We start from the raw sequence: 115,343 nt of genomic DNA on the forward strand, positions 1-115,343 counted from the left end.
GGATTCGAACCGGCCGATCAAACGGCTGAATCCATCGGGAGCTGATATTTTGCGGAGCAAGGGTTATTTTCCGCCCAAGGGTGATATTGGCACTCTGAAGACGGGGACCAACCCGGGCAGCTCCATATTCATCGATGTGGCTGCGGATCAAGCTGGCATGTATTCCGCGCTTGATTCTAAGCGGGGACGGATATTTACTTACGACAAGGATGGAAATCTGCTGTACGTGTTTGGAGGATTAGGAAGCAAGCAGGAGAATTTCCGTACCCCCTCTGCCATTGAAATTATGGATGATCATATACTTGTGCTGGATAAAGATAACGGACGATTGACCGCATTTGAGCCAACCCGCTATGGCAGCTTGATTAGGGAAGCCGTTATTTCGCTTTATCATGGCAAAACAGAGCAATCCACAGCCGCTTGGGAGAAGGTGCTTCAGCTAAACGGAAATGTGGAGGTGGCTTATTTAGGCATCGGCAAATCTCTGCTCAAAAAAAGCGAATACCATGAGGCGATGTCTTATTTCAAGCTTGGGAACAACAGGGAGTATTACTCCGAAGCCTTTAAGGGTTATCGAAAAAGCATCGTGCTCGCGCATTTTGGCACTATTGTTCTCGTTGTTGCACTAGCTGTTGTACTTGGTTTTGCACTCATGAAGTGGAATCGGAGAAAGGTGAATGGCCAGCACTTTCAGGAGTTCGGCATTATCAAAAATCCTTTCTACACGATGATGCATCCCTTTAATGGCTTCTGGGAAATGAAGTACGAGCAAAAGGGCAGGCTCAAGCTCGCTTTCGGCATTGTGTTTCTGCTTGTCATCTTCACCATTATTAAGCGGCAATACAGCGGCTTCGTCGTCAATTTCAACAACCCAAGCCAATTGAACAGCTTGAACGAATTAACTTTTATCGTATTGCCTTTTGTTCTGTGGTGTGTTGCGAACTGGTCCTTAACGACCTTGATGGATGGTGAAGGTAAATTCAAGGAAATTGTGATGGCGACAGCTTATGCGATGATGCCATTGGTTATCATTTATTTGCCTCAAACGCTGTACAGCAATTTAATTACAGGCAGCGAAAGCTCGTTCTATTATTTGCTTGATGGAGTTGCCCTGATCTGGTCAGCATGGCTGCTGTTCACAGGTACGATGACGGTGCATCAATATTCAGCTGGGAAAACGGTTATTACGATGCTGCTTACACTCGTTGTCATCGGAATTATTGTTTTTATCGGGGTATTATTATTCAGCATGCTCCAGCAGATGATCAGCTTCGCCATTTCTGTCTATAAGGAATTATCGTTCAGATTGTAGCGTGCGGGAAGGAGAGATGGTCGTGACAGGTAAGAGGAAGATGTCCAGCATCCTGTTCGCGGCACTGCTTGCGAGCGTTGTTGCTGCAAGTGCGGCAGGCTGCAGCAAGAAGGAAGAAGCTGGAGCGCAGATAAACCTCGGTACAAAAGAAGCCGAGGCCGTCTCTGATCAGCAGGAAGACCGGGTGATTGGAGCAGGACGTAAATCAACTGCGGTCAACACGGATAAGGAGCTGCAAGCGTTGTCGGCGATGGAATTAGTGAAAGAAAATGACGCGCTTCAGCTCTATATCAACCGTGAAACAGCAGAAATTGCCCTAAAGGACAAGCGCGACAGCTACGTCTGGTTTTCAAACCCGGTTGAGAGAAGCGAGGATCAGAAAGCTTCGCCTTTGTACCATTCAGAGCTATCCTCACAGGTGCTGCTTACTTACTACAATGAAAAAGGGCAGGTCAATGCTTTCAACAGCTATGACGATAGCGTCGCAAAGCAGCAATTTGAAATAACCGACGAAGAGAACGGGATCAAAGTCGTTTATCGACTAGGCAATATTGCCAAAGGTTTCGCTAACATTCCAAAGGTAATCAGCAAAAAAAGATTTCAAGAGCAAATCTTGGATCAGATTGCCGATGAAGAGTTGAGGAAAAGTGTTGAATACAAATTCAGCTTTGATGAGGCAAAACAAATTTATGTCGTCCGCAAGCTGCAGGATTACGTAGCGGAGGAAATCTCTGCGGCACTCGAAGCTGCGGGCTACACAGCAGAGGATGCGCAGCAGGATAACGAAGAGAACGGCGCAGCCGACGCTGCATCAGCCGCAAGGGCAGAATTTACGATTCCAATTCAGTATACGCTGGATAATGAGCAGCTTGTCGTAACGATTCCGGGCAAGGAGCTGCAATTCAATGCGGAGTATCCAATTGCCAGCGTACAGGTGCTTAAACATTTTGGCGCTGCTGGTGTGAAGGAATCGGGATACTTGTTCGTGCCTGACGGCGCTGGCGCTCTAATCGAGCTGAACAGCGGAAAGCACCAAGCGGAACCCTACAATTTGCCTGTGTACGGCAATGACGGTACGTACAATGTGAAAGAGAAAATACAGACGAATGAGATGACAAGGCTGCCGGTATTTGGTCTTAAGCGATCCGACCATGCTTTGTTTGGGATCATTGAAAATGGTGATGCGATGGCAAGCATTACAGCAGATGTAAGCGGACGAAATGACTCCTATAATACCGTTGGCAGCAAGTTTCAAATTTCATCCATGGACTTTTACACGCTTGCGTCGGGGACAAAAACAAGCTCTGTGCCGATGTTCCAAAAGAAAAGGTATGACGGCGACTTATCCATAAGATATTCCTTTCTTAGCGGTGAAACATCCGATTATGTAGGAATGGCTGCTGAATATCGCAATTACTTAATCCAAAAATTCAATATACAAAAGCTGGATAAAGTCGAGGATTCGCCGTTTGTGATGGAGCTGATAGGAGCATTCCGGGTAGATAAATCATTCCTCGGAATTCCGTATGAAGCAACACAATCGCTAACCAGCTTTTCTGAAGCGAAAAACTTGCTGCAAGAGCTGATGGATACGGATATCGACCATATCGATTTACGTTATGTCGGGTGGTTTAATGATGGTATTCGGCACAGCTCGCCAGCAAGTATCAAAGTCGTGAATAAGCTGGGAGGCAAAGAAGGGCTTCGTGAGCTAGCTGATTTTGCACAGAAAAACGGGATCGGCTTCTACCCGGATACAGCCTTTTTGGAAAAATACAAAGGTTCCAGCGGATCGGCTACATGGCTTGATCGCGGAGAAGCAAAGGTTTATCAATATAATCCGGTTATGTACGATCAGGATACTTCAAAATTTTCCCACTATATCTTATCGCCTGCTGCGCTGCCGAAGCAAATAAACGGTTTTCTGGCGGATTACAAAGCGCTCGGCCTGCAGGGACTATCGCTAAGAGATATGGGAAATCAGGTCAATTCCGATTACAATCCGGATAAAACGATAACCCGTCAGGAAGCGCTGGAAATGATTAAGACACAGACAAATAAGCTGAGCCTTCAGGCGCAATCGATCATGGTGAATGGCGGCAATGCATACAGCTTGCCTTATGCAGATGTAATCGTAAACGCACCGACCAAGAGCAGTCTGATGAATATTACAGATCAGGATATTCCGTTTTATCAAATTGCATTGCATGGCTATTATGATTTGGCTGGCTCACCTTACAACATGGATGATAAACAAAATCCTCGTTTATCGATGCTGAAGGCGCTGGAAACGGGCTCGAGCTTATATTATCAATGGTACGCCAGTGACTCAACGAAAGTGAAGGACACCGACTACGATAACCTTTATGCTTTGAACTACAAAGATTGGCTTGATGAAGCGGTGCAGCTCTATAAGGAAGCGAATGGCGTATTGTCAAAGGTTCGGAATCAGGTCATTGTGAAGCATCGACAAATCGTGCCGGGCGTCGCGGAAACGACATTTCAGAACGGTTATGTCATTACGATCAACTACAATAATAAGGCGATAGCAGTAGAGGGCATGCAGCTTGCAGCTCAAAGTTATCAGGTAGGCGGTGAGGCAGATGTTCAATAAGCCATTGACCTTGGCGCAGAAAAAAGCATGGTGCGGCGTGCTGTTCGCCACGCCATTAATGCTGGGATTAGTCATGCTGTTTATCATGCCGCTCATTCAATCCTTACGTTTCAGCTTAAGCTCAATAAGTTTGGTTGAAGGCGGCTTCGCAGTAAAGTATGAGGGTTTCGCAAACTTTCGTCATCTATTTCTGACAAATGCAGATTTTCCACGCAGGCTGACTGAATCGGTTACAGATATGATCGTTAATGTGCCAATCATCATCGTATTCAGTCTCTTTGCAGCGGTGCTATTGAATCAGAAGTTCAGAGGAAGAGCGATGGCAAGGGCAGTCTTTTTTCTACCCGTCATTCTAGCATCTGCGGCTATAGCCAATATGGACATTAGCAGCTTTGTTGGAAGCTCTTCATCATCTAGCGGAAGCGGAAACCTTATGCAGAGCTTCGAGCTGAAAAAGATGATGATGGAGTCCGGCTTGGCGCCTGTATTCGTAAATTATATCTCGGATGCGGTTGACCGAATCTATGAAATTATTAGCTCCTCTGGCGTCCAAATTCTTATCTTTCTTGCGGGCTTGCAATCCATTTCTCCCTCACTGTACGAATCTGCAAGAATTGAGGGGGCAACGGGCTATGAGATTTTCTGGAAAGTTACATTCCCAATGATGACGCCGCTTATTCTGACGAATTTAATTTATTCCATTATTGATTCATTCAATAACAATTCGGTTAACGCACTTATTTCGGAAACGGCATTCAAAACGTTTGAGTTCGGGCAGAGCGCAGCGATGTCTTGGGTGTATTTTATCGTTGTCGCTATAGTACTCAGCCTATCAGCGGGCATCATTTCGAGAAAAGTGTTTTACTACGATTGAGAAGGAGGAGAGGCCATGAAGCTGCCGGCCATTCACGCGGAAAGGTTTCACCGCCACTATAATCCGGTCGAGAGATCGAAGCAATTGTTATGGACGTTGCTAAGGTCAGTACTCGTTTCTGGTTTTTGTTTTATTATATTATTTCCGCTATTTCTTCGTTTCTCGGTCGCATTCCGCAACAAAATTGATATCTATGATCCGACGGTGCTGTGGATTCCTAGAAACTTCACGTTGGACAATTTTAAAATTGCGATGGAAGCGACCCACTATTGGGCTACTCTACTGAATACGTTTTTGATATCGGCGGGAACGACTGCCATTCAACTCGCATCCTGTGCGCTAGCGGCATACGCTTTTGCAAAGTTGAAGTTTAAAGGCAGCGGCATCCTCTTTGGATTTGTTATATTCACCATTGTTGTACCGCCGCAGACGATTATGATTCCGCTATATTTAACGTACAGGTACTTTGATATGTTCGGTTTAGTAGGTTTGTTTTCGAAGAGGGACAGCTTTAATCTAATTGATACCTTTTGGCCTTTCCTAATTTCATCCGCTACGGGAATGGGGCTCAAAAACGGTCTATATATTTATATTTTTCGGCAATTTTTCCGAGGCATTCCGAAGGAGATTGAAGAAGCGGCCGTTGTTGACGGCTCAGGTGTTTTTAAAACCTTCTATAAGATCATGCTGCCGAATGCCGTTCCTGCTATCGTTACGGTTGTGCTGTTCTCCTTCGTATGGCAGTGGAATGACAGCTATTATGTTTCGTTGTTTCTCAGCAAAGTAAAAGTATTGTCAACGCAGCTAGCAGACATGGGCTCTGTGCTTGGCAAAGAACCCGATCTTGTGTATCAATCCATGCTGCTGAATACAGGCGTTCTCCTGCTTATGCTCCCGCTTATTATTATGTACTTGTTCGTACAGCGCTACTTCGTCGAAAGTGTAGAGCGTACAGGCATCGTAGGCTGACGCAAGCAAAGTGAGCATTAATCGGCATTAGGCAAGAACGTGGAGCAGCGTCTTTGCTTTCATCCCAAACAGAGAATGGAGAAGGATACTTTGATATCATCTACTACTGTTCATATCATTTCACACACCCATTGGGACAGGGAATGGTACTTGCCATATGAGAAGCACCATGTTAGATTAATTGCGCTCATCGACCGTTTGCTTGAGACGCTGGAGCGAGATTCGGATTTCAAAAGCTTCCATCTTGATGGCCAGACGATTATATTAGAAGACTATTTGCAAATTCGTCCGGAAAAAAGAGCGCTGCTTGAGCAGTATGTTCGCGAAGGACGCATTCATATTGGACCGTGGTATATTTTGCAGGATGAATTTTTGACGAGCGGTGAAGCAAATGTGCGCAATCTCGTTTATGGACACCGAGATGCCATGCAGTTCGGCAAAGTTGCAAAGGTGGGTTATTTCCCGGATTCGTTCGGGAACATTGGGCAAGCACCGCAGCTGATGCTGCAAGCAGGGATCAAGAATGCTGTGTTCGGACGCGGTGTGAAGCCAACTGGCTTTAATAATGAAGTTTCTCAAACGAAAGCCTACGAATCACCGTTCTCCGAGATGATTTGGGAGGCTCCTGACGGCTCAAGAGTGATCGGCATTCTGTTCGCCAATTGGTACAGCAACGGCAATGAAATTCCAACTGATCCTGAAGCTGCGGGTGCTTATTGGCAGCGTAAATTAAAGGATGTCGCCGAGTATGCTTCAACGCCCCACTGGCTCATGATGAATGGCTGCGATCATCAGCCGGTGCAGACGGATGTAGCACAAGCTATTGCGACAGCGCAGCAGCTATTTCCGGAATATCAATTTGTCCATTCGAATTTTGAAGATTATATTGGGGCGGTAACCGCATCGCTTCCTGAGAAATTGTCCGTCGTCAAAGGTGAACTAAGAAGCCAGCATACCGATGGCTGGTCGACGCTAGTTAATACGGCATCTTCGCGAATCTATCTTAAGCAAATGAACCAAACAGGCCAGGCGCTGCTGGAGAAAGTGGCCGAACCGATAGCAGCCTTTGCTTATTTGACAGGCCATGCTTATCCTCATCATCTATTCACTTATGCTTGGAAAACATTGATGCAAAACCATCCGCATGACAGCATTTGCGGATGCAGTGTCGATGAGGTCCATGCAGAGATGGTGACCCGTTTTGTCAAAAGCAAGCATGTCGCCGAAAGTATTATCGAAGACAGCTTATCCGCAGTCGCTTCGAAGGTAGATACGAGCGGATTTGCTTCCTTTGGAGAGGTTGCTTCTACACTCGTTGTTGTTAATACAACGGGCTGGCTGCGTTCTGGTGTTGTTTCCACTGATGTTGAGATCGAGCGCATCTATTTCAATAGTGGAATAGATTTTTACACGATGAAGCAGCGACTGAAGGAAATTGATTTAGCAGGCCTACACCTCGTGGAGTCAGAGGGCAGCAAGGTATCCAGCGGCTTAGAAGATCTAGGCGTACAATTCGGATACGATTTGCCCGAGGATCAGTTCCGTCAGCCTTATTTTGCTAGAAAAGTACGTATTCGATTTGAGGCGCATGGCGTACCAGCACTTGGCTACAAAACCTATGCGCTGATTAGAAATGACTACTCTAAACAGCTTCAAGCTGAAGAAGGCTCTCTAATTAGAAATGAACGAGAGATGGGCAATGATTATTTGACCGTAACGATCGCTGATGACGGTTCCTTGACTATTGTTGATCATCGTTCGAATGAAGTGCTACACAATCAGTGTATATATGAAGATACAGGAGACATCGGTAATGAGTATATGTACCGCCAGCCAAACGGTGACGTCCCGCTGACAACGAGAGGTCTTCAAGCCGAAATACGCATAACGGAAGATACACCTTTTCAAGCCAGCTTTGAAATTACGCACCAGATGTTAATCCCGAAGTCGGCAGAAGAGCTGTTGCAGCAGGAGAGAGAAGAGCTGATTTGGTTTACTGGACGAAAATCAGGCAGGTCGGATAAGCTCATTCCTTTTACGATTAAGACGAAGGTATCACTTAACAAAAACGGGCAAGCACTGCAAATAGAAACCACCTTTAACAACGAGGCTCTTGACCATCGTTTGCGTATGTTGTTCCCAGTAGACTTTCATTCGCAGACTCACTTGGCAGATTCAATCTTTGAAGTGGTGGAGCGGGATAATACCCCTTCGGAGGAATGGAGAAACCCAAGCAATTGTCAGCATCAGCAAGCTTTTGTGACGTTGATTGGCGAGAAGCAGGGTGTTACGATCGCCAACCTTGGTTTAAATGAATATGAAGTTTTGCGAGATGAAGATGAAAACAATACCATTGCGGTTACTTTGCTGCGTGCGGTGGGAGAGCTAGGTGATTGGGGATATTTCCCGACCCCTGAGGCGCAGTGTCTCGGCGAGCATACGGTTAAGCTTGAAATTATACCTTTTCCGGTGGAGAATCAACATGCAAAGTCGGAGTTCATTGGACATGGAGCTATGGCATCGATGAAGGAAGCTTATCAATATCAAATTCCATGGATAGTGAAGCAGACGGGTACACATGAGGGTGAGCTTCCAAGCCGTTTTTCCTTTATGCAATGGGAGGGTGACAAACTATGTTTGTCTGCTCTTAAGGTATCGGAGAACACGGGGGATTTGATCGCGCGCTGGTATAATCTATCACGAGATGAGCAAACGTTAAGCGTATACCCTTCGCTGGGCGTGAACGCAGCACATCGCAGCAGCGTTATGGAACAGAGGCTGGAGGAATCAGAGCTTGGCCGAATGGTGGTTCGTCCCGCTGAAATCATTACGCTTAGTTTAGATGTTTCTTTGTAAATTAGCATACGGAGTATAACACACCCCTAACTGTCTTTGAGAAACGGTTGGGGGTGTGCTATATTTCAAGAGGGATGAGGATGACATGGACGTAAGCATCAAGTTTGCGGCATGGGCAAATATTATGAAAACAAGGGGAAGGTGTTACGGATGAAAAGAGTACTGCTGCTCGGAGATTCGATCCGAATGGGCTATGAACCGCTTGTGCGCGAGGCTTTGAATGAAACGGCAGAGGTTGTTGCACCTGAGGAGAACGGCAGATTTGCGAAACATACGTTATGGGGAGTTAACTTGTGGATCAGAGATCTGGGCAAACCAGATATCGTTCATTGGAACAACGGATTATGGGATTTGCATCATGAAGCGCCAATGGTCGAGGCACTAACTTCATTAGAAGAATATTTGGAAACGCTTAAACGGACGGCAAATGAGCTGCAAAGAACGGGTGCAAACATCATATTTGCAACAACGACGCCTGTTCCAGCCGATGCGATTGGGCGCAGCAATGCAGAGATTGATTTATACAATGCGGCAGCTGTAAAGCTGATGGAAAGCCTGGGCATACAAATAAATGATCTGAACGCTACCATAAAAGAAGATCTAGCGTTACATATTTGCGAGGACCGTTTGCACTTATCTGAACGAGGAAATCGTAGATGCGCGGAGAAAGTCATCGAGCACATACATCAATATTTGTAATGTAAGGAGTAAAGGAAATGGCAGTCCAAAGCCTGTAGCTAGGCCGGACTGCCATTTCTTGTTTTAACGGATAAGGTTCACATCGTCGCATCGATCAAAAAAAGCGGTTTGCTGCTGCAAAGAGGCTTCATCATTTTTGCAAGCGTGTATAGCTTTGGCGAAGTTGCTTGCGCACATTGAAATATACTCCTTACCATACGCTGCCGTCGACAATGAAGGATCGCCCGCAATCTGATTTGGGAACTCCATATACCAATGGATGCCAGCGGACAACCTATGCTCCGTTAGCGTTCGTCCAAGACCTTTGGACTCCCACTCGCCTGGATTCAAACGGTCCATATGGACTAGAGACGGATTAATATGAAGAATTTGCGATGTTTCCATATGATCGGCATGCCCATAGTCATCTGGCGTTTCATAGGATTGATCAAGATGAGCAAGCTGCTCGGCATTTAATTCCCATAGATTATAGGCGTACACAACATAATCCTTGCGTTCATCAAGCATCGTTTGGACGAAATAGCTCAGCAGATTGTTATTGCCGCCGTGCCCATTGGCCAAAATAATTTTGTTGAAGCCGTTGCGCCTAATTTCCTTGCACACTTCCTGCAAGAGGCGCAGCTGCAGCTCACTGCCAAGAGCAACTGTGCCTGTGTAATGCTTCACCTCGGATACTTGGCCGAAAATATAATAAGGAAAAATAACACAGGACTCTAATTGAGCTGACTTCTCTACAATTTCTCTAGCGATCATCATATCCGTTCCGAGGGGAAGATGATCGCCATGCTTTTCAAGACAGCCGATCGGCAGCACACAGACTCGGTTCGTTGACTTCACGGCCGCCTCAAATTCCTTGACGGTTAAGTTTTCCCATAACATACAGTTGGTCCTCTCTGTGTTGTTTAGTGCGCTGCCTTGGATACGTAAACGAGAATAATGGTTTCCAAATAATTAAGATCCGCAGCCATTCGTTTTTTAACTTCTACGTTCAAAGCACGATCCGATTCGATACGCTCCAGAAGCTTCTCTATTTTCTTAAGTGCTTCTTTGGCGTCCTTGCCAACTGATTTTTTATCCTTCCAGCTTTTTTCAAGCTGCTCCAGCTCTTTTACATATTTCTTATCGTTATCCATCCCATTGAACGGGACATAAATCTGTTTGATTTTGCGCTGCATTTCGGAAATGATCGTTTTGAAGGATGTTAAAACATCTTTGTCTGGCACGATGGCGGGTTTGCTGTAGAGCCCTGCTAAAAGCGCCTTGTCATATTCATTTCCAAACAACGATTCAAATTCGAACAAAGCTGAGCCGGAGACGCCTACTGCGACGGAGTCGTTTATTTGTTTAAGCAGCATCTCCTTCGTTAAGCCAAGATTCGTTCCGACACCAATGACGATCAGCGCTTTGTTGTTTGCGAGTGCAACGGAGTTTAAGGAATCAGTGGCAACAGATGAAGCGTCTGGATGATAGGACATCGGAAAGAGCTGGTCGATATAGTTTTTGGCAATCCAGTCCTTTGGCTCTTGGTGCATGAACTCTGGCCCATTCACGTAGTTCGGCCATACGGCTGCGGAGACTCGGATATCCGGCTTCAATTTTTTGGCTTCACTGGAGATCCGATATACGAACTCATTAATCGTATTTTTTCTAAAATCAACCCACGCTTGCCAAAGGTTGTCGCCGGGACGAAGGTCGATCGGATCTGCGCCATGCTTCTGCTTGAACAGATTGCGCGTATAAGAGTCATAACCAAAATCGTTCGTGTAATCACCTGCATCGGGATAACGAATATAGTCCAAATGCAAGCCGTCTACTTTATATTTCTGAAGCAGCTCCTTATAAATTTCAGAAACAAAGTCCCGTACTTCAGGCCTTATAGGGTTGAGGAAATAGTACTGGGTGTTGTAAAGTGGAACGTCTTGATAATCATGGCCTTGTCTACTAATCATGGACCATTCCGGCTTAAGGCTTCTGACGGGACCTGCCATACTGCCGACGCCTACCAAAAAGTTTTCTACCCACGCATGAACCTCGATGCCTGCTTTTTTGGCTTCTGTTATATAGGCGTTCAATACGTCAAAACCGCCATAAATCGGATTTTGAGCAGCTAGCGGATGGCTCGTTGGGTAAATCGTAAAGCCATTCCACCACGTCTCTAAGTAAATGGAGTTGATATTTAAAGCGTGAAGCTTCGCAATATGCTGCTGAACCTGCTCGAGATTCGTTTCCTTCGGACGAATCCAAATGGATCGATGGTCTACAGCGCGGGATTCATAGCCCATGAAGCTGGCTTTCTCCACCCGTGCGTTCAGCTCTGCGAACTGGACCGTGAAGGAAGCGAAATCACCTTGTGCAATCTGGCTTTTCAAATCGACCAATGCTGCTTGTGCAGATGTAATTTGCTGTTCCATACCGTTATAGTTAATGTCTAGAAACTGCTGCTTGGAGAGAATAAGCTTTTGCTTCGCGGCATCTATTCCTATTTGCGCTTTATCCAGATAGGATTCTGGCGTGAACAGAAATAACGCTTGTTTCTCATCCGTGAGCAGCTTGAAGCTGCTGCCTATGGATACATGCTCGCTTAGCCAGCTTGCTTTGACGCCATGCCCGGATATGACATATCCGCCAGCTGGAATGGTAGAATTATTGCCGCTCACCTGCGTGACCTTGCCTTCCGAGTTTACGACAACCTCGTAACCCCAAGGATTCGTTCCCGTTGCTGCGCCATAGCTGTTGTCGTAAATAATGAGCTGATCCGTTCCGCGGTGTCCGGGGTATGGTTCATTGCTGCCGTCATCCCAGCCTCCGGGATTATCTTCTCTCGTTCGCGGATTTAAGGCGTCGTATCCTATTTTGGAGGCTTCAACTAACACTTCATTGTTCATATTCAATTCAACGGCATCTCCAATCCGCACAGTTCCATTTAATTTGGCAAAAAACGGACTTTCAGCTTGAATAGAGAGAACGTATCCACTTGCAGGAATGGATGAGTTGTTATCGAGCCAATTGCCGCTAGTATCCTGCGTCATCGTTGCTATTCGCGTAACGGAACCTCCGTCAACGGTGATCTCCATGCCCCATGGATTTGTTTTTGTTGCAGGGCCGTATTCTGGCAAGTACAGAACGATATCCGCCGCTCCGCGCCCTGCATTAACCTGAGTAATTGGAACGATCTCTTCATTAACGGTAAAATATTGGGCTGGATAAACCGAAATAGGAAAGCTCGTTGTAATGGAATCTCCAATCTTGAAGCCGCTGATCAATGAAGCTTTGTTTCCCGTTCCAGTTATGACGTATCCGTTAGCAGGAATATAAGTGCCGTTAGTGCTGTTTGTATATATGGCTGTAACGATTTCGTTTGTAATGATGGCTTCTGTTGTCGGAACGAGCGGAGGTTTTGTTGTGGTTCCGTAGCTGCGGGTAAATATCATGAGTTTGTTGTCTTGACTCTCTTGATTAATGAGGTCAACGATGTGGTTTGTGCCGTCCTCAAGCGTAATGGATGGCTGGTCAGGAGAAGCGGGCTCTGAGAAGGCGGTTGAAGAAATGCTGATCAGAAGAAGGGCAACACAAAGAACGAGATTAAACAATCGTTTGGTCATCATGGCATACACCTCGAATCTTCTCATTTGTACGCATAAAACAGAACCTTACACTTCACCGCCTTTCGGATAAAGTAGCTGTTCATGTTCATGATGGATTGTTTATCTAGCAGTAGTGTAACAGCAAGCGGATTGTTTTTCCATAAATTTTATAAAAAGAGGATAATATTTTTATTTTCAAGCTATCGCTTCAAATTTTCTGGCCAATGCGTCTCAATGCCTTGATTTTGAATAAGCGTTAAAAAAGCTTCCAGATGCAGCTTATTTTCTCGTACTTCATGCGGGGTGACTTGATTTATAATGGAGTAAGCGGCTAAATAACCTGCTGATTCACCGATGTTCCATTCGGTTGGATGCAGTCGGTAGCAGCCGTTTGTAATTTGAGTGGTGCCAATATTTTTACAGGCAGGGAGCAAATTTTTCATCCGAACGGGGAGGAGGGCTCCGAGCGGAATTTCGTAAGGCAAGCTGGGAATGTAGAAGCCGCGATTGGATTTTGTTGTTGTGTGGAGATCTAGATGATAACTTCCGACGCCTACACTGTCCTCATATCGTTTGATCCCTTGATCCCCCCTGATTTCGAGGCTGACATCATGCTCCGTAATCGTATATTTCGCCTTTATTCTGCGAGATTCCCGTATATAAGGATGTTTGGCAATACCATCTTCTGTTCCAACAATGTCACCGCGAAGTCGAAGGCCGGGATAACCAATGCCTCCATCTGGACGCGGTGCTTCCGTTTGCAGCCAATAAACGAGCGATAGACTTTGCTGACGCGCACTCTTCAAATGTTTTTGTTTTTCTTCCTCAGTTACCTCATAAATAGGTCCTAAATAATAATCGTTTTGTGCCCAGTTAATTAAAGTGATATCGCTTTCAAACGAGCCTTCTTTAAACAAAGAACGGTCAATAATGCGCCTGTAAGTCCAGAAGGGCATGGGTTCTTTCCCATCGGGGATGAAGATGATTTCTTTGTCCTGATCCTTGTCATGAATGTCTCCCATTTTCCAGCCGAACAGCGGGAAGCGTGAATGCGCAGGAATGAAGCTTCGCCAAAAGTCATACTGCTCTGGTTTCTCAATCGTATAATCTGCATTCTCCATGTGATCCAAAGCAAAAACATACGTAAAGGATTGCATATCAAGGGAATCGGCCTGTTCGAGCGCATGCGGTTCTCCTGTTTCAGCTTTTGCTTCAGCTCCTGATACATACTCTGCACCGGCAAGAGGAAGAAGGTCGCCGCATTCGGTCGCGTCCAAATAGTAGGAGCCATGCAGCTTCTTCATTTCACCTGAGGTGATATGTTTGATAAGGACAGATTCAATCAAGTCTTCGTTTGTTTCAGAGGACTCTAAATGATAGCCGAGTAGAATAGTTATTTTTCCACTACTGATATGAGGAGCAAGCATAGTCTCAAGCACATGAAGCGCGGCTTTTGGCTCATGGCAAAGTCGGCTGACCCAGCCGTTTCCTGGGTTTAGGCGATCATTATTTTTGGCGTCTTCTACTAAGGGATAGTTTTCCTTGTAATAACGGCGAATACGGTTGCGAAACTCACGATATGTACGGGTACAGCCGAAGCTTTCAATCCAAGGATGCTCGTCGGGAGGAACGGCTTGACTAGTCAACTGCCCGCCAATCCAATCTGTTTCTTCCGTAACAATCACCTTCATGCCTAACTTAGCTGAGGATAGTGCAGCCATGCATCCACCAAGCCCTCCGCCAAGTATAATGATGTCAGCCGTAATCGATTGTTGTTCCATTCGAGTCCCTCCCTTCTAGAATTGAATGAAAATTTGCTATATCGTAACACGAGATAGAGATTATATCCACCAATTATGATATTATTAAAAAAAATATCTTTTTCAAAATTATGGCAGTCCATGAAGCCAATATCCGAACATTATTTTAATTTGTGAAAGTCAATTGAAGGAAAGAGGAGGGATTCTATTGCCTCAAGATATCAGTATGCAATGGGTTACGAGTCTTTGTATTCATTATGATATTGGAGTGCCTCTCATTCAGCCAAGTCCAGTCACTGGCGGTTTGCTTCATCACATGTGGAAGCTCAGCACAACAGAAGGCCAATTCGCCTTGAAAATATTAAACCCTGAAATTATGTCAAGAGCAGGTGTCTTGTCCAACTATTTGCTCTCGGAGCGTATTGCAGCAGCCGCAGCAAGTGCAGGTATACCTGCCGTCTTAGCAAAGACAGTTAATAATGACATCATTACTCAGGTTTCTGGTGTGGATGTTATGCTATTTGATTGGATTGATGGAGCTGTCATTACTCCCGCTGATTGCCGCAGGGAACACGCAAGTATAATTGGAGCTTTGCTTCATAAGATTCACAACTTAAAATTCGAGGAGCAGCATAGCCCACTCTGGACTTCCTTCGGGCAGGACTACTTGAGGGAATTGATAGATGATGGACTTAGGACAGCGACGCCATGGGCGCAGCAGATTGATGCTGGATTCAATGACTTGTTAGAATGGAATCATCAGTATCAGCAAGCCAGCCAGATGTTGAACGATAGCCAGTGCTTCAGCCATCGCGATTTGAATCCGAAAAACGTCGTTTGGAAGGACGGTCTTCATCCGCATATTATTGACTGGGAAGCAGCTGGTTCAACAAATCCAACAATGGAGCTATTTGATGCTGCCTTAAGCTGGAGCGGGATTGATACGGGTCACGTCAATAAAGAGATTTTTATGACGATGCTAGGCTCATATCAAAAGGCCGGTGGGACAGAGCTAACGCATGTGAATGAAGCTTTCTACGGCAGAATGGGCAGCATGCTCGAATGGATGGAGTACAATATGAGACGTTCACTGCACAAAGATATTTTCGGTGAGCCGGAGCAGCAGCTTGGCAATGAGCAGGTGCTGTTGACCTTCTCGTCCTTAAAGGAAATGTCAGCAAATATTGATGAGTGGATGGAATGGATAGAGGAGAGGGATCAGAATGAAACCAGCAATCAATAAAAAAATTATCGTCATTGCCCACCGAGGTGCGGCCGGGTATGCACCCGAGAATACGATGGCGTCCTTTCAGCTTGCGATAGAGATGAAGGCTGATTTCTTGGAACTGGATATTCAGCTTACAAAGGATGGGCAGCTTGTTGTTATTCATGATACAGAGGTTGATCGTACGAGTAATGGCAGAGGCAAGGTGCTGGACTTTACGATGGCTCAGCTGAGTGAACTGGACGCAGGAAGCTGGTTTAATGCGAAATTTGAAGGTGAACGAATTCCAACACTATCAGAGGTATTCGACTTATGCAAAGGGAAAATCGGTATCTTAATCGAGATTAAGGCGCCTTGGCTATATCCGGGGATAGAGCAGAAGTTAGCCGAAGAGCTGCGTGCTCACGGCATGCTGGATGAAGATCCTGCTTCTATTATTGTTCAATCTTTTGATCAGAGCTCTGTGAAGCGATTTAGTGCTATTATGTCCCAGGTTTTAGTTGGTTTGCTTGTTTATCAGTCTGAAGATGTAACGGCAGAGAAGCTTCAAGAAACAGCCGTGTATGCGGATTATGTGAACCCGAGCTTGAATCTCGTTACAAAAAGTTTCGTAGATACCATTCATGCATTAGGCAAAAAAACGACGCCTTGGACGGTTCGTTCGGCAGCGGAAGTGCCGCCATTGCTCGATCTTAACGTTGATGGCATTATTACCGATTATCCTGATTATGTGAAGTGATAGGGATTGATCAGGATGTTTTGAGGGTATTACCTTTATTGTAAGCCATGAGTAGATCATTTAACTATTTAGATAAGTACACTATGAAGCGAGCTGATACGATGAAGATGGCAGGTCAAAAAATTAACCAATCCAATACGCTTTTGTTGATTTCGAGTATATATACTTCCTTGACCAAAGCGGAAAAAAAAGTAGCCGACTATGTGAAATCAAATCCCGAGGAAGCGGTTATGGCGACGGTAACCGATTTATCTGAGCAGGCGGGGGTAGGCGAAACGTCCGTTATTCGGTTTTGCCGCAAGTTAGGCTTCCGCGGTTATCAAGAGTTTAAGCTTTCTATTGCGCAGGATTTGGTCAACCGTCCGTCGTACTCGACCGTTGAAATAGAAGAAGAAGACAGCACGCTGACGAAGGCAAGAAAGATTACGCTTCGCAACGAAATGATGCTGAAAAATACGCTTGATCTAATCAATCCGGCGGATTTGGAGAAAGCAGTCCATCGGATGCTCGCAGCGGACAAAATTTATATTTTTGGAGTAGGATCATCCGGTATTACAGCGCTTGATCTTCATTATAGGCTGATGCGAATTGGAATGAATGTGGAGGCGCATAGGGATTCCCATATTATCGCCATGTCTGCATCGCTTGTGAAGAAAGGGGAAGTGGTGTTTGGCATATCAACCTCGGGGAGCACGAGGGATCTGGTAGATCCGCTGCGACAAGCGAGAGCTAATGGAGCTGAGGTCATTTGTTTGACAAGCCATATGCGTTCTCCGATAACAGCACATGCCGACACCATTTTATTGGTGCCCTCACGTGAGATGCCTACCGAAGGCGGTTCTTGGTCAACAAAAATTACTCAGGTACATTTATTGGATATTTTGTGCAATTTGTTGTCTCATAAGAAATATAATGCCACAGAAGCTTTGGAGAAGACGGCTCGCTCCGTCGTAGACAAGCTGTATTAATGGATAGGGCACTCTTTCGATCATATCGCAAAGCCCATCAAAAATAGGGCTGTCTCAAAAGCGTTTAGCTTCTGAAGGAATTGCTCACATGAAAAATAGCCGTACAGGAGAGCTATTCCTGTACGGCTATTTTTCTATTCTGGTCTGTATTTGTTTGCTTCATCAGATCGTGGAAAAGCGAAAGCCACCTGACCTCTAGACTAACCTTAGGCAAGCAGCAGAGCAGAAAACGCCGAAATCCCCGGTTATTCTTGATCTGCCCGATTATACTTTCGGGTTCAATCATTCGTCTTACCGACAACGCATATCCTTACACTTTTCCTTTGTTTTAATGCTATTTTGAGAAGTCTCCAACTCCAATTTCCGCGATCTATGTCCAGCTATCCTGCAAAATTGCAGGAACTTCGCCCATGTTTAGCTGTGGTGGAGATCTATGTTGTATTTTTGCAATAACTTGCTATATGATCTGCCATTTTAGTACTTTAAGAACGCTTATATTGTAGGAAATACAGTATAGCTGCACGTAAGTGTGAGAAAGAAGCCGCTATCCTGCGAATATGCAATATAGAAAATAATGAAGGACAATGTAGAAGTGCAGAGTTGCCGAATTAGAAAAGGGGATATCCCAAAAGGGTAAACCTGAGAGAGAGAATCTCATAGGATGTGCAAAAGAACCTTCAAAACCACTATGAAAGTGAATCTGAAGGTTCTTTTTTGCCAGCATATTACGTGAAAAGTGGGGGCTGAATGATTCGGAAATTGCTTTAGGGTCAGCCCCCTTTTCTTTGATGGGTCTCTATGAAGATAAAGAGCGCTTATTGCCCTGCTTCGTCCTGCTTCTCCGCTGCGAAAGATTGGATGCTTTCTTTGCGGCGCTCGTTTTTAGCTTCAATCGATTGCTGCTGATCCGAAGATAATTCATCAGCAAATTCATTTAAGTACTGTTCAGCTTCTTGCAAATTTTCTTTTGTGTTGTTAATATGCTGCTGCAAATGAGCGGCATTATCTTCTCTGTTGTCTGGTTTAGCCATTTGTAATCCTCCTCTCTGTACAATAGTCCTAGTTAAGATGTCCGACAAGCACCGAAATTATGCCAATAGAGAGCGCTGGCAGCTAATGTTTAAATTTTCTGACAATATAGAATAAAGGCATATTTTTTTAATATATAAATTAATAGTGGAGAAAAAATCCATTGTATGATAGCTTAAAAAAGGATTCAGCCAGAAAAGGACGAACCTTTTAAAATACGATTTTTCCAAACGGTTTTAAAGCAGATTTTCGAATAAAAGAATTTTCTTTCAGAAAAAATAAAATTATTGAAAAATTCCTCCAGTGATGATATGTTGTAAACAGGAAAGATCATCACTTTCTGGAAGGATTTATAGCATCTCATTATTGGTGGACTACCATGACAATCACATAAAAAGTAAGCCGAAACCTTCCAAGTAAGTGGGGCATGAAGGCATCGATGCGGGGTTGGAACTTGAACTGATAACAGGGAGGGATGACCAAACAGCAGTTGATCGCAGCAAATGTAGAGTAAGCATGAGCTCTTGCATTTCATCCATTGGAGGGGTAAAGCTATGCGGAAAATAAAATTATTTGCAATGGTTTTATTGGCGGTTACGCTCGTTTTTGTATCGGCATGCAGCAAGGGCAGCAATAACGGAAGTGAGAAAGCTACGAACAAGCCTACGAATGATACGACTGCCGAAACGGCTACACCGACAGAAGCTCCGCCTGTAGAGCCGGTTATCGACATGAACGGCGAGACGTTAAAAATTATTCACTGGGTCGACGGACCGTCAGAGGATACGCCGGAAGGTGCAGCAACACTGGAGAAGTGGCGGGCTGCCGAGAAGAAATATAATGTGAAGATCGTGTGGGAGAAGGTGCCTTGGGGCGAAAACATAAAAATGGTTACAAACGCCGCGCTCTCTGGTGAGTCGGCAGCCGATATCGTACCTTTGGATTACTATTTTGCAGTGCCGGCCATCAATCAAGGATTGTTTATGCCGGTGGATGATTTCTTCAATTTTGATGATCCCAAATGGCCTGCAGGCTTGAAGCAGCACGGTGCGGTCAATGGCAAAATGTACGGCTTTACCTCCAATATCAACAACGCCTCTGGTCTCTACTACAATAAAACATTATTTGAGCGCGAAGGTCTTCCAGATCCGCATGATTTGATCGCTCAAGACAAATGGACATGGGACGCTTTCCTAGACATCGCCAAAAAAGCGACAAAAGATACGAACGGCGACGGTGTAATCGACCAATGGGGCGTCACCAATATCGTCGGAAATCTATCGCGCATCTTGATTCACTCCAACAACTCCTCCTTTATTACACTCAAAGACGGCAAAAACGTCTTCAACTATGACGATCCAAACCTACTAGAAGCACTACGATTTTTTAGTGATCTATTTAACGTGCATAAAGTCGTCGCTCCTAACAAAAACGAGAATTTCGAGGATTACAATGAGTCGCAAACGTTATTCAACTCCGGTAAAGCCGCAATGGTGACTGGTGAAGTATGGGAAGGCGCAACAAGAACAACAATGACCGATGAGCAAGGTTTTGTTTATTTCCCCAAAGGTCCAAAAGCAACAACATGGCAAGGCAGCATTGAAAACTACGTGCAGTTCTATATTCCTGCCATCGTCAAGAGAGCAAAAGAGAAAGCTTATATTTGGGAACAAATTCAAATGTGGGATCGCGTAGAGCCGATTAACCGCGAGGAAGCGGAGAAGCAGCTGCTTGCTGATGAAAGCGATATTGAAGTGATGCTCGATTCTCTCAAATATGCACAGCCTATTTTTCTGCCGCTAGGCGGAGCTTTAAGCGATATTTCCTATTCGATTGCCAATCGCGGGGAGTCGCCAGAGACGGTGCTTGAGCGAAATAAACAAATTGCGCAGGATGCGATTGATAAGGATTTGAATACACAAACAACAACAAAGGCAGCACAATAAAGGATGAGACTAGATTGATGAAACAGCATCGCAGGGAATCCCCATAAGGGATTCCCATCCTTTTATATGGACGACCATTTAAAGAGGAATGAGGGGTTCGCATGCTGAAGGTAACCAGGAAAACAAAGAGAGTGGTTGGCGCACTGCTGGCTCTGGTCCTATGCCTGACAATCGTCTCCATTTATCCTGCGAGCCGCTCCTCAGGCAGCGATCACATACTTGAGTCTACTCATGCGGCATCAGCCTTATTGGAGAAGAAATTATCAAACCTCCCTTCAGCAGGAAATCGCTATGAAGAGTATGCAGCTGAGTATGCAAATGAGCCGCATCCATCGATCAATCAAACAATTGAAGCCGAATCCTTTGCTGCGATTGAGGGTATGAATGCTGAAAAATTTGAAGTTTACGACGGTGCCGAGACGCCAGTCGTTGAAACGGAAGATTCAGGTGTCATTCATTGGAATGTTGATGTGCCAGAAGACGGATTATATCATATGGCTTTGCGCTATTTTCCGGTGGAAGGCAACACTTCACCCATTGAGAGAGAGCTGCGTATCGACGGTGAAGTTCCTTTTGAAGAAGCATCCAGACTTGTTTTCTCACGGGTATGGCGCAATGAGCTGGCCGAGCTGGAGCAGGATGCCAAGCAAAATGATTTGCGGCCGAGACAAGTTGAAAGCCCGCAGTGGCAGGAGAGAGTATTGCGTGATGCGGAAGGTTATTATCGTGAGCCGTTCTCCTTTTATCTATCCAAAGGCCAACATCGAATTTCACTCGTTTCTCTAAGAGAACCGATGATTATAGACTATTTGAAGCTTTACCAGCAAGAAGAAATTCCTCCCTATGAGAAAGTAGCACAAGGGTATCAAGAGCAAGGCTATAGTGCGACGAACGGCTTGTTTATTAAGCTTCAAGGCGAGGACGCCGCGTTCAAATCGAATCCCTCATTGTATCCGCTGAATGATCGCTCCAGTCCTGGCACGGAACCCTATCATGTATCAAAAATTAGAATGAATACAATCGGAGGCGTCAACTGGAAAATTCCCGGACAGTGGATTTCGTGGAACCTTGATATTCCAGAAGACGGGCTCTATGAATTTGGCCTAAGATACAAGCAAAATACGGTCAGAGGCGTCAACGTGGTTAGAGAGCTTTCCATCGACGGGAAAATTCCGTTCAAGGAGGCGGAAGCTATCCCTTTCCGTTATGACGGCGCATGGCAGATTGGAATGCCTGGCGAGGATGGCAAGCCGTACTTATTTTATTTGACCAAGGGGAAGCATGAAATCAAGCTGGAGCTGACGATGGGCGACCTCGCTGAAATTATTCGAATGGTGCGTTCCAGCATCCAGCAGCTCAACGCATTGTATCTCAAAATCATCATGATCACTTCGGCTTCGCCAGACCCCCTTCGAGATTACGAGCTGGAGAAAAAAATTCCTGAGCTGCAAAAGGTGTTTAAGGAGCAGAGCGAGTTTCTTACTGCCGCAGCAGATCGGATGGATGAGATGGTTGGCGGCACGAGCGCCAGCACGACGATCTTAAGAACAACCTCCTATCAATTGAAGGATATTGGAAGCCGTACTGAGACTTTGACCTCACGGCTCAAAGGCTTCAAGGATAATGTGACCGCCCTCGGAACTTGGCTGCTTACCGTAAATCAACAGCCGCTTGAAATCGATTATTTATTTTTCAAATCGCAGGACGTACCTGTGCCGAAGGTCAGTACTGGAATCATCGGGAAGTCTGTACATGAAGTGATGTCCTTTGCCAGATCGTTTTCCGAAGATTACAGCCACATCAGCAATGTCAAGCAAGGAGACAAGGAAGTAACCGTGTGGATTGCAGCAGGAAGAGATCAGGCTCAGCTGCTTCGGTCTATGATTGACAACACCTTTACGCCGCAAACCGGCATTTCAGTTAATTTACAGCTCGTGAATCCAGCAGTCGTTCTGCCGGCAACGCTAGCGGGGAAAGGCCCGGATATCGCGCTGACCCAAGGCGATGTAATCAACTTTGCGATGCGGAACGCACTTCAGGATTTATCCAGCTTCCCGGAATTTGAACAGGTTAAGGACCGGTTTATGGATAGCGCTTTCGCAAGCTTTAAGTATCAGAACGGCGTGTTTGCTCTACCAGAAACACAATCGTTCCCAATGCTATTCTATCGTAAAGATATTTTGGAAGAGCTGCATTTGGACGTGCCGCAAACATGGGAAGATATGTACCGTATCATTCCCGAGCTCCAGAAGCACAACATGGATTTGGCGCTGCCGCAAAATATCGTGTTTGAATCGATGCTCTATCAAAATGGCGGCCAATATTACCAAAAAGACGGGATTGCAACGGATCTTGATTCAGCCATTGGCATAGAATCGTTCCAAAAGTGGACGGAGCTGTATACCAACTATAAGCTGCCAATTGAATTTGATTTCATTAACCGTTTCCGCACAGGTGAGATGCCAATTGGTATTGCGGATTACACCACGTTCAATTTCTTGACGATTTTTGCCCCGGAAATTAGAGGCCAGTGGAGTTTTGTCGCGGTACCGGGCACGAAGAGCGAGGCGGGGACGGTTCGCCACGACACACTTAGTTCAGCTACAGGCACAGTGATGTTTAAAGACGCCAAAAATAAAGAGGCAGGCTGGGCGTTTATGAAATGGTGGACGGACACGGAGGCACAGGTCACGTTTGGGCGTGAGATGGAAGCGATATTAGGGGAATCGGCGCGATATGCAGCTGCGAATTTAGAAGCTTTGCAGCGTCTTCCATGGTCAGCAAAGGAAATGAATCAGCTGGTTGACGAGCTGAACTGGGTCGTCGGCAGACCTGCTGTCCCAGGCGGCTATTCACTCGATCGGCACATCTATAATGCCTTTTACGAGGTGTACACCGACGGCAGCGAACCGCGGGAAACGCTGGAAAACTATGTCCGAACGATCAATCAGGAAATTACGATCAAGCGCGAAGAATTTGATTTGCCGACAAAGTAGAAGGGAGGGGTCCATATGATTCAGCTTGTTAAAAAAAGCAAGTTAAAATTGGACAGCAAAACGCTGCGGCCGCGGTTGAATCTGAAGTGGAAGGAAGTTTCGAAGAACAAGGTTTTATATGCCATGATTGCACCGTTCTTTCTAATCTTCTTCACCTTTACCGTCCTTCCCGTCTGCTTATCGCTGCTGGTCAGCTTCACTAACTTTAATATGCTGGAGTTTCCGAAGTGGGTAGGCTGGCGCAATTACGCTCAATTGTTCGTTAGGGATGATGTGTTTCTAATCGCTTTAAAAAACACGCTGATCTTCGCCGCAATCACAGGACCTGTCAGTTATATCGCCTGTTTTGTGCTCGCGTGGATTATTAATGAGTTTCCGCCGAAGATTAGAGCATTTGCGACGCTGGTTTTTTATGCGCCTGCCTTGTCAGGGAGCGCCTTTATCGTGTGGACGCTCTTGTTCAGCAGCGATTCCTATGGATATATCAATGCCTTCCTGCTCAAGTGGCATTTGATATTGGAGCCCATCCTTTGGCTCAAGACACCTAAATATATTCTTCCGATCATCATTATCGTACAGCTTTGGCTCAGCCTTGGAACGAGTTTTCTTGCCTTTATCGCAGGTCTGCAAGGACTTGATAAAACGTTATTCGAGGCTGGTGCGATCGATGGCATACGCAACCGCTGGCAGGAGCTTTGGTTCATTACGCTGCCATCAATGAGGCCGATGCTGATGTTTGGTGCGGTCATCCAAATTACAGCTTCCTTCGGCGTTGCGGAGGTAGCGACTGCGCTCGCTGGGTTCCCAAGCGTGAAGTATGCGGGCCATACGATCGTTACGCATTTAATGGATTACGGCTCCATTCGCTTTGAGATGGGATACGCCTCTGCTATTGCGACCGTGCTGTTCGCAATGATGCTCGGCTCGAATCTCATTGTGCGTAGGCTGCTGGCGAAGGTCGGTGAGTAGCGATGATCACAATTCGTCTAAGAAAAAAAAGAATAAGCCGCTCATGGATGGGCGATGTCTTTCTGTTCTTGCTGCTTGCAGCAGTAGGATATTTTATGGCAATGCCGCTCGTATTTGTGATCAGCAATGCATTCAAGCCGATTAACGAAATTTTGAAGTTTCCGCCTGATTTTTTGGTCAAAAATCCAACATTCACTAACTTTACGGACTTATATCATCTGCTTTCCGGCTCATGGGTGCCTTTTACTCGTTACATTTATAACACTTTTTTTATTGCGATTGTTGGTACGGTCGGTCACGTGCTCATTGCTTCCCTTGCAGCTTATCCACTGGCGAAGCGGAAATTTCCAGGAAAGGGATTCCTTTTCACCATTGTAGTGCTATCGCTAATGTTCTCAGCTACGGTTACTCAGATTACGAATTACATGACGATGTCATGGCTCGGTTTTCTGGATACCCACTGGGCGGTTATTATTCCGGCAATTGGCTCCTCGCTTGGGCTGTATCTTATGAAACAGTTTATGGAGCAAATACCGGATGCGCTGCTCGAAGCTGCACAGATTGATGGTTGCAGTGAAGTTCGCATTTTCTGGAGTGTCGTTATGCCTGTTGTCAAACCTGCATGGCTTACGCTAGTTATTTTCTCTTTCCAAGGTTTATGGGGGGCAGGCGGAGCAGCAGGCTCGATGTACATTTACAGTGAGCAGCTCAAAACCATTGATTACGCGTTAAGTCAGATTCTGGCGGGAGGCATCGCACGAACGGGTCCTTCGATGGCAGCAACATTGCTGCTGCTCACCGTTCCGATTCTCATCTTTGTGCTATCGCAGAGCAGCGTTATTCAAACGATGTCAACCTCCGGCATGAAAGAATGATGGGAAAGGGGAGGCTTACGTTGAATCGATTATGTAAATTTCTGCTGCTCTTCCCACTAATGCTGATCCTGGTTGGCATTTGCGTTCCAGTCTATGCTGCGCCATATGATGGCTACAATTATTCGTGGTGGGGAGATCCTGAGCCAGCGCCTGTGCCGTACTTGCCAGTGAAGCAAATCGGCGGGGAGCAGTTAAGCTCCGGACCATTCAAATCGCCAGAGGACTTGTTCATCACCGCTGACAATCAGATCTATGTCGCGGATACAGGGAATAACCGCATCGTAGTGCTTGATGAGCAAGCAAGCGTAATTCAGACGATTGATGCTTTTGTGAATGGCAATAAAGCGGATAGCTTCTCAGCTCCGCAAGGGATCTTCGTACATTCAAATGGACATTTGTTCATTGCCGATACAGGAAACAAACGCATTGTTGAACTAACGAAGGAAGGCGAGCTGGTACGCGTCATTGGCGCTCCGGAGAGCGATGTGCTGGGCGGAAACTTTGTCTATGAGCCGATCAAGCTGGTCGGAGATTCAGCGGGTCGTTTATATGTAGTCGGAAAAGGCGTGTTCAATGGCATTATGCAGTTTGATTCCGGCGGCAAGTTCTCAGGGTTTATGGGCGTCAATAAAGTGCGCTACAGTGCCGCGGATTTGTTCTGGAAGCGCGTCATGACGAAGGAGCAGCGTTCCAAAATGGTGCTCTTTATCCCTGTCGAATTCAACAACGTCGATATTGATAGTGAGGGCTTTGTTTATGCTACGACAAGCGAGGCATTCTCGGATACACCAGTTAAGCGTCTGAATCCATCTGGAACGGATGTGCTGAAGAGAACGGGCTACCAGCCCCCAAAAGGTGATATTCGATTCCGCACAGGAGGCACACGGCCCGGAACATCAGCTATTCAAAGCGTCGCGCTTGATCGAAATGGGATTTACAGCATTTTGGACAGCACGCGCGGGAGAATCTTTACGTACGACAGAGAAGGCAAGCTGATGTATATTTACGGACTGCTTGGTGAGCAGGTTGGGACGTTTAAGACGCCAGCCGACATTGACATGTTAGGCGATAAGATGATTGTGCTGGATAAAGGCTTGAATCAGCTGGTCATGTTTGAGCCAACGCGCTATGGAAAGGTGATTCGGGAAGCCGTTATTAATAATGATATTGGCGAGGAAGAAAAGTCGGTCGAGAAATGGCGCGAGGCTTTGCGATTAAACAACAATCTCGAAATCGCTTATTTGGGGATCGGGAAAGCGGAGCTCAGACAGGGACATAATTACGAAGCGATGAAGCATTTTGAGCTGGGCATGCACACGCAGTATTATTCACGGGCTTTTGAACGTTACCGCAAGGATTTCATGTGGGAGCATTTCGGGAAAATTGCGGCAGTAGCCATAACAGCAGTCGTTCTGCTCATCGCTGCGAGAGTGCTTATCAAGCGCAGAACAGCTGAGCCTAGCGTAGTGGGAATGGGCTGGTATACGATCTTCCATCCGTTTAATGGATTCTGGGAACTGAAGTTTGAGCGAAAAGGGAAGATCTGGTTTGCTTTGCTGCTGCTGCTTATTCTCTCTCTTCTCTACGTACTCAAAAGGCAGTTTACCGGCTTTATCTTTAATCCAACGGTCAATGCAGAGAATGTAAACGTGCTTGATGAGATTAAATTTATCGTGCTCCCGTTTTTTCTATGGTGCATCGCCAATTGGTCGATGACGACGCTGATGGATGGCGAGGGGAAATTCAAAGAAATTGTAATGGCTACCGCCTATGCGCTTATTCCAGTTGTGCTGATGCAAATTCCGCTTATTTTATTATCCAATGTCATTACGATTCAGGAAGGTTCGTTCTATCGATTGCTGGAGTCAATCGGCTTCTTGTGGTTTTTTGGATTGTTATTTATCGGGATGCTTACCGTTCATCAGTATACGGTGGGGAAAACGGTCATTACGATGCTGCTAACGATGCTTGTGATGGGCATCATCATCTTCTTAGGCTTGCTTTTCTTCAGCTTAGCGCAGCAAATGCTTTCCTTCGCGGCTACGGTATACAAAGAAGCGATGTTTAGACTAGGGGAGGGATAATGCCATGTCAAAGCATAATACACGGAAATGGGTGGCATTGTCCCTGCTGCTTGCGATGCTGTCGCTGCCGGCTTGCACATCGGGAACGGTTAACAGTACCCTTACATCCGGGACGCCTAGTAAAGTTGCCGCGGCAACGGATGCTTCGCTCCGTGCACTGGACGCATCAGCTCAAGTGGAGCCTCGAATAGAAGGTCTTGATCCGGTGCTGGAGAACGATGCGCTTCGGCTGTATATTAGCAAAGCTACTGCTGAAATTGCGGTCGTGGATAAAAAAAGCGGGAACATATGGCGCTCGAATCCAGACAGCTCGGAGGATAACCTTGCTTCACCTTATTTAAAGGGGAAATTATCCTCCCAAATCTCTTTCGTTTACCTCACGAAGAGCGGTCAGAACAAGGATTATGACAGCTATAACAACAGCGTGAAATTTAATCAGTTTGAAATTAAGCAAGCGGATAATGGGGTGACGGTCACCTATCAGTTCGGTGATCCACAGAAAGGGCTCGAGTCCATACCGCAGAAGATAAGCAAGGAGCGGTTCGAAGAAAGATTGCTGAAGCGATTGGAAGATCCAGCGGATCAAGAACAGCTGAAGGTTAGATACAAGCTAAATGAGGAGCAGGGTATTTACGAACGCCGAGAAATACCAAAAGCTGTCGTGAAAAAGCTATTGGCAATCTTTGAGAAGGCGGAATATACGGAAGAGGATTTTGCTATCGATAATGGTGAGGGAGACGGCGGTGGAGCAGCTGAAGAATCGGTTAAACCGAAATTTTCAGCAGCGATTGAATACACATTGGATGGCAGAGATCTAATCGCTTCAGTGGATACGTCGACCATCACTGAAGATACTCCGCCTTATCGGATTCATTCGATCAGTCTTCTAGAAAATTTCGGAGCTTCGGGCCAGAAGGATGACGGCTACCTCTTTCTTCCTGACGGGTCAGGAACGCTTATTAGGTTCAACACTGGAAATATCCAAGCGCAGCCTATCCTGATCCCGATATACGGTGAAGATAGCTCGATCTATGTAAATGAAAAGTTTAATACGCTTGAGCCAAACCGGTTGCCGGTATTCGGAATGAAAAAGAACGATGCTGCTTTTCTTGCCATTATTGAGCAGGGGGAAGCGCTCGCCAAGCTTTCCGCGGATATAAGCGGGCGATTGCATGAGTTTAATACGATTGCTGCCCAGTTCATTATTTTGCCGAAGGACGAGGTGCGTTTAAGCAATAATGAGATCATGCACAAAACGCCAAAGGAGACGTACAAGGGGAATTTGAAAATTCGTTATTCCTTATTAAGTGACGATGAGGCTGATTACTCGGGCATGGCAGCAAGCTATCGCACTTATCTGGAGAAGGCGGATGGGCTAACAAAGCTGAAAGCAGAAGGAGATGCGCCATTTTATATGGAGCTTGTTGGCAGCATCCCAAAAAAGAAAAACATGTTAGGTTTTCCTTATGAGGCTCTTGTGCCTTTAACGAATTTGAAGGAAGCTGAGCAGCTCGTTGATCAGCTTCATGGCAAGCAAATACAAAATATTCGGCTGAGTTACAAGGGCTGGTTTAATGAAGGCTTAAATCATACGATAGCTTCGAATATCGACATGGATAATGTGATAGGGAGCAAAGGCGATTGGAAGCGATTAGCGGAAAAGCTGCAGAAGACCGGAGGCGGGTTTTATCCGGATGCAGCCTTCCAGCTTATCTATCAGAATTCCGGGAAATTTAGCCCGAGCAAAGACTCTGCCCAGTACATTTCTCGGCGCTATGCGAAAATTTATGAATTCGATCGCGCAGCATATTTTCGGCATAACGAGCTGTTGTCACACTATTTGTTGACTCCAAGAAAGCTAAGTTCAACGGTCAGCGGTTTTCTGTCTGATTTCAAGAAGCTGAATCCTGGAGCTATTTCCTTGAGGGATCTGGGCTCTGAGCTTTATTCGGATTTCCGAAGAAATGCAGAGGTGACAAGAGAGGACGCAAAACGAATCGTTACAGATCAGCTCGAAGCCATTTCGGAGATGTCTCCAAGCATAATGGTCAATGGCGGCAATGCTTATGTGCTTCCGTATGTATCGCATATTCTAAACCTGCCGCAAAAAAGCAATGAATATCAGCTAGCCGGTGAGTCGATACCGTTTAACCAAATGGTGCTGCATGGTTATATCGAATATGCGGGAAAAGCATACAACATGGCTGATGAGCAAGACATTCGGGAAAGTGTACTGCGCTCGCTTGAAACGGGTTCAAATGTCTACTTTAGCTGGTTCTATGCGGAGCCGTCCGTCCTTAAGGACACTCGATTCAGTTATCTTTATTCGAATGATTATGGGCAATGGTTTGATGAGGCTGTCGACGCTTATGGCGAAGTGAATGCAGTGCTCAGGCAGGTCCGCAGTCAGAGCATGATCAAGCACGAAAAGCTGGCGGAACGCACTTACAAAACCGTATATGAGAGTGGCTTGACGGTATACGTAAATTACAGCGATGCAGTTGTGCATACGGATGGTGTGACCATTGAAGCCCATGATTACATCGTTAAGGGGGGATAAGGATGTCGAAGAGACGAACACTGAGCTTGGAGCGCAAAAAGGAAATTTACGGCGTGTTGTTCGTAACCCCTTGGCTGCTTGGATTCGTACTGCTGATGGTTATTCCATTCGTCCAGTCGCTTCAATTCAGCTTCCATAAGCTGACGCTTAATTCGGAAGGCTACTCGCTTCAATACGTCGGCCTTGAAAATTATCGCAACATCTTTTTCGTTGATGCGTGGTACGTTCGTTCCTTAACGGAAGCCGTTACGGTGATGGCATTAAACGTACCGCTCATTATTTTTTTCAGCTTATTTACAGCCACATTATTGGTGCAGAAATTCAGAGGGAGAATGCTTGCGAGAGCGATCATATTCCTGCCAGTCGTGTTAGCCTCAGGGGTTATAGCTAAGCTTGATAACGGCAATTTTCTAGCTCAAATGATCGGCTCCGCTTCAACCGACATGGAGGGCAACTATTCTGGACTGCGAAGCATTGAGCTTAGGCCGCTGTTATTCCAAGCCGGTCTTAGCCGGGACATTGTGGAGTATTTGACGAGTGCGGTGGATCGAATCTACCAGATCATCAGCTCGTCTGGCGTCCAGATACTCATTTTTTTAGCAGGGCTGCAGTCGATCTCGCCTTCTCTTTATGAAGCGGCGAAGATGGAAGGGGCCACAGGTTATGAAGCCTTTTGGAAAATAACTTTTCCAATGATCTCGCCGCTCATTCTGACGAATGTGGTGTATACCATCATCGATTCCTTCTATGACAATAAAATGACGCAAATGATTCAGGACGCAGCTTTTGGTCGATTGGACTTTGGCGTCAGTTCGGCGATGTCTTGGATTTACTTTCTAGTCATCTCGATCATTCTAGTCGTATCGACGTATCTGATTTCGAAGCGTGTATTCTATTATGACTAACAAGGAGGAAGGGATATGGAAGCTGAGACGAAGGTGAAAAGCCGCATCTCGGACTCTGCCTTAGTGCGGGCCGCAACGAGCTGGTACGATCGCCATAGCCCAGTTGAAAAAGCGAAGCATTGGCTTTGGATATTCATTCGTTCCGTACTCATCGTCGGGATTTGTTTTATCATTTTGTATCCGATCATTACGAAGCTGTCCATCGCGTTGCGCGACAAGCAGGATATGTTCGATGCAACCGTCGTATGGCTGCCGCGGCATTTTACACTGGATAATATCAAAATCGTCATGGGTTATTTAAAATATTCGGAATCCGTCACTAACACGCTGCTGCTTAGCCTTGGGACGTCGCTGCTTCAACTCGCTTCCTGCGCACTGGCTGGTTATGGCTTTGCAAGGCTCAAGTTCCGGGGCAGCGCCATTTTGTTCGGAGTTGTCATCTTCACCATCGTAGTGCCGCCGCAAACGATTATGGTTCCTACGTATTTGCATTATCGCTTTTTTGATGTGTTTGGGCTCTATCATCTGTTCACGGGAAAAGATGGCGTGAATCTGCTGGAGAGCTTCTGGCCTTTCTTTATTTCTTCGGGGCTTGCGATGGGCTTGAAAAACGGTCTGTATATTTATATTTTTCGTCAATTTTTCCGCTCACTGCCGAAGGATTTGGAGGAGGCCGCGTATGTGGACGGAGCGGGCATTCCGGGTACCTTTGCAAGAGTCATGCTGCCTAATGCTGTACCTGCGATAGCTACAGTCATGCTGTTCTCGTTCATCTGGCAATGGAATGACAGCTACTTTGTAAATCTCTTTGCGCCAAATTATACCCTTCTAGCAAGAATGCTCGATTTGCTGCCTGGTGCTGTTCGACCCGAATATGTTGGAGGTATTTCTCATACATCTTTATATTTGAACACTGGAACACTGCTCGGCATTTTGCCGATCTTCATTCTTTATTTATTCGCACAAAGATACTTTGTAGAGAGCGTAGAGCGCACAGGATTGGTAGGCTAGCGATTATTCGGGCAACCGTACTTACGATTGGAGGTTCTGCAATGAACGATGCCATAGGAGTAGATAGCGAGGGGCTCTTGGATAAGCAGGTGACCCTATGATCCCACCATTAATTGCCGGACTTAAAAAAGGATTTATCGTATCCTGTCAGGCGCTTGAGCATGAGCCATTGTACGGCTCCGATATTATGGCTGCGATGGCAGCGGCAGCGGAATCCGGAGGGGCATCAGCTATTCGTGCCAATACGCCGCAGGATATTGCCGCTATCAAACGCAAATGCAAGATTCCGGTTATCGGACTATATAAAAAACATTATCCCGATAGTGATGTCTACATTACTCCAACCTTGCTAGAGGCAGGAGAAGTGATTCGAGCGGGTGCTGATATCGTGGCTATAGACTGCACTTCCATGCCGAGGCCAAGAAACGAGAAGTTGGATCATGTTATTGCTGCTATTCGCAAAAATTTCCCTAATACGCTGATCATGGCGGATATTTCAACTTTTGAGGAAGGCGTTTCCGCTATGAAGCTTGGCGTAGATGTCGTCTCTACGACGATGTCTGGTTATACGCCACAAAGTCCGAAGCAGCAAACCCCTGATTTTGATTTAATCGGGAAATTAGCTGCGCTTGGTCAGACACCCGTTTTTGCGGAAGGAAGAATATGGTCGATCGAGGATTGCTTGCGCTGCTTTGACGCTGGCGCGCACGCTGTCGTAATCGGAACTGCTATTACAAGGCCGCAAGAGGTTGTGAGACGTTTTGTAATGAGCATCAAGTAATGAGTAGGAGGCAGCGATATGGAGCGATCGGATAGTGGAGCTTTTCTTCGTTCAGGGGAACAAACGGGAGGAATAAACAATCTGATGTTGTTTTATAACGGTCATTATGAAAACGATGCGGGCGTATGGAGGAAAGAGCAATTTATACCCTATATCAGCTACATCGATGCTGAAGGCAAGCCGCTCGAATGGCTGTTTGACGGGGCTTTGTTTCTAGCCAAGTGGTCTCATTCCTCAAACGGATTTGAAGAATCAGAGGAGCATCCAAACGATCAAAAAGACTGGCAATGGTACTTGGATAAGACCTTTGCAGAATCAGGTGAGCTTTCGGCTTTAAATGAAGCGATGGAGGAAGTTGCTCTAAAATTGGCAGACCCAGAGCATAAAATGAAGGTTGTGCTCATGATACCCTATCCGGCTCCGAATCAGCAGAACTTTGGAGCAATAAGCGATGATAGCAACTCGCTTTGCTTCGATCATACGATTGTTTCTGCAGTCGAAGCGACTCGAAATAAACAAAAAGCGCTTGAGTGGTATATTGGTCAACTGCTAGAGCGCTGGGAGAATGCTGACTTGCCCTTTCTCGAGCTGAAGGCGCTCTATTGGATGAATGAAGCTGTGAATACGAGTGTTCCCTACGAGGAAGGGCTGATTGGCTGGACGGGAGATCAGGTTCGCGCAAAGGGGTTGAAATTTTTCTGGATTCCCTATTACAGGGCCAGCTTGTATTGGAAATGGAAGGAGCTAGGCTTTGACGCAGCAGCTATGCAGCCTAATCACTTTTTTACTAAGACAGGCGAATCGAGAGTTGGGATCGCAGCCAATATGGCCAAACAAGCCGGCATGGGCGTAGAGATCGAGGTCGATTCTCGGGTTTTTGAAAGCAATGGCGATTTCCGCGCAAAATATGAAAACTATTTGGCAGGCGGCGCGAGATATGGTTATAGCGGGGATGTATTTAAAGGTTATTATCAAGACGTCAAGCTGCTCTTTGATGCAGCATATGCGGAGGAGCTGGAGAAAAGGGACATTTATGATTTGACCTATCAATTTATAAAGGGGGGTTATAAACGATGACAAAAGTGAATATTGGCGTGATCGGGGCAGGCTCTATTTCGGAGGTTCATCTTAATGCGTATGCAGGCAATCCAGAAGTTAACCTCTATGCCATATGTGATTTAAATGAAGAACGTGCCCAAAACAAAGCGAGTAGATTTGGCGCGCAGAAGGTGTACACCGACTACCGCGAGCTGCTTGCTGATCCAGCAATCGATGCAGTAAGCATTTGCACATGGAACAACTCACATGCTGAAATTAGCATTGCTGCCGTAGAGGCCGGCAAGCATGTGCTCGTAGAGAAGCCGCTGTGCAAAACCGTTGCAGAAGCGGAGCGGGTAGAGCGAGCAGTGAAAAATAGCGGTAAGGTTTTGCAGGTTGGTTTCGTGAGGCGCTACGGATCGAATACAGACGTATTGCAGCGTTTCATCAGTGCAGGTGAGCTCGGCAGCATTTATTATGCAAAGGCGACTTGTTTGCGAAGGTTAGGGAACCCAGGCGGTTGGTTCTCTGACAAGGAGCGTTCGGGCGGCGGACCTTTAATCGATCTTGGCGTACACATCATTGATTTATGCTGGTACTTAATGGGCAAGCCGAAAGTAAAGTCGATCAGCGGCAATACTTATCGTCAGCTTGGGAATCGGGCAAATATCCAAAATCTATCGTTTTACAAAGCATCCGACTATGATTCCAGCAAAAACACCGTTGAGGATCTAGCAAACGCGCTTATCCGTTTCGAAAACGGAGCATCACTTTTGGTTGATGTAAGCTTTACGCTGCATGCCAAAAAGGATGAGATTACCGTCAAAATTTTTGGTGACAAGGGCGGCGCCGAAATCGAGCCGGAGCTGTTCATCGTTGCGGAGAAACATGATACGATTCTGAACATTACGCCGCAGGTTGACCAGCTAGGCTTTGATTTCGCCAGCGGATTCCAAAATGAAATCAACCATTTCATCGACAGCTGTCTCGGAAGAAAAGAGACATTAAGTCCAGTACAAGATGGTCTTGAGGTGATGAAAATGCTGTGCGGCATATACGAATCAGCAGAGAAGGGTGAAGAAATTCAGTTCAGCTGAGCTTTAAAGGAATATTAAAAATGCTGTTCCATCAGGCAAGCCTTGGAACAGCATTTTCATATCTGATGTTTATCACTTGCGAGCTCTGAGTTATAAGGATAAATCGACTTCAAACATGCGGTTCCAAGGGAGATCGGCTTTTAATTCGTCAATCCTGCCCTCAGCGAGTTCAGCTAAATAATCATTGCAGAAGCGCTGCAGCTTTTGGGTGATGAGCTGAGATACATGCTCTTTAACTTGGCTCACATCGAAGTAGTTGGCCCCGAGCTCTGGCAAGTGATGAGCGACTTCCTGCCTTACGATTGTTTGATAACCCCAATCTTCAATCAAACGATAGAGCATGAAATGCTCGCTCATCTGTGTGCTTGATTCTTGGTTATTGTTTTGTTGGCGATAGTAGGAAGCTACGATGGCATGCGCTATCACTGTTCCGAGTGTATTGCCGGACGTATTCCAGCCAGCGTAAGCGGAGAGGCGGGAAATTAGGTTTTTCTTGGATAACAGCTTTAAGAGGCTATTATCGGCGCCATTGCATGAAGCGATATCCGCAAGTGCGACCATGCCCCCTTTATTAGCTATCGCTTCAATCGCCGTAACGAATTCAGCTATATGTACCTCAGAGAAGTAGGAACGGTGACGATCCCGGTATAAATTTGGTGATTCAGCTGCATCATTCGAAGACACTGGAGGAGAATGTACCATGAGTACAAAATCGGCTGTCATCGAGGAATCACCCATGAAGGCGCCTCCTGAAGTTAAGTGAGATTTTATGCTTTCATTCAGACTGCGATCCTCGTATTTCGGAATGATCGTTGGCCCAAGTGTCGAGGAGTAACGAATAAAAACCTCAGGTTGATATTTTTTGATCGTGCAAAACACTTTGGCGAATAAGATGCTTCCTATTTCGTCAGCACCAGGGTAGATAAGCACATGATCCATGAGATTGTACTCCTCTACCGAGATAAGAAGCTTGCGCTGCTCCATTGGACTGAAGCCGTATTTCGAATTATCGTCCAGAGGAATAACAAGATGATCAATGATGCCGGATTGTACGAGTGTAATAATATGCTCATTTACTTGTGAGTTCGTTTCTCTGCGCTGTAGAAAGTCATTTAGAATGGCGCTTGGTATAGAGCTATGAAGCTGAAGCCATTCGTTTTGTTCATCATCGTTCAGCAGCTCGGAAGTCTGCTTGTCTTTTAACCAGCCATAGCGATAAATCGAGTGTCCATAATGCGCATAATAATCAGGTTCCTCGTCACTGCTGTTGTAAGCTGGGGCTCTCATAATTAAATTGAACGCATAAATGCGAAGTGCGGGATTGCGCTGCTTCAGCTGCTCAAGCAGTTGAAGACGTTCCATGCATGCTTGAAGCGATAATTGATGCAGACGGGAAGGAACAATGCCGCCGTAAACGAGCATATCAATGGAAAGTATCAAATAGTCTGCATCAACAGCATGCTGAAGCAGCCAGTCATGTACCCCTTCATAGCGGGCAGGCTGTTTCTTTCTTCCGAGCAATTCTAGTGGCGGAGCGACGAGCGAGAGATCGCTGATTGCAGCTATCATTTGTGGGAATTTTGCATTGCAAGGACGTTCGTCTAGCGGAAGGTAAACGACTTTACTCATACAATGACCTCCATTTATGGATAAATGATGAATTACACCTATTATACATCAAGCAGAGTGAATGGAATATTTTTTTATAAAAATAATTTAAAAAGGATTTTTTCTCTAAATGAGTCATGAAAATTGGATTGCTAGATCCCATATCAAGTGTTGAATGATCATTTATGAGGTATTTTCTCATTCTACTAGAAAAGTCGTAATTGTGATGATTGGAGGATTTATTCTAAAAAAATAAAATAAATAAAAAAATATCCCGCTATTAATAAATAGGTGGTACACTACAAGTGAAATTGGAAAAAGGAGGTATAAATGGTTGTCTACGTTGTTTAAGGACTCATTTCGCAACCAAGCCGTTTCTGGTTCTAGCATCCAGATTGATCCCTCATTTCCCTATTATCAGCAAAGGTCGCCAGAGAGTATTGTTGAAGAAATTATGCTTGCAGGGTATCAAAGCGTCCATTATTTTGTTGTAAATGAACATGTCATTCAGAAAGACTTGCTGCACGCTTTCCGTCAAAATGGAATTCCGGTGTGGGCGATGGTGATAGGAAACGGTACCTTCTCTACTGACAGGTTTCCAGAAGAATGGCCTTCTTGGCAGATGAAGCTGCTTAAGGAGCCGAATGACGGCTTCTGGCGATTGTCGCCCTTTAGTGAAGGCTACGTGCAGTGGAAAAAATCAGCGATGGCTAAGCTTGTGACGGAGTATCCTTTCGACGGTATAGAAATTGCCGAACCGTATTTCCCAGAGTGGGGAGGGATTGAGAGAGGGGTATACGGTGATGTTGGGCCGCTTGCTCAGTCGGCGTTCCGAGCACGCTACGGCGTGGATATGCCCGATTTTACAAATGCTGCTGCTCCTAACTATTACCTTCGGGATGTTCAAACCTACAACAAGTGGATCGAGTTCCGTGTAGAAGCAGTTAATGGCTTTATAAATGAAATGATAAATGGAGAAGGAGGCGTTCGCGAGGTTAGGCCAGATATCGTTGTTGCCACTTGGTCGCTTGCGATAAATGCAGGACAGGATAGCGTTGAACGACTCCGTGTAGACCAAGGCCTTGATGCTCCATCGATGATTGAAAAGGTTAAGCCGGATATCCATTTCTTGCAAACGCATTGGCCCGATTGGCTGCGTGGAGATCTGCCAGCTGATTACGTTAAAGGCTACCAGCCCTTTGTCGATCAGATCAAGGAGCGATTTCCCGAGCTGCCATTAGCCGTTCAGGCGGATATCGGTTCTGCACAACCAATGATTAAAAGCGGGGAATGGCTGGAGACATTCAGTCAGACGGCTTTTGCGCTCGGATATGCATCTTGGACAGCATATGAGTATCATACAGGCGGATATATGTATGATCATAAGCCGTTTCCCATGTTAACTGAACGGAGAAGCAGAAACGAAATTGTGATTTCTTTCAATAAACGGATTGACGAACACTCGGCTATGAATGACTCCTGCTACAAGCTTTGGGATAACGGCGCTTCTATTTCTCTGATATGGGATAGTATAGCGGTTGATGGAAATAGAGTTATTCTTCGTTCGGAACAGCTGCCGGCAGCTTCATTTGTGCTAGAGCTAAGTGATATTCGTGATACGCCGGAGAGATGGTTGTTTAAGGATAGGCCTGCAAATGTGATTCCAAATGGTACGAGATTGTCCATTCTAGGAGTTTATTGAGCAAGAACGCAGCAATCATTACTCATGGGGAGTGAAGATGATTATATGCAAAATATTCATATTGGTTTTATAGGTACTGGCGGTATCGCGCAGCTTCATGCTGGTCAGATGCAAGCGCTGGAAGGCGTGGAAATCGTTGCAGTGGCAGACCCAAATGAACAGTTTGCTCTGCAGTTTCTATCAACATTCCATTTGACCAATACCCGTCGATACGCAGGCCATAAAGAAATGCTCGAAGAAGGCGGCTTGGATGCCGTTATTATATGCTCACCGCATACTTTGCATTTTGCCCAAGCGCTTGATGTATTGAACGCAGGCTGCCATGTCTTGATTGAGAAGCCGATGACCTGCACCTCCCAAGAAGCTGAACAATTAATAAATGCTGCAGAGGCAAATTCGAGGCTGCTTCAGGTTTCCTACCAAAGACATTTCCAACCGGAGTTCATCTTTATTCGCCAAGCGATAGCAGATGGCGTAATTGGCAAGCTAAGCTCGATTAACGCAACGCTCTATCAGGATTGGAAACGCAGCCAAACAGGCACATGGCGACAAAATGCTGCGCTTTCTGGAGGCGGTATGCTGATGGATTCAGGCAGCCATATTATTGACGTTCTGTTATGGACGACAGGCCTTACGCCGCTTGAGGTGAAGTCGACGCTTAGCAGTCATGGCGCACCGGTGGAAATCGATTCTTTTACGAGCATCACCTTTGAAGAGGGTGCCATTGCTGCGCTGAACATTATTGGTTATGTACCGGGCTATAAGGAGTTTTATTCCTTCTGCGGCGATTTAGGCGTGATCTATCTCGAGAATGGCAGAATTGAAATTTCAACCTATAAGGATGGCGTTCTGCCAGTTCAGCTGCCAGCTCAAAGCACCAATCAGGATAAAAGCTTCATTGACGCGATCAGAGGAGAACATGAAATATTGGTATCGGGAGAATATGCTAGGAAGGTTATCCAATTGACTGAAGCGATATATCGTTCAGCAGACTATCAAGTTTGATTTGGCACTTCTATTTTCTATGAGGAGCGTGATTGGTTTGAACGTTAGCTTGAGTATGTGGAGCGTGCATAAATATTGGTATGAGGGAAAATGGGATACCGTTGATTTTCTAGCATTTTCCTCCGAGACAGGGGTTAAGGGAGTGGAGCTGCTCAGTTGTTTTTGGAAGGAAAAGGAGAAGGATATCCCATTAATCGATGAAGCGCTTCGTAAATATGGGTTGCAGGTTGCGTGCTTCAGCGCGTGCAACAACTTTGTGGTAGCAGATGATTCACAAAGGCAAGCACAATTAAAGGAAGTAACGGATGCTGTCGACGCGGCTGTTCATTTTGGAGCGAAGGTCGTTCGTGTATTTTCAGGGGATTTGCCCAATGACTCCATATCGTTTGAGCAGGGAATGCAATTCGTAATAGATGGACTTCGTGCAGCGGCTGATTATGCCGAACAGAAAGGTGTAACACTTTGCCTAGAAAATCACGGGTTATTTGCAGGACGCAGCGACCAGGTTATGGCTATTATCCAACAAGTTAATTCCCATGCGCTGCGAAGCACGTTCGATACGGGAAATTTTCTGCTAGTTGGCCAAAGCTCTAGCGATGCGATTGATGAGCTGAATGGGTATGTTGGTCATGTGCATGTTAAGGACTTTTTACCAGTGCCGGAAGGTACGGCTGGCGGCGTCACTCGGGCTTTAACGGGGGAGTTGTTTCTAGGGAAAATTGCTGGAGAAGGCGCTGTCGATTTGAAGTATATTTTCGGCGAGCTGAAGAAATCAGGTTTTGACGGGTGGCTTACCGTAGAGTTCGAAGGCGAAGAAGAGCCTAAGCTTGGCTCTATTGAAGCGGTTAATCATGTCACACGAATAGTGGCCGGCCTTTAAGAAAGCATTAAATGATAAAGGATAGTTAATTGATTCTGTCTACGACCAAAACTTAAGAACGATTTGGAAGGAGATATATTGTGAAGGTGCATTTTCTTGGCACTGCTGCTGCGGAAGGTTTTCCTGCGATGTTTTGTCGTTGTGTGCACTGCTTGAAGGCAAGAGAGCTTGGCGGTAAAAATGTGAGAACACGGAGCTCCGTCCTTATTGATGGCGTGTTGAAGGTTGATTTTCCGCCAGATACGCTTCATCATGTTTTGACGGGCGGCATCGATCTCGGTCTTGTGAAGGATTTGTTCATCACGCACACGCATCTGGATCATCTTCGTGCAGAGGATTTGGAGATGCGGATGCCTGTTTATGCTCATGGATTGGATGCGCCGTTGCATGTTTACGGCCACGATGCTGTCATTCGCAAATGCCGGGAAGCTGTTGGCAAACCAGATGCGGAGCGGTTGGTGCTGCGAAAAATTGATCTGTTCGAAACCGTCGATACCGGAAATACGAAAGTGACGGCACTGCCGGCTAATCATGATCCCGATGAAACCTGTTTGCTCTTTCTAATCGAAAAGGATGGGAAGCGCATCTTTTATGGGCACGATACCGGGCTTCTTCCTGAAGAAACATGGCGATGGCTGGAACAGACGAAATTGGACCTCGCCATATTGGATTGTACGAACGGCCATCTGCCGTTTACAGGCGGACATCTCAACATCGCAGCTGTTCTTGATATTAGGAATCGGTTACGCAGCAATGGGATATTCAGCCGGGAAAGCAAGGTTGTGGTCACACATTTCTCTCACAATATAGGACTGCTGCACGATGATCTTACGCAGTTTTTTGATCAAGAGGATATCATAGCAGCTTTTGACGGTATGGTTTTGCAGCTATAATACGGTTCCTGAAAGGAGTGAATGCCGTTCATGAAAGCCTCCGAGCAGTATTACTTGCAATACAGCCATCATGTTGAAATTGAAAGGCAGCAGGCAATGGATGAGGGGAAACAGATCAGCGCAGAATTGGCTGCTACGTATGAGAAGCTGGCTTCCATTCCGTGGAATGACCCGCAACGTGAACAAATGGCTGCGGCTTATATAGACGAAATGGGAGAGCTGCCTTTAAGAGCTGACTTTCCGTTTGTTGAGCCTTCTAACCTGCCGGAAATCGTAGCGGAACGACCAGTTGCCGAATTCCCGGTGAATCAACCTGCTCTATTTGAAAATTTAGCGGATAAAATGTATGGTGCCTGGCTCGGTCGATCCGCAGGCTGCTTATTGGGGCAGCCGATCGAAGGGTGGAGAAAGGAACGTATTACAGGCTTGTTAAAGGAAACAAACAATCTTCCAGTTCATTATTATATTTCATCCGAAATTGATCCGGAAATTGCGAAGAAGTACGGCGTCATCAACGAGGGCGGGTCGTATGGAAACGAGCTCGTAAGCTGGATTAATAATGTGAAGCATATGGTCGAGGACGATGATATGAATTATACGATCATCAGCCTTGCTGTATTAGAAAAATTCGGCTATGACTTCTCTCCTGACGATGTAGCCGAAACATGGCTTAACCTGTTGCCATTGCTGCGCACCTGTACTGCAGAACGCATTGCTTACCGGAATCTCGTTAATCGCTTAGATCCACCACTCTCAGCTACATATCGTAATGTCTATAGAGAGTGGATTGGCGCTCAGATTCGTGTTGATTTGTATGGCTACATTAATCCTGGGAATCCAGCGAAAGCAGCTGAAATGGCATGGAGAGATGCTTCGATCTCGCATGTGAAAAATGGCATCTACGGCGCGATGTGGACTGCGGCTATGCTGGCAATGGCTGCTGTGACGGACAACAGGCAGGATGTGATCAGAGCCGGTCTCGGTCAAATTCCTGCCAATTGCCGGCTTGCAGACGATATTCGGACGGTGTTACGCTGGTACGAGGAGCAGGTGACCTTCGATTCAGTAGTAGAGCGTATCCACCATAAATATGATGAAAGCAATGCACATCATTGGTGCCATACGATCTCGAATGCGATGATTGTGGCCGCGTCTTTGCTGTATGGTGAAGGTGACCTGGAAGCAACAATAGGTTTAGCAATCATTTCGGGCTTTGACACGGATTGCAATGCGGCTACCGCAGGTTCTATTGTAGGTATGCAAAAAGGTGCGAGCCAACTACCCGAGAAATGGGTGAAGCCGCTAAACGATAAAATTCGTTCCGGCGTAGATGGCTTCGGTGTCGTATCTCTTTCTCATTTGGCAGAGCGAACGGTGAAATTGATTGCAAATAATCCTTATTTGAAATGATGGGGTTGCTACAATTTGAAAGCGATACAAATACAATAAACCCAATACCGCCAAGGTGTTGGGTTTGTTGTATACTGGGAGAAAAGGGTAATCATTTCATCTTATAATAAGAGCTCTATCTGGAGGAGATCATTCGATGCGTTATGAAGTTAAACTAAATGCGATAGAACAGAAATGGGATATTGTAGCTGGCCGAAAAGAAATCATAAAAGGAATGACGGATAAAATTTTTGCTGAGAAAATTGCTGAAGAATTAAATAAAGCCTACGACCAAGGCAGTGCAGACAGAGAGAATGTAGATAAGAAAATCAATGACAGCATAAAAAAATTATTTTTTTAAGAGTTAATAGCGTTTTGTTGAAGTATTGAAGAGGTAATTGGACATTTAATTAAAAATGAGGAATTCGTAAGAGTTTTATACAAGTGTATGGATTGAACTAAAACAGAATCGAGGTGTGAGAATTGAACCAAATTATTATACAAAAATATGATCCTCAAAGAGATAAAGCTCAAATCGAACGCATGCTGCTTAATTACAATCATCTATTGAATATATTTTATAATGATGAAAAAGGAAACAAAGATAATATCTTGGTTGCTCTTAATAACACTACAACCATTGGGTTTCTTTCATTTAATGGTTTCGGCAGAAAACCTCAGGCCATATTATATGTGAACAAAGAGTATGAAGCAGCGGATATCGGCTCAATGCTAATTCAAGAATATGAAAAAATGCTTATTCCAAATGAAAAAGTAGAGCATACCCTATTTACGTGTTCTCATCGTGACACTGATTTAATTAGTCTTTTGGACAATAATGGATACAGATTATATTTATCCTCCTACATTATGGAGCGTAAGGGTGAATCATTCCCTTCAGATAACATCATAGTTAGAAATTATGAAGAGAATGATTATTTTGAATGGGATAGAATTTGCGAATTAGCTTTCTATCATATGCGACAGCGTATAGGATTGTATCCTTCGTTTTTTTATAAGCCTGTGGAATGGGAACGCGAGCAGTTTGCACAAAATAAAAATAATATGTTTGTAATGATAGTTGATAATACTATAGTAGCAATAGGAAAAATTGAAGGAAATAAAATATGTACCGTAGCTATTTCCATAGAACATCAATCACGCGGTTATGGAAGAGTTTTTGTGAAATACCTTGTTAATGAAATCATCAGCAGGGGTGAAGAAAAGGTAATCCTTGACGTTGCAAAAGGTAATTTTGCGAAAACGTTATATGAAAGCCTTGGGTTTGAAGAAACGGCGTTTTACCACCACTATATTAAATATTTTAGACCGGATACAAGACTAAGTGCTCCACCCGACGATTATTAAACAATACTTATGGATGCTGAAAAGTGCCTCTGGAAATGAATCTAAAGCTCGGAAGGCAATCCATTCAAATACATATGAATAGCATTTGTACTTTGTTTAAGTACTTGAATCGTTTTAGAGTTAGGCTGTTTATATATTTCTAAATAGTCTATCTCGTTATATTGTTGCCGTATAGGAAAAGCTAACTTTTCTTCTGTTAAAGAAAACTCCGCAGCAATGCCGGGTTTATTTCCACGAGCATCAAAGCGAACCCATCTTCCAATGCTGTTTATATAGGCGGCATTAAGAGCATGAATGCAGAATCCTGTGTCGGGTGTATCCCCGATTGTAAGTCGTTGATAACAAAACCCTGTTGGAATCCCTTTGCTTCTTAACAGTGCAGATAATAAATTTGATTTGGCGTAACAAATACCTTCTTTATAAAATAGGACTTCTGAAGCGCTGCATGTTATCCGATTGCTTTGAATGTCCCAAGAGTGCGCTATTTGATCTCGAACAAATTCGTAAGCATTTTTTATAAAATCGACTTCGTTAGAAGATTTAGAAAATAATTCATCTGATAAATCGCCGATTGTCGGGTGACTGAAATCGATGACTTCTGTTTCCTCCAAATAATCTCCTATGTTATCCGATTCACACGATATGTTCATAGCATAATGCCTCCAGTTATTAGTTTATTCCTAGGAATTATTATGCATTTAAATGAATTAATATACAACAACTAATTTCGTTCAACCGTTGTTGACCTAGTAGTTTTTATGACTGAATAATGAAATACAATATGGTACAATAAAACGGATTATTATTAAGAAAATGCAATTTTATACGGTAGAATATAGAAGTAAAGTGATTTAAGAATTAACATAATTTTGTGGTTATAAAAATATTAGAAAACAGGCAGGAGTAGAAACGATGAAATGCCCTCATTGCAACAGCGAATTAAGTGAAGTCCCTTTATGTTACGGAATTGAAGCACCAGACTATTTTTACAAGGTGCCTGAAGAGCAAAGAACAGAGTTAATTAGTGATTTTTGCGTAATTGATGAACAGTTTTTTTATATTAGGGGACACATTGAAATACCAATTATTGATAGTCATGAAAAATTTATATGGAGTGTTTGGGTTTCACTTAGTGGTGAAAATTTTTTGAAATCCAATGAATTATTGAATGTACAAGGAAGAGAAAATGAACAACCATATTTTGGCTGGTTGTCGACGGAGCTTTCAATATATCCAATATCTACACTGTCGTTGAAAACAATGGTACATACACAAGAAGTTGGCGCCGTTCCGTTAATAGAACTAGAACAGACTGATCATCCACTTGCAGTTGAACAAAGAGAAGGAATTACAATGGAGAGAGTAATAGAGATTGCTCATTTAACCAATCACCACATGAACGATTGAATAGCCAATGAAAATTGACTTTTATGAACATCTATTTTCAATTGCAATGAGTGAATCGCAAAATTACGCAACAAAAAAACCACTTCGTTATCATGAATTTAGTGTCATGATAATTAAGTGGTTTAAATTTACAAAATGGTGTTTCATATTGACCACTAGATTAAACATCGTCTAAAATAGTCTATAAACCCAATAAGGATGCGGTCGAGAGGACTCGAACCTCCACGGCTGTTACACCACTAGAACCTGAATCTAGCGCGTCTGCCAATTCCGCCACGACCGCAAAACATGTTTTAACAAAAAATATCGTATCATGAGTAAGCTGGAATAGTCAACAATATTTTATAAAAATGGGGGAAAATGCTGTGGAGCAATTAGAGCAAAAAATCATGCAAGAAGGAATCGTCCTTAATGACAATGTATTGAAGGTTGATTCATTCTTAAACCATCAAGTAGATCCGCAGCTTATGCTTGCCATAGGTAAAACGTTCACTTCCCTATTCGAAGCGCAAGGAATTACGAAGGTACTCACACTGGAGTCTTCAGGCATCGCACCTGCGGTTATGGCCGCTCTGCAAATGAACGTGCCGTTAATATTTGCGCGTAAACGCAAGTCGCTGACACTTAAGGATGATCTCTATACCGAGAAAATCTATTCCTTTACGAAGCAAGAGGAAAGTGAAGTTACTGTTTCACGCAAGTTTTTGGCAGCTGAAGATCGTGTCCTCATTATAGATGACTTCCTAGCGAACGGTGATGCAGCACTTGGATTGGCTCGAATCGTTGAGCAAGCGGGTGCATCGGTAGCCGGTATTGGCATCGTGATCGAGAAGGCGTTCCAGCCAGGACGTGAAAAGCTGATCGAGCATGGTTATCTTGTACATTCATTGGCAAGAGTGGCATCATTATCAGGTGGAAAAGTAACATTCGCTCCTCATCCAGTCGCTCACGCTTAAACAACAAGTTGTATGTAACTAAATTGCTCACAGAAATTTAAGTTCGAACAAAAACAATGACAAGAGAGGCCTAAATCGAGAGCCCTGCAAAACGAATACAGTATCTGTAAAATGGAGCCCAGTACCCGATTGGTACTGGGCTTGTTGTATAATGGAAGAAAAGTAAAAGTGAGTTGAGTCTGTTGTTGCACGCCGGTAGACAATTAACTGCATCATTCCATGCGGAATTATATCATCTTGTTCCTGAAAATCACTTGTTGCGAAAGATTCATCACATTGTAGATTTTAGCTTCATCCATGAGTTAGTCGAAAACAGCTATTGCAAATACTACGGCAGACCAGCAAATGAGCCTGAGCTGCTTTTCCGTCTGCTCTTTTTGCAAATCCTCTACAATCTTTCGGATGAGCGTATTGTTGAGGAATCTCAAGTGAATTTAGCATACAAGTGGTTTCTTGGTGTTAATCCGGAAGACCCGTTGCCGGACGCCTCTCAATTATCGCGGTTTCGGAATCATCGACTTGGCGCAAGCCAAGTGGAGGACGTGTTGAAGCAAGTGGTGAGTCAATGTGTGGAGAAGGGACTCATTAAAAGTAAAACCATTATTTTAGATGCAACTCATACCCAAGCCGGGAGTCAAAAGCAGCGTCCTTTGGACGTGTTGCGGGACGCAGCCAAACGTCTTCTGCGGACGGTTGTCAAGCGACATCCGAAGTTGGAAAAGAAGCTTCCAGCCATGCCTCGTGTAAAAAGCGAGCAAGAAGACGCAGAGCAGATCATGCTACATTACTTGGCTAAGTTGGGGGAAACGGTTGAGGAACTGCTGCCCGATCATGAAGGAGCCATTAGCGACAAGCTTCAAATGGCTAAACAAATCGTAGAAGATGAGCGGTTGCTATCCCAAAAAGGCATTCTTTCAGCTATCGATCCAGACGCCCGGTTCGCTTGGAAGAGCCAAACCAAATCCTTCTTTGGATACAAAGAGCATTTAGCTATGACGGAAGAAGAGCTAATTACAGCGGTTGAGGTCACGCCCGGCAGCAGCGATGATGGAAAACAACTGCTCGCCCTGTTGTCACAGACGCGATCAAACGGCATTACGGTAACGGAAATCATTGCAGATACCGCATACTCTGGTAAAGATAATCTAGCGGAGATGAAAAGAGAAACGATTCAGCCCGTCGTTCCTCTAAACCCTATTGTCCATCATGGAGGCGAACGTCAAGAAGGTTTTGAATACAACAAAGATGCGGATTTTGTGATATGCCCTGCTGGTCAGCACAATACTCGGAAAGCGATGCAAGGAAGTAAACAAAGTGGAAATAGCCGTTCACTTGTGTTTTACTTTGATGTTGAAAAGTGCAAGACTTGTCCGCTGAGCGAAGGTTGCTACAAACCAGGATCAAAAAGCAAGACATACTCGGTTCGCATTATTGCAGAGCATTTCAAGGAACAGATCGAGTTTGAGCTTAGTGATACGTTTAAAGAACGAATTAAGCGCAGACCGATTATTGAACACAAAAATGCAGAGATGAAGAGGTTCCACGGTATGGCGACAGCCAAATACCGAGGTCTATTTCGCATGCGAATACAGGCTTTTCTCACCGCGTTTGTTGTGAATGTGAAACGAATGGTGAAGCTAGTAGAGCAAAAGCAGCCCGCCCTCGGATGAGGAACGAGCTGCTTTTTTAGTTTTCACAATTACATTTCCAATTTGAAGTTCTCTTTTAATCAAAAGCAAGTCTTTTGCAGGGCTCTCTAAATCAGGTCTCTTTTTTTATATTTATAAGTTAGGTTTATGCTTCTGATATTATGCTGCATTCGCATATTTTCCAGCATTTTCACAAACAATAACAGCAAACGGTGAAAGGTGCGTGCAGCAATGAGCAGACAGCATAATGTAATTGAGGAAAGAGAAATACAGAAATTTCGTAAATTGAGTTGGTCATCGGTTGCTAAGGCAGCTGCGGCAGTCTTGCTGCTGAGTGCACTTTCGACTGCTGTAAGCCCGCTCAGCTATAATCATGTTTCTGCTCAAAGTTCAGCTAAAGGAATAAGTGCGGCTGCGCAGGTGGATGAACGGAAGCCAGTGGCAATCGTAATTGACGATTTTGGCAATAACATGAGCGGAACAGAGGAAATGATGAAGCTTCCAGTCAAAATTACAGCGGCGATAATGCCTTTTATGCCAACCACTAAGAAGGATGCAGAGGAAGCGTATAGGCTTGGCCACGATGTCATTGTTCATATGCCGATGGAGCCGAACAAAGGGCTAAAAAGCTGGTTAGGCCCTGGAGCGCTCACAACGGATTTAAGCGATGCAGAGGTGCGTAAACGGGTCGAGGATGCCATTGACGATGTGCCTCATGCCATTGGCATGAATAATCATATGGGCTCAAAGGTGACAGCAGATGAGCGAATGATGCGAATTGTGCTCAGCGTGTGCAAGGAGCGGGGGCTCTTTTTTCTAGATAGCCGGACCACCTTCAAAACGGTTGTTCCCAAATTAGCCAAAGAGCTGGGCGTGCCGACAGTCTCCAATGATGTTTTTCTAGATGACGTTTATACCGTTCAGCATATATCCAAACAAATCGGCGTGCTTCGCAAGCATTTGGAATCACATGACAGCTGCATCACGATCGGACATGTTGGAGCACCTGGGAAATATACATCCTCGGTTCTCCATCAGTCTATACCTGCGATGCAGCCTACCGTGAGATTCGTGAAGCTGACTGCGCTTATTGGCGGAGAATCAATGAACGATCCACTTGTATTGCCTAATCCCTGAGGCAATGGCTTCAGCAACTTCTTGCTGACGCTGCGGATCTGTCAGCATTGTACGATCATGCTCGCTGCTAATAAAGCCCATTTCTACAATTACAGCAGGGTCCTGCACCCTTCTAAGTAAATAAAACGGTTTTCCTTCCCTTGGGAGGAAAGCCGTATTTTGCTGTCGATTAAGCGCATCTTGTATGCAAAATGCAAGCAATGAGCTTTCACCGCTGCTCTGATGCAGCACTAAAGGGCCTTTCTGCATACTTTTCTTAGACCAATTGACATGCAAGCTAATGAGCAGTTCACTTTCAATTTCATCGGTTAATTGCCGGCGCTGCGATAAATCTTTACGATGTCTCGAGCGTGTATTATGCCAACGATTATCATCACTGAGTGCATAGTCGCCGGTTCGATTAAGTACAGCCGGTATGTTTTGGCTTCGCAAAATGAAATACAGCTTACGCGCAACAGCTAAGTTAATGTCCTTTTCTAAAATATCAGCTGATGAGGCTCCCCCGTCAATCCCGCCATGCCCAGCATCAATGATGACGACAGTTGACGGAAGCGCCCAGTCCTGATTGTAGCCTACCGGCAAAAGAGGCCATGCAAAAGCACTGGATGAGCTGCTGGAAGCAGCCAGCCATATTACAACAAAGGTTAGTGCCATTTTACGAAACATGCTGATTGTTCCTCCAGATTTCTTTGACATACGGTTAGCGTGGCTGTTTGGAGGGAAACTCATGCATGTTTAGATTGGATGGTTAAGGGGCAAACTTGAATTATTAATTCATACGGTATTGAAAGGACTGATTAGCATGGCAAAAGGCGATGAATACGTAAAATTTATGACCAAAAAATTTATAAATTATATGGAGACACCAAGGGAAGAACGGAAACAAACCAACGTATTAGCCAAATCTCGCAGAGAGCCTTGGCTGACGCGTTGGTTCGGATGGGGACCCGTGAGTGTAATGTTATGGTGGCGTGGACGCGCTGAGCGTCATCGGTAAAAGTGACCAAGCTCGATTAAAAGCTGAAGGGGAATATAGCGGCGATCAGAACCATCCTCGCTTGCTTCAAGCGCGATATAGATTTGACCGTTATCCCATTTGTTATATCCGACGACAGACCAGACATATAACATCTGGCCATCAAACAGCTCAGCGGTAAAGCGGAGCTGTTCTTTGTTGTTTATTTTGGCAAAGAGAGGTGTGTAGGAATTAGAGCTTAATGTGATGGGTTTGTTCGTTAGCCAGGGAAGCTTATCGAATGGATTAAATGACGGCAGCGAGACTTGTTTAATAAGGACTGCTTTCTGAGTGTTAAGTAATGGAGCCGCTTTATCAAGCTTAGTTACGGCAGCATTTGTCCAATCTTCCTTTTTGGCAGGGAGCGATTCACCGCTGACAGCATCTGCATAATACGTTTCTTTCTCTGTCGTTATTTTCCATGCGGCGAGGAGAGGATGAACATATATTCGATCAATTTGGGTTGCAGGCTTTAAAAGCTCGAGCTGCTTAATCGCTCTGGTAAGGGTGCTTTCATCGAATAATGGATGACTGTTTGTTCCGTATTCACCTAGCTGATATCCACCTGACTCCACCGCATTAATGACAAGATAACCGACAGTATTTTTATTTTGCATGACAAGCACAAGCCAGCTATGCGTTCCAGGGCCAATAGGAGAAACAATGAGCGTCGATTTCTTCCATGCGGCAAAAGCAGGCTGTACAGCCAGTTCTTCAACCCAGCGCTGCGCTTGCTGCTGAACAGGCTCATAAACGGTTGTAGGATTAGAAGCGGCCGCAGCAGCTTGTGGCTGCAATCCGCCTGCATACAATACAATAGCGGTCAAAACACATGCCGCTGTAAGCTTAATGAATTTTTTTGGCATAATTAATCACCTCCATATCATTGTATAGGACAAGCTTTAAGAAGGCTGTTGCAACCTGTCGCGTAAGGGCGGCCTTGTGACCGCCTTTTTTTGACGTATTGCTGCGGATAACGTCAGATCCATGTCAATCGATACCCTCGAGATGAAAGATGCCGCAGTTAATGGCGGACGCAGTCACCCTAGGCTCATATTGCCATCTGATTTCGGATTGACGCTGAGCGAATTGCTCCTCAATCGCTGGTTTGTTTTCTTCGATAGCATTCTTAACAAGCGGCTCGTAGTAGCCGTTAATTCGGTCAAGCTCTTCCTTCAACCTTGCTGATGCACTCTCAGCCCAGCTGTAATCATAGCTGCGAAGCTTGCGCTCCAACGTTTGTTCTACAATGCTAAGCGCTTTATTGAAGGAGAGGCCATTTTTGGTGATGTGAATATTTGCAGGCAGGCGAGGCGTAAGCTTGTGCGTAAGCAAGCGATCGTAGAAATGCTCCACACATTGGCCAGTCGCGAGCGAGACACCGTAGCTATGAATTTCTTCGCGCTTGCGATCACAAGCGAATTCTACCCGCATATTGACAGACAGCCATGCGGTGTAAGGGGTCGAGGTAAAGGGATTGTTCGAGCGTTTGTCTGGCTCCTGAAACAAATGGACGAAGCTGCCCTTAGCTTTTGCCGCATCAAATATTTGCTCGAGCTTGCGTGCGCCAAAAAACAAGTCTTCACGCGGAATGCGAACGGGTGCTGCCAAGCTGCCGTGAATGAAGCCTAGCGAACGCCCAAGAGCGGCATTCGCTGCTGTATCTTGCGCGTTCAGTGCAACATCCTGTTCGGTGTTCACGACTTCAATTTTTTTGAGCTCCTCGGCAGCGTCATATTTGTTCTTGTCCGTTACAAACAAGAATGTCATCGTCTCTGGTTCTGCGTCGACGCGATCGACGAAGCTCCAGTAGTAGGGGCGATTCGTAAGTTCACGGTCGGCGTGAGGAGAGAGCTTCACCGTGAAATGGCTTGGTGACTTTTCTAAAATTGAGCATTCGGTAGCTTCTAAATAGCGGTTTACAAATTTGTGCACCTGTTTTTCGTTCAAGGCTGCACCTCCACGGTTTGTCCAAGCGTATCCAAATTCACTAGCAGGTCGGGACTTGTCGGCAGCGGGTTTTCGCCTGTCAGCACCTCTTCACGAATGCGGCTGAGGGAGGAGCCCAAATGATTGATTTTTTGTTTTAAATCCGTATCGTTGCCCGATTCTAGCAGCATGCGTGCAAGCCGCTGCTCCAGCGAGCCATCCCCTTTTTCAAAGCGCTCCAAAATATGATCAAGCTCGCCAATAACAAGCTCGAACAGGTTTATTTTTTCATGCAATAGGTTGACGATATGCTCTTCAATGGTACCGATTGTGCACAGATTATAGATTTTTACGTCTTCCGTTTGCCCAAGGCGATGCACCCGCCCAATTCGTTGTTCGACTCTCATTGGATTCCAAGGCAGGTCGAAATTAATCATGTGGTGGCAAAATTGCAGGTTTATCCCTTCGCCGCCAGCTTCCGTTGCGATGAGGATTTGCGCGCGCCCGCGGAATAAATCCATCATCCAATCCTTTTTGCCGCGGTTCATACCGCCGCGATAAGGGACGGCAATCATATTTTGAGCACGGAAAAACTGCAGCAAATATTCCTGAGTAGCCCTGTATTCAGTGAAAATGATAACCTTGTCATCCATTTCTTTGACAAGCTCCATCGCTTTCTCTGCTTTGGTATTGGCTTTGATATTACGAATTTTCTCTACGAGCTCCCATATTTTTGGACGCATAGGGGAGTCCTCAGACGTCTTCTTAAATAGATTAACAAGCGTTAGAAAAACCGCATCTCGGCTGCTGCAAACTTCACGCTGAAGGGTAACGAGTGAAAGCATGCTCGATAAATCGCCGCCGCTTTCTTCATACCGTTCCTTAACGAAGCCAGTCACCGCGTCGTACAGCGCTTTCTCTTCTTCCGAGAGAGTAAGCGGTATATTTTTGACAAAACGTTTCGTGAAATGAATGCCGCCGTCCCCGCGCCGATTCCGAATCATGACGCCGGAGAGTGCTTCCTGCAGCTGATCTTCATTTTTCGGAAGCCGCTTGTCGACAACAAAGTTTGCTGCAAATTCACTTTGACCGCCGAGCTGACCAGGCTTGAGCAGCGTAATGAGATTGAACAGCTCGTCCATATCGTTTTGGATTGGGGTAGCTGTAAGGAGCAAGCAATATTTTTTGCGTAAAAGATTAGCAAACTGATAGTTCGTCGTTTTCTTGTTTTTCAGCTTATGTGCTTCATCGATGATGATGATGTCATAATCTGTTCCAAGCACAATCTCGCGATGCGGATCACGTTTTGCGGTATCGATAGAAGCGACAACTACATCATATCCCCATGTATGCTCCTTTTTCTGGGCTACGGCAGAGATGCCGAATTTCTGATTAAGCTCACGCACCCATTGAAGCACAAGGGAAGCGGGGACAAGAATGAGAATACGCTTAGCTAAACCGCGCACAATATATTCTTTGAGCACGAGTCCTGCTTCGATCGTTTTGCCAAGGCCAACCTCATCGGCTAAAATCGCACGGCCGCCCATCTCATGCACCACTTTGCGCGCTGTGCTGATTTGATGTGCCATTGGCTCGAAGGCTGGAAGAGATCGCAAGCATAACAATTCTTCGAAGCTTTCAATTCGTTTCGCTTGCTCGGCCTCCATAGCGAGCTGATATAACGTCCAATCATCCCATGGGCCACCTTTTGTTAAACGGTTTTGCAGTTCTTCAAACCAAGAGCGGTCATGCTGCAGCTCAACTAAAGGATGAAGCTTGCGAGAAGTAAAGCCAGTGCCTGCTTCTCCTGAGGCAGCCTGCGGCGTCGTCTGAAATGTCATCTAGTACAGCTCCTTCCGCAGTAAAAGGGATAAGTTGTTATTAGTATTGCCTTTTCATCTAATATTAATAAGATGCTGCTTAAAAAAGAGGATGGACTAGCAATATAACGAGAGTGGGCATGTAAGCGGACAGGTTTGCTAAATTTCGCCACAAACGAGCATGAAAATCAATATGTAGTATAGTATAATGGTTTTATGACACAATATATTGTGCTAAAAGCATATCTGATCTTACCTATGCCTTCAGCACGTTAGTATGAGGGAGGAAGCAGCTGCGATGGAGATGTCTGGTGGAAATCGGCTTGAGGGCCTTAGTGAAAAAATCTTTTTGGATCGATATGCGTGGAAAAATGCAGATACGAGTAAAACGGCGATCGGCGATATCGTGCTTGTTCTAACGAAGGATGATCCGAAATTTCCTGTCAAGGAAGTCGGAGAAGTTATCGCCCGTGATGGCAGCAAGGTTACCGTAAAGCTTAGAAACGGCGAGCATGTGGAGTCTACAACAGAGAAACTTACGCTTACGATTGAAAAAACGCCTGAGGAAATGTGGGATCGTCTTGCAGATGCGATGGCATCCGTTGAAGATGGATCAGAGAAGCAAAAGGAATGGCGGGACAAATTCAGATATTTATTAGATGATTGGAAGCTGGTACCAGGCGGGAGAATTGCAGCGGGGGCTGGAGCTAGTGAAGAGCTAACGCTATTTAATTGTTATGTCATCCCCTCACCAAAGGATAGCCGTGGAGGCATCATGACAACGCTCACGGAGATGACTGAAATTATGGCGCGCGGCGGCGGCGTTGGGATGAATTTATCTTCGCTGCGACCTCGAAGAGCGATAGTTGCAGGCGTGAACGGTTCATCGAGCGGTGCTGTATCATGGGGCGGGCTGTTCAGCTATGCAACGGGACTCATTGAGCAGGGCGGCAGCCGCCGAGGTGCCTTGATGCTTATGATCAATGATTGGCACCCGGACGTATTAGAGTTTATAACGGTCAAACAAACGATGGGGCAAGTGACAAATGCCAATCTGTCGGTATGTATCAGCAACGCTTTTATGCGGGCTGTAAAGGAAGATTTGGAATGGGAGCTCGTATTTCCAGATACCAAAGATACAGAGTATAACGAGCTATGGACCGGCGATCTGGATGCATGGCGCAAGCTTGGCAAAAAGGTTATCCCCTACAAAACGGTGCGCGCTCGTGAAATATGGCAAGCGATTATTGAATCCGCATGGAAGTCAGCCGAGCCTGGCGTTGTCTTTATGGAGTATTATAATCAAATGTCGAACAGCTGGTATTTCAATCCCATTATTAGTACGAACCCTTGCGGTGAACAAGGCTTGCCGGGCTGGGGCGTCTGCAACTTGTCAGCTGTAAACCTATCGAAGTTTTATGATGAAGAGAAGCATGACGTTGCTTGGGATGAACTTGCCAAAGTTACGCGCTGGTCTGTAAGGTTCCTTGATAATGTCATCGACAAAACACCCTATCATTTTGAAGAAAATGAGCGCAATCAGAAGCTTGAGCGGCGTATCGGGCTCGGAACGATGGGACTAGCTGAGCTTATGATTAAGCTGCGTATCCGATATGGCAGCGCAGAGTCATTGGTTTTTCTAGATAAGCTGTATGGATTTATGGCTAGGGAGTCTTATTTGGCGTCTTCGGAAATCGCTGCTGAGAAAGGTTCGTTCCAAGCGTTTGAAGCGGATAAATATGTTCAGAGCGGATTTATGAAGCAATTGATAGCCGAATTTCCGGAGATTGGCGACAATGTGGCCCTGAACGGCATGCGAAATGTGACGGTCATTACACAAGCACCAACAGGAAGCACGGGAACAATGGTCGGAACGTCTACGGGAATCGAGCCTTATTTTGCATTCGAATACTATCGTCAAAGTCGTCTTGGTTTTGATAAACAAGATGTTCCGATTGCAGCGTCTTGGAAGGCGTCTCATCCGGGGGAGGAGCTTCCAGATTATTTTGTAACCTCGATGAGTTTGTCGGCTGAGGATCATATTCGGGTACAGGCAGCTATACAACGCTGGGTGGACAGCTCTATTTCCAAAACAGCGAATTGCCCGGCAGATTTCACTGTGGAAGAAACGGGCAGATTGTATGAGCTTGCTTTTGAGCTCGGCTGCAAGGGTGTGACGATTTACCGAGATGGCAGTCGTGATGTTCAAGTTCTCTCAACTTCGTCTAAAGAAGAGAAAACAGAAGCACCATTTGACGCGGATTTGGTGGAAGCCGTTGTCCCAGCAACCGTGCAACCTGAGCAGGAGCTGGATAAGCAGTATAAACGCAGACCGCAGGTGCTGCGGGGAGCGACCTATAAGGTGAACACGCCATTTGGCATGGCTTATATTACGATAAATGATCTGAATGGCACACCGGCAGAAATTTTCTTGAATGTAGGCAAGGCAGGTTCGGATGTGTTTGCGATGGCTGAGGCATTAGGGCGTGTGTGTTCGTTATTTCTGCGTTATGGCGATCATGGAAACAAGGTGAAGCTGCTCGTCAAGCATTTGAAAGGGATCGGCGGATCGGGAGCGATAGGATTCGGAGTCAACCGAGTGGAGTCCATTGCGGATGCCGTTGCAAAATCGCTTGAGATTCATATGGAGAATGGGATGGAGCAGGAGACGGCAGCGAAAATAGTGCAAAGAGAAGAAGCAGCAGCGTCTGCGGATTATACGGCGATCTCCAAAGCTGCTGCAGATACTACTTCCGTAGATTTGTGCCCCTCTTGCGGATCAGCAGCGCTTATTAATATAGAAGGCTGCAAGCAGTGTACGCAGTGCGGTTTTAGCAAGTGTAATTGATAGGGTATAGAAATGAATTAGGCAAGCAAAAAAAGAGAACCTCATGGTTCTCTTTTTTATTTTGTGTAGTCTTTCCAATAATGCAAAAGAGTTAGGCTGGCTCTGGAAAGATATGATGACGCTCCAGCAGTGTCCACAATTGTTCGACGATATGGCTTAAAAGTCATATAGTCCCCGTATTGGCGATGAACGCAATTAGCATAACAAGCGATAATCAATTCAAAAAAATGGCGAAGAACAAAAAGCTGCTCATGCAAATGATTACAGCAATAGATGAAGGCTTTAAAGTGTTAGAATCATTAGGCTATTCGATCATACCAGCAAACCAAGTTAAGTTTATTCGCAATTATAGAGGGATTGTATACAGCTTTCTGAAAATATACCATATGTCGCCGATTACCAAACTGATCGATGGGTCCCCCTATGAAATCGCAGCGTTAATGAATAAGTTTACCATTTTAAAACAAAAATCTAATGTTTTGACTCCACAGTTGGATGAGATTGCTCAGCAATTCAATGCCAAGTTTGTAGAAATAGCGAAACAAAACTAGCTTGATTTTCAAACAAAAAAGACCATTCTCTTCATATATGTGAAGGGTTTGGTCTTTGCAGGTTCATTATTCCCGTTCTTTTCTTTTCGAATAATTTTGTATCGCATCGTTCAATAGGGCATAGTTGAAATCCGGCCAGCTTTTATCCGTAAACCATAATTCAGCATACGCTGCCTGCCATAGTAGGAAGTTGCTCAGCCTCTTTTCACCGCTTGTCCGAATGATTAAATCAACCGGCGGATAATCGGAGGTAGCGATCGTTTTCTCAAATTGTTCATCGAAAGTGAGCGGGTCTGCTCCGCTTGCGATGAGCTTTTTTGCAGCTTGCAGGATTTCAGTTCTCCCCCCGTAATTAAGAGCCATATTTAGAAGCATGCCAGTGTTGTTCTTCGTTATTTCACAGGTTCGTTGAATGACATCCACCGTATGAGCGGGAAACGAGCTAATGTCGCCGATATAAGTTACTTTTACATTTTTTTTGTTTAGTTCTTCGATCGTTTGATTCTGAAAATATTTGATAGGCAGCTCCAATAAATAATCAACCTCGGCTTTGGGCCTTCTCCAGTTCTCCGTTGAAAATGCATATAAGGTCAAGCAGCTAAGCTTTAGCGAAATCGATCTTTTTATGATTTTCTGCATCGTTTTCATCCCGTAAAAGTGTCCAACGTTTCGTGGCAGCCCTTTGCGAGTTGCCCATCTCCCGTTGCCGTCCATAATGATTGCGATATGTTTTGGAAAATATTTGTAACGATCCTGCTTGAAAAATAAATGTGACCACAGCATGACTTTCCTCCTCAAGCAAGTTAACATTCTATTTTTATCTAGATACGACCCACAATATCAAGGTTGCTGCCGGTACGAGCAATAATTGTGCCAGTACGGTGCCCATCACACGGGACAACATAAGCAGACCGAATACTTTAGTTAACGCAGCGCTTTTTTTCTCTCCCTTTAGCACTTTATCCGTCAATAAGCCGATTTCAGGATCAATAAGAAGTGCCAGCAGTATCGTTGCTACCCCATTAATTAGCCCTGATGATTGAGATGCGGAAATCGCATGCTCGGTCGTCATAGAAGAAGCGAGTAAAGCAGCAAGCACGCCAATGGTATAGACCGCGGTTACGATAATGTTGAGTAAAAACAATCGTTTCGGTATACCGCCAATTCTTAATCGCGCCAGCATTCCCAGCTTTGGCAGACGGATGTGTGAACGCGAGTTTTTAAGTTTCTCTATAGATACTGTCGTTTTCAGCAAGCCTGGGATAGAGCCTGCTACCTCCAAATGGGCAATGACTCGTCTAGCCAGCATGACCGCGGTTGGAAATGCTAGCATCGCTGCAATTGTTCCTAGAGATGCGCTTAAGATTATGATTCGAAATTGCTCAATCAGTGAATACTCCATGGAAGTTTTAGCAGAATCGATGAGCTTTCCCATAAGGGGTGCTTGCACCATGTTGGCTGTTCGCGATACGAGCAGGATAATGCCAGTTAGTGATATAGCGACTGCTATTTTTCCCATACGTACGCCAGCTAATCGAAGAGAATATGTAATCGTTTCTGCAAAATGAATAATAAACGTAAAGCTGCTAACTAGAATAATCTGCTCAAGCATGGCAGCACCTCTTTCCCTTATGGAGGTAAGATTCTACTATCATTAAATAGGAAATACCGAAATTAAAAAATAGAAAGTAAATAAGCAAGTTTTTCTTATTTTATGTTCGAAGGAGCATTCTCATCTCTCATCTAGCAAAATATTAGTTGTGAAAATGGTAAACTCAGACTCTATCGGCTTGTAAGCAATGCTTGCAAAAAGAGAGCGCTTTATTGACAAAATACATATAATCGAATAAGATTCACCTATCTGAAAGGTAAAAAGGATGATAGAAATGATTCAGAAAGTTAAGAAGCAAAATGTCCATGAGTTGGTCTCAGAAGAGATTCAAAAATACATCGAGGTTAAAGGCTTGCAGGAGGGAGACAAGCTTCCATCAGCTGAAGAACTGACAAAATTATTAGGTGTAGGACGTTCCTCTTTGCGCGAAGCACTGAGGTATCTTGAAGCTATCGATATTGTTAAAGTGGTGAATGGAAAAGGTATATTTGTTAATGATTCTGAGTCCTATCGCTATAGCGGAAAGGTGAAAATTGAGAATGAGAAGAAGTTTCTTCTTCATATTCTTGACGTGCGCAGAGCTTTGGAAGGAAAGGCTGTAGAGCTTGCTGCTATACGGATTAGCAACGAAAAAATCGAGAAGATGAGACAATGTTTAGAAGAGTATGATGTGTGCAAAAACAGAGGTCTGGATACATCGGCAATTGACTATAAGTTTCACCAGCATATTTATGATGCTGCCGCTAATCCGCTGCTTCACAGCGTCTATGAATCTATCTCTGAATTAATCAAACGTTTTTTTGCTGGCCCGTTCGGCGTTAAGGAATTATTTGATAATACTTATCCGTTCCATCGTACGTTATTTGACGGTATTGCCAAACATGATGTACAGCATGCATTAGCTGAATTTAACAAAATGATGGATATTATCGAGGAAACGATACGTCATTATTAATTAAAATTTGTTATTGACAAGATGAAAGTGCTTACATTATATTTAACCTATCATACAGGTAGATAGTATGACACTATGTCTCTAGGGGGATTCATATGTTTGGTAAACCAATGAAAACATGGATGTTATCCGCTTTGACGGCTGTAATGGTTTTTACTCTCACTACAGCTTGCAGTTCTTCAAATGATGGGAAAAAGCCTGACAGCGGAAGTAAAGAGAAAGTAATTACGCTTCGCATGATTGAAAGCTTGACCAGCCCGAGTCGTACAGCATTGATTAAAGCAAGCATCGACAAATTCATGGCCCAGAACACGAACATCAAGGTTGAATTGATTTCTCCACCGTTTGATCAGGCTGATAACAAAATCAGAACGATGTTGGCCGCCAAACAACCGCTAGACGTTTTGGAAGTACGCGATCTTAACGTTGCGGAATTCGTAAATAACAACTACGTAGAGCCATTGAACGATTACACAGGCTCATGGAGCGACTTTGGCACTGTAACGGCTGTTGCTAAATCCGTTGCTTCCGTCAAGGATAAGCTCTACTTCATACCAAACGGATTGTATCAGCGCCAATTGTTTTATCGTGCAGATTGGTTGAAGGAAGCGGGAATCAATGCTCCGGTTACCTACGAAGAGTTAGTTAATGCATCTGTTAAGCTGACGGACGCTGCGAAAAACCGTTACGGCTTCTCATTCCGTGGCGGTCCTGGTGCCAACGGTGTTCCGGATACATTGATTCAAGCGTACGACGCAGACAAGATCAATGTTGATGATGCGATGTTCCTGAAAGATGGCGGAACAATCTACTCTTCTCCAGAAGCCAAAACGGCATTGGATCTATATGTGAAGCTGTACAAAGAAGGATCACCTCCGGATTCCATTAACTGGGGCTTCCAAGAGCAGGTACAGGCATTTACTTCTGGTGTAACTGCATTCCTTTTGCAAGATCCAGACGTTATTCAAGTATTGAGCGAGAACATGCAAGAAGGAACTTGGGCAACGGCTCCAATGCCTACTGGTCCTTCAGGCAAAGCGATGATTTCTGCAGGTGGAGCAGGCTGGGGTATCACTTCCCACTCAGAGAACAAGGAAGCTGCTTGGAAATTAATTACGTTCCTATCCTCTCCTGAGGAGAATACACAGCTATCCAAAAGTCATGGTACTGTACCGATCCACTCTTCGGCTACAGAGGATGAGTTTTTCCAAAAAGGACCTTACAAAACTTTGCTTGATATGACGAACAAACCAGATACTTTCATCAATTTCAAACCGCCGTTCGAATATCCTGCTAATGGACAATGGGGTACCGTCGCTATGGAAAGTGGTCAGGCGATGCTGCTAGGCCAAACTTCAGTTGAGGATACGTTAACGAAGTGGAATGAATATTGGGCGAAAGCGAAAGCGGACATGAACAAATAATCTGAAAAATAGTGATGGGTGGCTCAGCAGCCGCCCATCGCATTTTCTAAGTCAAGGGCGGTGATTGCATTGAGAAAGCAGCGAACGTATATTTTGCTCAGCTTGCTACCAGCTTTGGTGTTGCTGCTCATATTTACGTTTTATCCATTCCTGCAAGGGGTAGTCATGGCGTTTCAGAACTACGTTCTGTTCGATCTGACAAACGTTCGATTCATCGGATTCCAGAACTTTGTAACCGCATTCCAAGATGCTAAGTTTCTGAAAGCAATGACGAATAGCGCATACTGGGTGTTTTTCTCCTTAACGTTTCAATTTTTGATTGGCCTCTCACTTGCACTGATTTTGCGTAAACCGTTTAAAGGCAGAGGGGTATATCAAGGGTTTATCTTTTACTCTTGGGCTTTGTCTGGTTTCTTAATCGGCTTGATTTGGAAATGGATGTTCAACTCCCAAATGGGCGTTATTAATGATCTTTTAATGCGCATCGGCCTTATTGATACTAGAATCGGTTTTCTCTCTGATCCAGATTGGGCAATGTCATCGGTCATTATCGCCAATGTATGGTACGGCATCGCGTTTTTTGCAATCATGCTGCTTGCGGCTCTTCAATCGGTGCCAGCTGATTTGTATGAGGCAGCGGATATGGATGGAGCGGGGAGCATTCGCAAGTTTGTTAATGTCACCTTTCCTTTTATTCTTCCTACGATTATCGCAACGACTTTGCTCAGAGCGATATGGATATTCAATGATCCAACGATTATTTACGGTTTGACTAACGGCGGTCCTGCGGGAACAACCCATATTTTATCCTCATTAATGCTGGATAAAATTATTTACGGCGGGGACTACGGGATGGCATCGGCAATTGGTGTTACGATGATCGGCATTCTAATCTTGTACACGATTTTCTATTTGTTTGTGACCAAGTCAGAAAAGGTGGGTGATTTTTAAGATGAAGCCACGCATACTGACAGGTCTGAAGGTGCTGTATCTAGCGTTGCATTTTGTAATCATGGTATTTCCTTTATACTGGATCGTCATTACTTCACTTAAGCCTCAAAAGGATATATTCTCTTTCCCGCTTCAATATTGGCCAAAGCAATTCACGCTGGATAACTACATCCAGATTTTTAAAATATCGAAATTCCATATTTACATCTTCAACAGCTTATTGGTAGCCGTCCTTGCTGCCGCGATCGTTATTTTTATTGCGACTCTAAGCGCATATGTCATGGCCCGCTTTCAGTTTAGAGGGCATAAACAGATTATGATGGCGTTTTTCGTTACGCAAATGCTTCCGGGATTTATTGCACTAGCTCCATTGTACTTATTGATGGCGGACTTGGATTTGATTAATTCAAGGATGTCATTAATTATCTGCTACACGGTTATGCTTATTCCATTCTCAACTATTATGCTTCGAGGCTTTTTCCAACGCGTTCCGAGCAGCTTAGAGGAGGCAGCCATGATTGATGGTTGTTCGCGTCTGACGGCGTTGTTAAGAGTGATCATTCCGGTTATGTTGCCGGGCATTGCTTCAACCTTCATCTTTGCATTTGTACAAAACTGGAATGAGCTGTTTATGGCTGTCATGTTTATCGATGACGAGGCATTGAAGACGTTGCCGGTAGCTATGAACTCCTTCGTTATGAAATTTGATGTCGATTGGGGTGCAATGTCGGCTGGAACGGTACTCTCGGTCATTCCTACCGTCGTATTGTTCGCTTTTGCCCAGCGTTTCATCGTAGAGGGATTAACACAGGGAGCAGAAAAAGGATAATAAATTCATGGAATGGATAGAGGGAAACGACATGATGGAGAGAAAAGAAATGGATAATCAACTGCATACAAAAGTCTCTCACGATCAGGTAGATAAACAACATTACGGTGCGGTAACCATACCGATCTATCAAAATAGCTTATTTACTTTCGAGAATCATGAAACCTTCGATCATGCGATGCAGGATGTATTAGCTGCCAACGTATATTCCCGCGGCAACAATCCAACGGTAAAATATTTGGAAAGCAAAATCGCCGAATTGGAGGGCGGTGAGCAGTCGCGCTGCTTCGCATCGGGCATGGCTGCAATTGCAGGAACGCTGCATGCGCTGCTTCGTTCAGGCGATCATGTCATCTGTGTTGATCAGGCTTACGGGCCAACACGAGAGTTTCTAAACGAAATGACAGAGAGATATCAGGTTGAAGTCACTTATGTAGATGGCAGTTTGCTCTCCGATTTCGAGGATGCAGTACAGCCAAATACAAAAATTATATACGTGGAGAGCCCTACATCAGGCCTTTTTCAGCTGCAGGATCTTGAAGGAATAGCTGAGCTGGCGAAAAAAACAGGGATCATTACAATGATAGACGGCAGCTGGGCAACACCTTGCTTCCAAAGGCCGTTGACTATGGGCATCGATCTCGTGCTGCATTCGATGACTAAGTTTTTTTCAGGACATAGTGATTGTCTGGGCGGAGTTGTAACTGGAAGTGCTGCGCTAATTAGTAAAATTGAGAACAAAGGGTATATGCTGCTAGGAGGAATCATGACCGCTCATACAGCGTCGTTAATGATTCGTGGTTTACGTACGCTTCCGCTTCGTATGGAGCGCCATCAGAAGAGCGGCATGATCATCGCGGAGTATTTGGAGAAACACCCTATGGTCAATCGTGTGAACCATCCAGGTCTTCGTTCACATCCTCAGCATGAATTGGCACAGAAGCAACTGGACGGATACAGCAGCTTGTTTTCTTTCGAAAGCAAGCTTCCCGTTGCTGTCATGAAGCAGTGGGCTGATGCGCTGCATTATTTCCGAATTGCAGTCAGCTGGGGCGGTTATGAGAGTCTCGTTACGGTCAATACAACGCCTGAGCGTAGAAACCCGGACGGAACAAACCCATCAGTAGCCAGATTGTACATCGGAATGGAAGATCCGTATACGCTAATCGATGATATGGAGAGAGCGTGGAAGCTAGTAAAAGCTTACTAGGGCAAATAGTGACTCATCGGGAATGATAGCTGCTATTTCACCGTAGTTGCTATAGCGAGCAGCAGTATTATTTTTTGAAGTGCAGGTTGTCGGGGGACGCTTGGCGGATTGCTAGCTTGGGAGCTTTAGAATCCTCGTTCCTTGCGGAGCTTATCGAGCGTATTTGGAGCAACTTGCGGATATTGGGATAGGAAACGAAGGCTGCTGAGAACCATTGAAGGATACGATTGCTTTAGTGGATTGAACTTTCTCGACCTGGTGCTCGAGCACTTTTTTAACGATTTTCGGACATCCTTTGAAAATTATGCTAATAACATGCGAATATCTTCAAGGCCACTTCTTCGGAAGTGGTCTTTTTGTATTAGTAGAGCGTAGCAAGGGGGAGCAGTCTCGAGTTTTCGAGTTTTTGAGGTTTTGAGCAGTGCTAACGGACATCAGTTCCGCTAAATTACGGTTTAAGGGTGTTTTGAGATTTTAACGGACATGAGGTCCGTTATTTGCGATAAAACCCCCGAAATTACACAGATTCATAGCGAATAGCGGAACCTATGTCCATAAAACTCGCAAAATGGGCTAATATTCACAAATAGCGGAACCTATGTCCGTAAGACGAGCAAAATGAGGCGAAGTGTTCAAAGAGCGGAATCCATTTCCGAATGACGAGCTAAATGAATTGAAGTGTTCGAAAAGCGGGAACTATATCCGAAAGTTGAGCAATATGAGCTGAAGTGTTCAAATAGTGCGATGAAAATAAAGTTTTAGAAGGGAGTCGTGGATTTAATACGGTTTTTGAATGGATGAATCATCAGCTTTTGAAAAATAATTTTAGACTGATGCTATAAAAGAAACAGCGGCGGACCAAGACTAGAGAAACAAAGTTTTCGACTGCCGCTGTAGTCATTCAACTAATGTGTCCCATTAGCGTAATTCCCATAAGCCCTTTGATATTACGGCTCGAACCCCGTTGTTGCACAGATTCGTTGAAGTTCCTCGATTGGAAATGGCGTTGTTCTGCTCTCTGAAACGAGATTCATATAGAAATCATTCATCACCATGGCTATTGGAGCATACCTCCTGATAATCGCCGCTGCTGAATCCATTACCTCTCTCGGCATCTCGCCCTCAGCATATCGGCGTATGAATTCTATAATTTCTATATGATTCGCCGCACCGCCTAAAATTCTTGCAATCCAGTTTACTAGCTCTGTTACCACAAAATACCCATCATGAGCCTTGTTCAATTTGAGAAACTCGGATTCGCTGTCGGACAGTTCAAACCGAAAAGATGTTGCAAGACCGAAATCCGCAATATAAATACGGTATCCGTCGGTTAAAATGTTCCTAAAGTGAACATCGAAATGTAGTAACCCATTCGCATTCATAAATGAGACAGCAGATTGCAGGTTGGAATCCACCATGTCAAACGCTGATGTGGTTGTATCCTCACCAATATTGACCTGTTGGATAAGCCAGTCATGAAGGTTATAGGGGACGTACTCACAAAACAGTACAACACTGTCCACGGATTGCTCAATGGCCTCGAGACGACACCGCACTGCCTCGGAGCCCCAAAACTCAACCATACGGGAAACATCAATTGGCGAAGATCGCTTTAAACCAGGTAACAACCGCCAGTGATACATTAATGGAAAGCTCTCACACTGTTTCGCTAGCACCCAATTGGTGGACATGGCATGGGCGGCTACCTCACGCCACACGCCACTACCTGATGAACCTAAGCCATAGTGGAAAAACGAAGGAAGCTCGAACACGTTTCTAGTGGACATGATATTCTCTTTGCGTCTTTCTAGTTCCGTAATCGGTATAATTTTCACGAATATGGATGTGTCTTCAAGTTGCAACAGCGCCGTCGCACCACCTATGCCCGTACCAAGAACCTTAGCATCTTCCACTCGTTCTCGAAGCTGTTCATCGCTGAGCAACGATAAGGCAGTAGACACGTCTGCATAACGGGTAAGTCGAGTTTCGTGAGATACATAGAGTTCTTCTTGGGAAGTTTTCATAGATAGATCACTATCCTTTCTTTTCCTTCTTACACCATAAATTCCCGGCCACTAACCAATTATCCTGCATAACACGTTCCCATCGTAGCCGAAAATGCGTCTCCGGCACCAAGCCGTTTATAATCCGCTCGATCCGCAGTTCAATATTGGAAAGTTGCGCAAATCTCCCAGTTAGTCTAACACTATCGCCAGTCTACAACTATATTTTCCGAGTCTAATACTATATTTTTCGGTCTAATGGTTTATTTTCTTTTAACACAAAGAGCGGAATCTTTATCCTAAAGACGAGCAACATGAGAAGAAGTGTTCAGAGTATGGAATCTATGTCTGAATGCCGAACAAAATGAGGAGAGGTGTTCAATGTGCGGATCCTGTCTCTGTAAGCCAAGTAACATACACGAATTGTTTATAGAACGGAATATTGTCGAAGATCGGCACCAATCTCTGTAAGACGAGCAATGTGAGATGAAGAGTTCGAAGAGTGGAAATGTGTCTGTAAGACAAATAACATACAGCGAAGTGTTTATCGTGCGGGATTTTGCATCGGAAGAACTTGAATAGAAGCGGCAATTTCCAGGTTGCAAGGTTTTGAGCAGTGCTAACGGACATGAGATCCGTTATTTGCGATAAAACCCTCGAAATTACACAGATTCATAGCAAATAGCGGAACCTATGTCCGTAAAACTCGCAAAATGGGCTAATATTCACAAATAGCGGAACCTATGTCCGTTAGACGAGCAAAATGAGGCGAAGAGTTCGAAGATCAGCACCAATCTCTGTAAGACGAGCAATGTGAGATGAAGAGTTCGAAGAGTGGAAATGTGTCTGTAAGACAAGTAACATACAGTGAAGTGTTGATAGAGCGGGATTTTGCATCGGAAGAACTTAAATAGAAGCGGAAATTACGAGGTTGCAAGGTTTTGAGCAGTGCTAACGGACATCAGTTCCGCTAAATTACGGTTTAAGGGGGTTTGTGAGTATGTAACGGACATGAGATCCGTTATTTGCGATAACCCCCCGAAATTACTCGATTTTATAGTAATTAGCGGAACCTATGTCCGTAAAATCCGCAAAATGGGCTAATATTCACAAATAGCGGAACCAATGTCCGTAAGATAGGCAAAATGAGGTTAAATGTTCGAAGATTGGGATCAATGTCCATACGACGAGCATAATGAGCTAATATTCACAAATAGTGGAACCTATGTCCGTCAAATAAGCAAAATGAGCAGATGCTAGCCATTACGTCTTACATTCATCTGTCCAATCTTGGTAGACAACCTTGCTCCAAGGCTAGTATTTGTCCTCGTAAACAACGATGAATGGACCTACCGTTGTAGAATCCGAGAAGGCTTGTAATGCTCCATTGACAAGGACACCTATCACGCCGATCCCACTGACCCCATCATTCTCAGCGTTCCTATTGATCACGCCGACCTGAGTGATCCTTCCGAACTCACCGACTCCTCCGACCTCATCGATTCCACTGCCACCACCAATCTCAGCGTTCCTATTGATCTCGCCGACCTCAGTGATTCTTCCGAACTCACCGACTCCTCCGACCTCATCGATTCCACTGATCCCACCAATCTCAGCGTTCCTATTGATTCCGCCGACCTCATCGATCCACCGATCTCACCGAATCAACCGACTTCATCGATCCTTCTGGTCCCGCCAATCAATCCACCTATCTCGCCGATCGCACGGACTCCATCGACCCCATCGATTCCACCAGCTGATTAAAATTGACCTTGATCTACAAAAAGCTACGGACTAGGACTACAATGTAGCCTCTTCCGGTACAATCACCTGAATATGACGAGGCATACTGCTTATTTGGATGGGCAAGGAGGGCCCTTCTTCACCATCAACGTTAGTCCTTACTGATTCAGGCGAGCTTATACTTACATTTTTGGCTGTAAAATAAACCACGTCTTTATGATTTTTGAAATTGCCGAACAGCAATGACAGGCTGGCTGTAATCGTGTTGAATATAGTCAAATCCTTTATAATAAAACAGTGAAGCAGACCATCGTCAACAGCCGCGTCGGGTGCCAACCTCTCAAATCCGCCTACTGAATTGGTTAACGCAGCGAGAAAGAGTGGAGATTCTCCTTCCCATGTTTCTCCATCATATTGAATGCAAAGAGGATGAGTCGGCTGGTTCATAAGCTCTTTGATCCCTTCTTTTACGTAGGCTAAAGCGCCGAGCCGAGATTTATCGTCTGACGTAACGGAAGAGAGTGATTCAGCAAATGAGCCTACAGCAACGGTGTTGACGAACAATTGGTCATTTAATTGGCCCAAATCTACTATTTTTATTCGGGAAGAAGAGAGGGTCTGAATGGCTTTGTCGGGAAGAAGCGGTATTTGTAATGCGCGAGCAAAATCATTAACTGTTCCAAGAGGGACTACTCCAAGCTTTGGAAGATGTTCTTGATTGATAAGTCCATTAATCGTTTCGTGAAGCGTTCCATCCCCTCCGATTGAAACGACCAAATCATAACTGTCCTCACACGCAGAAATACAAAACAGGGTTGCGTCCTGTTCTTTTGCCGTCTCCTTGACCGTAACCTCGTACCTTTGATCAGTCAAAAGGTCTTGCACGTTTCTGACATAGTTGAGTGCCTCTTCTTTACCAGAAGTGGGATTAATAATGATCATCGCTTTTTTCATAAATAGTATCCTCTCTATGGACAGTTCTATTGAATTCGTTCCTTAACACTTACTATTACCCCTCAAGGTTCGTCGTTAATCTGAAAGACTAGGAGAAAACGATGTAAACTTAATGGTTTGAATCCTTCAATAATTAACCTCCACCAACAGCTGTCAGTTAGCTAAAGGAATGATTTGACAGTCAGAGGTTACTGTTGTAAACTCTAATCATAGTCTACATATGTAACCTTGAGGAGTGGGATGATGAGCAGCTTAGTTTCAAAGATAACGGATTCAGAGCTTGAGGTTATGCGTGTATTATGGGAAGCCGGGACCGAGCTGCCTATATCTGAAATTAGAAAATGTCTTGAAAAATCAAGCAGCTGGGAAAGCTCTACAATAAAAACCTTGCTTCGGAGATTGTGCGAGAAGGGTGTAGTCATTGCAACCAAGAAGGAAGTGTTCTATTACAAGCCACAAGTGAGCGAGCAAGAATATAACGAGCATGCGACACAAACGTTAATTGATCGTTTATATTCTGGAAGTGCAAAAAGTCTAGTTGCAACGCTATTAGGAGGCAATAAGCTAAATGAAGCAGACATTAAGGAGCTGCGTACCTTATTTAAGGTAGGTGACTGAATTGAATGACATCATGAAACTTATATTGTCGCTTTCGATATCAGGAAGCATCCTCTTCTTTTTATTGTTTTTAATGAAGCCAATAATCAAGCATAAATTCTCGAAGTCGCTTCAGTATTACATCTGGATCGTGGTTCTCCTAAGATTGACGATTCCGTTTTCGTTTGATGGGAGTATCATGAATGATGTTTTTAACAAAAATCCATTTCTAACAGGTCCCATTTTACAAGGTGGGGAAGCTGCAAACTTTGATATAGAGATCGACCCAAATCATGCGATTACCCTACCTCAAGCAAATGATGCTCAAGCAGTAGAAAGTATCAGGGTTAATAATTCAGAAATTTTTGTGATTACAATAATTAAGCAATATGCCATTTACGTTTGGTTAATTGGGACAATACTATCACTCTTTATAAAATTAAGAGGCTATACTCGATTTTTAAAGTATATGAAAACAACAAGCAAACCTGCATATGATTGGGAAAATAGGATGCTTGGCATGATGTTGAATGGACGGTATAAAGCGAAGCTTGTACGCAACTCCTACATCACCACTCCTATGCTTATAGGAATGATTAGGCCAATAATCATCTTACCGGATACCCACTTCACTGAGGTTCAGCTCAAAAATATTTTGATTCACGAAATCACACATCTGAAACGGTTTGATATTGTTGTAAAATGGTTTTCCATGCTCGTTACTTCTCTGCATTGGTTTAACCCCGTAGTTTATTTTGTAGAAAAAGAGATTAACCGTCTTTGTGAGCTGTCTTGCGATGAAGTGGTTATTCGTAAATTCACCTCATCAGAGAAGCAGGAATACGGTGAAACCTTAATTGCGGTAGCCTCAAATGAACAATACCCCGTTGGAGGATTACAGGCTACTTTTAGCGATGAGAAGACGATTTTAAGAGAAAGGCTGGTGGCTATTATGCGATCTAGCAAAAGATCGACATTCATAATATTATCCTCATTCGTATTAGCTGCAGTCGTCTTTTTTAGTGCAATTGCACTTGGGGCTAGTGTGGGAGCAAGCAATTCCAATGTAAGCAGCAGCATCAGTCCAGTTGAACCACCCGCAATTGTCATCTCACATGAGAGAAATGCTGATCCCATCGAAAATTATACAATTCTAAAATCAAGTTGGAATGGGGTTAAGTATGATCGAATGTCCTTTTACCAAGCAGCTTGGCATAGTGAGCCTACTCTTCTAACAGGTCTGCGTCGTTTAAAGCCAGGTGAGAAATTGAAAGTCGATTTTGGAGAAAATACACCAGATAAAGTTACAGTGAAAATGGCTTTTTTGACTGAAAGCTTTGAGCAATCGTTATTGCCGATTGAAGAAGTTGCCGTAAACCATGTTAATGGAAAGTATGCATTCATTAATCCACCAACAGCTGTGAGCGACATTCCGACAACTGGCCGAGTTTATAGCATCACAGCCACTTGGGGGCAAAATAGCTGCGAATATGTTTTTGCTTCGGATGGAAAGTTTGATTACGAGCAGTTTCCCGAATAAATAGATGGTTTATTACGATTAAGAGTCGCCAAAGCAGCATGCGGGCGGCTCTTTTTTTTGTGAAAACTAGCGAGGTTCACTCTGCGTTCACAAGCTTATGATATGCTCTCACAAGCAAGTCGAGAGTAGGTTGTCAAAAAAATACGCAGAATGTTGGAGGCTTATCATGTTATCAATTATGAAGAAAATAGGTTACAAAATAATGTTAGTCACTTTACTGGTTGCTGTTGCGGGAGTGAGCTTATTCGGAGCACAAGCGCCGGTATCGGCAGCGCAGTCCACACCCGTAAAGTCTGAGGGAGAAGCCAACTCTCTAAACGATGTCGCTGGGCTAACGGCGTTCATTGATGGTATTATGAAAGTGCATATGGACAATTTCAAGTTTCCAGGTGCGGTTATTTCAATCGTCAAGGAGGGGGAAATCCTGCTCGCTAAGGGGTATGGTTACTCTAACCTCGAGAAGAACCAGCTGGCGAACCCAGAGACAGATCTATTTCGAATCGCTTCAACAACGAAGCTGTTTACTTGGACCGCTGTGATGCAGCTTGTTGAGCAAGGCAAGATCGATCTGGACACAGACGTCAATTACTATTTGAAAACGGTGAAAGTACCGAAAACCTATTCAGAGCCGATTACGATGCGTCATCTAATGACCCATACCGCTGGCTTTGAAGAAGGCGGAGTCGGCTATCAAATTACTACAGATCCTAAAAAGCTGCCGGTATCGATTTCGGAAACGCTTGCCAAGCATATGCCAGCACGAGTAAGACCTCCGGGCGAGATGTCGTCTTATTCCAACTATGGCGCCGCGCTAGCAGGATTAATCGTCGAGGAAGTTAGCGGGACAGCGTACAATGATTATATACAGAAATATATTTTTGATCCGCTCGATATGAAATACGCTACGGTTCAAGAGCCTATTCCTGCTGCATTAGAAGCTTTTTCTGTACCGGGTTATGCTAAGGAAAACGGCGTATTCGAAGCTCAGCCGCCAACATTTGAGGGGGGATTTCGGCCCGCGGGATCAGCTGCAGTATCTGCAATTGACATGGCTCATTTCATGATTGCTCATCTTCAAAATGGACGTTATGGTGAAAAGCAACTTTTGAAGCCAGAAACTGCCCTATTGATGCATGCACCAGCTTTCCAGTTTCATAAGGATTTACCAGCAATGGATCTTGGTTTCTATGAGCTGTACATGAACGGGCGGAAGGTTATTTCCCACGGCGGAGCAGATATGCAGTTTAATACGGAGCTATATCTTGTTCCAGATAAGCAGATTGGCATTTTTGTTTCCTACAATGGCGGTGACGGCGCATTAGCTGCGGATGGGCTCGCAAAAGCCTTTTTAGACCGCTATTTCCCAGTCGAGGAAGCCAGCCTGCCTCCAGTATCCGCTGAACTTAATGATGCTGTACAAAAATATGCGGGCTCCTATCAATTTACTCGTCGCAATCATACCGATATTGATAAGTTTTATAGTTTTATGTCCAAGATCAGTGTAGCGGCTGAAGGTAATCGTTTATTCATTGGGAGTGGTGCCGAACAGCAAGTATTTGAACCTATTGGACCTGATGTATTTCAACAGATAGGCGGAGAGGGACGGATTGGATTCCGCACCGACGAATCAGGAAAAGTCACGCATTTGCTTCTTGATTTCTTACCTGCGATGCCGCTTGAACGCGCGTCGCTGCTGGATCAAACATCGTTCTGGTTTCCATTGCTTGGCATCTCAGTCTTTCTATTTATTACGGTGATACTGGGATTCCTATATCGCAGACGTGAAATCAGCGCAATGCCGAATGAGCAGAAGTGGGCATATCGGCTGTCTGCAGCGACCGCCGTTTGGGCACTATCAACCGTTGTTGCGACGCTTGTTATCGTGATGAATATGGATTTGCTTACTCGACTTAGCCGCATTACACAGTCGTTGAATCTTTATTTGTTTATGCCTATTCTACTCGTTGGATTTACTTTGGCAATGATCGTTTTGAGTGTGCTTGCTTGGAAAAACAAATATTGGACGGTACTAAAACGCGTGCATTACTCTCTTATTATGCTATCGGCAGTAGCACTCAGTTTGTTTTTCTATCATTGGAACTTGCTTGGATGGCATTTTGGTTGAAACAGCAATCCACCCATATGGGAAGCGCATGTTAAAGAGGGGAGACGTACATCTTAATGGCCAAAATTCTGATCGCGGATGACGATGCACATATTCGCGAATTGATGTCTTTATTTTTGAAAAACGAAGGTTTCGAAATTTTAGAGGCAAAAGACGGTGCGGAGGCGCAAGAAATTTGGGAAAACAATCAAATTGATATGGTTATCCTCGATATTATGATGCCTCACGTAGACGGATGGGAATTATGCAGGGAGATTAGACGCATTGATTCCAATATTCCTCTCCTGATGGTCACAGCCAAGGGAGAGTCTGTGCAAAAAGTGAAGGGATTTCAGCTTGGAACGGACGATTATTTAACAAAGCCGTTTGACCCAATGGAGCTTGTGATGAGAGTAAAAGCGCTGCTGAAGCGTTATATGATCGTGTCTTCACAAACGATACAGCTTGGCGGTGTTACCCTCAATCGCCGCAACTATCAAGTGATTCGAGGAGATGAAACGCTAACTCTTCCATTGAAGGAGTTTGAGCTGCTGTTTAAAATGGCGAACCATCCTGGGCAAATTTTTACGAGGGAACAGCTGATCACTCAGATCTGGGGTAAAAATTATGAAGGTGACGACCGAACCGTCGATGTTCATATTAAACGGCTAAGGGAAAGATTTGCTGGCGATGCACAACATTTTCAGATTGAAACCGCCCGTAGTCTGGGGTATCGGCTTGTCATTACATGATTAATACGTTATATGTCCGCATCATTTGCACGTTTCTGGCCGTCATCATATTCAGCTTGTTGTCTTCATTTTTTATAGGCTTTTTTATATTCAAGAAAGAAATAAACCATGTCGGTCAGAACGACATGCTTGCAGCAGGAGAGGAAATGATTACTCTCTATGAACAAACAAAGCCGGATGATCTGAGTGTTTTCCTAACAAGAATGGTAAAGGTGTCCGCTTATCCAATCCACATGTATGATGCATCCGGAAATGTTACGATCTATGCATTAAACAATACGAGTAATGTGAAAATTGCGCCGGAAGCTGTTCAGCAGGTGCTTCGAGGGCAATATTATCGCTCACCTGGTAAGGAAGGTCAAACATTCGTTGGTATTCCTTTTCCCATCGATGGGAAGATACAGGCCATGTTTATGCAGTTTTCAGCGCAAAATGAAAATATTATAAATCGAATGATGCTGCTCATACTGCTTCTTGGCTTATTTATAGGGAGCCTATGCATTCTCATTGCGGCTCGTTATTTGGTGAAACCGATTCAAGCGATGACACAAGCGACCAAGAGGCTTGCCAAGGGAGATTTCGATGTGGAAATCAAACTGAAAAGCGCGGATGAAATAGGAGTCTTAAGCCATAGCTTTAATGAAATGGCTAGTGAACTGAAACAGCTGGAGCAGATGCGGCAGGATTTTGTATCGAATGTATCACACGAAATTCAAACTCCGCTAACGTCAATATCGGGTTTTGCAATGGCGATGAAGAATAACAGCTTGGTAGCAGAAAATAATCGTAATTATTATTTGGATATTATTATTATGGAGAGCGGGCGGCTATCGAGGCTTAGCGATAATTTGCTGAGGCTTGCCTCGCTTGATTCCGATCAGCATCCATTCGAGCCGATGACGTATAATCTCGACGAGCAAATTAGGCAAATCGTCGTTACTTGCGAGCCTCAATGGTCGGCCAAAGACATTCGTATCGAATTAGAATGGGCGAACACGATCAAGATTACAGCAGATCAGGATCAGTTGAACCAAGTATGGATGAATTTACTCGGCAACAGCATCAAATTCACACCTGAAGGTGGACTTATCGAAATTTCTATAACTCAATCCGGTACCGAAGTGCTATTCACAATAACCGATTCAGGTATTGGCATTGCGGCGGATAAGCTTGAACATGTGTTTGAGCGGTTTTACAAGTCGGACCAATCACGCAACCGCAATATTAGCGGCAATGGTTTGGGGCTTGCGATCGCCAAAAAAATTGTTACTCTTCATCATGGAACGATCGAAATGAAAAGTAGGCTAGGCGAAGGTACGACAGTAATGGTATGTTTACCCATTCAATAATAATAATTGGAGTGATCGGTCAAATGACCGATCATTTTTTTTTTAGCATACTGTAGAACCCAATTTGAAACTAAAAAACGATTTTTCAAAAAAAAGTAAAACAATATGTGACCAATCTACGTTCTTAATTGTGTTAATGGGTAAAGGAGGTCATATTACAATGCCAAGCAGTTCGCTCCGGCCGGGCGTGGATTTTGGGGAAACCTATCTTTTATACGGCAAGATGCTTTACCGAATCGCAATGATTCACCTCGGAAACAAAGAGGACGCAGAAGAAGCCATTCAGGAAACATTTGCGAAATTATTGTATAAATCACCTGAATTCAATGATCAGAATCATAAAAAGGCATGGCTCATAAGAGTCATCACGAACCAATGCAAAAATATGTTAGGCAGCTTGTGGCGAAGACGTGTAGTGAAGATGGAAGAAATGAATGATTTTTTTGAATCGGAAACGGACCGTACCGTTATGGATCATGTCATGGCATTGCCGTTTAAATTCAAAGCGGTTATTCATCTTTATTATTATGAGGATTACTCGGTCAACCAAATTTCAGACATTTTGCAAATTAGTGAGTCTGCAGTAAAGATGCGTTTGCAACGGGGAAGGCAGCGGTTAAAGCTGGAATTGGAAGGAGAACGATAATATGGATCACAAGGCGTACAAGCATGTTATGGATCAAATAGAGCCGGAGGCAGATTTGCAGAATAGAATCGCTCAACAGCTGCTTCGTCAGAAACCAGCGAGTCCATTTCGAATCAAACGATTTCAATATATTGTGGGTAGTTTACTGTTGGTCGTTATCCTTGGATGGATAAGTGCAGATAGGTGGATGAGTGATAATAAACTTCTTATTGATATAACGGAGCCCATTGAACAAAGAGACCCGGTTGAACCTATAAACGACCCGAATGCGATTACGATTCCGAAAATAAAGCTTCCAGAACAATCAGATGCCATGGCTGATATGATCGGTCTAATCGTTTATAAAGGCAATATTTATACACAAACGCACACTCGCATCTCTGCGGAAAATGCGAAGGAGCTGCGCGGCGAAAAGCTTGGACGTACAAAAGCTGGTATTGACGAGTGGAGCAAGAAAACAGATTATGTTGAACTAGCTTCAACGATTGGCGTTGCTGATATTTATTCCGTGAACGGATATGATAGTGATTTTAGAATTATGTCCTACCAAGAGCATGAGGGACAGATCTATGCTGAATTGTATGAGCATCTAAATGGCATTACGATTGCGAATGGCGAAGATTTAATAGGAAAAACGAAAGTAAAGGATCATATGGAATCAGTAAGATGGCAGGATTATAATAGCTGGAATTATAGCAAGCCGCAATTTAATAAGTTCCCAATTGATCAAACGCTTCATGTGTTCATGACAGCATTATATGATGCTAAACCTATTGATGGGGATAAGCTGTACAAGGAAGGCATATACAACGAAGGTGCACAAAATCAGAAGGTTTTGTTCTTTAAGCTGAAGGATCAGACGGAAGTGCAGATGTGGTTGTTTAAAGGAAACTATGTGAAATATTCAAATGCACCTGTCTTTTTTCAGTTAGAGCCGGCAGCTTTCTCAGCGCTGTGGGATCGTTTGCAATAAGGCAGCAAGTTTTTTGGTAATAAAATATCGACAATAAAGGTTGACCTTTCGTTGTTGGCGTACTATAATTCCGTATACTATTAATAGCGTAAGAGCGATAAGCAGGAAACAAAAATTTGTTTTCAATTAGGGTGATACCGTGTGAATAGCCTCGTCCCTATCGTTAAAGATAGAGATGTGGCTTTTTTTGTCTTTTACATTTTTAAAAAAAGACATAATAAAAATAGACTGGATTGATTTGTATGCAAACATCAGCGCAATGGACATCGAAGATTGGTTTTATTTTATCCGCGGCAGGCTCTGCTATTGGAGTAGGCGCAATATGGAAGCTCCCCTATGTTACGGGGATAAGCGGGGGAGGAGCATTTTTTCTACTATTTATTTTATTCACTTTTTTTATGGGTTTCCCATTGTTATTAGCAGAGTTTGTAATCGGGAGAAGCACACAAAAAGAAGCCATTAGTGCTTATCGCAGCTTAGCTCCTCATAGCAATTGGCATTGGATCGGAAAGCTCGGGGTATTTACCTGCTTTCTTTTATTGTCTTTTTATAGCGTCATTGGCGGTTGGATTGTTATTTATTTTGCAAAAGGTTTGTTTGGAGGAATTATTAGTGAAGGCGCAAATTATGGAGCGGTCTTTAACGATACTATTGCTAATCCTATTTTAGTTATTGCGGCACAATTTGTATTTTTGGCTTTGACAGTTGTTGTAGTGGCAAAAGGGATTCAAAATGGGATTGAAAAGGTGAGCAAAATTTTGATGCCAGCTTTATTTGTACTCTTTATCGTACTCATCATTCGCTCACTTACACTGGATAACGCGATGGAAGGTGTGAAGTTTTTTCTAGCACCTGATTTCTCAAGGATCACATCCCAAAGTGTATTGTTTGCGATGGGTCAAGCGTTTTTCTCCTTAAGTGTCGGAGTTTCCGTAATGGTTACATACAGCTCTTATTTGTCAAAAAAGGAAAGCTTGATTCAACCGGCTATTTCTATCGTTACCATGAATTTGCTGATTGCATTATTAGCGGGATTGGCCATCTTTCCGGCTGTATTTTCACTAGGTTTAGAACCAGCGGAAGGACCTGGCTTGTTGTTTGTTGTATTGCCCGCGGTATTTGATCAAATTATTTTTGGGGAAGTTTTTTTATTAGGCTTTTTAGCGTTATTTTTATTTGCAACATTAACGTCGGCCTTCTCGATGCTAGAAATCATTGTAGCTTCTATGGTTAAAGGCAAAGAGGAGAAGAGAACAAAATATGCCTATATGCTTGGTGCATTCATATTTGCGGTAGGCATTCCGTCTGCGTTATCCTATAGTGCTTTTGCCGACATTTTAATCTTTTCGAAAAATCTATTTGATTCAGCAGATTATTTAGTTAGTAATATTTTGATGCCGCTTGGCGTGTTTTTGATTTCGATTTTTGTACCGCTTAAAATGAAGAAAGGCACGCTTCGAGAGGAGTTATTGCAGCATTCTCGTTTTGGCGCTACTGCCTTTACTATTTGGTTTTTTATTATCAGGTTTATTATTCCTCTAGTCATTATCATCGTATTTCTTGATATTACTGGGGTGCTTGATAAAATAACTTCATTATTGTAGTATCCACATTATAAGCAAAAGAAAGGGATACCCATAACCGGGTATCCCTTTTTATTTTATTTCCTTGCAGTAATCATAAATCGTTCTGAATTTGTTCTGATTCCTTGTTCGGTTTGGTTGTTTTTAATAAATTGTTGAAGGATTTGAAAATCTGTCTCGGATTGTCCGAAGTTCGGAATAATTGGCGTGTGTTTCAATAGAAAAATAAAGTCTTCAGCCGTCTCAAAATAATCGGTTGCGTTGTATTCAAATGACTGAATGTCTGTGAAGCCTGCATCAGCTAACTCCGCAATATATTGATTTTTCAACACATCTTTTTTCATACCAAACGACTGTCCTCTTCCGAATGCCTCTTTAAGGTTGAGCTTATCGTGCTCACTAACCTGTTGGGTAAAAAATACACCATCGTTCACCAATACTTTTGCGATTTCTTTGGCAGAAAAAGCGGAATGTCTGCAAGAGACTACATTGAAAAAGTGGTCAGGAAAATCGAGCTTCTCCGCATCCATTTGTAAAAAGCGTATATTTGATTTATTTGATTGTTTTACGTTATTTAATGCGGTCTCAATCATGCCTGTGGAAAGATCAATGCCAATTAGAAGCAATGCTGAATCTGCTATTGATAATAATGCTTCTCCGCCGCCAGTGCCGATATCAAGCAAAAGATCAGACTTCTTGCACGACTGGATGACTTCATCATAAAAATCCCATGCGATTCCTTCTGAGACAGATTTCACTTTGCTGAAATCCCAACCGTTGATTTTCCCGACTTGATCATAAAATTGTTTGTATTCTACTGCATTCATATTTCTTCCACCTTCCAAAGAGGATAATAAAAAACAAATGGATTGCTGCCGATATCCGTTCAAAATTTAGTTTCATGTGGTCAGAAGGACAGACGATCCCCTCTGCAGCTGGTACGCGTTTTACCCAGCCCGGAAACTAATTACTTCGAACCATTCGGAAAGACATTCCATTCACCTCGATTGAAAGATTGTTCTCATTATATGGCTAAGTGAGCTTATCAATCAAGCCATCGTGCAAAATGTACCGATCCCATATGGATGGAGGAATCAATGAAACTAAAATAATACAGACGGCCCCTTCATATACATAAATACATGAGGGGGGATTAGAAAATGTGGATGCTCATTCTAATGCTAGTCGGATGTCTCTCTGGTTTTTTTCTGTTCAGAAAAAATAATCTGACCGTCACTAATCAGACAGATCAGAGCGTGCGGAAACTGTCCATTATTATTCCAGCTAGAAATGAAGAATGTAATTTACCACATTTGCTTGAATCCCTTAAGTCGCAAACGCTTCAACCCTTTGAAATTATTGTGGTAGATGATTATTCCGATGATCGAACGAAAGAAATTGCTGAAGGCTATGGGGTGAATGTTATTTCAAATAGCAGCCTCCCTAAAGGCTGGACAGGTAAGAACTGGGCGGTATGGAATGGATATTTGCATGCCTCTGGTGATATGTTTGTATTTTTAGATGCGGATATAAGACTGGCGCCTAACGCCTTGGCTTCATTAATAAAGGCTAGGGAGCGATCGAAGGGTGTTATTTCAGTTGTTCCTTTTCATCACACCGAGAAGCTATATGAGAAGCTTGCTTTGATTATGAATGTGCTTGGGATATTTGCGTTTACATCGGTCTTTGAAAAGAAAAACCGGATGAAAGGGCTCTATGGCTCCTGCATTGTTGCTTTAAGGGAGGATTACGAAAAAATCAATGGCCACGAAAGCGTAAAAGCTGAAGTGCTGGACGATTTGTTTCTAGGCTCCAAATTTATGGCAGCGGGGGTACCAGTCACTAATTTTATCGGATATGGCTTGGTTTCTTTCCGCATGTATCCGCAAGGCATTCAAAGCGAAATTGAAGGATTTAGCAAAGGGGCGGTATTAAGCACTTCGACGCTTAGTCCGTGGACGATTATCCCGATAGCTATTTGGGTGGTAGGACTGCTTCTATCGGAAACGGTGTTTATTTTTGCGAATACTTCATGGGCTTTGCCTCTCTTAATCGGTTATTTTGTCTATATGTTTCAATTATTTTACTTCACGAAGTATGTAGGCGCTTTTGGGATCGTTATTCCGATGCTCCATGTTTTTGCTTCGTTATTTTTTATCATTGTTATGCTTTATTCCATGTATCAGGTGCTTATTCTAGGTCATGTAAGCTGGAAAGGCAGGCACATCCGGGTAGGGGGCAAGAGGGACCTATGATCATATTATGGATTGCGGGTTCATTTCTATCGGGTTCTCTTATGTTTTCGTATTGGCTTGGTCTACTTCGCAAAAAAAACATAAAAACGGTTGGCGACGGCAACCCTGGTGCTTTGAATCTTTGGAAGTCATCTGGATATAAATTCGGTGTGGCCGGTATTTTATTGGATTTTTTGAAAGGATACTTGCCCGTGCTTTTTATAATGGGAAGCAGCTATAATCATGGTTATCTAATCGTTCCGCTTGCCATCGCGCCTGTAGCAGGGCATGCCTTTTCTCCTTTCCTGAAAGGTAAGGGCGGCAAAGCAATTGCTGTCACATTCGGTATATGGAGTGCGCTCACGGGGTTTGAGGTTTCTTTGGCTTATGCCGTAATTCTAGCGCTGATGGCCGGTGTGAGCCGCTTGATATACAAAAACAAACCTAAATCCACCGAGGCGGATGGCTTGCAGGTTGTGGTTGGCATGCTGCTTCTTTCCGTTTATTTATATATAAGGATGTTCTCAGCTGCCATGCTCCTCGTATGGCTTGGAAATTTTGCAATTCTTGTTTATAAGCACAGAGTTGAAATAGGGAAGTCGTGGAAAAAAGGATATGACAAAGGTGTCTAAAATGAAAAAGAGATTGTCTCTTAAGGTGATGCCTTCTGAGACAATCTCTTTAATTATCTTCCCGCCAAACGAGCCTTCATCAGGAGTTGTATTTATACTACGAACGGGAATTTTCACGCATAGCGCCCAATACGATGTGATATCCATCTGGGTCTTTGATATAAGCGTTTTTAAATTCGTGATTGCCGTGAGCATCAGTAAACGGTTCGACCGCAATATGTCCGCCTAGTCTACGCACTTCCTCAATAAGTGAGTCCAAGTCATCCCAGCTTACATGAATAAATGTGTCCCATCCATAGTCGGGGCCTTCCCATTCTGTAGGATAATCTGGACGTTTTTGTGCGCGTGCGTTAGGCCGCACATCTTCAGCGGAAGCCGCCTGCTGCAGAATGACGGTCATTCCGTCTCTTTCCGCATGCCCCCAGTTATCGATATGGCAGCCGAGCACATCACGGTAGTATTCCTGGGACTTCTTTAAGTCCGAGACCAGCCGAACTTGAATGGTGTGACCGAATTTTGCTTTTTGACCTGTAAGTGTCTTTGCAGCTTGCTCGCTCATTTTATTTCTCCTTCGTCACCAGAAATTTTATTAAGCATTTTTGACTATATTCGATTATCTACCAATGTTTTCCTGCAATTACACCGAGATTGGTATGCTGCAAGAAGCGGTGAGACAAGATCAAACAAAACCAATGTCGACTTTTGTAGTGATAGCACGCTAGTGCGTATTCTCAAAAAAAGGATGCATAAACGTCTGTAACGCAAGCTAGCATATAGGTAAAAAACCAAATCTATAAATCAATCAAATGTCAGGTTGCAAATGATAGAGATGATTCATATGTTGTAAGTATCTTCTAAGAGGAGGAATTACGCATATGCCAAAAGAAAAGAAAAATGCAAAAAACAGTTCACTAGGCAACCGAACAGGAGGCAATCGTACTGGGGGTAACCAAACAGGTGGCAACAATACCATCGGCGATCGTACAGGTGGTAATCGCACAGGTGGCAACCGCACAGGCGGAAATCGTACTGGAGGTAACCGAACAGGAGGCAATCGCACAGGCGGCAACCGTACAGGCGGTAATCGCACGGGAGGAAACCGTACTGGTGGAAACCGTACCGGAGGCAACCGCACAGACGGCTATCCTTTAGGTGACACAGCTCCAGGCAACGAAGTTTAATTGACGCATATGAAGCTATAGTTTTGTAGAAACTATGCTTGAACAAGATGGCAGCTCATGACTCTTACAGAAATGAGCTGCTTTTCTTTTCAAAGATTCATAGTATGCGGCTGATCGACTCAATCTTTACCCTTGCGCGTCATTTCAGCCAGCTCATCCCATTGCTTATCGGACACCTCTGCTAAGCTGTTGAATTGCCCTGCACCTTGCAGCCACTCGCCGCCATCAATCGTTACAACTTCACCGTTCAAATAATGCGCGAAATCCGAAACTAAATAGGCGGCTAAATTAGCTAGTTCTTCTTTATCGCCAACACGTTTTAAGGGGATGCGGCTAATCATCTTCTCTTCAAGCTCAGGAGTGGGAGAGAGGCGAGACCAAGCGCCTTCTGTCGGAAAGGGACCTGGTGCAATAGCAACTTGGCGAATACCGTAAGGTGCCCATTCAACGGCGAGCGATCTTGTAAGCGCAAGAACGCCAGCTTTTGCAGCAGCGGAAGGTACAACATATCCCGAGCCGGTAGAAGCATAGGTGGTGACGATGTTCAACATCGTACCGCCTCTTCCTTGTTCAATCCACCGCTTGCCCACTTCCAGAGTCGTATAAAAGGTGCCGTGTAAAACAATATGTAAGATCGTATCTACTGCTCTTGGAGAGAGCCTCTCGGTAGGACTGATGAAATTTCCAGCAGCGTTGTTGACGAGGATATCGATATGTCCAAAATGGTTCTCGACGGCTTCAATCAGCTCATGAACTTGTGATGGATCACGAACGTCACAGCTTTTGTAGTAAACGGTGCTGGTGGGCAAGCTCATTTCTTCAGCCGCTTGCTTCAATACTGCCTCACGGCGGCTGGCAATTGCGAGCTTAGCACCTAACGCAACAAATTTCTCACCCATGGCGCGTCCAAGCCCGGTCGCTCCTCCCGTTATGAGAACGACCTTTCCTTGCAATAAATCGTTTGTAAATGGTCCCAAATACACACCCTCCTCTGAATCAGAATGATTCTGTCTGTTTATTCATATCAGGGAGTGGTATAGGTTATGTGCAAAATAAAGAATCATTTAGACACTATCCATTCATAACATATCGACTGAGAAATGCCGCCACTTTTTGTTCATAGGCTGTTGTATCCGTACCATAGGACATGCCGTGACCAGCACCCTCGGCGATATAAATATCTTTGTCAGCTTTACAAGCTTCATAAAGCCTCCACACCATTTCTGTAGGTACAAAAGTATCGGCGGAACCATGAATAAAGAACATGGGCAGCTTATTTTTATCCAGCTGCTTGATTGCAGATGCCTCCTCGAAGCTATAACCTGCTTTAAGGCGGGTTAATAAGCTAGTTGCAGGCAAAATCGGAAAAGCAGGCAGCTTGTACATCCGCTTTAGTTGATAAGAGAGCTGATCGGTAACGGACGTATAGCCGCAGTCCTCCACAATGACCTTGACTTGTTTTGGAACGTTTTCACCGCTTACCATCATCACAGTCGCTCCACCCATCGAAATGCCGTGCAGCACGATTTGCACCGATTCACCAAGTTTCTGTACGACCTCGTCTATCCAAAGGAGATAATCCTTCCGATCTGGCCAGCCGAAGCCGATGTAATCGCCTTCACTATCGCCATGACCTCGATCATCAGGCATGAGCACGTTATACCCAAGCCTGTCATAATAAAATTTAGCGAAGCTGCCCATATCTTTCCCTTGCGAGGAATAGCCGTGTGCAAGAATGACGGTTTTGGACGTCAAAGTTTTGGCTTCAAGGTAATAGCCAACCAAGGAGAGACCGTCACTTGAAGTAAGGTGCCAAATTTCATAAGCTTGTTTTTCTATCCATTCTACCCCTATAGCCTCAACCGGTGTTGGACCAGTTTCGTCTGCTAACGCAATGGCAGCTTGATCATCCGTTTCCTTTTCTCCGTGAATTTGCGCTAAATCCTGATTATTGCTTAAAAATGCTTTTGAGTTTCGTTTGATTGCCACGTAATAGAAATAATAACTAATCACGGTAAGTAAACCGATAAAAAGGACCGCCAAACCTCCTATTCCAAGTACAATTCTGCTCATCAGCATCGTCATAGTCATTCATTCCTCCAAGTAGGCGGTTATGTGTGAATTTGTGCTATGTCTCTATCATACTGAAGAAAGCTGCTAAAAGGGAGCGGATTGTTGAAGTGATGGTTTGAGTGTGGAGATTATAAAGGTATTGCCAGCTTCTTTATGGAATCAATCGTTATTATTGTTTCTTTTCTAATGAAAATCATTCCTTGTCTGCAATATTTCTAGTCTAAGCTCATTAGCTTGCCTTTATCAATGATGTTCATTACCAAAAAATAGTATATACTAGGCTCATATCGTACATATTCGGGTTGATGAGGGGTATAAGAGGCATGGAAATCGTAGAGGCAACCATTTCGTCCATTCAAGCCGCTTTGGAATCTGGCGAGATCACATCTCGCGAACTTGTACTATTTTATTTTGACCGAATTGCAGCGCATGATAAAGATGGACTCACGATAAATTCGGTGCTTGAGCTTAACCCCGATGCTTTATTTATAGCTTCTGCATTAGACAGCGAACGAGCTGTCCAAGGCCCAAGAGGTCCGCTTCACGGCATCCCCATCATGCTCAAGGATAATATTAATACAGGGGATAACATGCATACGAGCGCTGGCTCGCTTGCGCTTGCCAATTCCTATGCGGGAGTAGATGCTTTTATTGTAAAAAGGCTGCGCGAAGCGGGGGCCATTATATTAGGGAAAGTGAATATGACGGAGTTTGCTAACTTTATGACAGATGGAATGCCGTCTGGCTATAGCTCGCGGGGCGGCCAAGTTCTTAATCCTTACAACATATCTACGCCGACAGGCGGATCAAGCGCTGGTTCAGGCGTCGCGGTGGCTTGTAATTTTTGTATGGCTTCGATTGGCACGGAAACCTCAGGATCGATCTTAAATCCAGGCAATTTAAGCTCAACCGTGGGCATTAAGCCGACCGTTGGACTGGTGAGCCGATCAGGCATATTACCACTCTCGAACTCACAGGATACTGCGGGACCAATGGCAAGAACCGTAACGGATGCAGTGATCGTATTAAACGCTATAACGGAGCATGATGACTGGGATGCTGCAATGGGTGCGGGGTACTTTAAAAAACATAAGGATTATCGTGTTTTCCTTGATCCGAAAGGTCTTGGGGGTACACGAATTGGCATTCCTAGAGATTATTTTTTTGAGGAATTAACGGACGAGCAGCTAGCCATATTTAACGAAGCAGTAGAGGTGATGAGAAAACAAGGCGCGGTCATCATTGACCCGGCTGATGTAAGAACTGCTAGGCAAATCGTTTATTCATCGGTAGTGCTGAATGAATTCAAATCCTCGATAAACGCTTATTTGTCCAAGCTGCCTCCAAACGGCAAAATTCGCTCGCTCAAAGACATTATTGCTTTTAATAACGAGCATCCGGTTGAAACCTTGAAGTATGGACAGTCCACTCTGCTGCTAGCAGAAACGACGACTTCAGGTACGCAGACTGAGCTTCCATATCTTCGAGATCGGATTGCAGATCTCCGTTTATGCAAGGAAGAGGGAATAGATGCGACGATGAAGGAGCATCAGCTTGACACGCTGCTTTTTCCTGCTGACTTTGGAGCAAGGATTACATCGCGTGCAGGTTATCCATCGATTGTCGTCCCAGCTGGCTATACTTCAAAAGGAGTGCCGTTTGGTGTGACATTCGCTGCGAGAGCTTTCGAGGAGCCGATGCTCATTAAACTCGCTTATGCATACGAGCAGCACAGCATGGTGAGGCGTCCTCCTTCATTAAAGAGCTTTATTTAATGGGATAGGACGAGATGCCGCATCTCGACTATTATACGTTTGACGGAGATTTGACTTAGAGCTTTTTAAGCGCGTAACAATCAAAAACGCCTTCGTCGTCCTTTAGACGCTGTGTAGCTTTGATGGTGAAATATAAGATAAGTATGAGAAAATGATATACTTTCCTATATTTTAAAAAAATCCTCTCGACTGTTGGAGTCGGGAGGATTTGTATGCCTTTATAGCGCTATTTCTTCGCTTTAAAGTGAACAACCGCGCTATATAGCATCTTTTCAATTTTAGGATTAAATACAGCATGATGGCTGACGTGGAACACCTCTAGCAGCAAACCTTTATTATTTTCAATTTGCTGATCGATTTTTAGCTCTAGCGTCTTCAAGTCATAGGCTTCAAAAAATTCGATCTTATTTTCAATTAAATCTAGTCGGAAGTCCATTTGTTTATCTCCTATAAATAGATTTATAACCTAAACCCATTATACAGAGATATTACTTCACCCACAAAGCTTCAATTTCTTCAAGTGATTTTCCTTTGGTTTCCGGTACAACACGCCATGTAAACAAGAAGGCGAGCAAGGCCATGCCACCATAAATCCAGAACGTAGCGGCAGGTCCTGTAGAGCTAAGCATAGGCGGGAACGACTGTGAAACGAGATAATCCGCTGCCCAGAGCGCCATTGCAGCAATAGCCGTCGCTTTTCCGCGAATACGGTTAGGAAAGATCTCAGACATGATGACCCATACGACTGGTCCAAGCGAAATAGCAAATGAAGCCACATACAATAAAATAAAAATAAGCACGAGTGGACCTGCTGCATGTCCCGTTTGAAAAGCGATGCCTATAACAATCAAACAAATCGACATGGAAGCCGAACCAACGAGCAGAAGCGCTTTGCGTCCTACTTTATCAATGAGCCATAGAGCAACGAGGGTGAACAATAAGTTGATAAAGCCGACCAAAATCGTTTGGATCAATGAAGCGTTTGTTCCTGCGCCTGTTGCTTTGAAAATTTCTGGCGCATAATACATGACGGCGTTGATGCCTGTCACCTGTTGGAGCACAGCAAGTCCAACTCCTACAATTAAAGCAATTCGAAGCCCTGGAGAGAATAGCTGCCGAAGCGAACCGCTCTCTTGCTCGAACGAATGCTTAATATCGATCACTTCTTTTTTGGCGAGCTCTTCGCCGTGAATACGCAATAAGATCGGAAGAGCTGCTGCTGCGCGCCCTTGCTTGATCAGCCATCTTGGGCTCTCGGGCACAAAAAATAGCAAAATCATAAATAACAAACCAGGTATAGCGCCAACTCCGAACATCCAGCGCCAAGCGGAGGCGATGCCCCATGCTTCGTCACCTGATCTGGAAATCCATAGGTTTACGAAATAAGTAAGAAAGATGCCTGTAACGATGGCGAGTTGGTTAAGTGCAACAAGTCTGCCGCGATATTTTGCAGGTGCAATTTCGGCATTGTAAAGCGGGCATAACGTAGAGGTAATTCCGATTCCGATTCCACCAATAATCCGAGCCACAATAAACGCGGAAAAAGTATCCGGAATAGCTGAGCCAATCGAGCTGACAATAAATAGAATCGCGGCAGCAATAAGTACCTTTTTACGTCCGAAGCGGTCTCCCAAAATACCAGATATAGCCGCGCCAACAATACAGCCAATAATTAAGCTCGATACAGCCCATCCCACTTGTAGCTTTGATAAGTCGAATCGATCCTCCATAAAACCGACAGCACCTGATACGACTGCTGTATCGAATCCGAATAATAATCCGCCAAGAGCGGAAACAATGGAAACAAGCGTCACAAATTTCATGCTTACTTGTTCATTTTTGTTAGTAATCGGCATTTCCATTTCCGTTTCTCCTCTCTGTCAAAAACCTTTCCTGCGTGAAAACGAACTTTATTATAGCATGCAAAAAGAGCGAATCCGCTCGTAAAAACCTGCATTAATGAGTGTTGTTCCCGCATTTATTTTAGACATTGCAAGCATAGGGAAACGAATAAAGAGAACTAGCATTTTGTTGTCATCCCAGCACAAAAAAGTCCATGTCGTTGCAGCATGGACTTTACTTTTTTGCTCATTTTTTTATCCCCGGTAGTCGGAGGGGGGAACACCAGTCACTTTTTTAAAGACACGGCTGAAATAGTTTGGATCATTATAACCGACCTCGAAGCAAACTTCCTTTAAACTCAGTTTTCCAGTTGCCATTAACGCTTTCGCCTTTTCGATACGAAGGGCAGTGACATATTCGATAAAGGTTGTGCCTACTTGCTGCTTAAATATTTTACTGAAATAGTGTGGGTTTAGATGAACGGATTCGGCTACTTCTTCGAGTGAGAGGTCCTTTGTATAGTTGTCCTGAATAAAACGTTGTGCACGGTCTAGCACGGATTGGGTTTGCTGCTCCCGCTGCTCTCGAATGCGCTGCATTGCTGAGATAACATACGCTTCAGGTATAGCTTCCACATGTTCATGCTGCTTGTTATCACGATTCAGTGAAGGGACTGCACCATGTATCAATTCATCAAAGTGGCATATCTTGCCGCATTGCTCATAATAATTGGAGGCAAATACAGCCTCAAAATAGGATTTGCGCAAACCCTCAACACCCGAGCGCGTTTTTCCGATTCCGACTAAGATGTCAACCTCAAGCTGACGTGCTGCGATCGTGCATAGTTCTTCACCTAAAGCGGTTCCGGCTGCCTTCCAATCTGCGTCCACAACAGATTTATCATGATTGATGAAGATAGCCATATGGCGATCAATTAAGGAGCTTACAACACTATTCGTTAAAGATGATTTGATAAAACTTCTAATCGTATCGTAAACTTTTTGCTTACGATTAGCTTTGACATGCTCGGGAAATGCGATCACGATCGCACAGCCTTGTCCTAGTGGAAAGCTGAGCCATTCTGATAATTGCTCGATATCGGTATTTGTAACATGATCGACCATAAACATCATAGCGAGTTCATTTTCTGCTAAAGGCATTAATTGAGAAACTTTATGCCGCAGCTCTAGTTCGTCCGAGCGTTTCCTCTTCTCAAGCTCGAGTTCCTGTATGAGCTGCTGAAGCGTATGTATGATATGCTCGCGTTTGGCAGGCTTGACTAAATACTCTTTCACTCCGAGAGAAAGGGCTTCTTTGGCATATGCAAAATAATCATAAGCGGTCACCATGACGAACTTCACATCCGGCAAGGTATGCTTGATTTCGCGGATTGCTTCTAAACCTTGAATGCCGGGCATATTGACATCCATAAGGACGATATGGGGGCGATATTCCTCTGCTTTTTCTATCGCGACACGTCCATTCTCGGCATGGATTATTTGAAAGGTATTCGGAAGCATTCGTTCAATGATCAATTCCAAGCCTTCCCGCTCAAGTGCTTCATCATCCGCGATTAACAGTCGGTACATGTATGTTTTCACCGTCCTCTCTAACAGGTATTCGGATTGTGACTGTCGTTCCTTTACCCCGTTCGCTTTCAATATCGACTAATCCATGTAGACCATAAAATAGTTGGAGGCGCTTAAACACATTTTTTGTGCCAAGGCCTGTTGATTGTTCGGTGAATGCGCCAGCTTCCATTCGGAGCAGCGAAACTCGAATCTCTTCAGTCATTCCGCTGCCATTGTCGGATATGGAGATACGTACATGATGTTGATCATGCTTTATTTCAAGGCGAATCTTCGCTCCATTCTCCATACGTTCAATGCCATGAACAAAGGCGTTTTCTACGATGGGTTGAAGCGTGAGCGCAGGGATGTGAAATGACAATGCAGATGGGTCGATATCCTTCACCAGCTGAATGCGGTCGCGAAAGCGTGCTTGTTGAATGGTGAAGTACTCCTCTACATGTGCTACCTCATCTCTGAGCGTGACCGCATGCTCCAGATTGCGCAAGTTATATCTCAGTAAATTGGACATCGAAATAATGAGATCACTTGTTTTCTCGGCCCCTTCAATGAGCGCTAGCTTGGATAATACATTGAGCGTATTAAAGAGAAAATGCGGATTAATTTGGCTTTGCAGCGCTTGCAGCTCTAATTCCTTAACGAGTCGATCCTTCTCCAGGCTTTCTTTATCCCGCTCCATCAATTCGAGGAGGTCGCTCGACATTTGCTCGAATGCGCCTGATAATACGCCAAGCTCATCCTTGGCTTGCAGCTCGTTTGAGCTTTGCTTTAGATGTCCCTTGGAGATCTGCTTCGCACGTGAGACAAGACTGCTTACAGGTCCAGTAATGCTGCGTGAAATCCATATGGCAAGTAAAATGCTCAGCAGGGTGTTCGTTATGAAGACGGCGGCACCGAGCAAATACATGCGTTTATTTTCAGCTTGAATCTGCTCATATACAGGTTCATAAATGTTTAACTCCAATTCAACCAGCTGCTGGCTGTCCTCTTGTATGAAGCTTGCTGTCCTTTCCGCATTCTCGTATTGAGTGAGCGACACCTTCGACCTTTCGGCAGAAGCTGCAATGAAAGCGTCTTGCTGCTGCGCCAAAAAAGTATCTAACAGATGAACGTAGCTAGTAATAGTCGAGGAAGATATGGAAATATTCGACTTTTCTTGGAGCAGCAAGCGCAGATCCTGAAGTTCCACTCGACTATGATCATATCGCTTTTTTTTGCTGTCGTCTGGATTAAGCAAATAGCTATGCAGCGTACTTAAGTTGTTATCTACAACCTTGGAGGACTGGTTGTACAAAAGGATACGATCGATCATTTGATTATAGCTTTGCTGAACCATCTTTCCACTTTGAAATAAAAAGAACGTAACCATATTAATGAGGAGAACGAGTAATGGGATGAAAATGAGCAGCTTAGTCCGAATGGTCATGGGCTGGTTTCTCCATTTTCTTGAACGAAGGGCTTCTGGCCTTGTACCGATATTTTCGTAAAATGCTGCACAGGAAGCTCCTTGCCATGGAGGTAATCGTTCAACTGCGATACAGCTTTATTGCCCATGTCGTAAGGCTGCTGGACAATGGTTGAATGGATGATTCCACTGCGAATAAGCTCCAAAGTTTCATCGAGCGCATCAAATGCAAAAATTTGCAGGCCTTTTGGCCGAATGCGTTCAGTGGCCTCCGCGATGCCGATCGCATCGAGTGCGCTTAATCCGACCATTACATTCAGCTGTGGATAGTGCTGAAGCAGTTCCTCTGTTTCACCTGATGCTTGGAGGCGTGAAATGTTTGAGGAGCGCACCTCGACAAGATTCAGCTCGGGGTAACGTGAAATAACCTCTCGAAATCCAGCAAGCCGCAGCTGCTGATTGGGGGCTTGCTCGTTTCCGATTAAAGCGGCGATTTGCCCATGATTTCCAGCCGCTTCGGCAACCAATTCACCCATAACTTTGCCTGCATCGAAATTGTTTGTGCCGACATAAGAGAGCCTGCGGCTGTTCGGAGCATCTGTATCAATCGTTAAGACAGGAATGCCATAGCTAATCGCTTTATTAATTAATCCGATATACTGCGGGTCGTTAAGCCCCTGTATGAGCAGCGCATCAGCTTTGGCTGCAATAGCTTTCTCCAGCAGCTTCATTTGCTCCGCGGGATTAATGCGAAACGGTCCTGTATATTCAAGCTCCATCCCAAATTCAACCGCTGCATCTTTTGCACCTCGTTCAATTGATCGCCAATATGGATTATCGATTTCTTGGGAGATGAGGACAATGTGATAAGGAGGTTTCTGGCTTACCTCGCTTGAGAGAATTGGCTGCAGCAGATCCTTTATCCGAAGCGTGGAGAGAAAGAAGCTTAGCAAAAGACTGGAAAATACAATAAACAGAATGGCAATGCCTATGTTCCATTTACGATTAGACATTATACAACTCCCTTACTGCGTCCATTTATATCGGATTATTATACAAGAACAGGCGAATAATCAAAAGCTGCAGCGAAAATGAGCGATATTGAAGCTATACAACATACAACTAAATCATTATAATTTAGTAAAATTACGGAAAAAGAAAGGGGTTTATTATGGAGCATCAACCGCCTAATGCCCAAAGCAATCTACATAACCAATTACATGATCCAGACAGTCTGCCTCAGAGAATATGGAAGTTCAAGCTGCATTACTTGATCGTCATTCCCGCTCTTATGCTCATATTGATTTTTAAGCTGCTTCCATTTGCTAACGGTATAATTCTATCGGTTGTCGACTACAAAGTTTTTGTTGGCCTATTTGAGAGTTCTTGGGTAGGCTTTAATCATTTTGCCCAATTGTTTAACGATGAGAACTTCCGAAGGGTAATTGTAAATACATTTATTATCAAAACGGGTTATACACTGGCTAGCGGATGTATCGCATTCCTTTTGGCGCTTGCTCTGAGCAATATTCGTTACAAGTGGTTGAGAGGGCTGTTCTCGTCTTTATTTCTTATTCCTTTTTTCATTCCTTCTATTGTTTTTGTGTATATTTTCATTTATATACTGTCGATAAACACATCTCCTTTTCTAACCTCGGGGACGCTGATTTTGGGGGATGAGACATTATTTCGGCCGATCATTGTATTCGTTGAAGTGTTAAAAACATACGGTATTCCGATCATCATCGCGCTTGCAGCTATAGCCTCGAAGCATGCTTCAGTGAACCGGCAAGAAACGGGGCTTGCAGGCATCGGGAATAGCTACCTTGTAATGAATGTGATTCCAGCACTGAAAGCGGTAGCCGCTTTTATGGTGCTGCAGCTGTCTGCCATCATGTCCACGGACTATGAGCTCATTAGAAGCTTGCTGAATCCCTTGGTATCGAAGACAGGAGAGACGCTTGACGCTTATATTTTTCAACTAGGTTTTTTGATGATGAACGTAAGTCCTTCAGCTGCTGCGGGCATTTTTCAATTTGCGGTTCAACTGCTCTTTACGATCATCGCATATTTCATTGTAAAAAGATTGTTTTTAAAGCAATTATTCAGTAATCACACAGGTGCAGCTGACATTAAAACAACGAATAATGGACGCAGCATAATTGGGATTGTGACAGCTTGCTTATATTCAATCGTTGTCATTTTTTTACTGTATATGCTGTTCATCTATCCGTTCACTGAAGCCGGAGAAGCAAGGCAATCGGTGTGGAGCTTCATATCGTTCTGGAACGTTTTTTCTTATTCGGTCGTTAACTTTATTGCTGTAATTATATTTTTATTGATGACCGTCACACTCGCTTATCCGCTGACTGTCAAACATTTGCCAGGGCGCAGCTGGTATAAGTTGTTTCTGCTTATCGTCATTTCGATGGGAAGCGGGATGATTAATGAGTACCTATTCGTTCGGAGCCTGGAAATGGTCAATACGATTATTCCGCAAATGATATTCGGCTTTTTTAATTTAGCGGCGGTTTTTGTTCTCAAAAGTATTTTCAACAGTAGATACGCCGACTTAAAGACTGAGGCCGAGCTATCGGGAAAAGGGGAACTGCATACGTTTTTCACTCTGTTTATCCCAAAAATATGGAAGCCACTGCTTGCGCTTGGCGTGCTCCATTTCGTCGTATTATGGAACTCATACTTACCAGCGTTAATTTATATTTCTAATATGGAGCTGCAAACACCGATAATGAAATTAGTACAGTTAGCAAGCTCAGGAGGAGAAATGGACAGTACATTAATGCTGCAGCTTGGAGCATTGACAAGCCTGCCGTCAGTTATGTTATTTCTTATATTCCGGAGATGGTTGACTTCCGAGATATTTATCGGTCAGATCAGAAAGCTTTAACATTATATTTGGAGGGAGCTTGGCTAAGGCCAGCTTCCTTTTTTTGATTTCAATGAGGATTCACCATATATTAGAGTAACTTAATAGTTAACTATATAATAGGTTTATCACGGGTTTTCAAAGTAATAGTTGACAAACAAGTTAATGAAGACGTATTCTTGTTACGAAATGGTCGTTATTTCAGTTTATTATTAACTTATTAATTAATCTTATGAACGTCATCAAAATATCAATGGAGAGGCAGTGTGATTAATAATGTCTTTAAATACGGTACATGCATCACAAGTGAACATCCCTCGAGCTGAGTATCCTCGGCCAGATTGGCAGCGCTCGGAATGGTTGAATTTGAATGGAGCATGGTCCTTTGAATTTGACCATGAGAATCGTGGCATCGGTGCAGATTGGCATAAATCGAAAGGTCAATCCTTAAAGTCGGAAATCACTGTTCCTTTCTCCTGGTCAAGCCCGTTGTCGGGAATCGGAAGCAATGATAAAGGCATCGCTTGGTATGATAAGGAAGTAGATTTTGCACCAGAGCTAGCTGATGCGCGAGTAATCCTTCGCTTTGGAGCAGTCGATTTTCAGTCCGACGTATGGGTAAATGGGATCTCCATTGGTTCGCATGAAGGCGGATATGGCCATTTCGAATTTGATGTAACAGACGTTTGGTCAATCGACAGCACAAACTCGATTACGGTTCGTGTTGAAGATTTTGATCATTCATTCCAAGGCCGTGGCAAGCAAGGTTATGGAGAAATTCGCGGCATTTGGCAGCCCGTATGGCTGGAGGCTCGTCCTCAAAACTATGTACAGGATTCGAAGTTTAATACAAAATTGGACGGTACTATACAAGTTACGACTAGAGTGATAGCAAGCCGCGCAGGTCATGCTCAGCTTTCCTTCTTGTTTGCAGAGGGTGCTGTATCACATCAATTCGAAGCAGAGCTGACAGAAGGAGCCAATACGATCAGCACTTCATTTGTAGTGGCAGATCCTAAGCTGTGGAGTCCAGAATCTCCTTTCTTATATGAAGGCGAAGTTTCCTTATCCAGCAATGGTCAGTCGGATGTTATAAGCACTTATTTTGGTATTCGTGAAATTTCGACTGCACTTGTAGGTGATCGGAATTATCGCTGGATTATGTTGAATGGCAAGCCTGTTTATTTGAATGGAACGTTGGATCAATCCTTCCATCCAACCGGATTTTTCACGTACCCGTCCGATCAAGAAATGCATGATGAAATTTTCCTTTTAAAACGTTTGGGCTTGAACTTTGTTCGGATTCACATTAAGCCGGAAGAGCCGCGCAAGCTTTACTGGGCCGACAAACTTGGAATCCTCGTGATGGAGGATATGCCATGCTTCTGGGGGGACCCGGATGAGCAGGCACGGCTTGCTTACGAGAGTGAAGCGCGTGAAATTATTGATCGTGACTACAATCACCCGTCGATTTTCTCTTGGGTCATGTTTAATGAGACATGGGGCTTGAAAACGGAAAGTGAATCCGCGTCACTAACAACAGATGCATCACATCCGCAAAATTATTTGCCGCAAACGCAGGAGTGGGTTCGTTCCATCTATCGTTGGGCCAAACAGGTTGATCCAACCCGTATAGTTGAAGATAATTCACCATGTAACTATGATCATGTGGAGTCTGATATTAACACTTGGCATTTCTACATTAATGGCTACAATGAGCTACGAAACCATGTAACAGAGGTCGTTGATAAAACGTTCGTAGGTTCTACCTTTAACTATACTGCGGGCAATGTACAATCAGATGCACCATTAATGAACAGCGAATGCGGCAATGTGTGGGGGATCGAAGGCGGAGCAGGAGATAGCGACTTAGCCTGGCATTACCGCTATATGATGAATGAATTCCGCCGTCATGATAAAATGTGCGGTTTCGTATTTACAGAATTCCGCGATGTTGTAAATGAGTTTAACGGTTATTACCGTTTGGACGGCACCGACAAGCATTTTGGCTACGAGTGGTTCGTTCCCGGCATGACGATCGCAGATTTGCACTCGCCAGATTTTATCGTTATTGATGCACCTCCTTGTCAAACGCTGGATACAGGCTCGCAGGTTACATTGGAGCTTTTGCGTTCCAGCTTCTCGGACCGTTATCATGGTCAAGCGCTTCAACTGGCGTGGGAGCTGTCGTATGATCATTTTGGTGTACGTACTGTCGCACAATCAGGACACGAAATCATTGACTGGAACGGATTCGGCGTGAGTGCATTGCAGCCGCTTTCCTTGAAAATGCCTCAGCAGGATGCGGTTGCGGTAATTGCAGTACGTCTCTTGTCTTCCGAAGGCAAAACGATTACACGCAACTTCGTTACTTTCGACGTTCGCAGCGGTCAAACGAATGGGAAATACGAGGTTGACGGCCAAACGATAAGCGTGCCGGTTGCAAGCTTCACCGATAGCGAGTGGCCGCATAGCTGGAATTCGTTGCAGAATCAGAAAGTGAATGGCGGAATTGCAGGACAATTTACGTATGATGTACAACTGCCATCCATTACGGAGCAAACGATGATTTATGATATTGAACTGTTTTTTGAAGCGGGCTCCAAGCGTCTGCTAAAACGTGATCTTGAGGAAAGCATTCAGAAAAAGCTGGACATTTCCTTTATGCATGGTGCGCTGTCAGATCCTGAGTACAATATGAACTCGTATTTTATGACGGATTCGGATCGCCATGAAGCTAAGCTGAATGTTCTCATTGATGGACAGCTAGTTGATACGATTGTGTTGACAGATGATCCAGCGGATAGCCGTGGCGTTCTGTCTTGGCACTATCAAGCGGTTTCTAACAAGCTGGAGGATGCAGGATCATACGGTTATCTCTGCAAAGTTATTTTACCTAGTGCATTGACTGCTAAGCTGAACAAAAATCGCAGCTTTAAGCTTCAGCTCGAAGCTGAACAAGGCGGTTTGACGCTTTACGGACGCAATGCTGGTCGTTATCCGATCGATATTATCGTTCACCATAGAGGTTAATTCATGAAGTGTAATCCGTTATTTGCTACTCCGTCCATGATGATTTATGATTAGAAAAGTTACGAATTTGTTAACGGATCTGTTGAAAATAATCGAATGGGATCTTGTAAAATAGAGGGAGTAGACAAAGAGGGGGTACATATAGATGAACGTTCCTGCAGGTGTATGGATTTTTTCGGGTATTATCGTTGTATTGCTCACATGGCTGACACTTTGGGTTACAAAAAAAGCCTATTCGAAAAAATGGGATGAATCGGATCATTAGTTGTAATGATAAACTAAACTTTAGATAAGAAGAGATAGAAGGAGAGACTCTTTAGCTAAGCGGCTGAAGAGTCTTTTTTGTGTAAGCAGGGTACTCTGTTAAACTAACAAAGTAAGATTTAAAGGCCACATAGTGGATGAGCAAGAAACTTGACAGGACACTTTTTGGTGTCCTATAATCAATATGACTCCAAAAGGTGTCTTAATAAGCTGTTATGTCGTTTAATCGGCAACATTACAGTAAATAATAATGAAAAGGTGGGGGTGGTTTTGAACGATAAAGGTCAAATGAGGGATGTTTACGACGCTGTTGCCGATCCAACAAGGCGAAAACTAATTCAATTGTTGGCAGAAGTTGAAGACTTGCCCCTACATGAGATAACGGTTCATTTTCAAATGGGTCGAACAGCGGTTTCCAAGCATTTGGCAATCCTGAAAGATGCCGATCTCGTCATTGCTCAAAAGGTTGGCAGAGAAACGAGATATCGATTGAATGCTAATCCGTTGAAAGAAATAAAAGATTGGGTATCTTTTTATGAAGGTTTCTGGAATGAAAGAATAGATAAATTAAAACTTATATTGGAGGAAAAGAAATGAAACCAGATGTATCATTAGATTATCAATTTACAAGCTCAATCGACCAAGTGTGGAATGCTCTAACGGATTCAGATACGCTTGCGAAATGGATTTGGAATAATGATTTTGAACCGGTCGTTGGACATAAATTTCAGTTCAAAACGGAGCCTTCCGAATGGTGGAACGGCATTGTAGATTGCGAAGTGCTTATAGTGGACGAGCCTCATACATTATCTTACACTTGGATAAGTGCCGGAGAAAATACGACAATTACATGGACTTTGAAAGAAGGTTCAGATGGAACGGTTCATCTACACCTCGATCAAACTGGATTTAGTGAAGAAACAAAATCTCGTCCGGGAGCAATTGAGGGAGCTAAATCTGCTTGGACTTACAAGGGCAATCAGCTTGGAAAAGTGTTAGCCGAACTGTAATATGATTTTTCAACTTTCATGATGCCAGTTTTTCAGAACCAAACTTAATTCATCAATACAAATGAATCATTTTTAAAAAATAGGGCGCAATTCCGCAGTAAGAATTGTGCTCTTTCTTTTTGATAAGATGCCTTTTGAAATCATTTTAAATGAGCAAACATAGCAGGTTGGCTGTAGAAGCTTGCTTTTATCATATACAGAGACAAATTTTTAGAGATTGGAGAGGAGATCACAATGAAAATAAAGCAATTGATTGCGAACAATATTAACAAATTAGATGAAGTACTGCCAGTAGATAAATCGTTAGGCATAGCTGGTTTATCTGGATCTGGAAAAACAACTTTTTCTCAAACCATTGGTGAAGAGTCGAAGAAACGTCTCGTTTCCTTATTGCCAAAGGCGGAGTATCAGTATCTATTTCCTACTATTATGGAAACCAATTTCAGTGCCATTAAGATGGAGGAAATGCCGCTTGTCCTTTTTCTAGGTCGATCATCCATTTCTTCAAATCCTCGTTCAACTATTGGTACGCATACTGGCGTGTTTACTGAAATTCGAGTTGCTCTTGCTGAAAAGTATAATCTTTCTCCAGAAGTTTTTTCTTTTAATAATGAATTAGGCTGGTGTCCAGACTGTAAAGGCCGCGGAACAACTAAAAATATCGAATGTAAAAAATGTATGGGGAAACGTTACAATCAAGAAGTTGAACAATATAAATTTGAGTTATTGGATCAAGCACAGAGTGTATCGGACATCAACGACTTCAGTGTGGAAACAATTTATTCACTAGCAGAAGTTCTAAAGATTAGTGAAGGTAAACAAAACATTTTAAAAAATATAATCAATATGAATATTGGTTACTTAACGTTAAATCGAATTATGGGAACATTGTCAGGTGGAGAAGTAACTCGGCTCTACTTGGCTGAATTTATGGCTACAAGTGAGAATACGGTTATTATTATCGACGAAATTTCCGTAGGTCTTGATCATCAAACGTTATTGAAAATTTTAGCTGAGATTAAACAATTGGGAGTTAAAAATCAAATTTGGCTCATTGACCATTCTGACACGGTGCTGGACACAGCGGATAAGCATTTGTTTTTTGGCCCTGGCAGCGGTAAATACGGCGGAAAAATAGTGGAAGAATCACCACGTCCAAAGCCAATCCACGGGGAACGAAACGAGGCAGCACCAACAGAATATTATCAATTTCTTGATCTTCACTGCCGGAATATTCAAATCAGTGAAATTCAGATTCCTAAAAATAGACTTGTCACATTTACAGGCGAGTCAGGCTGTGGCAAATCCACACTTGTTAATGAGTGCATGTCCAAAGATTTTGTGAAGCGCTATCCGAAAGATAAGCTGGTTATGGTTGGGCAAGATCGAAACCAATCGATCACTAGCCGGTCAACCGTTGCCACTTTTCTAGATATTAAAAAGAAGCTTACAAAATATAGTGATGATATTGATGATATTTTTCAGCGCTCGATTGAAGATATTATTGTTGAGCTGCCAAATGAAGACATCGCTCATAAACGCTTGAGCTTATTGATCAAGCTAGGACTTGGTTATTTGACGTTGGAGAGAAAAACACAATCCTTATCAACGGGTGAATTTCAATGTGTTCATTTAGTTTCTGAGTTGTTTGCGGGCTCCAGAAACCCGAATACGCTATTTATTTTTGACGAGCCATCAAAAGGGTTATCACAAAATATTTTGAATCAATTCATTGATAGTGTGAGGGTCATTCTACAGGATGAATCCGTCTCCATAATCATGATTGAACATAATTCGTATATGCTGGAAAGCTCTGATTTTATCGTTGATTTTGGCAAAAGACAGCTTGCACCCGTGGAGCATCTTGATGTGGTCAGTCATGATGATTATTACCGGGAACAAAACCATGAAGATAAAGCTGCTCCTTTCCATATTCCTTCAACACTAGATCAAAAAAATGGCGTAAATTATTTAAAAGAAAACCAGATTGCCTATTTTAAAAATGCAGAAAACGTTTATAAAGGCGGCATCTTAAAAAGCTTATCATCCATGGCTCGTCTCATTTATGGCGAATATGAATCGGATACCATTGCACCCGTCATCGCCATTGATTTGGAACGCCACTTGTACAGCCAATATACTTTTCTCTACGAAATTGGCGGCTTAATCAACCATATTGTGGCGGCACATCCAACCAATAAAGATACGAATAGCTTCGATTTCTATAATCAAGGCAATCATTGCCCATGCTGCTCGGGCCGCCGTGTAATTGAAAAATTTGATTTTGATATTGTTATTCAGGACAAAACCGCGCCATTCTGGGATGGCTTATTGCATCCAGATGTGATGGATATTTTGAAGTTTTATCAATTCCCAAAAATAAAATTTATTTTTGAAGAGATTAAAAATGAGCTCGGCCAGGATATAAGCAAAAGTTATGCAGAGATGACAGACGCAGAAAAGCATACTTTTTTGTACGGATATTGGGAAAAGTCATTCTATGATAAAGTAGGCAAGGCATCAAGGACTTGGGAAGGCTTTAATCACATCATTGGGATGTATATGGTGGTATCGAAATCGGAGATTAAAGAGCGTATAAAAGAATCCAAAAAATTGATTACTTGCCCAATTTGTCAAGGAACGGTATTAAAGCATCATAAAAAGCTAAAGTTTGGCGAGACGGATATTCGTGAGATTATTCAGCAGCCTCTTGATCAAGTCATTAAAACCGTTGGAAATCTACAGGTTCTAGACAAAATGAAAGCGATTGTCGGGGGCGATATGGTTTTGACGGAAGAGGTTTCTCTATTGCCTAGGGAGACGCAAGCTGCGCTGAAAATGCTTGAACTAGAGGTTGCGAGCTTTTCCCACTACGAAATGGTCTTGCAAAATGTGCTGCCATTCTGGGGCAGTATTAGCAACAGTATCGAATCCATCAGTATTAATAATCGGATCACCGTCTGTGATTTTGCCAATATCACCGAAACGAGAGAAACGATCATTGATAAGTATTTCACTAATGGTAAATACAAAAAACTGACCTATGTCTATGAAGCGTTTGGTTACAAAAAAATTGTCACCTTAATAAATAAAATTAAAGCTAGCCAGCCATGTCCATTCTGCAAAGGGAAAAGAGTAATTTCGGAAGATGGGCTCCATGATGGCGTGTTCAAATTATCGGTACCATGTGTTAGCTGTTATGCAAGTGGCATCAATGATGAAGGGCTTAAGGAAATTGTTGAAGGCATAGACGTGCAAACATGGCTGACCGGCAAAGTAAGTGATGTTGTTAAAGACAGCTCAAATATTGAGGCAGTGGCTGATATTCCAATTTTCAATCGCATTCGTGAGTTGAATAAACAAGAAATGATGGCTGTATATCAGTTTCTTGAGCAAAGCTAGATGTCATTCACTGAAAGAAACTCATTTGCTATCCTAAATTGCAGATGAGTTTTTTTGTTATGCTGAAGGTTGTATAATAACTTTGGGAAATCGTGTATAATGTGGGTATTATTTTAGAAGGGGATGCCATTTATTGAATGCAATTGATTTAGAAACGTCGCTCATACATAAGAAAGAGAATCGTTACTTCGTTCTTGCGCTTATCTTTAGTGTTTTCATTTATTTATGTCTGTTTATTTCTATTATTTTCATTTTCATCCTACCGATTCTTATACTCCTGCCCTTATTCGCTCAAGCGATTATGATGGCAAGCATTCGAACCAATGGCGTTCGGATCACGCCGAGACAATTCCCGGAAGTGTTCGCAATTGCCCAGGCACAGTGTGAGCGGATGGGCTTTACTGTTGTACCTGATCTCTATGTCATGGAGTCGAGCGGGATATTAAATGCGTTTGCTTCGCGCTTTTTTGGCCGCAATATGGTGGTGCTTTATTCCGATTTGTTCGAAATGATTCAGGCGGGTGGGGAAAAAGAGCTCACTTTTGTCATTTCACACGAGCTCGCCCACATCAAACGAAATCATTTGTCGAAGCAGCTGCTCATATTGCCGGCGTTATGGCTTCCATTTCTTGGTGAAGCATACTCGCGGGCTTGCGAATATACATGCGACCGTATGGCTGCTTATTACACCAATGATGCTGAAGCCGCAATGAATGGTTTAACGATATTAGCGATCGGCAAAACGCTCTACAAACGGGTAGACCGTGAGGAATATTTGCTGCAAAGCAGCTATGAGAAAGGTTTATTTGTATGGCTGGCTGAGAAGCTATCGACTCACCCGCCCCTGCCGAAGCGTATCTACGCGATTCAGCAATATGCAGGCATCTCATCGAATATCATTTTTAAGACATCCTCTTCGCGAATAGCACTTATCATCGTTTTGGCTGTTATTCTTGTTCTCGGGGGATCTGTTACGATCGGAGTGACCTTCTCGAAATCGATTGATACCTTCATGTCTTCTCTTGATGGGCCGCCAACCGATGATCAAATGCTTGGTGCAGCTTCAGAGGCTGATTTGGAGCTCGTTAAATCTCTGCTTAATGCTGGAGGAAATCCGAATGCAGCAGACGATGAAGGGTGGACAGCGCTAATGTGGGCAGCCCAGCTAAATGAAACAGCTATCGCTTCTTCTTTGATAGATGCGGGAGCGCAATTGAATGTGATTGAGCAAAGTTATGAAGAAACGGCATTAACGATAGCGTTGTATAATGAAAGCATAGAGATGGTAGCGTTATTGCTGGATGAAGGAGCTAATCCGAATTTACAGGATAGTACCGGATGGACACCGCTAATGACCGCAGCAAAAAATGGTGACATAGAGGGAGCGGAACTTTTGCTAAAAGCAGGGGCTGATCCGTTGAAAGTTGATGAAACAGGATATACAGCTGAGGATTATGCGCTTGATGCTGGGTTTGACGAGCTCGCCGAGCTGTTGCAAAATTTAGGCGATCAAATATAAAAGAAAAGAAGCTTGATTGCTCAAGCTTCTTTCTTTTATGTATATTCAATTCTTTATGTTTAGGATGGTCGGGACGACACGATTTGAACATGCGACCCCCTGGTCCCAAACCAGGTGCTCTACCAAGCTGAGCTACGTCCCGGGAAAAGATGGTGCCGTCGAGAGGACTTGAACCCCCAACCTACTGATTACAAGTCAGTTGCTCTACCAGTTGAGCTACAACGGCAAGATGTATTCGCTAAACACAAGATGTATTATCGCATATAAACTGAAATAATTGCAAGTGTTTTTTTAATTTTTTTTCTGAAAGGATGATTAGGGTGAAAATCGTTATTGCACCGGATGCGTTTAAGGGGTCAAGCAGCGCATTTCAAATTGCTAGCACAATGGAAGCAGGCATTCGCACAGTACATCCACATGCTGAAATCGTACAGCTCCCAATGGCTGATGGCGGTGAAGGTACGATGGAGATTTTGGTACAAGCTACAGGCGGGAGTTTTATCGAGGTTCCTGTTCACGATCCGCTCAGCCGAAGCATTCATGCAAGATATGGCGTACTGGGAGATGGCCAAACCGCGGTTATTGAGCTTGCTGAAGCATCTGGTCTTGCTTTGCTCAAGAGTGAAGAGAAAAATCCGCTTATCGCTTCAACATTTGGCACCGGTGAATTGATTCGGCATGCACTCGGTTCTGGTTATCGTCAATTTATTATTTGCTTAGGAGGCAGCGCGACCAATGATGCCGGATCGGGCATGCTGCAGGCGCTCGGAATGAAGCTGTTAGATGAAAGTGGAGCAGAGCTGCCGCTTGGAGGCGTTCATTTGTCGAAGCTTGCATCGATTGATGATGCTGGTTTCCATTCGAGCATTCGCGAAAGCAGCTTCATTATTGCTGGCGATGTAAGTAATCCATTGTGCGGGGAGCATGGAGCTTCTTTGGTTTACGGTCCTCAGAAGGGAGCATCGTCAGAAGCAGTCAAGCAGCTTGACCTTGCATTAGCTCATTTTGCTGAATGTATATCCAAGCATACTGGGATTGATGTGGCGAATTTGCCAGGCAGCGGAGCGGCAGGAGGAACAGGTGCAGCACTTTTAGCTTTTTTTGACGCCGCTATGCACGCTGGAGCAAAACTTGTAATGGATAGAATTGGATTTGAGGAGCATATTGTTGGCGCTGATTGGATTTTGACAGGCGAAGGGAGATTAGACAGCCAAACGGGATCAGGCAAGGTGATCAAGGCGATATGTGATGCCGCTCGGGGGCAGCGCATCCCTGTAATCGCCGTTTGCGGGTCAATTGATGCGAGTTCAGCATACACGTCGGAGCTTGGTCTTCGTGCAGGCTTCTCGCTCGTGCCGGGTCCATGTTCTGTAGAAGAGGCGATAGACCACACGGATGAGTGGCTGCTTGATCGTATCGTTCATATTTTCAGCTTGTTATAAAGACATAACAAAAAAGAAGCAGCCTATGCAGTGAGCAAAGGCTGCTTCTTTCTTGTTAACCTATCGTTATGCGGTTTCGCCTTCAACGGCTTCTTGATTTTGCTCAATTAGCATTTCGACCTTGCGAATCCGGTTTTTGCTCGTCTCACGAATGATAAATTTATAATTTTCGTAAAAGTGCTCTTTGCCTGGTTTTGGATCGGTCACTTGACTGTACAACCAGCCGCCGACTGTATCCACATCCTCTTCCTCGAAGTTCATGCCGGTTAGATCGCTCAACTCGCTAAGTGATACTTTACCATCGAGAAGATAGCAGTTATCGGCCAACTGTTCGATTTCCTTGCGTTCGTCAGCATCAAATTCATCACGAATTTCACCAACGATTTCTTCCAAAATATCTTCAATTGTAATTAGTCCGGAAGTACCGCCGTATTCATCGACGAGAATAGCGATGTGAACACGTTCTAATTGCATTCGCTTTAGAAGCATTTTGACTGGCGTAACCTCGGAAACGCTCAGTACAGGATGAACAAGCTTTTTGAAATCCAAATCACGATCAGATTCATATTCTAGGAAAAGCTGCTTCGTGTTAATCATGCCGACGATGTTATCCTTGCTCTCAAGTGCAACCGGGAAACGCGTATATTGTTCCTTACGAATAATTTCCATGTTCTCAGCTAATGATTTGTTTGTATACAAACAAATCATATCGGTGCGGGGCACCATAATTTCTTTGGCCAGCAATTCGTCAAAAGCGAAAATGCGGCTTACATATCCGTATTCTGTATTGTTAATCTTTCCGCTTTGGTAGCTCTCGTTAAGAATAATTTGAATTTCTTCTTCCGAGTGTGCTTCTTCATGCTCTGTAGCTGGTTTCAATCCGAACAAGCGAACCAAAGCGTTAGCCGAGCCATTTAGCAACCAAATGAAAGGATATAAAATTTTGTGGAATAAAATAATCGGTTTTGCTGTTAAGAAGCTAATAAATTCAGCTTTCTGGATCGCCCACGTTTTTGGTGCAAGCTCCCCGACAACAACATGCAGGAATGTGACTGAAATAAATGCGATTAAAAAGGATAGAATATGACTGATGTCATCGTTAATAGCAAAACGTTCAAACAAGGGTAAAAGCATTTTTTCAACTGTCGGTTCTCCCAGCCAGCCCAGCCCGAGCGCTGTAATAGTAATACCTAATTGACAGGCTGACAAGTAGGCATCCAGATTACTCGTAACCCGTTGAACGGCAAGTGCGTTCTTCCGGCCCTCAAGCACTAACTGATCGATCCGACTGGAGCGAAGTCTGATGATGGCGAACTCCGTTGCGACGAAAAAAGCAGTTAATAAAATAAGAAGAGCAATCATGAATAAATTGAATCCTATACCCATTTTCGTTTTTCACTACCCTTTTATGTTTATATTTTTTTTATTCTTATGATCTACTATAACGAATGATTACATGATATGACAAATGCCATATCCAACGGTAACAGCCTTATACGCGCTTTAAAAGCGATTTAACGAGAATGAAAGGCTTATTCTCATTGATTTTCGAGCCTTTACAAGCGTCATTCTCCGGCATATGATGAGTTCATATGAACTTGTAATATAGGAATGCAAGACGAATGCGCGAGGAGGAAGCGATATGGAGTCCTTTACGCTTACTCGAAAAGAGATGGCTTGCTTGCTGCTGGCTCTGGACGGAAAGTATAATTTGAAGCCACTGCAAGTGCTGCAAGCCGCATGGACCAAAACGCATCAATGTGACTTGGAGAAAGGCACGGGACTGCCTGCATTTATGTCTACGCTGCTGCCTCCAATTATTGAAAAGCTCATTAAAGGAAATGAGATTAAAGGCTTTTCACTACATGAAATTGCTGCGTTGGGCCAACTAATCGAATATTCGAATCTGTCGATTACCTCCATGCAAAACTGGGTAAAGCGAGATTTCAAACCTTATTTCGATTGTCCGAAAGCTGGGAAAAAATATTCTCTGAACCAAGCTGCGTTATTATTCATTATTGATGATTTAAAGTCAAATCTTGATTTTGAATCAATACGCAAGCTTTTTGAGATCGTATTCAAGAAACCAGAGGATGAAGCAGACGATTTAGTTGGGCCTATTGAATTATATGCATCTTATACCAGTATGTTTGAGGAGCTAGATGCGAATAACGATCAACTGCTCGACATTTCCGGTCATTTGAAGGAAAATCCGCATCAAGATTTATTGACAGAGCATGTCATTCGCTCTTCAGCGAATCAATTTGCAAGCAGATTGCCGAATTTAACGGAAAAACAATGGGAAGCGGTGCGAAATATTTTGCTCGTTGCGGTTATTTCCATCCAAACCTCCTATTTTCATTCGTTAGCAAGGCGTTATTGCAATGCAACCTTATTTTTAGCCACAGAATAAATATGGTTCAAGGGATGACAAATTCACTAAATAGTCCTATACTGGTTTAAGTTGTAAACTACAAAATAGACAAACTGAAAAAGGCAAACTTGTTGAAAGACAAGGACGCAAAGTTATGGGCCTAAGGTGTACGCACTATGGCTGCCAGACCGCCGGAAGGATAATAAGCTAACTGAGCTGTCCGCCTCCTGTGGCTGGATAGCTTTTTTTGTTTTCAGGAGACAGAGGAGAGAGCAAGCAGGATGGTTTTTAAGGATAGGATAGAGAGAGCAAAAATACTGTTTAAGAAATTGAGTTTGAAGAAAATAACGAGCAAATTATTGCTTGTTACCGCAATCATCACACTTTTTAATGTAGGCTCGGGCGTTTTGATTTATTTTCAAAATCATTCAGTAGCAACCTCAGTCGAAGGCTCAGAGGAATTGCAGCGTGCTGAACGCAATTATCAAGGTATATCGAATAGGCTGCTGAAAGTGATGCTTCTAATGGTAGATGCCATTGAAAATGGCAAAAGCGATGCAACGCTGATCATGAAGGATTTGGAAACGATGCCTGCCAACATCGATGAATTAGAGAAACAGCTTATCGATATGGATAAGAAATATCCGCCTGCAACGGAAGATGGTCCTTATTATGCGAATCAGGTTAATGTTCTTAAGCTTGCATTAGATAACTTGAAAGTGACGAATACAGATGTGAGTGGATTATCATCAGATGAGAAATCGCTCCGCATAAGCAATCTAATAAGCGTATATACCGTCATTCTAAGTTATTCCAACGATACAATGCACGAGCGTTTGACCGCAGACGCTAACGCGACGCAGAAGCTTCTCGATAAAGACATATCCAGTGCGAACCTTATTGTGCTTATAAATGTCATTTTGCTAGCTATTCTTCCTGCTATTATGATTTTTGTCATCTCACAATCGATTAGAACAGGACTTGTAGGCATTACAAAAAGAATTAAGCAGTATGGCAATAATGATTTTACAAGTCAAGAAAAACTCGTTCGCTCTGACGAATTTGGCGATCTTGACCACGCTTTGGCTAATATGGGCGATCAGCTGCGAGAAACGATTAAAGCTACGCTTGAAGTGAGCGAATCCGTGCTCCACATTTCGAATAATATGGATAATATGATTGGTATTAATCGAAAAGCATCAGAGGATGTAAATGGCCAAGTGGAGCTGGGCAGAAAAGTGCTGCTGTCGCAGTATGACGATGCTTCATCCATTTCGGCAGTTACGGAAGAAATCTCAGCAAGCTCTCAGCAAATTGCTGCGTCGAGTGAATACATAAACAATGATATGCAAAATATGAAGCAATCATCTCATAACGGCACGCAGCAGATGGCTGGCGTGGTCTCGATGGTAAATGAAACAGTAGACCAGTTCTCAAAGCTAACTGAAGCTTTCGAAACGATGAATGAACGATATAACAATGTAGCTAAGTTTTTGAACGGCATTCAGGATTTGAACACACAGACGAATTTGTTGTCACTGAACGCATCCATTGAATCGGCAAGAGCGGGTGAGCATGGCAGAGGGTTCGCAGTTGTCGCTGATGAGATCCGCAAGCTGTCCAGTCAGACCGATATGATCTCGAAGCAGATCACGAAGGAGCTGACACTCATACAAAGCGATGTGGCAGCAAGCAGCCGCACGATCGGCAGCTTCGCGAATGTTATTAACACGACTCGTCAAGCATCCGAAACCGCAAGCAGCACATTCCAAGCATTGGAATCACAAAGCAGCATGCTGTCAGATCAAGTGAGCGAGATTTCTACGGCAATTAGTGAAATTACAACAGGCATGTCTCATATCGTGTCTGCAGTAGACAAGCTATTGACGACGTCTTCAGAAGTGAATGGGAAAATGGAACATATGAGCGAGCTTTCAGTTAAGCAAAATGATATTTCCGATGATTTGCGCACGCTTGCGGAGAAGCTTTCACTTTCCTCACAGGATTTGAAGGAGAAAGCAGCTGTTTTCAAAGTGTAAGCAACAAAAATGATAATCGAGTGAGGCAGGCAGCATCCATAGGTTTGGGGTGCTGCCTGCCTCTTTGTGCAAATAAAGAAGGATAAGCGAGTATAATGCCGAATCAATGAATGGAATAGACCAATAAAAAAACAGATCCACTATGGGAGACAGGATGAGCGAAATGAACTTTCAAGTTAATTTACAAGGGATGATCGAGCTTCTCTCAAAGCATTTATATTCGAGCCCAGGCGTGTTCATTAGGGAATTACTGCAAAATGGCGTTGATGCGATTACAGCACGCAAACGGCTTGGACATCGCTTTGATGCACGCGTAACAGTTGAAATTTACGGTTCTCGAACGATTGCCGTTCACGATAATGGGATAGGCTTGTCCGAATCCGAAATCCAGCTTTTTTTGGCTCAAATCGGAAGTACCTCCAAGCGTGACGAAATGGATTCAGCAGACGACTATATTGGACAATTTGGCGTGGGTTTGCTGTCCTGCTTCGTAGTGAGCGGCGAGATCGTTGTTATTACCCGCTCCGCTCTAGAAGGCGATACTTTAGAATGGCGTGGGCGGCCTGACGGCACGTACACGATTCGCAAGCTTGAGAAGGATGCTCCAATCGGCACCACCGTGTTTTTGACATGCAAGGAGGGTTACGAGGATTATTATGAATGGGATCGTGTGATGGAGTTAATGAGCCATTATGGTCAGTTCCTGCCTGTTCCGATTCATTTGTCCGAAGGGAAAACAGATATTAGGATTAACGAGGAAACTCCTCCGTGGTCCATGAATAGCAGTGATGCGCTCACCTATGGCGAAGATCACTTGTATCAAACCTTCTTGGATGCCATACCTTTAAAATCAGTAATTGGTGAGCTTGAGGGTGTCGCTTATATTCTTCCTTATGCTGTAAGCTTGCAAGCCGAGAAAAAACATAAGGTATATATGAAACGTATGCTGCTTTCCGATCAAGTTAACAATATGCTTCCGGATTGGGCTTTTTTTGTTACGTGTATCATGAATACGAATGGACTTCGACCAACGGCTTCTCGGGAGTCATTTATGGAAAATGAGCTTTTTCACACCGTAAAGGATGAAATTGGCGAAAACATTAAACAGCATATGATTCAGCTTTCAGAATCAAACCCTGAACTATTCGGTAAAATTATTGTTATTCATTCTGCTTCCATTAAAGCGATGGCTGCCGAAGATGATGAGCTTTATCGATTGTTTATCCGTTTCTTGTCGTTTGAGACTTCATTTGGCATGATGAAGATGAGCGAAATATTGGAACAGAACAAACGTATCGTTGTATCTTCAACGCTTGATGAATTCCGCCAAGTGGCTCGCGTTGCCAAAGCGCAAAATGTGATGGTTATTAATGGCGGTTATGTCCATGATTTTGAGCTTGTGCGCAAGCTGTCGGAGCTGGATGAGGATATCGAGGCGTTAGTTCTAGATCCGATTAATTTCTCGAACGTCTTCCAATCCATAACTCCCGCGGAGCATAAAAGCATTCTTTCCTTTCTGGAGCTCTCGGATCAGCTGCTAGCTCCATTTCAATGCAGAAGCGTAGTAAAGCGATTTGAACCAGTGGATTTGGCCGCTTTATACAATACAAATGATGAAGTGAATTTTCTGAGAATGGCAGAGCAAACGAAAGATGAAGCTAATGATTTGTTCGCAAACATTGTGGATGTCGTCATCCATGAGCTATATGAGGTGCCATATGCGACGATTTGCTACAACTTTAACAATCCGCTTATGCAGCAGGCTATGACCTGTCAGAATGCGGATATGCAGAAGCTAAGCATTGAGACCGTTTATACGCAGGCCTTGCTGCTTGGTCAATATCCTCTTGGCCCTGAGGAGCTGAAGTTAATGAACAAATCGTTTATGCAGGTGCTGGAAATCGGTCTTAGTCAGGCTGGTGAGCGAGAGCTATGAAGCAGCGATATGATCAATTGCGAAGCGAGGCATGGAGCTTGCCGCAGGGAAAACAGAAGCTTGCGGTGCTTGAGGAGGCTATTCGGATAGCCGATTTGCATATGACGAAGGAAGACTCCTATTACGCCCGCATGTCTTATTCCGAGGCAGCGCTTGATTCGGGCTATGAAGAGCGATTTCTTGTTTCATTTACCTGGTGCTTAACTCAGTTTGAAAAAGATCCGGCTGCTTATTCGAGCTTCACCCTTATTTGGCACTATAAATGGTTTGTTAATCAAATTTGGCGGTTTCCGCAATTTGGTACGGATCAAATCACTTCGATCTTTAATGATTTTAAGGCAAAATGCTTACAATACGGTCACAGCCTGCGCCCATATTATCAATGTCTTCATCGATACGCGCTATCTCAAGGCGATCATGAGTCGGCTCAAGCAAACTATGAGCTTTGGCGCAAGACGGCTAGAGATGGAATGTCTGATTGTAGCGCCTGTGAGCAAAATGGCTTTGGCTACTATCATTTTACAGTTGGCAGATATCGGCGAGGACTGCAAGCTATGAAGCCTATTATGGATGGTCGAATGACCTGCAAATCCATTCCGCAAAATACGTACAGCCATCTGCTTCTCCCGCTCCTTGAGACAGAGCAAGCAGATGAAGCTGTAAAGATGGCAAAAAAAGGCGCGCGTTTGTTAAAGGGCCCTGGTTACTTAAGTGAATATGGGAGCTTCCTTGCTTATTACACAGCAACCGACATTCATAAAGCCGCCAAATGGTTTGAACAAACCGTACAATATGCGCTGGATACGAAAGTAGGCTGGGATCGGTTGTTGTATATGATTTCAGCTAGAGCATTTCTACAATTGTGGCATGCGAAAAACCGTCGGAGAAAGCTGAATGTTAGCAGCGATATTACGTATGAGATGATTGTAAAGGATACCGAACAATTAGCTGCTGCTTTTGATCAGAGAAACCAAAATCATTATTGCACCGAGCTGCTCAAACAGAAGCTTAAACAAGTTCAAAAACTAAGCCATTTTTAATCCATGTGTTGACGTATAGCAAATGGAAGTGGTTCAATTGAACGATCGACAACAGAGAGGGCAGTGGCAGCTTATGTTTAAACAATTTATGAAAGCATCCAGGCTGAGCGTTCTTCCTGTTATGCTTATTCCCGTGGCGTTAGGTGCGCTGGGGGCTTTTGTGTGGAACGGCATTTTCAATCCTTTATTATTTATCATCACCATAGTTGGGGCAGGAACAGCCCATTTATTTTCTAATATGATCAATGATTTATGGGATTATTATAACGGTACGGATACGGCCGCTCAATCGACGGAAGGGGTAATTGCAACCAACTCTGGCTATTTGACAAAAGGGACGTGGAGCATTCGCACCTTTGCCACTGTGACATGGGCATTATTTGGCATTGCAGCGATTTGCGGCATTATACTTAGTATAACAAGCGGCTGGCCGGTGCTCGTATTTGGCGGGCTTGGGGCGTTAATTGCTTATTTCTATGTAGCTCCGCCGATCCAATTCGGATACCGCGGCAAAGGCTACAGTGAAGTCGCGATTTTGATCTCCTTCGGCATACTGCCTGTCGTAGGCGCTTATTTTGTACAAACCTCAGAATTAGATTCTCGGGCATTTTGGCTATCGCTCCCAATAGGACTTTTGACTACCCTAATATTGTTTAATCACCATTTCCTGCACTGGCAGGCTGATCGTCAAGCAGGGAAAAGAACATTAGTCGTCGTTTGGGGAGAAAAGAGAGCACTCGTTTTCTCGCGCGTTTTGCTTTTTCTCGCCTATATTTCGCTTATCCTATGCGTGGTCGTGGAAGCATTGCCTATTTACGGGCTGCTGGCGCTGCCAACAGCGATACCTTTATATTTGGTATACGGCAGGTTATCATCAAATAATGTATCGACTGCATACGTACCGCTTATGGGAGCCTCGCTGAAAGCAACGATGCGATGCGGAGTGATCTTAATCGTTGCCTTAATCATTCAGGGACTTATTTAAAACATACAACTTAGAAAGAGGTCATGGATATGGAGAAGCAATGGACTTTAGGAGATTTTCATACGATTCTAAATGAAGGGGAAGTATGGAAAATCGGTGGTTTTCCGCTGCAAGACGGAACCTTCTGGCAGTACCGAGAGCCTAATGCGGTTGTCATTGTTCGCAATGGACTGCTGTATGTAAGAGCACCGCTTAGCCGCTCGAACGATCAAATTCAAATACTGGATAATGCTAAGCATATGTATTATTCTGCTGAACCTGTTCTTGTACCTGAATCCGGTGAGATTAGCTTTGAGCTGCAAATTCGCGCACGTTCGCAAAATACAGCGCCTGATGATCTTTATGATGGTTTTGTTTCTTTGAATCTGCTCGATTTCACGACGGGCGGTGCGCTCGACTTTTTTGCGGGAAATGACAAATATGCAAGTGTATATGCCGTTCTTCCTTTTCCGGGAGTAAAGGTGCCGGAGACGGATAAAACGAGATATTTCTGTGTGTTTAAGGAAGACACAAACTTTGCGGCGCGCGAATTTAATACGTACAAAATTACGTACAATCGCACCAATGATGAAGTCGTATTTTTTGTGAATGGCCAAGAAGTGCGGAGAGAGCGTGATGTTCCGGTTAAATTTAACCAATTTATCGTTGCGTTAGGCATTATGACGGAAAAGGATTTGTCGCCGGAGGGCAGCGTGTCGGTGCACGGACAGACTGTGATCGGAGAATGGTCTCCCATTACAATAGAAATCAAAGAGTAAAGTTGTTATGAAGGAGCTGCGTTATGCTATTCGTTCTTATTGCTTTGTGGGCTATTGCAGCCATTATATGGCTCTCCGATCGGCGAGCATCCGTTAATCATTGGTTAGGCGCTGTGGCGTTTAGCGGAGGAGCTGGTGCGCTTGCTGCCGTGCTTGACCTGCAATGGCTGCCAGCAGCAGCGGAAGCTGGAATGAATCAAGTAGCGCAGCAGCTTCTTTATCGCTTGCAAGCGTTCTCCTCGTTGACCTCCTACTACGGATTGCCGTATTCCTTTGCATTGTTTGCTATAGCGTACAAACCTGTACGGCTTCCAAAACGGTTGCAGCAGCTTATGCCCTTTTTACTGTTAATTCCGATTGTTTTATGTGTTTTGTTTACTCCATTTTATAATACGATGTATCCCATCTCGTTCAAGATTGTCGTATGGTGGGCGGTTCCTTATATTATGTACGGGGCGATACAGGTACTGCTCAAGCGGCAGCTGCATGCCTCTTTTTCTCGCACACACTGGATAATATGTTCAACCGTGCTGCCGCCGGTTATGTTCTGTATGGTCATGAATTACGTATTTCCGAGCTTCGGGATGCTGCGGATGTGGGTCTATAATACATGGATCATTGGTTTAGCCGTAACTGTATTTGTTATTGCATTATTCACCTATGGCTTCATGGGTGTGCGAGTGAAGATCGATCGCCGCAGATACGATTCTACGTTAAGAGCAGTCACCTCAGGAACTGCCATACTTAATCATGCGATCAAAAACGATGCAGGAAAAATGCGGCTTTTCTCGGAGAAGATGAAAGCTTATGCGATCGAAACCGATCAACAAGAGCTGCTGGCGGATGTTGAAACGGTGCTGAACGCTTCTCGCCATATGCAGGAGATGCTGCAACGGGTTCATCGTCGAACAGAGGATTTGGTGCTTCGTGTGGAAGTGACCGACATAGCAGCGCTTATCGAGAAGACGATGAAAGGATACGCCCAAAGCCTTGGCAACATCAAGCTGCAAAGCGTGTTAAACGAAGGCTGGAGCTGTCGCATCGACCCCGCGCAGGTAAGCGAGGCTTTAGGCAATATAATAGCCAACGCTTTGGAGGCTATGCAAGACAAAGGCGTGCTGTCTATTCTGTTAAGCGAAACCAAAAGAGAGCTTATTATTGAGGTTAGAGACACGGGCCTTGGCATGGACAAAAGTGAGATAACGAAGGTAATGGAGCCGTTCTATACGACCAAAAGCGGCAGTGATACTAATTTTGGGCTCGGACTGCCCTATGCGTACCATGTGATGCGCAAGCATAAAGGTATGCTTGGCTTACGAAGCGTGCCGGGAGCTGGAACATCGGTCTACATGACTTTTCCGAAACGGAATGTTCAAGCCACAAAAATAGATGTACATGTTTCGCAGAGGAGGGAAGCAAATGGATAAAATCAAGGTATGGATCGTCGAGGATGATCGTGATTGGCTGCGCGGCCTTGTCGCTTATTTAAACAAGGAGCAAGATATTGAAGTGGTTTGGACTGCCAGCAGGGCTGATGATGTTAGACAAGCGCTTATGGAAGGGAAGCAGCAGTCTGTGCCTGCTGATGTAGTGCTGATGGATATCATGCTTGACGGAAGGCCGGAAGGCGTTCTGCTCGCTGAGGAGGCG

The 115,343-nt window shown here is 44.1% G+C and carries 91 protein-coding genes, 3 tRNA genes, 1 pseudogene and 1 riboswitch (2 of these 96 only partly in view); of the genes and pseudogenes, 66 read left to right on the forward strand and 29 right to left on the reverse strand.

Features of this window, described 5'->3' with window-relative positions:
* The 6 genes from AC1DM9_RS11115 to AC1DM9_RS11140 all read left to right on the forward strand — a co-directional run.
* Positions 1 to 1,312: the 3' portion of a YIP1 family protein gene (locus tag AC1DM9_RS11115; protein ID WP_477579974.1), read on the forward strand. 746 nt of this gene lie to the left of the window's left edge; the window shows 1,312 of its 2,058 coding nt (coding positions 747–2,058); the start codon falls outside the window, past its left edge; the stop codon is at positions 1,310 to 1,312.
* A 22-nt stretch (positions 1,313 to 1,334) separates the two neighbouring features.
* The gene (locus AC1DM9_RS11120) at positions 1,335 to 3,926 is read left to right on the forward strand and encodes a DUF5696 domain-containing protein (protein WP_477579976.1); all 2,592 of its coding nucleotides are present in this window, start codon (positions 1,335 to 1,337) and stop codon (positions 3,924 to 3,926) included.
* On the forward strand, positions 3,916 to 4,800 hold the full coding sequence (locus AC1DM9_RS11125; RefSeq protein WP_076270038.1) for a carbohydrate ABC transporter permease: 885 nt from the start codon (positions 3,916 to 3,918) through the stop codon (positions 4,798 to 4,800). The genes AC1DM9_RS11120 and AC1DM9_RS11125 overlap by 11 nt, the downstream gene beginning before the upstream one ends.
* Before the next feature lie 15 nt (positions 4,801 to 4,815).
* Positions 4,816 to 5,769 carry a carbohydrate ABC transporter permease gene (locus AC1DM9_RS11130; RefSeq protein WP_477579978.1) on the forward strand — a complete coding sequence of 318 codons (954 nt, stop codon included), beginning with the start codon at positions 4,816 to 4,818 and terminating at the stop codon, positions 5,767 to 5,769.
* A gap of 75 nt (positions 5,770 to 5,844) precedes the next feature.
* Positions 5,845 to 8,625 carry an alpha-mannosidase gene (locus AC1DM9_RS11135; RefSeq protein ID WP_477579980.1) on the forward strand — a complete coding sequence of 927 codons (2,781 nt, stop codon included), beginning with the start codon at positions 5,845 to 5,847 and terminating at the stop codon, positions 8,623 to 8,625.
* A 150-nt stretch (positions 8,626 to 8,775) separates the two neighbouring features.
* Positions 8,776 to 9,324 (forward strand): SGNH/GDSL hydrolase family protein, encoded by a 549-nt coding sequence (locus AC1DM9_RS11140; protein ID WP_477550724.1) that lies wholly within the window; start codon positions 8,776 to 8,778, stop codon positions 9,322 to 9,324.
* Positions 9,325 to 9,387: 63 nt separating this feature from the next.
* Here the strand turns inward: AC1DM9_RS11140 and AC1DM9_RS11145 are convergent, their stop codons facing one another.
* From AC1DM9_RS11145 to AC1DM9_RS11155, 3 genes are all read right to left on the reverse strand, one after another.
* Complete coding sequence (locus AC1DM9_RS11145; RefSeq protein ID WP_477511190.1) at positions 9,388 to 10,203, reverse strand: creatininase family protein; 816 nt, start codon at positions 10,201 to 10,203, stop codon at positions 9,388 to 9,390.
* A 23-nt stretch (positions 10,204 to 10,226) separates the two neighbouring features.
* Entirely contained in the window at positions 10,227 to 12,953 is a 2,727-nt protein-coding gene (locus AC1DM9_RS11150; protein ID WP_477579982.1) for a glycoside hydrolase family 10-like protein, read from the reverse strand.
* A gap of 155 nt (positions 12,954 to 13,108) precedes the next feature.
* Positions 13,109 to 14,689: an FAD-dependent oxidoreductase gene (locus AC1DM9_RS11155; RefSeq protein WP_477511188.1), complete on the reverse strand. Its 1,581-nt coding sequence runs from the start codon at positions 14,687 to 14,689 to the stop codon at positions 13,109 to 13,111.
* A 187-nt stretch (positions 14,690 to 14,876) separates the two neighbouring features.
* Here AC1DM9_RS11155 and AC1DM9_RS11160 point away from each other — a divergent pair, with 187 nt between their 5' ends.
* The 3 genes from AC1DM9_RS11160 to AC1DM9_RS11170 all read left to right on the forward strand — a co-directional run bounded on the left by AC1DM9_RS11160 (position 14,877) and on the right by AC1DM9_RS11170 (position 17,600).
* Entirely contained in the window at positions 14,877 to 15,911 is a 1,035-nt protein-coding gene (locus AC1DM9_RS11160; protein ID WP_477579985.1) for a phosphotransferase, read from the forward strand.
* Positions 15,892 to 16,632: a glycerophosphodiester phosphodiesterase gene (locus AC1DM9_RS11165; protein ID WP_477511186.1), complete on the forward strand. Its 741-nt coding sequence runs from the start codon at positions 15,892 to 15,894 to the stop codon at positions 16,630 to 16,632. Before AC1DM9_RS11160 ends, AC1DM9_RS11165 begins: the two co-directional genes overlap by 20 nt.
* 101 nt (positions 16,633 to 16,733) lie before the next feature.
* Positions 16,734 to 17,600 (forward strand): MurR/RpiR family transcriptional regulator, encoded by an 867-nt coding sequence (locus tag AC1DM9_RS11170; protein ID WP_477550822.1) that lies wholly within the window; start codon positions 16,734 to 16,736, stop codon positions 17,598 to 17,600.
* Positions 17,601 to 17,712: 112 nt separating this feature from the next.
* Here the strand turns inward: AC1DM9_RS11170 and AC1DM9_RS11175 are convergent.
* Together AC1DM9_RS11175 and tlp are read right to left on the reverse strand one after the other, a co-directional pair.
* Positions 17,713 to 17,910 (reverse strand): annotated as a pseudogene (locus tag AC1DM9_RS11175) (transposase); the annotation flags it as partial.
* A 505-nt stretch (positions 17,911 to 18,415) separates the two neighbouring features.
* Positions 18,416 to 18,631, reverse strand: coding sequence for a small acid-soluble spore protein Tlp (tlp, locus tag AC1DM9_RS11180; RefSeq protein ID WP_076270030.1), 216 nt, complete (start codon positions 18,629 to 18,631; stop codon positions 18,416 to 18,418).
* Between the two features lie 552 nt (positions 18,632 to 19,183).
* Here tlp and AC1DM9_RS11185 point away from each other — a divergent pair.
* The 11 genes from AC1DM9_RS11185 to AC1DM9_RS11235 all read left to right on the forward strand — a co-directional run bounded on the left by AC1DM9_RS11185 (position 19,184) and on the right by AC1DM9_RS11235 (position 34,891).
* A complete protein-coding gene (locus AC1DM9_RS11185) occupies positions 19,184 to 20,575 on the forward strand; it encodes an ABC transporter substrate-binding protein (protein ID WP_477579987.1) in 1,392 nt (463 codons plus the stop codon).
* A gap of 101 nt (positions 20,576 to 20,676) precedes the next feature.
* Positions 20,677 to 23,571 carry an extracellular solute-binding protein gene (locus tag AC1DM9_RS11190; protein WP_477579989.1) on the forward strand — a complete coding sequence of 965 codons (2,895 nt, stop codon included), beginning with the start codon at positions 20,677 to 20,679 and terminating at the stop codon, positions 23,569 to 23,571.
* A gap of 15 nt (positions 23,572 to 23,586) precedes the next feature.
* Positions 23,587 to 24,540 (forward strand): carbohydrate ABC transporter permease, encoded by a 954-nt coding sequence (locus tag AC1DM9_RS11195; protein WP_144376841.1) that lies wholly within the window; start codon positions 23,587 to 23,589, stop codon positions 24,538 to 24,540.
* Positions 24,541 to 24,542: 2 nt separating this feature from the next.
* The gene (locus AC1DM9_RS11200; protein ID WP_076270027.1) at positions 24,543 to 25,415 is read left to right on the forward strand and encodes a carbohydrate ABC transporter permease; all 873 of its coding nucleotides are present in this window, start codon (positions 24,543 to 24,545) and stop codon (positions 25,413 to 25,415) included.
* A gap of 20 nt (positions 25,416 to 25,435) precedes the next feature.
* Positions 25,436 to 27,499 (forward strand): YIP1 family protein, encoded by a 2,064-nt coding sequence (locus AC1DM9_RS11205; RefSeq protein ID WP_477512899.1) that lies wholly within the window; start codon positions 25,436 to 25,438, stop codon positions 27,497 to 27,499.
* Between the two features lie 4 nt (positions 27,500 to 27,503).
* Positions 27,504 to 30,059 carry a DUF5696 domain-containing protein gene (locus AC1DM9_RS11210; RefSeq protein ID WP_477512898.1) on the forward strand — a complete coding sequence of 852 codons (2,556 nt, stop codon included), beginning with the start codon at positions 27,504 to 27,506 and terminating at the stop codon, positions 30,057 to 30,059.
* A 2-nt stretch (positions 30,060 to 30,061) separates the two neighbouring features.
* A complete protein-coding gene (locus tag AC1DM9_RS11215) occupies positions 30,062 to 30,964 on the forward strand; it encodes a carbohydrate ABC transporter permease (RefSeq protein ID WP_076270024.1) in 903 nt (300 codons plus the stop codon).
* A gap of 15 nt (positions 30,965 to 30,979) precedes the next feature.
* Positions 30,980 to 31,975 carry a carbohydrate ABC transporter permease gene (locus tag AC1DM9_RS11220; RefSeq protein WP_083682375.1) on the forward strand — a complete coding sequence of 332 codons (996 nt, stop codon included), beginning with the start codon at positions 30,980 to 30,982 and terminating at the stop codon, positions 31,973 to 31,975.
* A 97-nt stretch (positions 31,976 to 32,072) separates the two neighbouring features.
* The gene (locus AC1DM9_RS11225) at positions 32,073 to 32,756 is read left to right on the forward strand and encodes an N-acetylmannosamine-6-phosphate 2-epimerase (protein WP_477579993.1); all 684 of its coding nucleotides are present in this window, start codon (positions 32,073 to 32,075) and stop codon (positions 32,754 to 32,756) included.
* An 18-nt stretch (positions 32,757 to 32,774) separates the two neighbouring features.
* Positions 32,775 to 33,833, forward strand: coding sequence for a DUF4855 domain-containing protein (locus tag AC1DM9_RS11230; RefSeq protein ID WP_477579995.1), 1,059 nt, complete (start codon positions 32,775 to 32,777; stop codon positions 33,831 to 33,833).
* Positions 33,830 to 34,891 (forward strand): Gfo/Idh/MocA family protein, encoded by a 1,062-nt coding sequence (locus tag AC1DM9_RS11235; protein WP_477579997.1) that lies wholly within the window; start codon positions 33,830 to 33,832, stop codon positions 34,889 to 34,891. The genes AC1DM9_RS11230 and AC1DM9_RS11235 overlap by 4 nt, the downstream gene beginning before the upstream one ends.
* Positions 34,892 to 34,981: 90 nt before the next feature.
* Here AC1DM9_RS11235 and AC1DM9_RS11240 read toward each other — a convergent pair whose 3' ends face one another.
* The gene (locus tag AC1DM9_RS11240) at positions 34,982 to 36,520 is read right to left on the reverse strand and encodes a DUF4127 family protein (protein WP_477579999.1); all 1,539 of its coding nucleotides are present in this window, start codon (positions 36,518 to 36,520) and stop codon (positions 34,982 to 34,984) included.
* Positions 36,521 to 36,833: 313 nt separating this feature from the next.
* Between AC1DM9_RS11240 and AC1DM9_RS11245 the strand changes: the two genes are divergently transcribed.
* The 7 genes from AC1DM9_RS11245 (at position 36,834) to AC1DM9_RS11275 (ending at position 43,736) form a co-directional block, all read left to right on the forward strand.
* On the forward strand, positions 36,834 to 38,201 hold the full coding sequence (locus tag AC1DM9_RS11245; RefSeq protein ID WP_477580001.1) for an N-acyl-D-glucosamine 2-epimerase: 1,368 nt from the start codon (positions 36,834 to 36,836) through the stop codon (positions 38,199 to 38,201).
* A 45-nt stretch (positions 38,202 to 38,246) separates the two neighbouring features.
* A complete protein-coding gene (locus AC1DM9_RS11250) occupies positions 38,247 to 39,206 on the forward strand; it encodes a Gfo/Idh/MocA family protein (protein WP_477580003.1) in 960 nt (319 codons plus the stop codon).
* A 37-nt stretch (positions 39,207 to 39,243) separates the two neighbouring features.
* Entirely contained in the window at positions 39,244 to 40,086 is an 843-nt protein-coding gene (locus AC1DM9_RS11255; protein WP_477580005.1) for a sugar phosphate isomerase/epimerase family protein, read from the forward strand.
* Between the two features lie 80 nt (positions 40,087 to 40,166).
* Positions 40,167 to 40,979 carry an MBL fold metallo-hydrolase gene (locus AC1DM9_RS11260; RefSeq protein WP_477580007.1) on the forward strand — a complete coding sequence of 271 codons (813 nt, stop codon included), beginning with the start codon at positions 40,167 to 40,169 and terminating at the stop codon, positions 40,977 to 40,979.
* Positions 40,980 to 41,009: 30 nt separating this feature from the next.
* Positions 41,010 to 42,389 (forward strand): ADP-ribosylglycohydrolase family protein, encoded by a 1,380-nt coding sequence (locus tag AC1DM9_RS11265; RefSeq protein ID WP_477580009.1) that lies wholly within the window; start codon positions 41,010 to 41,012, stop codon positions 42,387 to 42,389.
* Positions 42,390 to 42,525: 136 nt separating this feature from the next.
* Positions 42,526 to 42,729 (forward strand): hypothetical protein, encoded by a 204-nt coding sequence (locus AC1DM9_RS11270; RefSeq protein ID WP_477580011.1) that lies wholly within the window; start codon positions 42,526 to 42,528, stop codon positions 42,727 to 42,729.
* A 122-nt stretch (positions 42,730 to 42,851) separates the two neighbouring features.
* The gene (locus tag AC1DM9_RS11275; RefSeq protein WP_477580013.1) at positions 42,852 to 43,736 is read left to right on the forward strand and encodes a GNAT family N-acetyltransferase; all 885 of its coding nucleotides are present in this window, start codon (positions 42,852 to 42,854) and stop codon (positions 43,734 to 43,736) included.
* Positions 43,737 to 43,777: 41 nt separating this feature from the next.
* Here AC1DM9_RS11275 and AC1DM9_RS11280 read toward each other — a convergent pair whose 3' ends face one another.
* A complete protein-coding gene (locus AC1DM9_RS11280; RefSeq protein WP_477580015.1) occupies positions 43,778 to 44,386 on the reverse strand; it encodes a transglutaminase-like domain-containing protein in 609 nt (202 codons plus the stop codon).
* 262 nt (positions 44,387 to 44,648) lie between these two features.
* Between AC1DM9_RS11280 and AC1DM9_RS11285 the strand changes: the two genes are divergently transcribed.
* A complete protein-coding gene (locus tag AC1DM9_RS11285) occupies positions 44,649 to 45,143 on the forward strand; it encodes a DUF2199 domain-containing protein (protein WP_477580017.1) in 495 nt (164 codons plus the stop codon).
* A 199-nt stretch (positions 45,144 to 45,342) separates the two neighbouring features.
* Here AC1DM9_RS11285 and AC1DM9_RS11290 read toward each other — a convergent pair.
* Positions 45,343 to 45,426: transfer RNA gene (locus AC1DM9_RS11290), tRNA-Leu, on the reverse strand.
* Positions 45,427 to 45,508: 82 nt separating this feature from the next.
* Between AC1DM9_RS11290 and AC1DM9_RS11295 the strand changes: the two genes are divergently transcribed.
* The 3 genes from AC1DM9_RS11295 (at position 45,509) to AC1DM9_RS11305 (ending at position 48,885) form a co-directional block, all read left to right on the forward strand.
* Complete coding sequence (locus AC1DM9_RS11295; protein WP_477580019.1) at positions 45,509 to 46,099, forward strand: xanthine phosphoribosyltransferase; 591 nt, start codon at positions 45,509 to 45,511, stop codon at positions 46,097 to 46,099.
* Between the two features lie 182 nt (positions 46,100 to 46,281).
* Positions 46,282 to 47,769: an IS1182 family transposase gene (locus AC1DM9_RS11300; RefSeq protein WP_477580155.1), complete on the forward strand. Its 1,488-nt coding sequence runs from the start codon at positions 46,282 to 46,284 to the stop codon at positions 47,767 to 47,769.
* A gap of 210 nt (positions 47,770 to 47,979) precedes the next feature.
* Positions 47,980 to 48,885, forward strand: a complete 906-nt coding sequence (locus tag AC1DM9_RS11305; protein ID WP_477580021.1) for a divergent polysaccharide deacetylase family protein — start codon at positions 47,980 to 47,982, stop codon at positions 48,883 to 48,885.
* Here the strand turns inward: AC1DM9_RS11305 and AC1DM9_RS11310 are convergent.
* Positions 48,850 to 49,551, reverse strand: coding sequence for an N-acetylmuramoyl-L-alanine amidase family protein (locus tag AC1DM9_RS11310; protein WP_477580023.1), 702 nt, complete (start codon positions 49,549 to 49,551; stop codon positions 48,850 to 48,852). The genes AC1DM9_RS11305 and AC1DM9_RS11310 overlap by 36 nt on opposite strands.
* Positions 49,552 to 49,687: 136 nt before the next feature.
* Between AC1DM9_RS11310 and AC1DM9_RS11315 the strand changes: the two genes are divergently transcribed.
* Positions 49,688 to 49,882 (forward strand): YqzE family protein, encoded by a 195-nt coding sequence (locus AC1DM9_RS11315; RefSeq protein ID WP_477580025.1) that lies wholly within the window; start codon positions 49,688 to 49,690, stop codon positions 49,880 to 49,882.
* Here the strand turns inward: AC1DM9_RS11315 and AC1DM9_RS11320 are convergent.
* The 3 genes from AC1DM9_RS11320 to AC1DM9_RS11330 all read right to left on the reverse strand — a co-directional run bounded on the left by AC1DM9_RS11320 (position 49,873) and on the right by AC1DM9_RS11330 (position 53,670).
* Positions 49,873 to 50,766: a hypothetical protein gene (locus AC1DM9_RS11320; protein WP_477580027.1), complete on the reverse strand. Its 894-nt coding sequence runs from the start codon at positions 50,764 to 50,766 to the stop codon at positions 49,873 to 49,875. The genes AC1DM9_RS11315 and AC1DM9_RS11320 overlap by 10 nt on opposite strands.
* Positions 50,767 to 50,890: 124 nt before the next feature.
* The gene (locus AC1DM9_RS11325) at positions 50,891 to 51,850 is read right to left on the reverse strand and encodes a YqhG family protein (RefSeq protein ID WP_477580029.1); all 960 of its coding nucleotides are present in this window, start codon (positions 51,848 to 51,850) and stop codon (positions 50,891 to 50,893) included.
* A complete protein-coding gene (locus AC1DM9_RS11330) occupies positions 51,847 to 53,670 on the reverse strand; it encodes a DEAD/DEAH box helicase (protein ID WP_477580031.1) in 1,824 nt (607 codons plus the stop codon). Before AC1DM9_RS11330 ends, AC1DM9_RS11325 begins: the two co-directional genes overlap by 4 nt.
* Before the next feature lie 256 nt (positions 53,671 to 53,926).
* On the opposite strand from AC1DM9_RS11330, the gene AC1DM9_RS11335 reads away from it, so the two are divergent.
* The gene (locus tag AC1DM9_RS11335) at positions 53,927 to 56,497 is read left to right on the forward strand and encodes an adenosylcobalamin-dependent ribonucleoside-diphosphate reductase (protein WP_477580033.1); all 2,571 of its coding nucleotides are present in this window, start codon (positions 53,927 to 53,929) and stop codon (positions 56,495 to 56,497) included.
* 185 nt (positions 56,498 to 56,682) lie between these two features.
* Positions 56,683 to 57,048: a hypothetical protein gene (locus tag AC1DM9_RS11340; RefSeq protein WP_477580035.1), complete on the forward strand. Its 366-nt coding sequence runs from the start codon at positions 56,683 to 56,685 to the stop codon at positions 57,046 to 57,048.
* Positions 57,049 to 57,114: 66 nt separating this feature from the next.
* Here AC1DM9_RS11340 and uppS read toward each other — a convergent pair whose 3' ends face one another.
* On the reverse strand, positions 57,115 to 57,831 hold the full coding sequence (uppS, locus tag AC1DM9_RS11345) for a polyprenyl diphosphate synthase (protein ID WP_441882851.1): 717 nt from the start codon (positions 57,829 to 57,831) through the stop codon (positions 57,115 to 57,117).
* A gap of 34 nt (positions 57,832 to 57,865) precedes the next feature.
* Complete coding sequence (locus AC1DM9_RS11350) at positions 57,866 to 58,660, reverse strand: lipid II flippase Amj family protein (RefSeq protein WP_441882853.1); 795 nt, start codon at positions 58,658 to 58,660, stop codon at positions 57,866 to 57,868.
* A 274-nt stretch (positions 58,661 to 58,934) separates the two neighbouring features.
* Between AC1DM9_RS11350 and AC1DM9_RS11355 the strand changes: the two genes are divergently transcribed.
* The 5 genes from AC1DM9_RS11355 (at position 58,935) to AC1DM9_RS11375 (ending at position 64,029) form a co-directional block, all read left to right on the forward strand.
* Positions 58,935 to 59,615, forward strand: coding sequence for a FadR/GntR family transcriptional regulator (locus AC1DM9_RS11355; RefSeq protein ID WP_441882855.1), 681 nt, complete (start codon positions 58,935 to 58,937; stop codon positions 59,613 to 59,615).
* A gap of 95 nt (positions 59,616 to 59,710) precedes the next feature.
* The gene (locus AC1DM9_RS11360) at positions 59,711 to 61,039 is read left to right on the forward strand and encodes an ABC transporter substrate-binding protein (protein ID WP_477580038.1); all 1,329 of its coding nucleotides are present in this window, start codon (positions 59,711 to 59,713) and stop codon (positions 61,037 to 61,039) included.
* A 60-nt stretch (positions 61,040 to 61,099) separates the two neighbouring features.
* A complete protein-coding gene (locus AC1DM9_RS11365) occupies positions 61,100 to 61,990 on the forward strand; it encodes a carbohydrate ABC transporter permease (protein ID WP_339209580.1) in 891 nt (296 codons plus the stop codon).
* 1 nt (position 61,991) lies between these two features.
* Complete coding sequence (locus AC1DM9_RS11370; protein WP_076269999.1) at positions 61,992 to 62,819, forward strand: carbohydrate ABC transporter permease; 828 nt, start codon at positions 61,992 to 61,994, stop codon at positions 62,817 to 62,819.
* A gap of 7 nt (positions 62,820 to 62,826) precedes the next feature.
* Positions 62,827 to 64,029, forward strand: a complete 1,203-nt coding sequence (locus AC1DM9_RS11375; protein WP_477512167.1) for a trans-sulfuration enzyme family protein — start codon at positions 62,827 to 62,829, stop codon at positions 64,027 to 64,029.
* A 947-nt stretch (positions 64,030 to 64,976) separates the two neighbouring features.
* Here AC1DM9_RS11375 and AC1DM9_RS11380 read toward each other — a convergent pair.
* The 3 genes from AC1DM9_RS11380 to AC1DM9_RS11390 form a co-directional block, all read right to left on the reverse strand.
* Positions 64,977 to 66,053 carry a protein kinase domain-containing protein gene (locus AC1DM9_RS11380; RefSeq protein WP_477580041.1) on the reverse strand — a complete coding sequence of 359 codons (1,077 nt, stop codon included), beginning with the start codon at positions 66,051 to 66,053 and terminating at the stop codon, positions 64,977 to 64,979.
* 1,293 nt (positions 66,054 to 67,346) lie between these two features.
* Positions 67,347 to 67,484 carry a hypothetical protein gene (locus AC1DM9_RS11385; protein WP_477580043.1) on the reverse strand — a complete coding sequence of 46 codons (138 nt, stop codon included), beginning with the start codon at positions 67,482 to 67,484 and terminating at the stop codon, positions 67,347 to 67,349.
* Between the two features lie 348 nt (positions 67,485 to 67,832).
* The gene (locus AC1DM9_RS11390) at positions 67,833 to 68,729 is read right to left on the reverse strand and encodes a diacylglycerol/lipid kinase family protein (protein ID WP_477580045.1); all 897 of its coding nucleotides are present in this window, start codon (positions 68,727 to 68,729) and stop codon (positions 67,833 to 67,835) included.
* Between the two features lie 240 nt (positions 68,730 to 68,969).
* Between AC1DM9_RS11390 and AC1DM9_RS11395 the strand changes: the two genes are divergently transcribed.
* The 8 genes from AC1DM9_RS11395 (at position 68,970) to AC1DM9_RS11430 (ending at position 78,294) form a co-directional block, all read left to right on the forward strand.
* On the forward strand, positions 68,970 to 69,347 hold the full coding sequence (locus AC1DM9_RS11395) for a BlaI/MecI/CopY family transcriptional regulator (protein WP_339208637.1): 378 nt from the start codon (positions 68,970 to 68,972) through the stop codon (positions 69,345 to 69,347).
* 13 nt (positions 69,348 to 69,360) lie between these two features.
* On the forward strand, positions 69,361 to 70,866 hold the full coding sequence (locus tag AC1DM9_RS11400; RefSeq protein ID WP_477580047.1) for a M56 family metallopeptidase: 1,506 nt from the start codon (positions 69,361 to 69,363) through the stop codon (positions 70,864 to 70,866).
* A gap of 166 nt (positions 70,867 to 71,032) precedes the next feature.
* Positions 71,033 to 72,991, forward strand: a complete 1,959-nt coding sequence (locus AC1DM9_RS11405; RefSeq protein ID WP_477580049.1) for a serine hydrolase domain-containing protein — start codon at positions 71,033 to 71,035, stop codon at positions 72,989 to 72,991.
* Between the two features lie 56 nt (positions 72,992 to 73,047).
* A complete protein-coding gene (locus AC1DM9_RS11410; RefSeq protein WP_441882871.1) occupies positions 73,048 to 73,722 on the forward strand; it encodes a response regulator transcription factor in 675 nt (224 codons plus the stop codon).
* Positions 73,719 to 75,071 carry a HAMP domain-containing sensor histidine kinase gene (locus tag AC1DM9_RS11415; RefSeq protein WP_477550753.1) on the forward strand — a complete coding sequence of 451 codons (1,353 nt, stop codon included), beginning with the start codon at positions 73,719 to 73,721 and terminating at the stop codon, positions 75,069 to 75,071. The genes AC1DM9_RS11410 and AC1DM9_RS11415 overlap by 4 nt, the downstream gene beginning before the upstream one ends.
* A 160-nt stretch (positions 75,072 to 75,231) precedes the next feature.
* Complete coding sequence (locus tag AC1DM9_RS11420) at positions 75,232 to 75,717, forward strand: RNA polymerase sigma factor (RefSeq protein ID WP_477580051.1); 486 nt, start codon at positions 75,232 to 75,234, stop codon at positions 75,715 to 75,717.
* Between the two features lies 1 nt (position 75,718).
* Positions 75,719 to 76,690 (forward strand): hypothetical protein, encoded by a 972-nt coding sequence (locus tag AC1DM9_RS11425; protein WP_477580053.1) that lies wholly within the window; start codon positions 75,719 to 75,721, stop codon positions 76,688 to 76,690.
* Positions 76,691 to 76,932: 242 nt separating this feature from the next.
* Positions 76,933 to 78,294 (forward strand): sodium-dependent transporter, encoded by a 1,362-nt coding sequence (locus AC1DM9_RS11430; protein ID WP_477580055.1) that lies wholly within the window; start codon positions 76,933 to 76,935, stop codon positions 78,292 to 78,294.
* A 56-nt stretch (positions 78,295 to 78,350) separates the two neighbouring features.
* Here the strand turns inward: AC1DM9_RS11430 and AC1DM9_RS11435 are convergent, their stop codons facing one another.
* On the reverse strand, positions 78,351 to 79,100 hold the full coding sequence (locus AC1DM9_RS11435; RefSeq protein ID WP_441882879.1) for a class I SAM-dependent methyltransferase: 750 nt from the start codon (positions 79,098 to 79,100) through the stop codon (positions 78,351 to 78,353).
* Positions 79,101 to 79,433: 333 nt separating this feature from the next.
* Between AC1DM9_RS11435 and AC1DM9_RS11440 the strand changes: the two genes are divergently transcribed.
* Both AC1DM9_RS11440 and AC1DM9_RS11445 read left to right on the forward strand, forming a co-directional pair.
* Entirely contained in the window at positions 79,434 to 80,528 is a 1,095-nt protein-coding gene (locus tag AC1DM9_RS11440) for a glycosyltransferase family 2 protein (protein WP_441882881.1), read from the forward strand.
* The gene (locus tag AC1DM9_RS11445) at positions 80,525 to 81,139 is read left to right on the forward strand and encodes a glycerol-3-phosphate acyltransferase (protein WP_477580058.1); all 615 of its coding nucleotides are present in this window, start codon (positions 80,525 to 80,527) and stop codon (positions 81,137 to 81,139) included. The genes AC1DM9_RS11440 and AC1DM9_RS11445 overlap by 4 nt, the downstream gene beginning before the upstream one ends.
* 97 nt (positions 81,140 to 81,236) lie before the next feature.
* Here the strand turns inward: AC1DM9_RS11445 and AC1DM9_RS11450 are convergent, their stop codons facing one another.
* Positions 81,237 to 81,698 (reverse strand): VOC family protein, encoded by a 462-nt coding sequence (locus AC1DM9_RS11450; protein ID WP_477550758.1) that lies wholly within the window; start codon positions 81,696 to 81,698, stop codon positions 81,237 to 81,239.
* Positions 81,699 to 82,014: 316 nt separating this feature from the next.
* Between AC1DM9_RS11450 and AC1DM9_RS11455 the strand changes: the two genes are divergently transcribed.
* Positions 82,015 to 82,320, forward strand: a complete 306-nt coding sequence (locus AC1DM9_RS11455; RefSeq protein WP_477580060.1) for a hypothetical protein — start codon at positions 82,015 to 82,017, stop codon at positions 82,318 to 82,320.
* A gap of 119 nt (positions 82,321 to 82,439) precedes the next feature.
* On the opposite strand, the gene AC1DM9_RS11460 is transcribed toward AC1DM9_RS11455, so the two are convergent.
* Both AC1DM9_RS11460 and AC1DM9_RS11465 read right to left on the reverse strand, forming a co-directional pair.
* Positions 82,440 to 83,297 (reverse strand): SDR family oxidoreductase, encoded by an 858-nt coding sequence (locus AC1DM9_RS11460; RefSeq protein ID WP_477580062.1) that lies wholly within the window; start codon positions 83,295 to 83,297, stop codon positions 82,440 to 82,442.
* Positions 83,298 to 83,391: 94 nt separating this feature from the next.
* Positions 83,392 to 84,411, reverse strand: a complete 1,020-nt coding sequence (locus AC1DM9_RS11465) for an alpha/beta hydrolase (RefSeq protein WP_475448730.1) — start codon at positions 84,409 to 84,411, stop codon at positions 83,392 to 83,394.
* Between the two features lie 305 nt (positions 84,412 to 84,716).
* Here AC1DM9_RS11465 and AC1DM9_RS11470 point away from each other — a divergent pair, with 305 nt between their 5' ends.
* Entirely contained in the window at positions 84,717 to 86,168 is a 1,452-nt protein-coding gene (locus AC1DM9_RS11470; protein ID WP_477580065.1) for an amidase family protein, read from the forward strand.
* Positions 86,169 to 86,394: 226 nt separating this feature from the next.
* Here AC1DM9_RS11470 and AC1DM9_RS11475 read toward each other — a convergent pair whose 3' ends face one another.
* The 5 genes from AC1DM9_RS11475 to AC1DM9_RS11495 form a co-directional block, all read right to left on the reverse strand.
* A complete protein-coding gene (locus AC1DM9_RS11475; protein ID WP_076268099.1) occupies positions 86,395 to 86,604 on the reverse strand; it encodes a YrzA family protein in 210 nt (69 codons plus the stop codon).
* Positions 86,605 to 86,656: 52 nt separating this feature from the next.
* Positions 86,657 to 88,030: a sugar porter family MFS transporter gene (locus AC1DM9_RS11480; RefSeq protein WP_477580067.1), complete on the reverse strand. Its 1,374-nt coding sequence runs from the start codon at positions 88,028 to 88,030 to the stop codon at positions 86,657 to 86,659.
* Positions 88,031 to 88,264: 234 nt separating this feature from the next.
* Complete coding sequence (locus AC1DM9_RS11485; protein WP_477580069.1) at positions 88,265 to 89,599, reverse strand: AraC family transcriptional regulator; 1,335 nt, start codon at positions 89,597 to 89,599, stop codon at positions 88,265 to 88,267.
* A complete protein-coding gene (locus AC1DM9_RS11490; protein WP_477580071.1) occupies positions 89,574 to 91,025 on the reverse strand; it encodes a sensor histidine kinase in 1,452 nt (483 codons plus the stop codon). The genes AC1DM9_RS11485 and AC1DM9_RS11490 overlap by 26 nt, the downstream gene beginning before the upstream one ends.
* Positions 91,022 to 92,017: a sugar-binding protein gene (locus AC1DM9_RS11495; protein ID WP_477580073.1), complete on the reverse strand. Its 996-nt coding sequence runs from the start codon at positions 92,015 to 92,017 to the stop codon at positions 91,022 to 91,024. The genes AC1DM9_RS11490 and AC1DM9_RS11495 overlap by 4 nt, the downstream gene beginning before the upstream one ends.
* Before the next feature lie 158 nt (positions 92,018 to 92,175).
* Here AC1DM9_RS11495 and AC1DM9_RS11500 point away from each other — a divergent pair, with 158 nt between their 5' ends.
* From AC1DM9_RS11500 to AC1DM9_RS11525, 6 genes are all read left to right on the forward strand, one after another.
* Complete coding sequence (locus AC1DM9_RS11500) at positions 92,176 to 93,912, forward strand: hypothetical protein (RefSeq protein WP_477580075.1); 1,737 nt, start codon at positions 92,176 to 92,178, stop codon at positions 93,910 to 93,912.
* A gap of 255 nt (positions 93,913 to 94,167) precedes the next feature.
* Complete coding sequence (locus tag AC1DM9_RS11505; protein WP_477580077.1) at positions 94,168 to 96,924, forward strand: glycoside hydrolase family 2 protein; 2,757 nt, start codon at positions 94,168 to 94,170, stop codon at positions 96,922 to 96,924.
* 552 nt (positions 96,925 to 97,476) lie between these two features.
* Positions 97,477 to 97,785 carry an ArsR/SmtB family transcription factor gene (locus AC1DM9_RS11510; protein WP_372238995.1) on the forward strand — a complete coding sequence of 103 codons (309 nt, stop codon included), beginning with the start codon at positions 97,477 to 97,479 and terminating at the stop codon, positions 97,783 to 97,785.
* The gene (locus AC1DM9_RS11515) at positions 97,782 to 98,198 is read left to right on the forward strand and encodes an SRPBCC family protein (RefSeq protein ID WP_477512148.1); all 417 of its coding nucleotides are present in this window, start codon (positions 97,782 to 97,784) and stop codon (positions 98,196 to 98,198) included. Before AC1DM9_RS11510 ends, AC1DM9_RS11515 begins: the two co-directional genes overlap by 4 nt.
* A gap of 234 nt (positions 98,199 to 98,432) precedes the next feature.
* Positions 98,433 to 101,600, forward strand: coding sequence for an ATP-binding cassette domain-containing protein (locus tag AC1DM9_RS11520; protein ID WP_477550769.1), 3,168 nt, complete (start codon positions 98,433 to 98,435; stop codon positions 101,598 to 101,600).
* A 133-nt stretch (positions 101,601 to 101,733) separates the two neighbouring features.
* Positions 101,734 to 103,119 (forward strand): M48 family metallopeptidase, encoded by a 1,386-nt coding sequence (locus AC1DM9_RS11525; protein WP_441882911.1) that lies wholly within the window; start codon positions 101,734 to 101,736, stop codon positions 103,117 to 103,119.
* 65 nt (positions 103,120 to 103,184) lie between these two features.
* Here the strand turns inward: AC1DM9_RS11525 and AC1DM9_RS11530 are convergent.
* Positions 103,185 to 103,261, reverse strand: a tRNA-Pro gene (locus AC1DM9_RS11530).
* Between the two features lie 8 nt (positions 103,262 to 103,269).
* A tRNA-Thr gene (locus AC1DM9_RS11535) sits at positions 103,270 to 103,345 on the reverse strand.
* A 94-nt stretch (positions 103,346 to 103,439) separates the two neighbouring features.
* On the opposite strand from AC1DM9_RS11535, the gene AC1DM9_RS11540 reads away from it, so the two are divergent.
* On the forward strand, positions 103,440 to 104,561 hold the full coding sequence (locus AC1DM9_RS11540; RefSeq protein ID WP_441882913.1) for a glycerate kinase: 1,122 nt from the start codon (positions 103,440 to 103,442) through the stop codon (positions 104,559 to 104,561).
* 66 nt (positions 104,562 to 104,627) lie between these two features.
* On the opposite strand, the gene AC1DM9_RS11545 is transcribed toward AC1DM9_RS11540, so the two are convergent.
* Positions 104,628 to 105,947 (reverse strand): hemolysin family protein, encoded by a 1,320-nt coding sequence (locus AC1DM9_RS11545; RefSeq protein ID WP_076268110.1) that lies wholly within the window; start codon positions 105,945 to 105,947, stop codon positions 104,628 to 104,630.
* Positions 105,948 to 106,203: 256 nt separating this feature from the next.
* On the opposite strand from AC1DM9_RS11545, the gene AC1DM9_RS11550 reads away from it, so the two are divergent.
* The 8 genes from AC1DM9_RS11550 to AC1DM9_RS11585 form a co-directional block, all read left to right on the forward strand.
* Positions 106,204 to 106,974, forward strand: coding sequence for a DUF1836 domain-containing protein (locus AC1DM9_RS11550; protein ID WP_339208676.1), 771 nt, complete (start codon positions 106,204 to 106,206; stop codon positions 106,972 to 106,974).
* A 72-nt stretch (positions 106,975 to 107,046) separates the two neighbouring features.
* A riboswitch (cyclic di-GMP riboswitch) is annotated at positions 107,047 to 107,131 on the forward strand.
* 139 nt (positions 107,132 to 107,270) lie between these two features.
* Complete coding sequence (locus tag AC1DM9_RS11555) at positions 107,271 to 108,974, forward strand: methyl-accepting chemotaxis protein (RefSeq protein WP_441882915.1); 1,704 nt, start codon at positions 107,271 to 107,273, stop codon at positions 108,972 to 108,974.
* 163 nt (positions 108,975 to 109,137) lie between these two features.
* Positions 109,138 to 110,910: an HSP90 family protein gene (locus tag AC1DM9_RS11560; RefSeq protein WP_441882917.1), complete on the forward strand. Its 1,773-nt coding sequence runs from the start codon at positions 109,138 to 109,140 to the stop codon at positions 110,908 to 110,910.
* Entirely contained in the window at positions 110,907 to 111,950 is a 1,044-nt protein-coding gene (locus AC1DM9_RS11565) for a hypothetical protein (RefSeq protein WP_441882919.1), read from the forward strand. The genes AC1DM9_RS11560 and AC1DM9_RS11565 overlap by 4 nt, the downstream gene beginning before the upstream one ends.
* A 73-nt stretch (positions 111,951 to 112,023) precedes the next feature.
* Complete coding sequence (locus AC1DM9_RS11570) at positions 112,024 to 112,935, forward strand: UbiA family prenyltransferase (RefSeq protein ID WP_477580157.1); 912 nt, start codon at positions 112,024 to 112,026, stop codon at positions 112,933 to 112,935.
* Positions 112,936 to 112,964: 29 nt separating this feature from the next.
* Positions 112,965 to 113,693 carry a DUF6081 family protein gene (locus AC1DM9_RS11575; RefSeq protein ID WP_076268116.1) on the forward strand — a complete coding sequence of 243 codons (729 nt, stop codon included), beginning with the start codon at positions 112,965 to 112,967 and terminating at the stop codon, positions 113,691 to 113,693.
* 23 nt (positions 113,694 to 113,716) lie between these two features.
* Entirely contained in the window at positions 113,717 to 115,120 is a 1,404-nt protein-coding gene (locus tag AC1DM9_RS11580; RefSeq protein ID WP_477550775.1) for a sensor histidine kinase, read from the forward strand.
* Positions 115,113 to 115,343, forward strand: partial view of a response regulator gene (locus AC1DM9_RS11585; RefSeq protein ID WP_477510056.1) — the start only. 468 nt of this gene lie beyond the right edge of the window; 231 of the gene's 699 nt are visible here — the first part of the coding sequence; it begins with the start codon at positions 115,113 to 115,115; the stop codon falls past the right edge of the window. The genes AC1DM9_RS11580 and AC1DM9_RS11585 overlap by 8 nt, the downstream gene beginning before the upstream one ends.

The sequence above is a fragment of the Paenibacillus sp. 01T431 genome (assembly GCF_056398625.1).

Bases quoted from the DNA above. Each gene is read 5' to 3' on its own strand.
- AC1DM9_RS11560 (WP_441882917.1), top strand. From the start codon at position 109,138: ATGAACTTTCAAGTTAATTTACAAGGGATGATCGAGCTTCTCTCAAAG.
- AC1DM9_RS11270 (WP_477580011.1), top strand. From the start codon at position 42,526: ATGCGTTATGAAGTTAAACTAAATGCGATAGAACAGAAATGGGATATT.
- AC1DM9_RS11190 (WP_477579989.1), top strand. From the start codon at position 20,677: ATGCTGAAGGTAACCAGGAAAACAAAGAGAGTGGTTGGCGCACTGCTG.
- AC1DM9_RS11145 (WP_477511190.1), bottom strand. From the start codon at position 10,203: ATGTTATGGGAAAACTTAACCGTCAAGGAATTTGAGGCGGCCGTGAAG.
- AC1DM9_RS11350 (WP_441882853.1), bottom strand. From the start codon at position 58,660: ATGCTTGAGCAGATTATTCTAGTTAGCAGCTTTACGTTTATTATTCAT.
- AC1DM9_RS11185 (WP_477579987.1), top strand. From the start codon at position 19,184: ATGCGGAAAATAAAATTATTTGCAATGGTTTTATTGGCGGTTACGCTC.
- AC1DM9_RS11125 (WP_076270038.1), top strand. From the start codon at position 3,916: ATGTTCAATAAGCCATTGACCTTGGCGCAGAAAAAAGCATGGTGCGGC.
- AC1DM9_RS11410 (WP_441882871.1), top strand. From the start codon at position 73,048: ATGGCCAAAATTCTGATCGCGGATGACGATGCACATATTCGCGAATTG.
- AC1DM9_RS11265 (WP_477580009.1), top strand. From the start codon at position 41,010: ATGAAAGCCTCCGAGCAGTATTACTTGCAATACAGCCATCATGTTGAA.
- AC1DM9_RS11320 (WP_477580027.1), bottom strand. From the start codon at position 50,766: ATGCCAAAAAAATTCATTAAGCTTACAGCGGCATGTGTTTTGACCGCT.
- AC1DM9_RS11210 (WP_477512898.1), top strand. From the start codon at position 27,504: ATGTCAAAGCATAATACACGGAAATGGGTGGCATTGTCCCTGCTGCTT.
- AC1DM9_RS11360 (WP_477580038.1), top strand. From the start codon at position 59,711: ATGTTTGGTAAACCAATGAAAACATGGATGTTATCCGCTTTGACGGCT.
- AC1DM9_RS11370 (WP_076269999.1), top strand. From the start codon at position 61,992: ATGAAGCCACGCATACTGACAGGTCTGAAGGTGCTGTATCTAGCGTTG.
- AC1DM9_RS11520 (WP_477550769.1), top strand. From the start codon at position 98,433: ATGAAAATAAAGCAATTGATTGCGAACAATATTAACAAATTAGATGAA.
- AC1DM9_RS11465 (WP_475448730.1), bottom strand. From the start codon at position 84,411: ATGACTATGACGATGCTGATGAGCAGAATTGTACTTGGAATAGGAGGT.
- AC1DM9_RS11165 (WP_477511186.1), top strand. From the start codon at position 15,892: ATGAAACCAGCAATCAATAAAAAAATTATCGTCATTGCCCACCGAGGT.
- AC1DM9_RS11225 (WP_477579993.1), top strand. From the start codon at position 32,073: ATGATCCCACCATTAATTGCCGGACTTAAAAAAGGATTTATCGTATCC.
- AC1DM9_RS11400 (WP_477580047.1), top strand. From the start codon at position 69,361: ATGAAACTTATATTGTCGCTTTCGATATCAGGAAGCATCCTCTTCTTT.
- AC1DM9_RS11235 (WP_477579997.1), top strand. From the start codon at position 33,830: ATGACAAAAGTGAATATTGGCGTGATCGGGGCAGGCTCTATTTCGGAG.
- AC1DM9_RS11480 (WP_477580067.1), bottom strand. From the start codon at position 88,030: ATGGAAATGCCGATTACTAACAAAAATGAACAAGTAAGCATGAAATTT.
- AC1DM9_RS11135 (WP_477579980.1), top strand. From the start codon at position 5,845: ATGGAGAAGGATACTTTGATATCATCTACTACTGTTCATATCATTTCA.
- AC1DM9_RS11495 (WP_477580073.1), bottom strand. From the start codon at position 92,017: ATGTCTAATCGTAAATGGAACATAGGCATTGCCATTCTGTTTATTGTA.
- AC1DM9_RS11150 (WP_477579982.1), bottom strand. From the start codon at position 12,953: ATGAGAAGATTCGAGGTGTATGCCATGATGACCAAACGATTGTTTAAT.
- AC1DM9_RS11515 (WP_477512148.1), top strand. From the start codon at position 97,782: ATGAAACCAGATGTATCATTAGATTATCAATTTACAAGCTCAATCGAC.
- AC1DM9_RS11500 (WP_477580075.1), top strand. From the start codon at position 92,176: ATGGAGCATCAACCGCCTAATGCCCAAAGCAATCTACATAACCAATTA.
- tlp (WP_076270030.1), bottom strand. From the start codon at position 18,631: ATGGCTAAACCAGACAACAGAGAAGATAATGCCGCTCATTTGCAGCAG.
- uppS (WP_441882851.1), bottom strand. From the start codon at position 57,831: ATGCTGTGGTCACATTTATTTTTCAAGCAGGATCGTTACAAATATTTT.
- AC1DM9_RS11580 (WP_477550775.1), top strand. From the start codon at position 113,717: ATGCTATTCGTTCTTATTGCTTTGTGGGCTATTGCAGCCATTATATGG.
- AC1DM9_RS11390 (WP_477580045.1), bottom strand. From the start codon at position 68,729: ATGAAAAAAGCGATGATCATTATTAATCCCACTTCTGGTAAAGAAGAG.
- AC1DM9_RS11130 (WP_477579978.1), top strand. From the start codon at position 4,816: ATGAAGCTGCCGGCCATTCACGCGGAAAGGTTTCACCGCCACTATAAT.
- AC1DM9_RS11355 (WP_441882855.1), top strand. From the start codon at position 58,935: ATGATTCAGAAAGTTAAGAAGCAAAATGTCCATGAGTTGGTCTCAGAA.
- AC1DM9_RS11395 (WP_339208637.1), top strand. From the start codon at position 68,970: ATGATGAGCAGCTTAGTTTCAAAGATAACGGATTCAGAGCTTGAGGTT.
- AC1DM9_RS11505 (WP_477580077.1), top strand. From the start codon at position 94,168: ATGTCTTTAAATACGGTACATGCATCACAAGTGAACATCCCTCGAGCT.
- AC1DM9_RS11230 (WP_477579995.1), top strand. From the start codon at position 32,775: ATGGAGCGATCGGATAGTGGAGCTTTTCTTCGTTCAGGGGAACAAACG.
- AC1DM9_RS11420 (WP_477580051.1), top strand. From the start codon at position 75,232: ATGCCAAGCAGTTCGCTCCGGCCGGGCGTGGATTTTGGGGAAACCTAT.
- AC1DM9_RS11550 (WP_339208676.1), top strand. From the start codon at position 106,204: ATGGAGTCCTTTACGCTTACTCGAAAAGAGATGGCTTGCTTGCTGCTG.
- AC1DM9_RS11405 (WP_477580049.1), top strand. From the start codon at position 71,033: ATGTTATCAATTATGAAGAAAATAGGTTACAAAATAATGTTAGTCACT.
- AC1DM9_RS11430 (WP_477580055.1), top strand. From the start codon at position 76,933: ATGCAAACATCAGCGCAATGGACATCGAAGATTGGTTTTATTTTATCC.
- AC1DM9_RS11445 (WP_477580058.1), top strand. From the start codon at position 80,525: ATGATCATATTATGGATTGCGGGTTCATTTCTATCGGGTTCTCTTATG.
- AC1DM9_RS11450 (WP_477550758.1), bottom strand. From the start codon at position 81,698: ATGAGCGAGCAAGCTGCAAAGACACTTACAGGTCAAAAAGCAAAATTC.
- AC1DM9_RS11415 (WP_477550753.1), top strand. From the start codon at position 73,719: ATGATTAATACGTTATATGTCCGCATCATTTGCACGTTTCTGGCCGTC.
- AC1DM9_RS11490 (WP_477580071.1), bottom strand. From the start codon at position 91,025: ATGACCATTCGGACTAAGCTGCTCATTTTCATCCCATTACTCGTTCTC.
- AC1DM9_RS11545 (WP_076268110.1), bottom strand. From the start codon at position 105,947: ATGGGTATAGGATTCAATTTATTCATGATTGCTCTTCTTATTTTATTA.
- AC1DM9_RS11455 (WP_477580060.1), top strand. From the start codon at position 82,015: ATGCCAAAAGAAAAGAAAAATGCAAAAAACAGTTCACTAGGCAACCGA.
- AC1DM9_RS11425 (WP_477580053.1), top strand. From the start codon at position 75,719: ATGGATCACAAGGCGTACAAGCATGTTATGGATCAAATAGAGCCGGAG.
- AC1DM9_RS11570 (WP_477580157.1), top strand. From the start codon at position 112,024: ATGTTTAAACAATTTATGAAAGCATCCAGGCTGAGCGTTCTTCCTGTT.
- AC1DM9_RS11340 (WP_477580035.1), top strand. From the start codon at position 56,683: ATGAACGCAATTAGCATAACAAGCGATAATCAATTCAAAAAAATGGCG.
- AC1DM9_RS11475 (WP_076268099.1), bottom strand. From the start codon at position 86,604: ATGGACTTCCGACTAGATTTAATTGAAAATAAGATCGAATTTTTTGAA.
- AC1DM9_RS11485 (WP_477580069.1), bottom strand. From the start codon at position 89,599: ATGTACCGACTGTTAATCGCGGATGATGAAGCACTTGAGCGGGAAGGC.
- AC1DM9_RS11220 (WP_083682375.1), top strand. From the start codon at position 30,980: ATGGAAGCTGAGACGAAGGTGAAAAGCCGCATCTCGGACTCTGCCTTA.
- AC1DM9_RS11335 (WP_477580033.1), top strand. From the start codon at position 53,927: ATGAGGGAGGAAGCAGCTGCGATGGAGATGTCTGGTGGAAATCGGCTT.
- AC1DM9_RS11155 (WP_477511188.1), bottom strand. From the start codon at position 14,689: ATGGAACAACAATCGATTACGGCTGACATCATTATACTTGGCGGAGGG.
- AC1DM9_RS11575 (WP_076268116.1), top strand. From the start codon at position 112,965: ATGGAGAAGCAATGGACTTTAGGAGATTTTCATACGATTCTAAATGAA.
- AC1DM9_RS11470 (WP_477580065.1), top strand. From the start codon at position 84,717: ATGGAAATCGTAGAGGCAACCATTTCGTCCATTCAAGCCGCTTTGGAA.
- AC1DM9_RS11305 (WP_477580021.1), top strand. From the start codon at position 47,980: ATGAGCAGACAGCATAATGTAATTGAGGAAAGAGAAATACAGAAATTT.
- AC1DM9_RS11565 (WP_441882919.1), top strand. From the start codon at position 110,907: ATGAAGCAGCGATATGATCAATTGCGAAGCGAGGCATGGAGCTTGCCG.
- AC1DM9_RS11140 (WP_477550724.1), top strand. From the start codon at position 8,776: ATGAAAAGAGTACTGCTGCTCGGAGATTCGATCCGAATGGGCTATGAA.
- AC1DM9_RS11330 (WP_477580031.1), bottom strand. From the start codon at position 53,670: ATGACATTTCAGACGACGCCGCAGGCTGCCTCAGGAGAAGCAGGCACT.
- AC1DM9_RS11200 (WP_076270027.1), top strand. From the start codon at position 24,543: ATGATCACAATTCGTCTAAGAAAAAAAAGAATAAGCCGCTCATGGATG.
- AC1DM9_RS11440 (WP_441882881.1), top strand. From the start codon at position 79,434: ATGTGGATGCTCATTCTAATGCTAGTCGGATGTCTCTCTGGTTTTTTT.
- AC1DM9_RS11240 (WP_477579999.1), bottom strand. From the start codon at position 36,520: ATGAGTAAAGTCGTTTACCTTCCGCTAGACGAACGTCCTTGCAATGCA.
- AC1DM9_RS11380 (WP_477580041.1), bottom strand. From the start codon at position 66,053: ATGAAAACTTCCCAAGAAGAACTCTATGTATCTCACGAAACTCGACTT.
- AC1DM9_RS11250 (WP_477580003.1), top strand. From the start codon at position 38,247: ATGCAAAATATTCATATTGGTTTTATAGGTACTGGCGGTATCGCGCAG.
- AC1DM9_RS11170 (WP_477550822.1), top strand. From the start codon at position 16,734: ATGAAGATGGCAGGTCAAAAAATTAACCAATCCAATACGCTTTTGTTG.
- AC1DM9_RS11280 (WP_477580015.1), bottom strand. From the start codon at position 44,386: ATGAACATATCGTGTGAATCGGATAACATAGGAGATTATTTGGAGGAA.
- AC1DM9_RS11510 (WP_372238995.1), top strand. From the start codon at position 97,477: ATGAGGGATGTTTACGACGCTGTTGCCGATCCAACAAGGCGAAAACTA.
- AC1DM9_RS11285 (WP_477580017.1), top strand. From the start codon at position 44,649: ATGAAATGCCCTCATTGCAACAGCGAATTAAGTGAAGTCCCTTTATGT.
- AC1DM9_RS11195 (WP_144376841.1), top strand. From the start codon at position 23,587: ATGATTCAGCTTGTTAAAAAAAGCAAGTTAAAATTGGACAGCAAAACG.
- AC1DM9_RS11315 (WP_477580025.1), top strand. From the start codon at position 49,688: ATGGCAAAAGGCGATGAATACGTAAAATTTATGACCAAAAAATTTATA.
- AC1DM9_RS11215 (WP_076270024.1), top strand. From the start codon at position 30,062: ATGTCGAAGAGACGAACACTGAGCTTGGAGCGCAAAAAGGAAATTTAC.
- AC1DM9_RS11435 (WP_441882879.1), bottom strand. From the start codon at position 79,100: ATGAATGCAGTAGAATACAAACAATTTTATGATCAAGTCGGGAAAATC.
- AC1DM9_RS11375 (WP_477512167.1), top strand. From the start codon at position 62,827: ATGGAATGGATAGAGGGAAACGACATGATGGAGAGAAAAGAAATGGAT.
- AC1DM9_RS11310 (WP_477580023.1), bottom strand. From the start codon at position 49,551: ATGTTTCGTAAAATGGCACTAACCTTTGTTGTAATATGGCTGGCTGCT.